The organism is Phreatobacter stygius, assembly GCF_005144885.1.
Taxonomy (GTDB): Bacteria; Pseudomonadota; Alphaproteobacteria; order Rhizobiales; family Phreatobacteraceae; genus Phreatobacter; species Phreatobacter stygius.
Genome location: NZ_CP039690.1, coordinates 4,584,232 through 4,696,982, shown reverse-complemented (window position 1 = coordinate 4,696,982; position 112,751 = coordinate 4,584,232). Strand labels below are relative to the sequence as shown.

At 67.0% G+C, this 112,751-nt stretch carries 109 protein-coding genes and 2 riboswitches (2 of these 111 only partly in view); of the genes, 66 read left to right on the top strand and 43 right to left on the bottom strand.

The window, feature by feature from the left end:
• A protein-coding gene (locus E8M01_RS22085) for a Do family serine endopeptidase (RefSeq protein ID WP_136962127.1) crosses the window boundary here: on the top strand, positions 1–81 show its 3' end. Its footprint begins 1,494 nt before the window's first position; the window shows 81 of its 1,575 coding nt (coding positions 1,495–1,575); its start codon lies beyond the left edge, outside the window; it ends in the stop codon at positions 79–81.
• A 100-nt stretch (positions 82–181) separates the two neighbouring features.
• On the opposite strand, the gene serB is transcribed toward E8M01_RS22085, so the two are convergent.
• Entirely contained in the window at positions 182–1,078 is an 897-nt protein-coding gene (serB, locus tag E8M01_RS22080; RefSeq protein ID WP_170182019.1) for a phosphoserine phosphatase SerB, read from the bottom strand.
• Between serB and miaA the strand changes: the two genes are divergently transcribed.
• Positions 1,070–2,017, top strand: coding sequence for a tRNA (adenosine(37)-N6)-dimethylallyltransferase MiaA (miaA, locus tag E8M01_RS22075; protein WP_170182018.1), 948 nt, complete (start codon positions 1,070–1,072; stop codon positions 2,015–2,017). The genes serB and miaA overlap by 9 nt on opposite strands.
• On the opposite strand, the gene E8M01_RS22070 is transcribed toward miaA, so the two are convergent.
• The 6 genes from E8M01_RS22070 to E8M01_RS22045 form a co-directional block, all read right to left on the bottom strand.
• A complete protein-coding gene (locus E8M01_RS22070) occupies positions 2,008–3,555 on the bottom strand; it encodes a sensor domain-containing diguanylate cyclase (RefSeq protein ID WP_136962124.1) in 1,548 nt (515 codons plus the stop codon). The two genes, miaA and E8M01_RS22070, sit on opposite strands and share 10 nt — an antisense overlap.
• An 81-nt stretch (positions 3,556–3,636) precedes the next feature.
• Positions 3,637–4,176, bottom strand: a complete 540-nt coding sequence (locus E8M01_RS22065; protein WP_136962123.1) for a hypothetical protein — start codon at positions 4,174–4,176, stop codon at positions 3,637–3,639.
• A 19-nt stretch (positions 4,177–4,195) separates the two neighbouring features.
• A complete protein-coding gene (locus tag E8M01_RS22060; RefSeq protein WP_136962122.1) occupies positions 4,196–4,996 on the bottom strand; it encodes an inositol monophosphatase family protein in 801 nt (266 codons plus the stop codon).
• Between the two features lie 72 nt (positions 4,997–5,068).
• Entirely contained in the window at positions 5,069–5,599 is a 531-nt protein-coding gene (locus E8M01_RS22055; protein ID WP_170182017.1) for a 2'-5' RNA ligase family protein, read from the bottom strand.
• A 35-nt stretch (positions 5,600–5,634) separates the two neighbouring features.
• Entirely contained in the window at positions 5,635–6,609 is a 975-nt protein-coding gene (locus E8M01_RS22050; protein ID WP_136962120.1) for a tetratricopeptide repeat protein, read from the bottom strand.
• Complete coding sequence (locus E8M01_RS22045; RefSeq protein WP_246088384.1) at positions 6,606–7,277, bottom strand: thiamine phosphate synthase; 672 nt, start codon at positions 7,275–7,277, stop codon at positions 6,606–6,608. The genes E8M01_RS22050 and E8M01_RS22045 overlap by 4 nt, the downstream gene beginning before the upstream one ends.
• 194 nt (positions 7,278–7,471) lie before the next feature.
• On the opposite strand from E8M01_RS22045, the gene E8M01_RS22040 reads away from it, so the two are divergent.
• Positions 7,472–9,388 carry a hypothetical protein gene (locus E8M01_RS22040; RefSeq protein ID WP_136962119.1) on the top strand — a complete coding sequence of 639 codons (1,917 nt, stop codon included), beginning with the start codon at positions 7,472–7,474 and terminating at the stop codon, positions 9,386–9,388.
• A gap of 92 nt (positions 9,389–9,480) precedes the next feature.
• On the opposite strand, the gene E8M01_RS22035 is transcribed toward E8M01_RS22040, so the two are convergent.
• The 7 genes from E8M01_RS22035 to E8M01_RS22005 all read right to left on the bottom strand — a co-directional run bounded on the left by E8M01_RS22035 (position 9,481) and on the right by E8M01_RS22005 (position 18,715).
• Positions 9,481–10,680, bottom strand: coding sequence for an IS4 family transposase (locus tag E8M01_RS22035; protein WP_136958598.1), 1,200 nt, complete (start codon positions 10,678–10,680; stop codon positions 9,481–9,483).
• A 384-nt stretch (positions 10,681–11,064) separates the two neighbouring features.
• A complete protein-coding gene (gene fba, locus E8M01_RS22030) occupies positions 11,065–12,132 on the bottom strand; it encodes a class II fructose-bisphosphate aldolase (protein ID WP_136962118.1) in 1,068 nt (355 codons plus the stop codon).
• A 57-nt stretch (positions 12,133–12,189) separates the two neighbouring features.
• Positions 12,190–13,383 carry a phosphoglycerate kinase gene (locus tag E8M01_RS22025; protein ID WP_136962117.1) on the bottom strand — a complete coding sequence of 398 codons (1,194 nt, stop codon included), beginning with the start codon at positions 13,381–13,383 and terminating at the stop codon, positions 12,190–12,192.
• Between the two features lie 52 nt (positions 13,384–13,435).
• Positions 13,436–14,446: a type I glyceraldehyde-3-phosphate dehydrogenase gene (gene gap / locus E8M01_RS22020; protein ID WP_136962116.1), complete on the bottom strand. Its 1,011-nt coding sequence runs from the start codon at positions 14,444–14,446 to the stop codon at positions 13,436–13,438.
• A gap of 134 nt (positions 14,447–14,580) precedes the next feature.
• Positions 14,581–16,578 carry a transketolase gene (gene tkt, locus E8M01_RS22015; protein WP_136962115.1) on the bottom strand — a complete coding sequence of 666 codons (1,998 nt, stop codon included), beginning with the start codon at positions 16,576–16,578 and terminating at the stop codon, positions 14,581–14,583.
• Between the two features lie 182 nt (positions 16,579–16,760).
• Positions 16,761–17,747: a Bug family tripartite tricarboxylate transporter substrate binding protein gene (locus tag E8M01_RS22010; protein WP_136962114.1), complete on the bottom strand. Its 987-nt coding sequence runs from the start codon at positions 17,745–17,747 to the stop codon at positions 16,761–16,763.
• Between the two features lie 89 nt (positions 17,748–17,836).
• Entirely contained in the window at positions 17,837–18,715 is an 879-nt protein-coding gene (locus E8M01_RS22005) for a fumarylacetoacetate hydrolase family protein (RefSeq protein ID WP_246088383.1), read from the bottom strand.
• 286 nt (positions 18,716–19,001) lie between these two features.
• Between E8M01_RS22005 and E8M01_RS22000 the strand changes: the two genes are divergently transcribed.
• From E8M01_RS22000 to E8M01_RS21980, 5 genes are all read left to right on the top strand, one after another.
• Entirely contained in the window at positions 19,002–19,292 is a 291-nt protein-coding gene (locus E8M01_RS22000) for a DUF4164 family protein (protein ID WP_136962112.1), read from the top strand.
• Positions 19,293–19,297: 5 nt separating this feature from the next.
• Positions 19,298–19,672, top strand: coding sequence for a cell division protein ZapA (locus E8M01_RS21995; protein ID WP_136962111.1), 375 nt, complete (start codon positions 19,298–19,300; stop codon positions 19,670–19,672).
• Between the two features lie 355 nt (positions 19,673–20,027).
• Positions 20,028–20,306, top strand: coding sequence for a hypothetical protein (locus E8M01_RS21990; RefSeq protein ID WP_136962110.1), 279 nt, complete (start codon positions 20,028–20,030; stop codon positions 20,304–20,306).
• 385 nt (positions 20,307–20,691) lie between these two features.
• Positions 20,692–22,398, top strand: a complete 1,707-nt coding sequence (gene rpsA, locus E8M01_RS21985; protein ID WP_136962109.1) for a 30S ribosomal protein S1 — start codon at positions 20,692–20,694, stop codon at positions 22,396–22,398.
• A gap of 177 nt (positions 22,399–22,575) precedes the next feature.
• Positions 22,576–23,379, top strand: a complete 804-nt coding sequence (locus E8M01_RS21980; protein WP_215908940.1) for a crotonase/enoyl-CoA hydratase family protein — start codon at positions 22,576–22,578, stop codon at positions 23,377–23,379.
• Positions 23,380–23,465: 86 nt separating this feature from the next.
• Here the strand turns inward: E8M01_RS21980 and E8M01_RS21975 are convergent, their stop codons facing one another.
• Positions 23,466–23,939 (bottom strand): transglycosylase SLT domain-containing protein, encoded by a 474-nt coding sequence (locus tag E8M01_RS21975; protein WP_170182016.1) that lies wholly within the window; start codon positions 23,937–23,939, stop codon positions 23,466–23,468.
• A gap of 460 nt (positions 23,940–24,399) precedes the next feature.
• Between E8M01_RS21975 and E8M01_RS21970 the strand changes: the two genes are divergently transcribed.
• The 5 genes from E8M01_RS21970 to E8M01_RS21950 all read left to right on the top strand — a co-directional run bounded on the left by E8M01_RS21970 (position 24,400) and on the right by E8M01_RS21950 (position 28,183).
• On the top strand, positions 24,400–25,038 hold the full coding sequence (locus E8M01_RS21970; protein ID WP_136962106.1) for an MBL fold metallo-hydrolase: 639 nt from the start codon (positions 24,400–24,402) through the stop codon (positions 25,036–25,038).
• Between the two features lie 312 nt (positions 25,039–25,350).
• Positions 25,351–26,424: a lysylphosphatidylglycerol synthase transmembrane domain-containing protein gene (locus tag E8M01_RS21965; RefSeq protein ID WP_136962105.1), complete on the top strand. Its 1,074-nt coding sequence runs from the start codon at positions 25,351–25,353 to the stop codon at positions 26,422–26,424.
• A 65-nt stretch (positions 26,425–26,489) separates the two neighbouring features.
• The gene (locus E8M01_RS21960) at positions 26,490–27,065 is read left to right on the top strand and encodes an NADPH-dependent FMN reductase (protein ID WP_136962104.1); all 576 of its coding nucleotides are present in this window, start codon (positions 26,490–26,492) and stop codon (positions 27,063–27,065) included.
• Entirely contained in the window at positions 27,062–27,778 is a 717-nt protein-coding gene (gene pyrF / locus E8M01_RS21955; RefSeq protein WP_136962103.1) for an orotidine-5'-phosphate decarboxylase, read from the top strand. Before E8M01_RS21960 ends, pyrF begins: the two co-directional genes overlap by 4 nt.
• A 90-nt stretch (positions 27,779–27,868) precedes the next feature.
• Positions 27,869–28,183 (top strand): DnaA/Hda family protein, encoded by a 315-nt coding sequence (locus tag E8M01_RS21950; protein WP_136962102.1) that lies wholly within the window; start codon positions 27,869–27,871, stop codon positions 28,181–28,183.
• On the opposite strand, the gene E8M01_RS21945 is transcribed toward E8M01_RS21950, so the two are convergent.
• Positions 28,180–28,695: a MarR family winged helix-turn-helix transcriptional regulator gene (locus E8M01_RS21945; protein ID WP_136962101.1), complete on the bottom strand. Its 516-nt coding sequence runs from the start codon at positions 28,693–28,695 to the stop codon at positions 28,180–28,182. The two genes, E8M01_RS21950 and E8M01_RS21945, sit on opposite strands and share 4 nt — an antisense overlap.
• Positions 28,696–28,739: 44 nt before the next feature.
• Between E8M01_RS21945 and E8M01_RS21940 the strand changes: the two genes are divergently transcribed.
• From E8M01_RS21940 to lhpI, 5 genes are all read left to right on the top strand, one after another.
• Positions 28,740–29,645 (top strand): alpha/beta hydrolase, encoded by a 906-nt coding sequence (locus E8M01_RS21940; protein ID WP_136962100.1) that lies wholly within the window; start codon positions 28,740–28,742, stop codon positions 29,643–29,645.
• A gap of 149 nt (positions 29,646–29,794) precedes the next feature.
• Entirely contained in the window at positions 29,795–30,763 is a 969-nt protein-coding gene (gene sppA / locus E8M01_RS21935) for a signal peptide peptidase SppA (RefSeq protein WP_136962099.1), read from the top strand.
• 49 nt (positions 30,764–30,812) lie between these two features.
• Positions 30,813–31,094, top strand: a complete 282-nt coding sequence (ihfB, locus tag E8M01_RS21930) for an integration host factor subunit beta (protein WP_136962098.1) — start codon at positions 30,813–30,815, stop codon at positions 31,092–31,094.
• A 25-nt stretch (positions 31,095–31,119) separates the two neighbouring features.
• Positions 31,120–31,491: a LapA family protein gene (locus E8M01_RS21925; protein WP_136962097.1), complete on the top strand. Its 372-nt coding sequence runs from the start codon at positions 31,120–31,122 to the stop codon at positions 31,489–31,491.
• Between the two features lie 6 nt (positions 31,492–31,497).
• A complete protein-coding gene (gene lhpI / locus E8M01_RS21920; RefSeq protein WP_136962096.1) occupies positions 31,498–32,457 on the top strand; it encodes a bifunctional Delta(1)-pyrroline-2-carboxylate/Delta(1)-piperideine-2-carboxylate reductase in 960 nt (319 codons plus the stop codon).
• A 16-nt stretch (positions 32,458–32,473) separates the two neighbouring features.
• Here lhpI and E8M01_RS21915 read toward each other — a convergent pair whose 3' ends face one another.
• A complete protein-coding gene (locus E8M01_RS21915; RefSeq protein WP_136962095.1) occupies positions 32,474–32,959 on the bottom strand; it encodes a phosphatase domain-containing protein in 486 nt (161 codons plus the stop codon).
• Positions 32,956–33,957 (bottom strand): aldo/keto reductase, encoded by a 1,002-nt coding sequence (locus E8M01_RS21910; protein ID WP_136962094.1) that lies wholly within the window; start codon positions 33,955–33,957, stop codon positions 32,956–32,958. The genes E8M01_RS21915 and E8M01_RS21910 overlap by 4 nt, the downstream gene beginning before the upstream one ends.
• A gap of 152 nt (positions 33,958–34,109) precedes the next feature.
• On the opposite strand from E8M01_RS21910, the gene E8M01_RS21905 reads away from it, so the two are divergent.
• The 8 genes from E8M01_RS21905 (at position 34,110) to E8M01_RS21870 (ending at position 42,232) form a co-directional block, all read left to right on the top strand.
• Positions 34,110–34,631, top strand: coding sequence for a winged helix-turn-helix transcriptional regulator (locus E8M01_RS21905; RefSeq protein WP_136964755.1), 522 nt, complete (start codon positions 34,110–34,112; stop codon positions 34,629–34,631).
• A gap of 1 nt (position 34,632) precedes the next feature.
• Positions 34,633–35,898: a beta-ketoacyl-ACP synthase II gene (fabF, locus tag E8M01_RS21900; RefSeq protein ID WP_136962093.1), complete on the top strand. Its 1,266-nt coding sequence runs from the start codon at positions 34,633–34,635 to the stop codon at positions 35,896–35,898.
• A gap of 108 nt (positions 35,899–36,006) precedes the next feature.
• Positions 36,007–36,684 carry a phosphoribosylanthranilate isomerase gene (locus E8M01_RS21895; protein WP_136962092.1) on the top strand — a complete coding sequence of 226 codons (678 nt, stop codon included), beginning with the start codon at positions 36,007–36,009 and terminating at the stop codon, positions 36,682–36,684.
• The gene (gene trpB, locus E8M01_RS21890; RefSeq protein WP_136962091.1) at positions 36,681–37,898 is read left to right on the top strand and encodes a tryptophan synthase subunit beta; all 1,218 of its coding nucleotides are present in this window, start codon (positions 36,681–36,683) and stop codon (positions 37,896–37,898) included. The genes E8M01_RS21895 and trpB overlap by 4 nt, the downstream gene beginning before the upstream one ends.
• Positions 37,895–38,731, top strand: a complete 837-nt coding sequence (trpA, locus tag E8M01_RS21885; RefSeq protein ID WP_136962090.1) for a tryptophan synthase subunit alpha — start codon at positions 37,895–37,897, stop codon at positions 38,729–38,731. Before trpB ends, trpA begins: the two co-directional genes overlap by 4 nt.
• 102 nt (positions 38,732–38,833) lie before the next feature.
• The gene (gene accD / locus E8M01_RS21880) at positions 38,834–39,712 is read left to right on the top strand and encodes an acetyl-CoA carboxylase, carboxyltransferase subunit beta (protein WP_136962089.1); all 879 of its coding nucleotides are present in this window, start codon (positions 38,834–38,836) and stop codon (positions 39,710–39,712) included.
• 97 nt (positions 39,713–39,809) lie between these two features.
• A complete protein-coding gene (locus E8M01_RS21875) occupies positions 39,810–41,126 on the top strand; it encodes a bifunctional folylpolyglutamate synthase/dihydrofolate synthase (RefSeq protein ID WP_136962088.1) in 1,317 nt (438 codons plus the stop codon).
• An 80-nt stretch (positions 41,127–41,206) separates the two neighbouring features.
• Entirely contained in the window at positions 41,207–42,232 is a 1,026-nt protein-coding gene (locus tag E8M01_RS21870) for a DUF2272 domain-containing protein (RefSeq protein ID WP_170182015.1), read from the top strand.
• A gap of 4 nt (positions 42,233–42,236) precedes the next feature.
• Here E8M01_RS21870 and E8M01_RS21865 read toward each other — a convergent pair whose 3' ends face one another.
• The 4 genes from E8M01_RS21865 to E8M01_RS21850 form a co-directional block, all read right to left on the bottom strand.
• A complete protein-coding gene (locus E8M01_RS21865) occupies positions 42,237–43,430 on the bottom strand; it encodes a multidrug effflux MFS transporter (RefSeq protein WP_136962086.1) in 1,194 nt (397 codons plus the stop codon).
• Positions 43,431–43,520: 90 nt separating this feature from the next.
• A complete protein-coding gene (locus E8M01_RS21860) occupies positions 43,521–44,498 on the bottom strand; it encodes a tripartite tricarboxylate transporter substrate-binding protein (protein WP_136962085.1) in 978 nt (325 codons plus the stop codon).
• Between the two features lie 392 nt (positions 44,499–44,890).
• The gene (locus E8M01_RS21855) at positions 44,891–45,892 is read right to left on the bottom strand and encodes a tripartite tricarboxylate transporter substrate-binding protein (protein ID WP_136962084.1); all 1,002 of its coding nucleotides are present in this window, start codon (positions 45,890–45,892) and stop codon (positions 44,891–44,893) included.
• A gap of 64 nt (positions 45,893–45,956) precedes the next feature.
• On the bottom strand, positions 45,957–46,712 hold the full coding sequence (locus E8M01_RS21850; RefSeq protein ID WP_136962083.1) for a GntR family transcriptional regulator: 756 nt from the start codon (positions 46,710–46,712) through the stop codon (positions 45,957–45,959).
• Positions 46,713–46,803: 91 nt separating this feature from the next.
• Here E8M01_RS21850 and E8M01_RS21845 point away from each other — a divergent pair, with 91 nt between their 5' ends.
• The 7 genes from E8M01_RS21845 (at position 46,804) to dps (ending at position 53,062) form a co-directional block, all read left to right on the top strand.
• A complete protein-coding gene (locus tag E8M01_RS21845; protein ID WP_136962082.1) occupies positions 46,804–47,091 on the top strand; it encodes a UxaA family hydrolase in 288 nt (95 codons plus the stop codon).
• A 143-nt stretch (positions 47,092–47,234) separates the two neighbouring features.
• Positions 47,235–48,386: a UxaA family hydrolase gene (locus tag E8M01_RS21840; protein WP_136964754.1), complete on the top strand. Its 1,152-nt coding sequence runs from the start codon at positions 47,235–47,237 to the stop codon at positions 48,384–48,386.
• A 54-nt stretch (positions 48,387–48,440) separates the two neighbouring features.
• Positions 48,441–49,496: a GNAT family N-acetyltransferase gene (locus tag E8M01_RS35880; RefSeq protein WP_136962081.1), complete on the top strand. Its 1,056-nt coding sequence runs from the start codon at positions 48,441–48,443 to the stop codon at positions 49,494–49,496.
• Positions 49,493–50,530: a YeiH family protein gene (locus E8M01_RS21830; protein ID WP_136962080.1), complete on the top strand. Its 1,038-nt coding sequence runs from the start codon at positions 49,493–49,495 to the stop codon at positions 50,528–50,530. Before E8M01_RS35880 ends, E8M01_RS21830 begins: the two co-directional genes overlap by 4 nt.
• A gap of 11 nt (positions 50,531–50,541) precedes the next feature.
• Positions 50,542–51,477 carry a hydroxyacid dehydrogenase gene (locus tag E8M01_RS21825; protein WP_136962079.1) on the top strand — a complete coding sequence of 312 codons (936 nt, stop codon included), beginning with the start codon at positions 50,542–50,544 and terminating at the stop codon, positions 51,475–51,477.
• Positions 51,474–52,469, top strand: a complete 996-nt coding sequence (locus E8M01_RS21820) for an Ldh family oxidoreductase (protein ID WP_136962078.1) — start codon at positions 51,474–51,476, stop codon at positions 52,467–52,469. Before E8M01_RS21825 ends, E8M01_RS21820 begins: the two co-directional genes overlap by 4 nt.
• 116 nt (positions 52,470–52,585) lie before the next feature.
• Positions 52,586–53,062: a DNA starvation/stationary phase protection protein Dps gene (dps, locus tag E8M01_RS21815; RefSeq protein WP_425467676.1), complete on the top strand. Its 477-nt coding sequence runs from the start codon at positions 52,586–52,588 to the stop codon at positions 53,060–53,062.
• Positions 53,063–53,116: 54 nt separating this feature from the next.
• Here dps and E8M01_RS21810 read toward each other — a convergent pair whose 3' ends face one another.
• Entirely contained in the window at positions 53,117–54,136 is a 1,020-nt protein-coding gene (locus E8M01_RS21810) for an NADP-dependent oxidoreductase (protein ID WP_136962076.1), read from the bottom strand.
• A 399-nt stretch (positions 54,137–54,535) separates the two neighbouring features.
• Between E8M01_RS21810 and E8M01_RS21805 the strand changes: the two genes are divergently transcribed.
• Entirely contained in the window at positions 54,536–55,738 is a 1,203-nt protein-coding gene (locus tag E8M01_RS21805) for a DEAD/DEAH box helicase (RefSeq protein WP_136962075.1), read from the top strand.
• Between the two features lie 37 nt (positions 55,739–55,775).
• Positions 55,776–55,985 (top strand): cold-shock protein, encoded by a 210-nt coding sequence (locus tag E8M01_RS21800; RefSeq protein WP_136962074.1) that lies wholly within the window; start codon positions 55,776–55,778, stop codon positions 55,983–55,985.
• 103 nt (positions 55,986–56,088) lie between these two features.
• Here E8M01_RS21800 and E8M01_RS21795 read toward each other — a convergent pair whose 3' ends face one another.
• The 3 genes from E8M01_RS21795 to E8M01_RS21785 form a co-directional block, all read right to left on the bottom strand.
• A complete protein-coding gene (locus E8M01_RS21795; protein WP_136962073.1) occupies positions 56,089–56,331 on the bottom strand; it encodes a hypothetical protein in 243 nt (80 codons plus the stop codon).
• Between the two features lie 189 nt (positions 56,332–56,520).
• Positions 56,521–59,430, bottom strand: coding sequence for an isoleucine--tRNA ligase (ileS, locus tag E8M01_RS21790; RefSeq protein ID WP_136962072.1), 2,910 nt, complete (start codon positions 59,428–59,430; stop codon positions 56,521–56,523).
• Positions 59,431–59,658: 228 nt separating this feature from the next.
• Complete coding sequence (locus tag E8M01_RS21785; RefSeq protein ID WP_136962071.1) at positions 59,659–60,210, bottom strand: TetR/AcrR family transcriptional regulator; 552 nt, start codon at positions 60,208–60,210, stop codon at positions 59,659–59,661.
• An 80-nt stretch (positions 60,211–60,290) separates the two neighbouring features.
• Between E8M01_RS21785 and E8M01_RS21780 the strand changes: the two genes are divergently transcribed.
• Positions 60,291–60,641 carry a hypothetical protein gene (locus tag E8M01_RS21780; protein ID WP_136962070.1) on the top strand — a complete coding sequence of 117 codons (351 nt, stop codon included), beginning with the start codon at positions 60,291–60,293 and terminating at the stop codon, positions 60,639–60,641.
• A gap of 61 nt (positions 60,642–60,702) precedes the next feature.
• On the opposite strand, the gene gcvPB is transcribed toward E8M01_RS21780, so the two are convergent.
• From gcvPB to gcvT, 5 genes are all read right to left on the bottom strand, one after another.
• Positions 60,703–62,271, bottom strand: a complete 1,569-nt coding sequence (gene gcvPB, locus E8M01_RS21775; protein ID WP_136962069.1) for an aminomethyl-transferring glycine dehydrogenase subunit GcvPB — start codon at positions 62,269–62,271, stop codon at positions 60,703–60,705.
• 10 nt (positions 62,272–62,281) lie between these two features.
• Positions 62,282–63,637: an aminomethyl-transferring glycine dehydrogenase subunit GcvPA gene (gcvPA, locus tag E8M01_RS21770; protein ID WP_136962068.1), complete on the bottom strand. Its 1,356-nt coding sequence runs from the start codon at positions 63,635–63,637 to the stop codon at positions 62,282–62,284.
• Between the two features lie 16 nt (positions 63,638–63,653).
• Positions 63,654–64,133, bottom strand: coding sequence for an OsmC family protein (locus tag E8M01_RS21765; RefSeq protein WP_136962067.1), 480 nt, complete (start codon positions 64,131–64,133; stop codon positions 63,654–63,656).
• Between the two features lie 9 nt (positions 64,134–64,142).
• Positions 64,143–64,520, bottom strand: a complete 378-nt coding sequence (gcvH, locus tag E8M01_RS21760; RefSeq protein WP_136962066.1) for a glycine cleavage system protein GcvH — start codon at positions 64,518–64,520, stop codon at positions 64,143–64,145.
• A gap of 73 nt (positions 64,521–64,593) precedes the next feature.
• The gene (gene gcvT, locus E8M01_RS21755) at positions 64,594–65,733 is read right to left on the bottom strand and encodes a glycine cleavage system aminomethyltransferase GcvT (protein ID WP_136962065.1); all 1,140 of its coding nucleotides are present in this window, start codon (positions 65,731–65,733) and stop codon (positions 64,594–64,596) included.
• 81 nt (positions 65,734–65,814) lie between these two features.
• A riboswitch (glycine riboswitch) is annotated at positions 65,815–65,933 on the bottom strand.
• A 2-nt stretch (positions 65,934–65,935) separates the two neighbouring features.
• A riboswitch (glycine riboswitch) is annotated at positions 65,936–66,041 on the bottom strand.
• A gap of 261 nt (positions 66,042–66,302) precedes the next feature.
• Here gcvT and E8M01_RS21750 point away from each other — a divergent pair.
• Positions 66,303–67,070 (top strand): outer membrane protein, encoded by a 768-nt coding sequence (locus E8M01_RS21750; RefSeq protein ID WP_136962064.1) that lies wholly within the window; start codon positions 66,303–66,305, stop codon positions 67,068–67,070.
• Positions 67,071–67,153: 83 nt separating this feature from the next.
• On the opposite strand, the gene E8M01_RS21745 is transcribed toward E8M01_RS21750, so the two are convergent.
• Positions 67,154–67,819 carry a hypothetical protein gene (locus E8M01_RS21745; RefSeq protein WP_136962063.1) on the bottom strand — a complete coding sequence of 222 codons (666 nt, stop codon included), beginning with the start codon at positions 67,817–67,819 and terminating at the stop codon, positions 67,154–67,156.
• A gap of 192 nt (positions 67,820–68,011) precedes the next feature.
• Between E8M01_RS21745 and E8M01_RS21740 the strand changes: the two genes are divergently transcribed.
• From E8M01_RS21740 to E8M01_RS21715, 6 genes are all read left to right on the top strand, one after another.
• Positions 68,012–69,190, top strand: coding sequence for a pyridoxal phosphate-dependent aminotransferase (locus E8M01_RS21740; RefSeq protein WP_136962062.1), 1,179 nt, complete (start codon positions 68,012–68,014; stop codon positions 69,188–69,190).
• A 304-nt stretch (positions 69,191–69,494) separates the two neighbouring features.
• On the top strand, positions 69,495–70,673 hold the full coding sequence (locus E8M01_RS21735; RefSeq protein ID WP_246088382.1) for a PAS domain-containing sensor histidine kinase: 1,179 nt from the start codon (positions 69,495–69,497) through the stop codon (positions 70,671–70,673).
• A gap of 16 nt (positions 70,674–70,689) precedes the next feature.
• Positions 70,690–71,334 (top strand): response regulator transcription factor, encoded by a 645-nt coding sequence (locus E8M01_RS21730; RefSeq protein WP_136962060.1) that lies wholly within the window; start codon positions 70,690–70,692, stop codon positions 71,332–71,334.
• An 83-nt stretch (positions 71,335–71,417) separates the two neighbouring features.
• Positions 71,418–71,657, top strand: coding sequence for a FitA-like ribbon-helix-helix domain-containing protein (locus tag E8M01_RS21725; RefSeq protein WP_136962059.1), 240 nt, complete (start codon positions 71,418–71,420; stop codon positions 71,655–71,657).
• 193 nt (positions 71,658–71,850) lie between these two features.
• On the top strand, positions 71,851–72,306 hold the full coding sequence (locus E8M01_RS21720) for a (2Fe-2S)-binding protein (RefSeq protein ID WP_136962058.1): 456 nt from the start codon (positions 71,851–71,853) through the stop codon (positions 72,304–72,306).
• Positions 72,307–72,322: 16 nt separating this feature from the next.
• Positions 72,323–74,557, top strand: coding sequence for a xanthine dehydrogenase family protein molybdopterin-binding subunit (locus E8M01_RS21715; protein ID WP_136962057.1), 2,235 nt, complete (start codon positions 72,323–72,325; stop codon positions 74,555–74,557).
• A gap of 144 nt (positions 74,558–74,701) precedes the next feature.
• On the opposite strand, the gene E8M01_RS21710 is transcribed toward E8M01_RS21715, so the two are convergent.
• Positions 74,702–76,087, bottom strand: coding sequence for a serine hydrolase domain-containing protein (locus E8M01_RS21710; RefSeq protein ID WP_136962056.1), 1,386 nt, complete (start codon positions 76,085–76,087; stop codon positions 74,702–74,704).
• 155 nt (positions 76,088–76,242) lie between these two features.
• A complete protein-coding gene (cobT, locus tag E8M01_RS21705; protein ID WP_136962055.1) occupies positions 76,243–77,277 on the bottom strand; it encodes a nicotinate-nucleotide--dimethylbenzimidazole phosphoribosyltransferase in 1,035 nt (344 codons plus the stop codon).
• Positions 77,278–77,386: 109 nt separating this feature from the next.
• Between cobT and cobS the strand changes: the two genes are divergently transcribed.
• The 6 genes from cobS (at position 77,387) to E8M01_RS21675 (ending at position 81,708) form a co-directional block, all read left to right on the top strand.
• Positions 77,387–78,169, top strand: coding sequence for an adenosylcobinamide-GDP ribazoletransferase (gene cobS, locus E8M01_RS21700; protein ID WP_136962054.1), 783 nt, complete (start codon positions 77,387–77,389; stop codon positions 78,167–78,169).
• 34 nt (positions 78,170–78,203) lie between these two features.
• Positions 78,204–78,392, top strand: coding sequence for a DUF1289 domain-containing protein (locus tag E8M01_RS21695; protein WP_342778621.1), 189 nt, complete (start codon positions 78,204–78,206; stop codon positions 78,390–78,392).
• Complete coding sequence (locus tag E8M01_RS21690) at positions 78,389–79,105, top strand: retropepsin-like aspartic protease family protein (RefSeq protein WP_136962053.1); 717 nt, start codon at positions 78,389–78,391, stop codon at positions 79,103–79,105. The genes E8M01_RS21695 and E8M01_RS21690 overlap by 4 nt, the downstream gene beginning before the upstream one ends.
• A gap of 98 nt (positions 79,106–79,203) precedes the next feature.
• Entirely contained in the window at positions 79,204–80,730 is a 1,527-nt protein-coding gene (locus tag E8M01_RS21685) for a bifunctional metallophosphatase/5'-nucleotidase (protein WP_136962052.1), read from the top strand.
• A 122-nt stretch (positions 80,731–80,852) separates the two neighbouring features.
• Positions 80,853–81,254 carry a DoxX family protein gene (locus E8M01_RS21680; RefSeq protein ID WP_136962051.1) on the top strand — a complete coding sequence of 134 codons (402 nt, stop codon included), beginning with the start codon at positions 80,853–80,855 and terminating at the stop codon, positions 81,252–81,254.
• A gap of 148 nt (positions 81,255–81,402) precedes the next feature.
• Positions 81,403–81,708 (top strand): Dabb family protein, encoded by a 306-nt coding sequence (locus E8M01_RS21675; RefSeq protein ID WP_136962050.1) that lies wholly within the window; start codon positions 81,403–81,405, stop codon positions 81,706–81,708.
• 21 nt (positions 81,709–81,729) lie between these two features.
• On the opposite strand, the gene panB is transcribed toward E8M01_RS21675, so the two are convergent.
• The 6 genes from panB to E8M01_RS21645 form a co-directional block, all read right to left on the bottom strand.
• The gene (gene panB, locus E8M01_RS21670) at positions 81,730–82,596 is read right to left on the bottom strand and encodes a 3-methyl-2-oxobutanoate hydroxymethyltransferase (protein ID WP_136962049.1); all 867 of its coding nucleotides are present in this window, start codon (positions 82,594–82,596) and stop codon (positions 81,730–81,732) included.
• 61 nt (positions 82,597–82,657) lie between these two features.
• Positions 82,658–83,512: a sulfite exporter TauE/SafE family protein gene (locus E8M01_RS21665; protein WP_136962048.1), complete on the bottom strand. Its 855-nt coding sequence runs from the start codon at positions 83,510–83,512 to the stop codon at positions 82,658–82,660.
• A 147-nt stretch (positions 83,513–83,659) separates the two neighbouring features.
• Positions 83,660–84,289 (bottom strand): glutathione S-transferase family protein, encoded by a 630-nt coding sequence (locus tag E8M01_RS21660; protein WP_136962047.1) that lies wholly within the window; start codon positions 84,287–84,289, stop codon positions 83,660–83,662.
• 74 nt (positions 84,290–84,363) lie between these two features.
• Positions 84,364–85,392, bottom strand: a complete 1,029-nt coding sequence (dusA, locus tag E8M01_RS21655) for a tRNA dihydrouridine(20/20a) synthase DusA (RefSeq protein ID WP_136962046.1) — start codon at positions 85,390–85,392, stop codon at positions 84,364–84,366.
• Positions 85,393–85,678: 286 nt separating this feature from the next.
• Positions 85,679–88,975, bottom strand: a complete 3,297-nt coding sequence (locus E8M01_RS21650; protein ID WP_136962045.1) for an acetyl-CoA carboxylase family protein — start codon at positions 88,973–88,975, stop codon at positions 85,679–85,681.
• 161 nt (positions 88,976–89,136) lie between these two features.
• On the bottom strand, positions 89,137–90,759 hold the full coding sequence (locus E8M01_RS21645; protein WP_136962044.1) for an AMP-binding protein: 1,623 nt from the start codon (positions 90,757–90,759) through the stop codon (positions 89,137–89,139).
• Positions 90,760–90,945: 186 nt separating this feature from the next.
• On the opposite strand from E8M01_RS21645, the gene E8M01_RS21640 reads away from it, so the two are divergent.
• The 3 genes from E8M01_RS21640 (at position 90,946) to E8M01_RS21630 (ending at position 94,947) form a co-directional block, all read left to right on the top strand.
• Positions 90,946–91,725, top strand: coding sequence for a TetR/AcrR family transcriptional regulator (locus E8M01_RS21640; RefSeq protein ID WP_136962043.1), 780 nt, complete (start codon positions 90,946–90,948; stop codon positions 91,723–91,725).
• Between the two features lie 177 nt (positions 91,726–91,902).
• The gene (locus tag E8M01_RS21635; RefSeq protein WP_136962042.1) at positions 91,903–93,603 is read left to right on the top strand and encodes an AMP-binding protein; all 1,701 of its coding nucleotides are present in this window, start codon (positions 91,903–91,905) and stop codon (positions 93,601–93,603) included.
• 114 nt (positions 93,604–93,717) lie between these two features.
• The gene (locus tag E8M01_RS21630) at positions 93,718–94,947 is read left to right on the top strand and encodes an ABC transporter substrate-binding protein (RefSeq protein WP_170182011.1); all 1,230 of its coding nucleotides are present in this window, start codon (positions 93,718–93,720) and stop codon (positions 94,945–94,947) included.
• 97 nt (positions 94,948–95,044) lie between these two features.
• On the opposite strand, the gene E8M01_RS21625 is transcribed toward E8M01_RS21630, so the two are convergent.
• On the bottom strand, positions 95,045–95,827 hold the full coding sequence (locus E8M01_RS21625; protein WP_136962040.1) for an SDR family NAD(P)-dependent oxidoreductase: 783 nt from the start codon (positions 95,825–95,827) through the stop codon (positions 95,045–95,047).
• 269 nt (positions 95,828–96,096) lie between these two features.
• Between E8M01_RS21625 and E8M01_RS21620 the strand changes: the two genes are divergently transcribed.
• From E8M01_RS21620 to E8M01_RS21595, 6 genes are all read left to right on the top strand, one after another.
• Entirely contained in the window at positions 96,097–96,873 is a 777-nt protein-coding gene (locus tag E8M01_RS21620) for an enoyl-CoA hydratase (protein WP_136962039.1), read from the top strand.
• A 47-nt stretch (positions 96,874–96,920) separates the two neighbouring features.
• Positions 96,921–97,706: an enoyl-CoA hydratase-related protein gene (locus E8M01_RS21615; RefSeq protein ID WP_136962038.1), complete on the top strand. Its 786-nt coding sequence runs from the start codon at positions 96,921–96,923 to the stop codon at positions 97,704–97,706.
• 397 nt (positions 97,707–98,103) lie between these two features.
• Positions 98,104–99,054 (top strand): LysR substrate-binding domain-containing protein, encoded by a 951-nt coding sequence (locus tag E8M01_RS21610; protein ID WP_136962037.1) that lies wholly within the window; start codon positions 98,104–98,106, stop codon positions 99,052–99,054.
• Positions 99,055–99,146: 92 nt separating this feature from the next.
• Positions 99,147–99,764, top strand: a complete 618-nt coding sequence (locus tag E8M01_RS21605) for a carboxymuconolactone decarboxylase family protein (RefSeq protein WP_170182010.1) — start codon at positions 99,147–99,149, stop codon at positions 99,762–99,764.
• Between the two features lie 21 nt (positions 99,765–99,785).
• Positions 99,786–100,400: a flavin reductase family protein gene (locus E8M01_RS21600; protein WP_136962035.1), complete on the top strand. Its 615-nt coding sequence runs from the start codon at positions 99,786–99,788 to the stop codon at positions 100,398–100,400.
• The gene (locus E8M01_RS21595) at positions 100,384–101,328 is read left to right on the top strand and encodes an NAD(P)/FAD-dependent oxidoreductase (protein ID WP_136962034.1); all 945 of its coding nucleotides are present in this window, start codon (positions 100,384–100,386) and stop codon (positions 101,326–101,328) included. The genes E8M01_RS21600 and E8M01_RS21595 overlap by 17 nt, the downstream gene beginning before the upstream one ends.
• Positions 101,329–101,376: 48 nt before the next feature.
• On the opposite strand, the gene E8M01_RS21590 is transcribed toward E8M01_RS21595, so the two are convergent.
• Positions 101,377–102,507 carry an AraC family transcriptional regulator gene (locus E8M01_RS21590; RefSeq protein WP_170182009.1) on the bottom strand — a complete coding sequence of 377 codons (1,131 nt, stop codon included), beginning with the start codon at positions 102,505–102,507 and terminating at the stop codon, positions 101,377–101,379.
• Between the two features lie 135 nt (positions 102,508–102,642).
• Between E8M01_RS21590 and E8M01_RS21585 the strand changes: the two genes are divergently transcribed.
• Positions 102,643–104,118 (top strand): 4-hydroxyphenylacetate 3-hydroxylase family protein, encoded by a 1,476-nt coding sequence (locus E8M01_RS21585; protein WP_136962032.1) that lies wholly within the window; start codon positions 102,643–102,645, stop codon positions 104,116–104,118.
• A gap of 5 nt (positions 104,119–104,123) precedes the next feature.
• On the opposite strand, the gene E8M01_RS21580 is transcribed toward E8M01_RS21585, so the two are convergent.
• Positions 104,124–105,041, bottom strand: a complete 918-nt coding sequence (locus tag E8M01_RS21580; RefSeq protein WP_136962031.1) for a LysR family transcriptional regulator — start codon at positions 105,039–105,041, stop codon at positions 104,124–104,126.
• 261 nt (positions 105,042–105,302) lie between these two features.
• Here E8M01_RS21580 and E8M01_RS21575 point away from each other — a divergent pair, with 261 nt between their 5' ends.
• The 7 genes from E8M01_RS21575 to E8M01_RS21545 all read left to right on the top strand — a co-directional run.
• Positions 105,303–105,869 carry a 3-hydroxyanthranilate 3,4-dioxygenase gene (locus E8M01_RS21575; protein ID WP_136962030.1) on the top strand — a complete coding sequence of 189 codons (567 nt, stop codon included), beginning with the start codon at positions 105,303–105,305 and terminating at the stop codon, positions 105,867–105,869.
• 298 nt (positions 105,870–106,167) lie between these two features.
• Positions 106,168–108,438: a xanthine dehydrogenase family protein molybdopterin-binding subunit gene (locus tag E8M01_RS21570; RefSeq protein ID WP_246088381.1), complete on the top strand. Its 2,271-nt coding sequence runs from the start codon at positions 106,168–106,170 to the stop codon at positions 108,436–108,438.
• On the top strand, positions 108,435–109,412 hold the full coding sequence (locus E8M01_RS21565) for a dihydrodipicolinate synthase family protein (RefSeq protein ID WP_136962029.1): 978 nt from the start codon (positions 108,435–108,437) through the stop codon (positions 109,410–109,412). The genes E8M01_RS21570 and E8M01_RS21565 overlap by 4 nt, the downstream gene beginning before the upstream one ends.
• A 61-nt stretch (positions 109,413–109,473) precedes the next feature.
• The gene (locus E8M01_RS21560) at positions 109,474–110,658 is read left to right on the top strand and encodes an ABC transporter substrate-binding protein (RefSeq protein ID WP_215908782.1); all 1,185 of its coding nucleotides are present in this window, start codon (positions 109,474–109,476) and stop codon (positions 110,656–110,658) included.
• Between the two features lie 20 nt (positions 110,659–110,678).
• Complete coding sequence (locus E8M01_RS21555) at positions 110,679–111,602, top strand: branched-chain amino acid ABC transporter permease (RefSeq protein ID WP_136962028.1); 924 nt, start codon at positions 110,679–110,681, stop codon at positions 111,600–111,602.
• Positions 111,599–112,582 carry a branched-chain amino acid ABC transporter permease gene (locus E8M01_RS21550; protein ID WP_136962027.1) on the top strand — a complete coding sequence of 328 codons (984 nt, stop codon included), beginning with the start codon at positions 111,599–111,601 and terminating at the stop codon, positions 112,580–112,582. Before E8M01_RS21555 ends, E8M01_RS21550 begins: the two co-directional genes overlap by 4 nt.
• A protein-coding gene (locus tag E8M01_RS21545) for an ABC transporter ATP-binding protein (RefSeq protein ID WP_136962026.1) crosses the window boundary here: on the top strand, positions 112,579–112,751 show its 5' end (the start). It continues 586 nt past the right edge of the window; only the first 173 of its 759 coding nucleotides appear in the window; it begins with the start codon at positions 112,579–112,581; its stop codon lies beyond the right edge, outside the window. The genes E8M01_RS21550 and E8M01_RS21545 overlap by 4 nt, the downstream gene beginning before the upstream one ends.

The window sequence follows — 112,751 nt, the reverse complement described above, 5'->3', positions numbered from 1 at the left end:
GCCGAGGGGCGCAATTCCGCGCTGTTCCTGATCGCCAATGCCGAGGGCGATCGCCGCTTCGTGGCGCTCAATCTTCGCTGACGACGGTGGGCCGGAAGGCCCGCCTTTCTCTTCAAGATGGAAGGCGGGTGACGAGCCCGCCTTCTTCTTTGGGCGCTCGGGAGGATCGACGGAGGCGCGTCTAGGCGACGAAATCGCTGCCCCGATAACCCTGCGCATAAAGCAAGGCGGTGAGATCGCCGTGGTCGATACGGGCGGCGGCGGCCTCCGCCACTTTCGGCTTCGCCCTGAAGGCAACGCCAAGCCCCGCCTCGCCGATCATGGCGAGGTCGTTGGCGCCATCGCCGACCGCCATGGTCTGGGCCTTGGCGAGGCCGAACCGGTCGCGCAGCTCCACCAGGGCCGCAAGCTTGGCCTCGCGGCCGAGGATCGGCTCTTCGACCAGGCCGGCAAACTTGCCGTCCTCGACCCTGAGCAGATTGGAGCGATGCTCGTCGAAGCCGAGCATGACGTGGACCGGACCGGTGAACAGCGTGAATCCGCCGGAGACGAGCGCCGTATAGGCGCCGTTTGCCCGCATCGTGCGGACCAGCTGGCGGCCGCCGGGCGTCAGGGTGATGCGCTTGTCTATGACGTCGCCGACGACAGCGGCCGGCAGGCCTTTCAGCAAGGCGACACGCTCGCGCAGCGCCGGCTCGAAATCGATCTCGCCGCGCATGGCGCGCTCGGTGATCTCGGCGACATGGGCCTTCATGCCGACCATGTCGGCAAGCTCATCGATGCACTCCTGGCCGATCATGGTCGAATCCATATCAGCCAGGAACAGCCGTTTCCGGCGCGTCGCGGCGTCCTGCACGAAGACATCCACCGGCGCACCGGCAAGTGTCGCGCGGACCCAGTCCGCGACAGCCCGGTTGTCGATCGCGTCGGGCGATGCGAAAGGGATGTCGACGGCGATGCCGGCATCGAGCGTCACGGCAGGCCCGGCATCGGGCAAGACGGCCGCCGCGGCCTTGACGACAGCGGATGTCACGGCCGGGCGGGCCGGATTGGAAGCAAGGGTGACGACGTGAGCCAAGCCGCAGATCCTGCGCAACGGGGTAAAGCGAAGGCCGTCCTCATCGCAGGTCCGACCGCCAGCGGCAAGTCGGCGCTGGCGCTGGCGCTGGCCGAACGCTTCGGCGGCGTGGTGATCAATGCCGATTCCATGCAGGTCTATCGCGACCTCCAGGTCATCACGGCGCGCCCCGGCCCCGGCGACATGGCGGGAGTGCCGCACCGGCTCTACGGTACGGTCGATGGCGCGGTGAATTTCTCGGTCGCGCGGTGGCTTCAAGCCGCGCTTGCCGAAATCGCCGCAGCCGAAGCTGAAGGCCTGCTGCCGATCCTGATCGGCGGCACCGGCCTCTATTTCAAAGCGCTGACCCAGGGCATCTCGGATATTCCGCCCGTGCCGGACGAGGTTCGCCAGACGCTGCGCGCCGAAGCCGAAGGCCTGGCCGCCCCGGCATTGCACGCGCGGCTGGCGGCGCTCGATCCGGTCACCGCCGCCCGGCTCAGGCCGAACGACCCGCAACGGACCTTGCGGGCGCTGGAGGTGTTCATCGCGACCGGCCGGCCGCTGGCGCATTGGCAGGAGGACGGCCGCAGCGCTCCGGCCCTGCCCGTCGGGCAGTGCGTCGCGGCCTTCCTGACCGTCGAACGCAGCGTGCTGCGCCAGCGCATCGACGACCGCTTCGTCGCCATGATGACCACCGGCGCACTCGATGAAGTGGCCGCGCTCGCGTCCCGCCGGCTCGATCCGGCCTTGCCGGTCATGCGCGCCCATGGCGTGCCCGGCCTGATCGCCCATCTCGGCGGCGAGATGTCGCTCGCCGACGCGATTGCCAGGGGGCAGAAGGATACCCGCGCCTATGCCAAGCGGCAGGAGACCTGGTTTCGCCACCAGATGGCGGGCTTCGTGGCGCTGGCGCCGGACACCGCGCTCGCCGCCCTCACGACGGCGCTTCAGGACTGATCGGTGGGAGCCTTGCGCCGGGGCCTGGTGCCACGCCGGGCGCGCGGCTGGAACGGCACGACATCGGCCCCCGGTGCCAGTGCAACGTCGAGGTCCGCGCCGGCCGCGAGCCCCGACCAGTGGCCATCGTCGACCAGCACGACATTGCGGCCGGCGGCCTTGGCCCGGTAGAGCGCATGGTCGGCGCGCGACAGGAGCCGGTCGAGCGTTTCGCGGCCGTCCCAGGCGGCAATACCGAACGAGGCGGTGCAGCGGATGGTCCGGCCTTCGTGCGGGATTTCGGAGCGGGCAACCGCCGCCCGGACCCGCTCGGCGGCGGTCGCCGCCTCGTCGGTACCGGCATAGGGCAGCACCACCACGAATTCCTCGCCGCCGAGGCGGCCGACCAGGTCGACATCCTCGCGCAGGCCGTGGGCCAGGTTGAGCGCCACCTGTCTCAGCACGGCATCGCCGCCGGCATGGCCATAGGTGTCGTTGACCGCCTTGAAGTGATCGAGATCAACCAGGAAGACCGAGACCGCATGGGCATAACGCTCGGCCAGCGACAGCGCCTTCTGCAGGCCTTCGGTCAGCGCCCGCCGGTTCAGCGTGCCGGTCAGCGGGTCGATCGCGGCGAGCCGGTTGAGTTCGGTTTCCAGCGCCTGGCGCCGGGCGATCTCGGATTTCAGAGCCTGGTTGGCCGCGGCGAATTCCAGCTGCTTCAACTCGGCAGCGTCCTCCGCCTGCTTGCGCGCGGTGATATCGGCGAAATTGATCATGAAGCCATCGCCGAGCGGGGCGACGGCAGCCTCGAACCAGCCGTCGACGCCGTCATGGCGATAGGACACGACGAATTCGGCCGAAGCGCGCGTTTCGGCAACGACCACGCAGCGATCCCAGATGCCGGTCTCGATGACACCGGGAAAAGCTTCGAGCAACCGGCAGTCGATCAGGTCTTCCACCGGCCGGCCGAGGAATTGGGCCGCCCGCCGGTTGGCCGCGATCAGATCGCCGTCGATCGGCCCTCCATCCGGCCCGCGGCGCAGCCGGACCGCCAGGATGCCATCCAGCGAAGCGTCGAGAATGGCGCTCAGAAGATCGTCGCGGAACTCGCGCGCCTTGCTGAACACCACGATGACATCGGATCCGTCGCTGTCGCGGCAAGGCAGCAGCAGGCGTTCCCAGAGATGCACTTCGGAGGCAACGGCGCCGCGATGCAGCGTGAACAGCGCCTTCTTGTCCGCCAGCACCCGGGCATAGACCTCACGGAAGAACGAACCGGTCGCGCCCGCGACATCGCTGGTGCGCCGCCCGGTCATGTCGAGCCCGACGGCCGCCCGGATGGTCGCGCCTTGATGGACATAAACGTAATCGTCGTCGCCGAGCGGCACCAGGACGATCAGATCATCGGCGTCGGAGCCAAGCCCCTGCGGATCGAAGGGATCGAAAGGCGCATAACCATAACGCTCGTGCAGCGCCGTCCAGGCCGCCAGCAAACGCGGAATGGCGGGCGCGTGCGCCCGCTCCTCGATGCCGATCTCGTGGATCTCGCGATACATGGATTGCGCTGTTCCCTAACGTCACTTTGACCTGCTCGTTTTAAGGGCAGGTAAACAGACATCACAGAAGACAATTGGCGTTCAGGCCGGGACGCCGGCTTGCCGAAAGCTCGGCACGTCGAGCGGCCGGTCCTGCGCATCGGCGATGGCGACGAAGTCGCGCGTCAGGACCTCGCCGAGGATGTAGGCATCACGCACCACCATCTGCCGGCCGCGATCGGTGATGAACAGGGTGACGCCGGCGGCGACCTCGGCTTTCAGCAGGTCGGCCACGGCGCTCGCCTTCCACAGATGCGGACGCGCCGGATCGACAAACAGGAAAATCACCTTTTCGACCGGGTCGCGGTGGAAATAGGCGCCGCAGTCGAGCGGGTGCGGGATCTTGTTGCGGTCCGGGCTGTCGGTGACGCGGGCGGTGAGATAGGCGCAGGAATATGCCAGGCAGGCTCCGGGCCGTTCCGGCTTGCCGAAAATCGAACAGCCACCATTGGCGATGTGACGGCAGGGCCGGTAGGCCGGTTTGTCGAGCGCCAGGATTTCCGGCAACGTGCAGCAATAGGTGCAGGTGCGGCAGAAGGAAACGCGCTCGCCCGCCTGCTTGCGCCGTTTGGCCTGGCCCATCCCGACAGCCCTCCCGGTCTCAGCCGCCCTTCTGGCCTTCCTTCAGCGCGCCGATCAGGGCCTTCTGGATCGGTTCGTTGCCGGCGCAGATCGTGCCGTTGATCAGCATGTTGTCGAAACCGTCGCAATCGGTGACGAAGCCGCCGGCTTCGCGCACGATCACGATGCCCGCCGCGACGTCCCAGGGCGAGATGCCCCGCTCCCAGAAACCGTCGAAACGGCCGGAGGCGACATAGGCGAGATCGAGCGAACAGGCGCCCATGCCGCGGATGCCGCCAAAGCGCGACTGAACCACCTTCATCTCGTTGCGCGACTGGACGTGATCACCGCGGCCGATATGGGGAATGCCGCAACCGACCACGCAGTCTTCCGGCTTGCGGCGCGCCGAGACGCGCAGGCGGCGGTCGTTGAGGAAGGCGCCCGAGCCGCGCTCGGCGACATAGAGCTCGTCATTGGCCGGGTTGTAGACGACGCCGGCGACCAGCACGCCATTGCGCTCAAGCCCGATCGACACGGCGAAATGCGGAATGCCGTGGAGGAAATTGGTGGTGCCATCGAGCGGATCGACGATCCAGGTATGGGTCTGGTCGGCGCCCTCGACGCGGCCGCCTTCCTCACCGATGAAACCATAGCCGGGACGGGCCTTGAGCAGTTCGGCCTTGACCACCTCTTCGGCCTTGCGGTCGGCGGCGGAGACGAAATCGCCCGGACCTTTCAGCGACACCTGAAGGTTCTCGACCTCGCCGAAGTCGCGCTTGAGGCTGCGGCCCGCCTTCAAGGCGGCGCCGACCATGACATTGAGCAGGGCAGAGCGGAGCATGGGGTTCTTTCGGGTCAGTGTCGGGCGGTCATGCCCGCCCGCCGCCGGATGGTCAAGCCGCAGGCCATCAACCTACTGCAAATGAAGGTGTTCGACCACGGTCAGCGGCGGCAGGCAAACGCGGTCGGCGACGTCGAAGACAACCTCGAAGGGGTCTGCCAGGGGGCCGGTCAAGGCCAGGGCGTCGGCCTTGCAGGCAGGGCGAATGCGTGTTGCGAGCGTGCAGTGAGGCACCCAGGCGAGCGGCCGGTAATGCCTGTGGCAGCGTGCAGGGTCGATCGTCCGATGGATCGCGGCGTGGATCTCCGCCAGCGCCGAAGCATCCCTGGGTGCTGCCCAGACGATCGGCGAGGCGGCGTCGAAGACCTCGATCCGGTCGAACATGACCCGAATGGCCGGCTTGCCGGAAAATCCCGCGGCGAAGGCCCGACTGACCTCCTCGGGCGCGACATCCTGATAGAGCGCGAAGGTGAAATGCGGCGCGTAGTCCAGGGCCTGCATCGAGGAGCTCAGCTCGAACCGCGCGAATGCCCCCCACAGGGCGCGAATCCGCAGGCTGCTGGCATTGGTCGCCTTGATCGTGATGGCGTGCACCACGGACATTGTGCCTTCGGCCTCCGGATCATGCCGATCCTGGCTCAGCGCAGCCACGTCCTGGCGCCGCGCTCCGCCGCCTCGCGCTGGACCGGGTCGAGCTTGCCGACGAAATCGGTCAACCACGTGTCTTCGGCGCCGAGCAGCCGCGCCGTCGTGTGCCATTGGGCGGCCAGCTGCGGGTCGGCGGCGACGCCGCGGCCACTGGCCAGAAGCCGGGCGAAACGGTTCATGGCAAGCGGATTGCCGCGCAACGCGGCGCGGCGAAACATCCGGGCGGCGGCCGCCTCGTCCTTGGCCACGCCCTGGCCGTTGAACAGCATGATGCCGTAGTCGATCTCGGCCTCGATCAGGTCCTGTTGCGCCGCCTTGGCCATCAGCGCCGCCGAACGCGCCGGATCGGCCGGCACGCCATTGCCATCCTTCAGCAGCACGGCCAGCGCATATTGGGCATCGGCATTGCCGAGCTCGGCGGCGGTCTGGAACCAGCGGGCCGCAAGCGTCGCGTCGGGCGTGCCGCCCTGGCCGGAAAAAGCCAGCAGCCCGAGATTATAGCTGGCGGCGGGGTGGCCAAGCGCCGCCGCGCGCTCGAACAGCGCCTTGGCCGCCACCGGGTCGCGGGCCAGCCCCGCCCTGCCCTCGACATGCATCATGGCCAGCGCGAAGATGGCGTTGCGGTCGCCGCGGTCGGCGGCGAGCCGATACCAGCCAAGCGCGCGCTGGTCGCTTTGCGGTACGCCGAGGCCGTTGGCATGCAGTTCGGCAAGCAAGGTCATCGAGACCGGGTCGGGGCCCACCTCGACCCGTTGCGTCGCTTCACGGAAGGCGGTGAGGAACTGACCGCGCTGATAGGCTCCGAAGGCGGCATCGCCAGTCGTCGCCGCGGCGGGAGCGGCGGCGGCACCCGGGATTGCCGGCCGCGGCACCGGGGTCGGCGGCACCGCACGCTGCTGGGCTTCGACCGCCAGCGGTGCGGCAAGCGTCAGGCCGAGCGCCAGGATGGTGCGCCTGAGCGTCACGTCGCCTGGCCCTGGCGAAGCGCGGCGAGTGCCGCCGCCACCGCTTTCGTGGGGCCGTCGGGATGGGCCCAGACGGCATCGCCAAGGGCGACGAAATCGGCATTGACCTGCGCAAGCGCGCCCGCGCCGGCGATATCGGGCGAAAATCCGACCACCGGGATCTGAAACACCTCGGCCCACCAGCCGACCCGCTCGACCACCGCCGCGAAGGGGGGCAGCACGCCATTCTTCTCGGCATGACGCGAGACCATGGGCTCGCCGAACATGACGTAGTCGCAGCCCTTCTCGCCGGCGCTCATCGCATCGTCGCGGGATTTCAGCCCGGCAACGCCGACCATGCGGTCCGGTGCCAGCCGCTCGATCGCTTCGGTCACCCGCGCCTCGTCGAAAATCAGGTGCAGGCCGTCGGCCCCGCCGCGGGCGACAGTGTCGATGGCGCCCTCGACCATCAAGGCGCAGCCTTTGGCCTGGACCAGCCTGGCCAGCGTCTTGACCACGTTCACGCTGGCGCGGTCGTCAGGCGTGGCCAGCCTGGCGATCACGGCGGCAACCGGACCGCCGGCAAGCGCTGCCTCGAGCGCCGGCAGGAATGCCTCGGGCGCCGCGATCGGCGGCGTGACGAGGACGAGTTGGGTTTCGACGGCGGTAATCGGCGGGGGTTTGACCATGATCTGCCACCCTATGACCGAAAGCGGCGAAAAAGGGGAGAGGAGATTGCAAAAAGTGGCGCCCCCGACATCGTTTGGAAACAAGTCCGAGCCACGGTCACCGCCCTGCGCCGGGTCGGATGAGGGGTAAACCGAAGACGATGACGGCCGAGCATCACGTTACCATTGCCCGATCCAAGGTCAGGACAACCACCATGTTTCCATCCGTTGCGACATTGCGCCTTTCGGCCGCCATGCTCCTGGTTCTCACTGCCGCGGCCGCGGCCGGCCCGGCCGACGACCTGAAGGGCGCGACGGTATCGGCTCTGTCCGGGCTGCAGATTCCCGGCGCGGCGATCGGCGAAGCCCGCGACGAGGGCTCCAACCTGGTGCTGTCGAATCTGACCTTCGCGGCTGCCGGCGAACGTCCGGTCGGCGTCAAGATCACCCGCGCCACGATTTCCGGCGGCCCGGTGAACGGCGATGCGCTGACCGGCGCGCGGGTCCAGCTGGAGGGGATCGAAGGCACCGCCGCGGATGGCCAGGCCTATCGGCTGGCGACCGCCGAGATCACCGGCGCGCAAGGTTCCTTCGCAGCCCTGCTCGCCAGTTTCGCGACCCGCGAGCCGTTTTTCTCGGGCGCCAGCGAAAATGCGCTGACCAAATTCTCCGCCGATCGCATCAGCGTGCCGTCGATGACGGTGACGCGGCGCCGGCCCGCCCGCACCGAAGAGGCGACCTACAACACCCTGGCGATCAGCCGCTATGCCCAGGGCAAGATGGCCGAGCTGACCATTGCCAGCACGGTGATCTCGCCGGCCGAGGCCGGCCGCAAGGTCGAAAGCGGTGCCATGCGGTTCGTCGGTTTCGACCTGACCGCCGGCGTCCGTACCGGCGGCGGCGCCTTCAATGCGCTCGACAGCGGCACCATCGAGCAATTGCGCGGTACCGGCGCCAATGGCGCGCCGTTCTCGATCGAACGCATTGCCATCGGCCGGGTCACCATGCGGGCAGGCGAACGCTCGCTGGTCGCGCTGAGCCAGGCCTTCACGGAGGTCGACCCGACCGGTAGCGGCGACGACGCGGCGAGCCGCCGTTCACTCGGCGCCATGGCGGAGGTTTTCGCCCGGCTGGACTTCGAGCGGATCGAGATCACCAATTTTCGCGGCCAGGGCGAAGGCCGGCAAGCCTTCGAGATGCAACGCTTCGCCATTGCCGGCGTGACCCAGGGCAAGATCGCATCGATCGAGATGGGCGGCCTCGTCGCCCACGAGCGGCGTGGCCAGATCACGCGGATCGGCCGCTTCCTGGTCGAAAACATCGATGCCTCGGGCCTGGTTGCGCTGGGCAAGGACTATGGCGAGGGCCGCTTCACCCCCGGCGCGACGCCGCCGGCGAGCGCCTATCCGGACGTGCGCCGCATTCTGACCGAGGACATCACGGTCACCCAGGCCACGGGCCAGCCGCTCGGCTCGGTGCAGCGCGCCGAGATCGAGGCCGGTCCGCGCATTGGCCTGATGCCGACCCGCATCCGCGCGCGCATCACCGGATTTGATGCCCCGATCACCGATGCGCGCCAGAAGGTCCAGCTCGCGCCGCTCGGCATCGAGGACAAGATCACCCTCGCGGCCGAACTCGAGATCGAATATGTCGAAGCCGCGCGCGAATTGCGCATGCGCACGCTGAATGTCGACGTCAACGATGTCGGCGCCTTGAATCTCGCCCTCAACATCGGCGGCATCGATCGTGCCGCTGTCGAGGCCCTGCCGGCCAGCGCCACGCTGCTCGGCCTTGCCGCCAAGGCCGGCCGGCTGGTGCTGTCCTACAAGGAGTCCGGTGGCGTCGCCTCCTTCCTGACCCACACCGCCGAACAGGCGGGCGTCGAGGAAGAGGCCTTCACCGAGCAACTGAAGATGCAGCTGACCGCCATGGTCGGCCAGTTCGTGCCCGACAAGCTGCTGGCGAGCCAGATCACCACGGCGCTCGCCACCTTCCTCGACGATCCGAACTCGCTGGTGATCACCGCGACGCCCAAGGGCGACGTGCCGCTGGCAGCCCTTGCCATGGCGGCTCAGGGCTCGCCCCTGGCGCTCCTGCCGATGTTCAATGTGACGGTCGAGGCAAACAAGTAAGAGAGCGAATAGCGAGTGGCGAGGAGCGAATTGGGTGGCGTGGCCCGGCGTATAAGGCCGCGTAAACCCTCTCCGCAAGCGGGCTACTAGATTCACACATCTTTTGCCTGGGCGAGAGCGTCCCATCCCTGCTTGGCATCGTAGAAGGATAGCCAGCCCTGTAGCATGACCATCGGGCCAGGCTTGCCGTAATATCCGGTCCAGCCACCGAGCCTTGCGCAAACCCAGGCGGCAAAGGCGAGCGAGCCCTTGGGGTGTGGATTCTTCTGCCGCTGGGTCTTGCCCTCCAGCTTGGCCGAGAGCGCCTCGAGCAAGGGCTGATCTTCCGGCTGGAAGGCATCGGTGAGCGGCCTGAGCGGGGTCTGAGGCGATGCGCCGTCACGAGCATGGACGAGTTGCTGGACGCTGACCGCGGCCACCAGCGCTGCCATGACCAGCTTGAGACGGGGCACATCCTCGGCGATGCGCAGGCCTTCGATGTCGTAGCCCTGGGTCTTCAGGGTGCGGAACAACTGCTCGATGGCCCAACGACGCCGGTAGAGCTCGGCCACCGCCAGGGCTTCGGTGATGTCGCGGACCGCGCGCGAGATCAAGAGCCGCCAGTGAACCGCCGGCTCGCCCGCCGGTGGATCGACTTCGCGGATATCGACCAGCGTCATGCCGACGCTCGCCGGCAGGGCCTCAAGTCCTGGTGTGCCGGCCTTGGGACGTGCCAATTGCGCCGCCATGAAGCGGACCGCCAGTCGCGCCTGGCGCGCCTTGCGGCCGGGCTTGGCCGGCAGGTCCAGCAGGGTCCGGCCGGCCTCAGGCAAGGCATCCACGGTGGCAAACAGCCGACCGCCATCGCCGAGGCTGCGATCTTGGGCCGCCCTGACCAGAAGCTCGATGTCCTTCGGGCGTCGTGCAAAGGCCTCGAAGATATCGCCCTCGCGATCGGCGATCACCGTCACGCTACGAGCCAGCGCCCCGATCCTGGCCGCGTCTTCGCCCCCTTCCAGCCAGCGCCGGCTCTCTTTCGCCGCCAATGGGCGGGATTTCCGCTCCCCACGCAAGCCTTTGTCGCGGCTCATGAATTGAGCATGCGCCAACCCCAGGATGGCGCCGTCCTCGGCATCCACCGCGATCATCGCATGCAACATAAGCCCACCGCCGCCGCTCGACTTGATGCTGGTGGTGTCCTGGATCGCCAGCACCGGCCGGCCGATACACCGTTCCGCCGTGCGCTCTTGCGCCGTCGCCGCCATCTCTTCGACCGTCACCGCCGGATTGCGCAGCAAACGGGTCAGGCGCATCTCGCCTCGCCGGTTGCCGCCCAGCGGCCGAATCCGAATGCCACGACCACCCCACTCGACCAGCCGGCGGTGCAAAAAGACCCCCCTTTTTCCAGCCGGCGGTCGCCAAACCGCCCCAGCCCATGCTCCTGCATCTGCTTCCTCCCGCTAGCTGCGGATCAAGGAATCAGAGCCGCATCCTCCTCGCAACCCACGATGTGTGAATGTCGTAGCCGCAAGCGGGAGAGGGTTCGCGCGCGTTGCGGGCGCGCCCTTTTCCTAAGTTCGCCACTCGCCCATAGGCGATCACATTCCCCTTGTCGCCCAGGCCCATGAAAAAGGGAGCGCCCGATCGCCCCGGGCGCCCCCTTCCCTATTCGCCATTCGCTATTTCGCCATTCGCCCTCAGGCGATCTTGGGATCCAGCTCGCCCTTGGCATAACGCTTGGCCATGTCAGCCGGCGTAATCACCTTCTTGATCTTCGAGGCCTGGCCGGCGGTGTTGAACTCTTCCAGCCGCTGGCGGCAGAGCTTGGTCATCGCTTCCATGGCGGGCTTGAGATATTTGCGCGGATCGAATTCGCTCGGGTTCTCGGCGAGAACCTTGCGGATCTGGCCGGTCATGGCCATCCGGTTGTCGGTATCGATATTGATCTTGCGCACGCCGTGGCGAATGCCGCGCTGGATCTCCTCCACCGGCACGCCCCAGGTCGGCTTCATCTGGCCGCCGAAGGTGTTGATGATGTCCTGCAGGTCCTGCGGCACCGAGGAGGAGCCGTGCATGACCAGGTGGGTGTTCGGCAGCTTGCGGTGGATCTCCTCGATCACATGCATGGCCAGAACCTTGCCGTCGGGCTTGCGCGAGAACTTGTAGGCGCCATGCGAGGTGCCCATGGCGATCGCCAGCGCGTCGACCTTGGTCTCACGCACGAACTTCACGGCCTCGTCGGGATTGGTCAGCAACTGGTCGTGGCTGAGCTTGCCCTCGGCGCCGTGGCCGTCTTCCTTCTCGCCTTCGCCGGTTTCCAGCGAACCGAGCACGCCGAGCTCACCCTCGACCGAGATGCCGCCGAGGTGGGACATGTCGGTGACCTGCTTGGTGACGCCGACATTGTAGTCCCAGTCGCCCGGAGTCTTGCCGTCGGCCTTCAGCGAGCCGTCCATCATGACCGAGGTGAAGCCGGCCTGGATCGCGGTCATGCAGGTCGCCGGCTCATTGCCGTGATCGAGATGCACGCAGACCGGAATATGCGGGTAGATCTCGGTGACCGCGTCCATCATGTGCTTCAGCATGATGTCGTTGGCATAAGAACGCGCGCCGCGCGAGGCCTGGATGATGACCGGCGCGTCGACGGCATTGGCCGCCTCCATGATCGCCAGCGCCTGCTCCATATTGTTGATGTTGAAGGCCGGCACGCCATAGTCGTGCTCGGCGGCGTGATCGAGAAGCTGGCGAAGCGTGATACGGGCCATGGTTTTCCTCCGTCAGAATGGATGACGCCCGGCCATGACCGGGCGTCGGGATATTGATCAGATCCGAAGCACCTCGACGCCCGGCAGCGGTTTGCCTTCGAGCCATTCGAGGAAGGCGCCGCCGGCGGTCGAGACATAGGTGAAGCGATCGGCGGCCCGGGCCTGGTTGAGCGCCGCCACCGTATCGCCGCCGCCGGCAACCGACAGGAGCTTGCCCTTGGCAGTGCGCTCGGCGGCATGGCGGGCGGCGGCCACCGTCCCCTTGTCGAAGGGCGGGATTTCGAAAGCGCCGAGCGGGCCGTTCCAGACCAGCGTCGCGGCGTCGTCGATGGCGCCCTGGATGCGCTCGATCGATTGCGGACCGACATCCAGGATCATCGCGTCATGCGGGATGGCGTCGAGACCATAAGCAAATGCCGGCGCATTGGCCTGGAAATGGTAAGCGATGGTGGCATCAACCGGCAGGATGATGGCGCATTTCGACTGCTCGGCCTTGGCCAGGATGCGCAGCGCGGTGGGCGCCAGATCCTTCTCCGCCAGCGACTTGCCGATCTTCACCCCCTGGGCATGCAGGAAGGTGTTGGCCATGCCGCCGCCGATGACCAGCGCATCGACCTTGGTGACCAGGTTTTCCAGGAGATCGATCTTGGAGGAGACCTTGGCGCCGCCGACCACCGCGACCAGCGGCCGCTTGGGCTTGTCGAGCGCCTTGGTCAGCGCTTCCAGCTCGGCCTGCATGGTGAGGCCGGCAAAAGCCGGCAGGACATGGCCGAGGCCCTCGGTCGAGGCATGGGCCCGGTGCGCCGCCGAAAAGGCGTCGGCCACCCAGATATCGCCGTTCTCGGCGAGAGCCCGGACGAAATCCGGATCGTTCTTTTCCTCGCCCTTGTGGAAGCGGGTGTTCTCGAGCACCAGGATATCGCCCGGCTTGATCGCCTCGACCGCACGCCTGGCGACCTCGCCGATGCAGTCCTCCGCAAAGGCCACGGGGCGCCGCAGCACATGGGCCAGCGCCGGCACGACCGGCTTCAGCGACTGGGTCGGATCGACACCCTTGGGCCGGCCGAAATGGGCAAGGATGATCACCTTGGCACCGCGGGCGGCGAGCGTGGCCAGCGTCGGCACGATACGCTCCAGCCGGGTCACGTCAGTGACCTTGCCGTTCTCCATGGGAACGTTCAGGTCGACGCGGACGAGGACGCGCTTGCCGTTGACGTCGGCGCCGTCGAGGGTGCGGAAGGAGCTCATGATACAGATCCCGGAAAGAGAGGGGCCGCCCGTGGTCCGGACGGCCCGAGCGTGATCAGATCAGCTTGGCGATGGCAACCGCCGTGTCGCTCATGCGGTTCGAGAAACCCCACTCATTGTCGTACCAGGTGAGGATACGCACGAACTTCTCGTCGAGGACCTTGGTCTGGTCGAGCGCAAAGATCGACGAATGCGGGTCGTGGTTCATGTCGATCGACACATTCGGCTGATCGGTGACGCCGAGGATGCCCTTGAGCGGGCCCCGCTTGGCGGCCTTCAGGATAGCCTCGTTGACCTTCTCGACGGTGGTCTTGCGCTTGGCCATGAACTTGAAGTCGACGACCGAGACATTGGGCGTCGGCACGCGGATCGAGGTGCCGTCGAGACGGCCCTTCAGCTCCGGAATGACCAGGCCGATGGCCTTGGCCGCGCCGGTCGAGGTCGGGATCATCGACAGGCCGGCGGCGCGGGCGCGATAGAGATCCTTATGCATGGTGTCGAGCGTCGGCTGGTCGCCGGTATAGGCATGGATCGTGGTCATGAAGCCCTTGTCGATGCCAACCGCCTTGTGCAGCACCGCAACCACCGGGGCCAGGCAGTTGGTGGTGCAGGAGGCGTTCGACACGACCAGATGATCCTTGGTCAGCTTGTCGTCATTGACGCCGAACACCACGGTCAGGTCGGCACCGTCGCAGGGCGCCGAGACCAGCACGCGCTTGGCGCCGGCTTTCAGGTGCGCGGCCGCCTTGTCGCGGGTGGTGAAGATGCCGGTGCATTCCATCGCGACATCGACGTTCAGCGCCTTGTGCGGCAGCTCGGCCGGATCCTTGATCGCCGTCACCTTGATGCGCTTGCCGGCGACGACGATGTGGTCGCCATCGACCTTCACCTCGGCCGGGAAACGGCCATGGACCGAATCGAAACGCAGCAGATGCGCATTGGTCTCCACCGGGCCGAGATCGTTGATACCGACGACCTCGATATCCCTGCGCTTACCTTCGACGATGGCGCGCAGGACGTTGCGGCCGATGCGGCCGAAGCCATTGATGAAGACGCGAACGGTCATGGGATCATTCTCCTTGGCATCTGGCAGGTCGAGCTTGGGCCCGCCTCATTTCCTCAATCCGCATCGGGAACTGGCGCCCGATTGTGACATCCCGAGGGCCTGAAGGTCCTCGGGGGTGATTTTGCCGCCGGGCGTCAGCCGACCCGTGCGAGCGCCGCCGCGGCCACGGCCTCGGCGGTAATGCCGAAATGCTTGTAGAGGTCCTTGTAGGGGGCGGAGGCGCCGAAGCCGGCCATGCCGACGAAGACGCCATCCGAACCGATCAGGGCGTCCCAGCCCCAGCGGACCGCAGCCTCGACCGCAACCTTGACCGGGGCGTCGCCGACCACTTTGGCCCTGGCATCGGCGGGCAGGCCGAGGAACAGGTCGAGCGAAGGCACCGAGACGACGCGGGCGCGCACGCCCTTGTCGGTCAGCAGCTTGCGGGCGCCGACCGCGATCTCGACCTCCGAGCCGGTCGCGAAGATCGTCACCTGGGCCTTGCCGCCTTCGGCCGCGGCCAGTTCATAAGCGCCCTCGGCGCTCCGATTGGCCTTCACCTCGGTGCGCAGCTGCGGCAGGTTCTGGCGGGTCAGCGCCAGCACGCTCGGACCATCGGCGCGGTTCAGCGCCAGCTCCCAGCATTCGGCGACTTCCACCGCATCGGCCGGCCGGAACACACGCATGTTCGGAATGGCGCGCAGCGCCGCCAGGTGTTCGACCGGCTGGTGGGTCGGGCCATCTTCGCCAAGCCCGATCGAATCATGGGTCATGACATAGACGACACTGGTGCCCATCAGGGCGGCCAGCCGCATGGCAGGCCGGGCGTAGTCGGTGAACACGAGGAAGGTCGCGCCGTTCGGGGCGAAGCCGCCATGCAGCGCGATGCCGTTCATGGCGGCGGCCATGCCGTGCTCGCGAATGCCGTAATGGATGTAGCGGCCTTTCGGGTTCTTCGCCGAAAAGGCGGCGACCGACTTGGCCTTGGTGTTGTTCGAGCCGGTGAGATCGGCGGAACCGGCGAGGAATTCCGGCATGGCCGGCGCGATCGCCTCGATGGCGAGTTCCGACGACTTGCGGGTGGCAATGTTCTGCGGCGTGGCGATCAGCGCCTTCTTATGCGCCGCAAGGGCCTTGGCGAGCTTGGCCGGACGCTCGCCCCTCAGGCGGCGCTCCAGTTCAGCCCGCTTCTTCGGCGACAGCGCGGCGATCCGGCTTTCCCATTCCTTGCGGGCGGCAACGCCGCGGCCGCCAGCCTCGCGCCAGGCCTTCAGCACCTCGGCCGGCACGCTGAACGGTTCCGGCGCAATGCCGAGCTTTTCCTTGGCGGCCTTCAGTTCCTCGGCGCCGAGCGGTTCGCCATGGGCCTTGGAGGTTCCGGCCTTTTTCGGCGCGCCGTAGCCGATGACGGTCTTGCAGGCGATCAGCGACGGCTTGCCCGACTTCTTCGCCCGCTCGATCGCCGCGGCGATCGCATCGGTGTCGTGGCCATTGATGCGCTCGGCACGCCAGCCGGCGGCCTGGAAACGCTTCACCTGGTCGACCGAGTCGGCGAGCGACAGCGGCCCGTCAATGGAAATGTCGTTGTCGTCGAACAGCACGATCAACTTGTTCAGCTTCCAGTGCCCGGCCATGGCAATGGCTTCTTGCGACACACCTTCCATCAGGTCGCCGTCGGAGGCGATGACATAGGTGTGGTGGTCGACCGCCTTTTTGCCGAACTCGGCCGCCAGCATCTTCTCGGCGAGCGCCATGCCGACGGCGGTGGCAATGCCCTGGCCGAGCGGACCGGTGGTGGTCTCGATGCCCGTGGTGATGAAGTTTTCCGGATGGCCCGGGGTCTTCGAGCCGATCTGGCGGAACCGCTTGATCTCGTCGATCGTCATGCCCGGCGCGCCGGTCAGATAGAGCAGCGCATAGATCAGCATCGATCCGTGGCCGGCGGAGAGCACGAAGCGGTCGCGATCGGGCCAGGTCGGGTTGGCTGCGTCGAATTTCAGAAACTTGGTGAACAGCACGGCCGCGATGTCGGCGGTGCCCATCGGCATGCCGGGATGGCCTGACTTGGCCTGCTCGACGGCATCCATGGCCAGCGAGCGGATCGCATTGGCCATTTGCCCGAGTTTTTCACGCGGCTGAGTGACAGACAGCATTGATCACGGCTCCCTTGCGCGCGCCAGCCGAATTTTGACCCTGATGACGCGCGACCGATTGAAAAAGCCCCGAAAGCCGGAGATTTCGGGGTCGATAGGCCGCGTGTCCTACCAGCGGTGGACTTTGAGTCAATGGCCTCGAACGGCTAACGGCCAACCGTTTTGTCGTGGCTCGCCCCCGGTCAGCCGCCTTCGACCCGGCCGATCTTCCTCACGGCGGTGATCAGGCGCGCCGAATCGGCGGCAACGAAGCGGGCGAATTCCGGCGCGTCCTGATAGGCCGGTGGACTGCCGGCATTGTCGAAGACGCGGCGGACGGCGGGGTCGGCCATGGTGGTGCGCATCGCCTCGCGCAGCCGGGTGACGATCGCGGCCGGCAGCCCGGCCGGTCCGAACAGGCCGGCCCAGATGTAGAATTCGACGTCGTTATAGCCGAGCTGCTTGAAGGTCGGCGTGTCCGGGAAGCTTGCCACCCGCTCGGCGCCAAAATTGGCGAGCACGCGGACCGTGCCGGCCTCGACCTGCGGTTTCAGCACGCCGGGCGCCGAGGCCAGCGCCATGATATTGCCGGTGATCAGGTCGGTCAGCGCCGGCCCGGCGCCGCGATAGGGAATGTGGTTCATCCGGATGCCGGCATTGGTGGCGAACATCTCCATGGAGACGTGCAGCGTGCCGTAAGGCCCGGACGACCCATAAGGGATGATGCCGGGCCGCGCCTTGGCGTCGGCGACGAGGTCGGCGACGCTCTGCCACGGCGCCTTGGCGTGAACCGCCAGAACCGTCGGATCGGCCAGGACGCGAGCGATCGGCACGAGCTGGTCGACCTCATATTGGACCGGGCGGCCCATCAGCCGGTCGGCCTCGGGCAGGACCGCGAGCGAGGACAAGGTCATCAGCAGGGTGTGGCCATCAGGCGTGGCGCGGGCCACCGCGGTATTGCCGATGCTGCCGCCGGCGCCTCCCCGGTTGTCGACGACGACAGGGCGGCCGAGAATCTTTTCCAGCGACTGCGCCACCGGCCGGGCGGCGAGATCGGCCTGCCCGCCGGGCGGAAATGGCACGACCAGCCGGATCGCCTGGGACGGCCAGGCGTCCTGGGCGCCTGCCGGCGCGACCGCACCGAGGAGCGAAATGCCGGCTGCGCCGGTGATGAAGCCGCGACGATCCATAGGTCCCCCACCCTGTTCGCTGTTGCCAATCGCTTCGGGCGAAGCCGCGATTCGCTTGGCCCGAGCCTGCCGTGCCGCCGCCGGCCGCCTCAGGCGACCGGGTTCTCGAGGCGTCCGACGCCGGAGATCTCAATGGCGACGACATCGCCCGCAGCCAGATATTTCGGCGGCGTGAAGCCGATGCCGACGCCAACCGGCGTGCCGGTCGCAATGACGTCGCCGGGCTCCAGCGCGATGACCGAAGAGATCGTCTCGATCAATGTCGGAATGTCGAAGATCAGGTCCGAGACCACGGCGTCCTGGCGCAATTCGCCATTGACCCAGGTCTTCAGCGTCAGCTTGGTCGGATCGGCAGCCTCGTCGGCGGTCAGGATCGCCGGGCCCATCGGGCAGAAGGTGTCGATGCCCTTGCCGATCAGCCACTGGCGATGCTTCTGCTGCAGCGTGCGCGCGGTGACGTCGTTGATGACGGTGTAACCGAACACATGATCGAGCGCGTCGGCCTTGGCGATGCCGCGTCCACCGGTGCCGATCACCACGCCGAGCTCGCCTTCGTAATCGACCGAATGGGTCGGATCGAGCCAGCCGAGAATCGCCTCGCCGGTGGCGATCACCGCGCTCGGCGGCTTGGAAAAGACCACCGGGGCCTCGGGCACGATCTCCGCGGCGGTCGAATCAAACCCGCTCCGGGCGAACTCCTTGGCATGCTCGTGATAGTTCTTGCCGACGCAGAAGATATTGCGCCGAGGCCTGGGGATCGGCGCCAGGAGCTTGACCGAATCGACCGGCACGGCGGCCTCGAGAAGGCTGTCGATCCGCGCCCTCAACCCGGCCCAGTCGGCGATCGCCGCCAGCATCGAAGTTGCGGCAGCGCCTGCCGATGATGTCAGCGGCCGCACCGTGCCGCCGTCCGGGCTCAGCACCGCGACCCGCTGCTCGCCTTTGATTTCGATCGTCGCAAGCCGCACCGGCACTCTCCTCAATCGTTTGCAACTGATTCCACCGGGGTTATAGCACCACGGCGCGCCGCGGCGAGCCGTTGCAGGGCTGCCATTCCTGCCGGCATGGCGTGTCCAGCCCCCGGGCCACGAAATGACAAGGCCATGAAACCGAAATGACAAAGGATGGGGCCGACTTGGAGCTGTCGGAGTCATCGGCCGTTGACGCTGTTTGACGCCCTCGCGTAGGGTCGAGCCACGTTCCCGGGGCGCCGGCACGGTCGCCCATCATGCTCAATTCACGGCAGGTTCGCGTTTGTCATCCACGGCCGACCCTTCGCGCCTCGAGACGGCGGCCTACCGCCTGAAGTCAGCGCTCGCCGCGCTGGAGACGGCGGTTGCCCGGCGAATCGAGGGCGACCTCAGCCACGGCGCGCTCAATCTGCAGCTTGACGCGGCGCAGAGCGACCGCGCCCGACTCGCCGAGGAACTCGACCATTCGGCCGAGCGGATCGCGGCGCTCGAGGCCGCCAATCGCGACGTGGCCGGCCGCCTCGACCAGACCATGGACGCGATCCGCAGCGTCCTCGCGACGCACGGGGCCTGATCGCCATGGCCCATGTCAATGTGACCATCAATGGCCGGCAGTTCCGCATGGCCTGCGACGACGGCCAGGAAGAACACCTGATGAGGCTCGCCGCCGACGTCGACGGCAAGGTCGACCAGTTGAAGGGGGCCTTCGGCGAGATCGGCGACACCCGGCTGACCGTCATGGCGGCGATCATGGTCGCCGACGAAATGGCCGACATGCGGCGCCGCCTGCGCGCGGCCGAGACCGAACTTGCCGAGCTGCGCGATGCGCGGAACTTGATGCAGGAACGCGCCGAGGCGCGCGACGCCTCGGTGGCGAACGCGCTGGACGAAGCGTCGGCGACGATCGAGCGCATCGTCGGCCAGTTGAATGCGCCGCCACGCACCCCGGGTTGAGGCATGCCTGCCGGCGCCGTAGCGGAGCTCGGGTGAGCGTCCCGGCCGTCGCCGGCCAGGCCGATTCGCGCCGCATGGCGGCCGACTTGAAACGTTTCCGCGAGACGCGCCGATGACGCTGGGCGCGCGAGGCACTCCGCCTTGGCGTCAACCAATCCTTTACCATCCGCCACCACCGGGAGCGGAGAAAATCGGCCGTCGGGCAGCGCTCGCCTTGTGTCATGTTGCCTGCAAGCGGCGGGCGTATTAGAGCCAAGCCAAGGGCAATGGCGATCGTCACTTCCACGGCTTCTGCCGGGACGTGCGGATTGGCGAGGGCCGGCCCGGTCGACCTCGCCTTGGAGACGGCAAGACCATGATGCAGAGCCACGCCGGACCCGTCGAGCTCGACCTGATGGACGCCCCGCCGGCCCAGGCGCGGCGGCCATGGGGGGTGATCCTGGCCAAACCCGATCAGGGCAGCGGCGCTGAAGCCAGGCTCGAGGCGCGCGTCACCATGTATCCCGACCGCTCGCGTTTCTTCGTCGCCTATCCGAACGGCCGGGAAGACATCCTCTCGCCGGTCCAGTTCGTCGCGCTGGTGCTCGAGCTGAAGCGCTCCGGTCGCTTCCTGTTCGACCGCAAGCAGCGGTAACAGCCTGCGGGCCGCCGCTTGCGGCCGGTTTCGCTTGTCCCCATATGCATTTTCCTGTATTGCCGCGCTCATCTGCGGGTCGACCCATGGTCGGAACCGCCGGTGCGTCGGACGGTTCGCCGTTCCGGAGCTGGGTCCACGACCCCGCTTGCTCAGCGTCCACGCCGTGGCCCCCGACGGGCCGCCGCCTTTGGACGGGGCCCGTTCCGGCGCCGGTCACGGCCCGTGAGCCACATCAGACATCACCGTCATCCGCGCGGGTTGCGCCCATTGAGCCGTTTTCGGCCAGTGTCGGACGCGATTTCAGCCCCTCGTCCGGCCCGCGTGGAACCGACGGCCTTTCAACACAACCCGGCGCAACAACGGGCTCGAGGGACAGACACGTATGGCAACCGCCAGCAGCATGAACCCTACCCGGGACGATTTCGCCGCGCTCCTCACCGAGAGCTTCGGCAAGACCGAAATGAACGAAGGTTCCGTGATCAAGGGAACCGTCGTCGGGATCGAGAAAGATCTCGCGATCATCGACGTTGGCCTGAAGACCGAAGGCCGTGTCGCACTGAAGGAATTCACCGGCCCCGGCCGTGAAGGCGAGATCAAGATCGGCGACGTCGTCGAGGTCTATCTCGAGCGCGTCGAGAATGCGCTCGGCGAGGCCGTCATCTCGCGCGACAAAGCCCGTCGCGAAGAGAGCTGGGTGAAGCTCGAGAAGGCCTTCACGGCCAACGAGAAGGTCACCGGCACCATCTTCAACACGGTCAAGGGCGGCTATACCGTCGATCTCGACGGCGCCGTGGCCTTCCTGCCGCGCAGCCAGGTCGATATTCGCCCGATCCGCGACGTCGGTCCGCTGATGAACTCGCCGCAGCCGTTCCAGATCCTCAAGATGGATCGCCGCCGCGGCAATATCGTGGTGTCGCGCCGGACGGTTCTCGAAGAGACCCGCGCCGAGCAGCGTCACGAGCTGGTGCAGAACCTCGAAGAGGGCCAGATCATCGACGGCGTGGTCAAGAACATCACCGATTACGGTGCGTTCGTCGATCTCGGCGGCATTGACGGCCTGCTGCATGTCACCGACATCGCCTGGCGTCGCGTCAACCACCCGTCCGAGGTCCTCACGATCGGCCAGACCGTCAAGGTCAAGATCGTCAAGATCAACCACGAGACGCATCGCATCTCGCTCGGCATGAAGCAGCTGCTCGACGATCCGTGGCAGGGCATCGAGGCCAAGTACCCGATCAACGCCAAGTTCAAGGGCCGGGTCACCAACATCACCGACTACGGCGCCTTCGTGGAGCTGGAGCCGGGCATCGAAGGCCTCATCCACGTTTCCGAGATGAGCTGGACCAAGAAGAACGTTCATCCGGGCAAGATCGTTTCCACCTCGCAGGAAGTGGAAGTGTCGATCCTGGAGGTCGATTCCTCCAAGCGCCGCATCTCGCTCGGCCTCAAGCAGACCCTGCAGAATCCTTGGGAGGCCTTCGTCGAGAAGTTCCCGATCGGTTCGGTGGTGGAAGGCGAGGTCAAGAACAAGACCGAGTTCGGTCTGTTCCTGGGTCTCGAGGGCGACGTGGACGGCATGGTCCACCTGTCCGATCTCGACTGGAACCGTCCGGGCGAGCAGGTCATCGAGGAGTTCAAGAAGGGCGACATCATCCGCGCCCAGGTCCTCGACGTCGACGTGGAGAAGGAGCGCATCTCGCTCGGCCTGAAGCAGGTCGGCGGCGATCCGTTCGCTGATGCCGGCGAACTGCGCAAGGGCCAGATCGTCACCTGCGAAGTGATCGACGTGAAGGAAGGCGGCATCGACGTGAAGCTGACCGGTACCGATCTCACGACCTTCGTGAAGCGGTCCGAGCTGGCCCGCGACCGTGCCGACCAGCGGCCCGAGCGTTTCGCCGCAGGCGAGAAGGTCGACGCCCGCGTCATCATGTTCGATCGCAAGGCCCGCAAGGTCCAGGTGTCGATCAAGGCGCTGGAAGTGGCCGAGGAAAAGGAAGCCATGGCCACCTACGGCTCGGCCGACTCGGGTGCTTCGCTCGGCGACATCCTGGGTGCTGCCCTCAAGGCGCGCACCGAACCCAAGAAGTAAGCCGATCGGGCCCTCCGGCCCGACCGCACTCTTCAGCCCCGCGCGGAGCGATCCGCGCGGGGTTTTCTTTAGGCCCCGGACACCGCCGATCGGCCTGCTGGCGAAGCCGCGGCAATCGATCGATGATCAGGTGATCGTCAGGGGAGAACGCCGATGGCCGAGAGCCCGAACCCAAAACTGAACGACCGCGTCAGCATCGACCTCGTCGATGGCGTCGCCGACGTGCGCCTCAATCGTCCCGACAAGATGAACGCCCTCGACCCGGCGATGTTCGATGGCCTGACCGCCGCCGGCGAGGCTCTCCGCCGACAAGCCGGCGTGCGAGCCGTCGTACTTTCGGGCGAAGGCAAGGGCTTCTGCGCCGGACTGGACATGGGTCTGTTCCAGTCCATGGTCTCCGGCGGCACCGTGCTCGGCGATCTCCGGCCGAGGACCCATGGTCCGGCCAATGCGGCGCAACAGGCGGTCATGGTCTGGCGATCCCTGCCGGTCCCGGTGATCGCCGCCATTCACGGCGTGGCGCTCGGCGGCGGCTTCCAGATCGCGCTCGGCGCCGACATCCGTTATGTCGCGCCCGAGGCAAGGCTGTCGGTGCTGGAGATCAAATGGGGGCTCGTTCCCGACATGGGCGGCGTCGCGCTGATGCGGGAACTGGCGCGCGCCGACGTGATCCGCGAGTTGACCTTCACCGGACGGATGTTTTCCGGAACAGAGGCCCTGGCCTTCGGTTTCGCAACGGCGCTCCACGCGGATCCGCGCGCGGCGGCGCTGGCAACGGCGCGTGACATCGCCGGGCGAAGCCCGGACGCGATGCGGGCCGCCAAACGCCTGCTGAATCTGGCAGGCGACGGCTCGGTCGCCGAGGTTCTGCAGGCGGAATCGGATGAGCAGGCCAAACTGATCGGCTCGCCCAACCAGATCGAGGCCGTGCTGGCCGGGGTCGAGAACCGGGCTCCGGCCTTTCGCGCGCCTCCGGCATGACGCCGAGACGTGGGGCGATGCCGGTCTTCGCACGATAGGGCGAACGCGGCGGACAGGGTCCGCCGCGTTCTGTCAGTCGGGGTGGCTCAGAGGCTCGCCATCATGCGCGCGACGTGATTGGAATAGGCGGTGCGCGTGCAGGACGAGGCCAGGCCACGATTGTGCAGGGCCGCCGCGCCGACGGTCGTGCCGCAGCGCTGGTAGGCGACCGCCAGGTGGCGCATGCCCCATTCGAGGCCGGCGCCGCAGGAATTGAGCGCCGAGGTCGGGCCGGTATAACCGAGACCGCGGGCGGTGGCCGGCTTGATCTGCAGCGGACCGAGCTCTCCGGCCCGGCCGACGGCGTGGCAGCGCAGGCGGCTCTCGACCCGGGCGACCGCCACGGCGAAGCGCGTGGGAACGCCGTGACGGGCGGCGACCTCGGCAACGCGCCGGGCGACCGACGAGGTCATTTCAAGCGTCTCGCCACCGGCCTGAGCCTGGCCCCGCTGAGCCTGGGCCCGGCGGTTTGCCGGCTGGGCGGCAGCCTGGTTCGGCGGCGTGGCATTGCGCGCAAACATGGCGGCCCAAGACATGTCCTGGCTGTAGATTTCATTCGCCTTGGCGACAGTCGTCAATGACGCGGAGGACGCAACAACAGCAAAAAAAGCCAAATGCATGGAAAAGCGGCGAATAGCCGCGTTTCGAATGATCATGATTTCTTGTTCCTAAGTATAGGCCAGCGCATCAAAGGTTGATGCTTGTAGCGGCCGCTTCCCGTCATTCACCCCTGCCGGTCACTCAATTGACGCAGGGGAACGCATTCATCTGGTGCGGGACCAATGCGGCGGCTTATATTCACAAAAAATTGGCATTGCAATAATTTTATATTTTGAGCTTGACCAGCGTCCGAATCGACACAGTCGCCCGTCTCGGGATCAAGCCGGTTTCCGCGCTGCACGGTGTCACTACTTCGGCTTGGTTGCCTGCCCGCTCCCGGGAGGTTAAGCGCTAGGGGCTTGCTGCAACAGGAGCCGCCGCATGTCCAACCTCAAGGTCGCCATCGTCCCGGTCACGCAGTTCGAGCAGAACGCCTCGATCGTCTGGGATACGGAAACGATGAAGGCCGCGATCGTCGACCCCGGCGGCGACCTGCCGCGCCTGCTGGCGGCGCTCAAGGAACTGAAGGTCACGCCGGAAAAGATCCTGATCACCCATGGCCATATCGACCATGCCGGCGGCGCTGCGGAACTGGCCGAGACCTTGAACATTCCGGTCGAGGGCCCGCATATCGCCGACGAGGTGATTCTCAAGAGCCTGCCGATCCAGGCGCAGAACTTCGGCATGGCCGACGTACGCACCGTCGTCCCCGACCGCTGGCTCGAAGAGGGCGACACGGTGACGGTCGGCAATCTCAGCTTCGACGTTCTGCACGTGCCCGGCCACGCACCCGGCCACGTCGTCTTCGTGCACCACCCTTCCGAATTCGCATTGGTCGGCGACACCGTGTTCCAGGGCTCGGTCGGCCGCACCGATCTCTACGGCGGCGACCATGACCTGCTGATCAAGGGCATCAAGGAAAAGCTCTTGCCGCTCGGCGACGATTTCGCGGTTCTGCCGGGCCATGGCCCGGCCACCACGCTCGGCCGCGAGCGGACGACCAATCCGTTTCTGGTCTGAGAGCGTATTTGAGGCGGCCGGCTTATCGAGACCGGCTGCCCGTGATCGCACGGTGATCGAGCGAAGAGGCGGACCATGCGAAACAATTCACCGGGAACAGGTCCATGGCGCGGCAAGCCCGCGCGGGTGCTCGATCATGGTGGAAATCGGCCGTCTTGCCGTCGAGATTTCGCCTTGAGCCCCTTGTAGCCCTTGCCACCATCCGCAATTCCCCTCATGTTTCGTGACATATCAGCGAAACAGTTCATCTGGTACTTGCCATGACCGGATGCGCGGGGGTCTTTCGCGCCAAACGCTTGATCGGGACGGCCCTTGTTTCAGACCCTCGTGACCTTTGTCCGTGACCGCGTCGGCTTCAAGCGGATCGTGCTCGGCGTCTCCCTGGCGATGCTCGCCATCGCGATTTACGTCCTTGTCCATAAGCTGAAGAACATCAACTGGTCGAAGGTGTTCACGGCGATCACCGAGATCGGTCCGGGCACCCTGATCATTGCCGGCCTGTTCACCGCCGCCGCCTACCTGACGCTGACCGTCTACGACTATTTCGCCACCCGCACGATCGGGCGCGAGGACATCCCTTATCCCGCCTGCGCCATCGGCTCGTTCACCAGCTATTCGATCGCGCATAATCTCGGCGCCACCGTCTTCACCGCCGCCGTGGTGCGCTATCTCGTCTATTCCCGCTACAAGATCACGGCACCCGAGGTGGTCAAGCTGTGCTTCATCGCCGGGCTCACCTTCTGGCTCGGCAATGCCACGGTGCTCGGCCTCGGTTTCGTGCTGGAGCCGGAAGTGGTCACGCCTGTGGTCGAAGCCTTCGGCATCGGCGGCAGCACGGTGCGCATGGTCGGCTTCGGCATCCTGGTGGCGCTGGTCGGCTGGCTGATCTTCGTCAGCCAGCCACGCAAGTTCGGCCGTGGCGCCTGGGTGATCAAGCTGCCCAGTGCCAAGTTGACCGCCCTGCAAATGGTCATCGGCATTGTCGACCTCGCCTGCTGCGCCGCCATCCTCTATGTCCTGCTGATGGCCATGCCGCATGCGCCTGATGCCTCGTTCCAGGCGGTTGCGGTGATCTTCTGCGCGTCCATGCTGCTCGGCTTCGCCACCCATGCGCCGGGGGCAGCGGGTGCCTTCGAGGCGACGTTGCTGATCGCCCTGCCGCCGCTCGGCTTCGCGCCGGAATCGGTGGTCGCCGCGTTCATCCTGTTCCGCCTCTATTATTTCATCGCGCCGTTCCTGCTGGCGCTGAGCCTGCTGGCGGTGCGCGAACTGACCAGCGGCAACCGCTCGCTCGACCATCTGAAGGAAAGCATGGCGGCGATCCGTGCGGCCGAGGCGAGCCATGAGGCGGCCAAGCACGCCGCCAAGCCCGGACCCGCCGAGTAAAGGTTTGCACCAGCCGGCACGACGGCTAGAAGAGAGGCGTCCCCGCCACACTCTTCGAGGCCGTCATGACCCGCATCCTGGTGTTTTCCGGCTCGATCCGGTCCGGCTCGTTCAATGGCAAGCTCGCCGCGCTGGCCGCCACCGAGCTTGCCCGGCTCGATGCCGACGTGACCCATATTTCGCTCGGCGACTATCCGTTGCCGATCTATGACGGCGATCTGGAAAGTGCCTCCGGCCCGCCCGAAAACGCCCTGAAGCTGAAGCGGCTGTTCTGCGCCCATCAGGGCATTTTCATCGCCGGCCCGGAATATAATGCCGGCATCACGCCACTCCTGAAAAACACCATCGACTGGGTCAGCCGGGTCCGCGAGACCGGCGAGCCGCCGCTGGCCGCCTATCGCAATCGCGTCTTTGCACTTGGCTCCGCCTCGCCCGGCGGCTATGGCGGCATGCGCTCGCAGATCGCCACGCGCCAGTCGCTGGAGCTTGGCTGCGGCGCCCATATGATCCCGGAAACCTGCGCGGTCTCGGCCGCGCATCAGGCCTTCGACGAAGCCGGCAACCTGAAGGACGAGCGCAGCCGCGCCCTCCTCATCGCGTCCTGCAAGTCGCTGGTCGAGAAAGCCAAGGCCTACACATGAGCCCGATCAGCAACCAGGATCCGCGCGCCAAACTGTTCGTCGCGCTTGATTTGCCGAGCCTTGCCGAAGCCGAGCGCCTGGTGGCCCGGCTCGGCGACACGGTGACGCATTACAAGATCGGCTACCGGCTTGGCTATTCCGACGGCATCGCCTTCGGCCGGGAGCTCGCCGCCTCCGGCAAAAGCATTTTCTTCGACCTGAAGCTTCACGACATCGACAACACGGTGCGCGAGGGGGTCGAATCGATCGTCAAGACCGGCGCGCACTACCTGACCGTCCACGCCTATCCGCAGACCATGAAGGCCGCCGCCGCCGGACGCGCCGGGTCGCATCTGAAGATCCTGGCGGTGACCATCCTGACCTCCTGGAACGACGTCGATTGCGCCGAGGCCGGTTATGCCGGCAGCCTCCAGTCGCTGGTTCAGAGCAAGGCGAAACAGGCGGTGGCGCTCGGCATGGACGGCATCGTCTGCTCGGCTCAGGAGACCGGCCTCCTGCGTGCGGCCGGCATTCCCGACCGGGTCGAACTTGTGACGCCCGGCATCCGGCCGGCCGGCGTGGACAGCGGCGATCAGAAGCGCATCGTGACGCCACGGGCGGCGATCGCCGGCGGCGCCGACCGGCTGGTCGTCGGCCGCCCGATCACCGCGGTCGCCGACCCGGTCGCCGCCGCGCAGGCCATCCTTGACGAGATCGTGATGGCACGCGGGTGAACACCCGTGGCAGGATGAGGCTCGCCATCATGACTTGAAACCTGAGCCGGCTGCCCCTACCTGCGGCCCGGTACAGACGCGAGGCAATGTATGAGGAACTCTGAAGACCAGCGCAAGCCCGGCCGTTTCCAGACGGCGCTGACCGGCATTATCGGCCTTGTCAGCGGGCTGTTCATCGCGATCTTCATGTTCATCCAGCTCCGCGCCGCCTGGAACAATGGCGTGGTGCTGCTCGGGCCGGCCGGCCCGAACGCCTGGGATCTCGAATATGAGGTCGAGCCGCTCAGCTATATCGTGGCGATGTCGGCGCTTTACCCCGCGGCGATCGTCTGCGGCGTCGGCCTGGCCATTGCGAGCTGGTTGCTGCTGGCCGGAAACCGCAAGGACACCGGGCGCGACGACTAACGTCCAGCCGCCGGTTTCGCCCGTGCGGCCTTGAGCGCCTGATAGATCCGGCCCATCGCAGCTTCGACCGCCGCCGTGTCGCCGGGCTCGGCCCTCGACATCATGATGTCGAGGATCGCCGTGTGAGTGGCCAGCGCACGGGTCGCCAGTTCCTGGCCTTGCGCGGTCAGATTGAGCCGGCGGATTCGACCGTCATCGGCGTCCCGTTCGCGGGTGATCAGGCCGCGCCGCTCCAGATCCGGCAGCGTCATGCTGACGGCGCTCTTGCCGACCAGCAGCCGGCCGGCCAACTCGCCCTGGGCAAGGCCCGGCTGGCGCGCCAGATTGGCCAGGATGTCATATTGCGAGAGATTGAGACCGAGCGGCTCGAGCGCCGCGGTCATCGCCGTCTCGCAGGCATGATGAACCCGCACCACGCTCAGCCAGGACGCGAAGCCGGGCACCTCCCAGGGGCGCCGCCCGGAGTTCGCCTCTTGCAATTGGTTCAGCGATGAACTATTTTGTTCAATCATGAACTAATATTATCCGATCGGGTCACACCGGGAAAGAGGCTGCCATGAAGAGCCTGGCTCTGAAGGCGATGAGAACCGGTTTTCAGTTCGGCAGCGCGGTGGCGCCGCGCGCCACCGGGCGCATCGCGCTGAGGCTGTTCCGCAGGCCGTTCGACCCGATGGGGCCGAGCGACAAGAAGCAGCAGGTGATCGAGACCGGCCGCGCGCGCTTCGCCGGCGCCGAGAGCCGCCGCATCCGCCACGCCAAGGGCCACGTCCAGGCCTATCGCTTCTTGCCGAAGCCGGAGCAGGATCGCGGCGAGACCGTCGCGGTGGTTCATGGCTGGGCCAATCAGGCCTATTTCATGAGCGCCTTCATCGAGGGACTGACGGCCGCGGGCTTCCGGGTCGTCGCCTTCGACCTGCCGGCGCACGGCGATTCGAGCGGCACCGAAACCGATCCGTTCGACGGCGCCCGCGCGTTGCAGGCGGTGGCCGCGGCATTCGGCCCGCTCCACGGCGTGGTCGCCTACTCCTTCGGCGGCGCGGTCACCGCGGTCGCCGTCGACGGCAAGCCGCCGCTGTCAGGCCCGCTGGATGCCGGCCGCATCGCCTTCATCTCGGCACCCGACGCGATCGTCGACATCACCCGGCGGTTCGGCGCGATGACCGGGCTCGGCCGGGCCGCGCAATCGGCCTTCGAAAAAGCGCTGAGCCTGCGCGGGGGCCGGGCTCTGGACGATCTCAGGACGTCGGCCATGTTCGAGAGCCGCGACATTCCGCTGCTGGTCGTGCATTCGCGCGACGATCGCGAGATCCCGTTCACCGATGCCGAGCGGCTGGCGCGTGCAGGCTCCGCCACCGCCTTCGCGCCCGTCGACCGGCTCGGCCATCGCCGCATCCTCTATGCGCCGGATGTGATCGAACGGGTCGTCGAGTTCATGCAAAGCCCGATTCCGCCTCGGCTTTGAGCCCAGATCCCGAGCCCTCGCCGGGCTTTTCGCCGCCGCGTCGAACCGACACAAGCCGGCCGCGGTGCTTGCGCCGGGCTCCAGGCGGGTCTACCTGAACGACAGCCGGGCGGCGACGCCCAAGTTTCAGTGAGACTTGCGGAGCTCTCATGCCGCTCGACACCGACGCCGTGCTCGACCGCCGTCTGTTGCGCAGAAAGCTGACCTTCTGGCGCGTCGTCGCCGGGATCGTCGCCGTTGCCGGACTGGCCACGGCGGGCTTCTACGGCGCCCGCAGCGCCGGCTATTTCGCCACCCGCCACGTCGCGCGCATCGAGGTCCGAGGCCTGATCACCCAGAATGCCGAAGTCCTGCGCATGATCGAGGCTATCGGGCGCAATGACAGCGCCCGCGCTCTGGTGGTCTCGATCGATTCGCCCGGTGGCACGGTGGCCGGCTCCGAAGCGCTCTATCTGGCGCTGCGCCAGGTCGCGGCCAAGAAGCCGACAGTCGCAGTGGTCGACGGCATGGCCGCCTCCGGTGGCTATATCGCAGCCCTCGCCGCCGATCACATCGTCACGCGCGAGACCTCGATTACGGGCTCGATCGGCGTGATCGTGCAGTTCCCCAATGTCGTGCAGCTCCTGGAGACCGTCGGCGTCAAGGTCGAGGCCGTGCGTTCCGCGCCGCTGAAGGCCACGCCGAGTGGCGTCGAGCCGACCAGCCCCGAGGCCATCGCGGCGCTGCGCGAGATCGTCACCGACAGCTATCAGTGGTTCCAGCGCCTGGTGAAGGAGCGTCGCGGCCTGAATGACGAGCAGTTGCGTGTGGCCGCCGACGGCCGGGCCTTTTCCGGCGTCAGGGCGCGCGACATGCGGCTGGTCGATACGATCGGCGGCGAGGACGAGGCACGCGGCTGGCTCGCCGGGCGCGGCGTGTCGCGCGATCTGGCCATCCGCACCTACCGGCCGTCGCGCCGCGGCACCCTGCCCTTCGTCAATGTCGCCGCGGCGGCACTGGTCGACGCGGTCGGCTTGAGCGATCTTGGCGAGCGGCTGCGCTCGTCGGGCATCATCGCGGGTATCGAGCGCTCGGCGCTTGACGGGCTCCTGGTCGTCTGGCAGCCTCCAAGCCCATGATCCATTTCATAAAATTCAACCGGGGACGTGCCGCGGGCGCGCATCGTCGATGATCAAATCCGAACTGGTCCAAAAGATCGCCGAGCAGAACCCGCAGCTCTATCAGCGCGACGTCGAGAATATCGTCAATGCGATCCTCGACGAGATCGTCTCGGCGCTGGCGCGCGGCGACCGGGTGGAGCTGCGCGGCTTCGGTGCGTTTTCTGTAAAGGCGCGCGGCGCCCGCGTCGGCCGCAACCCGCGCACCGGCGCCCATGTCGCGGTGGAGGACAAGGTTGTGCCCTTCTTCAAGACGGGCAAGGAAATGCGCGAGCGGCTGAACCGGGTCTGACGCGCCAGCCTGAAAGGCATCCGGCATGATCAAGCGTATCGTCAACTGGCTGGTGCTGGCGCCCATTGCGATCGTCGCGGTGGTGCTGGCAGTGGCCAACCGGGCGCCGGTCACCTTCTCGTTCGATCCGTTCTCGCGTGACCTGTCGGCGGCCTCCCTGACCATGCCGCTGTTCGTCCTGGTGCTGGCCTCGGTGGCGCTCGGCGTGGTGATCGGCGGCACGGTGTCGTGGTGGAAGCAAGGTGTTCACCGCCGGCACGCACGCAAGGCCGAACAAGAGCTCGACAGCGCCCGCGCCGAGATCGAGCTGCTGCGCAACGAGATCGCCAAAAACGGCGGCACCCCGCCCGCGCCGCATGGCGGTCCCCTCTCCTTCTTCGGCCGTTCGGCCGCGTGAGCTGATATGCGCATCGTTTCTGCCGCCGAAATTGCCGGCCTGCTCACCCATTCGGACCTGGTCGACGCGCTGGGCGAGGCGTTTCGCGCCGAGATCACCGTGCCGCTGCGCCACCACCACCGCATCCCGCAGGCCGACGGCTCGCCGGAGGCCATGCTGCTGCTGATGCCCGCCTGGACCGCCAGCGGCAGCCAGCAATTCGTCGGTACCAAGATCGTCTCGGTCTATCCCGGCAACGGCGCGAAGAACCTGCCGGCGATCTATGGCAGCTATATCCTGTCGAGCGGCGAGACCGGCGCGCCGCTGGCGGTCATGGATGGCACCGAGCTAACGGTCTGGCGCACCGCCTGCGCCAGCGCGCTCGCCTCGCGCTCGCTGTCGCGCAAGGACGCCACGCGCCATGTCATGGTCGGCGCCGGCGCGCTCGCCCCGCACCTGATCCGCGCCCATGCGGCGGTCCGGCCGATCCGTCACGTGACCATCTGGAACCGCTCGCGCGAGCGCGCGGCCGAGCTTGCCGAAGGGCTGCAGGGCACCCTGCCCGGCATTACCATCACGGTTGGCACCGATCTTCAGGCCGCCGTCGGCGAGGCCGATATCGTCTCCTGCGCCACCATCTCGACCAATCCGGTCGTCTCCGGCGACTGGCTGAAGCCGGGCGCTCATCTCGACCTGGTCGGCGGCTATACACCGGCCATGCGCGAGACCGACGACGCGGCGATCCGGCGCGCCAGCCTGTTCGTCGACACCCGCACCGGCGGCCTGCACGAGGCCGGCGACATCGTCGACCCGATCAGGCGCGGCCTCATCACCGAGGCCGACGTGAAGGCCGACCTGTTCGACCTCGCCCGTGGCACCCATGCCGGGCGCACATCCGACAGCGAGATCACCCTGTTCAAGTCGGTCGGCACGGCGCTGGAAGACCTTGCCGCCGCCATGCTGGTCTGGCGGTCGCTGAAGAGCTGACCGGCCGGCCACAGGCTCAGGGCTGGCCGCCAACCGCTGCGGGATCGGCGATCCAGGCTTCCTGGCCCGCCGTTTCGATGGCCCCCGGACGTGCCCCGCGCACGATCGCAATCGCCGCCGCGGCCGGCAGGCCGCGCTCGACCAGCAATCGGGCAGCGATCATGCCGGAACGGCCGAGACCGGCCCGGCAATGGATGACCAGGCGGCCGCCGAGATCCAGGGCGGCGCGAAGCTCATCAGCCATCGCTCGCCAGGCCGGCAAATCCTGGGGCGTTCCGTAGTCGGCAACAGGATATCTCAGCCAGCGGATGCCTTGCCGGGACAGACGCTCATCCAATCCCGGCGCGTCGGGAAACTCGCGGTCCTCGACGAGACTCAGCACGATGGTCGCACGCCAGGCCACGATCGCAGCGACATCACCATCGAGGTCGCCATCACGCCCCGGGCAATAAGTGAGCGCGATCGCCCATGGCGCGTCGACAGGCAGCGCGACAGGGATCAACGCTGCACCGCCGTCATGGAGGCTGCGGGATAACGCGTGCCGGCAGCCGCGCCCGCCGGGATCGCCTCGTCCAGGAGCGCCAAGTCGGCCGGTGTCAACGCCACCGCGAGAGCACCGAGATTGTCGTCGAAGCGCACCTGCGACCGCGTGCCGGGGATCGTCACCACGTCCTTGCCCTGGGCCAGCACCCAGGCCAGCGCCAGTTGCGACGGCGTGCAGCCCTTGGCCACGGCGAGCGCCTCGAAACGGCCGACCAGTTGGCGGTTGTGGGCGAAATTCTCGCCCTGGAAGCGCGGATGGGCGGTGCGACGGCCGTCGACCTGCGACAGATCCCGGATCATGCCGGTCAGGAAGCCGCGGCCGAGCGGCGAATAGGCGACGAAGCCGATGCCAAGAGCCGCCGTGGCCTTGCGGGTCGCTTCGGCTTCGGCGCGATAGAGCAACGAATATTCGGTCTGCACCGCGGCGATCGGATGCACCTTGTGCGCCCGCCTGATGGTGTCGGGACTTGCCTCGGACAAGCCGAGATGGCGCACCTTGCCTTGCTCGACCAGCCGCGCCATGGCGCCCACCGTCTCCTCGATCGGCACCGCCGGGTCGACGCGGTGCTGGTAATAGAGGTCGATCACCGTCTCGCCCAGGCGCTTGAGGCTCGCCTCGCAAGCCTGGATGACGTAGTCGGGGTGGCCATTGACGCCGTTCGGGCCGCTGGCGCTGCGCGTCTGGCCGAATTTGGTGGCGAGCACCACGCGGTCGCGCCGGCCCTTGATGGCGCGGCCGACCAACTCTTCATTGTGACCCCAGCCATACATGTCGGCGCTGTCGAGATGATCGGCGCCGGCGTCGATGGCCTGCCGGATCAGCGCCTCGGAAGCCGCGTCGTCGGCCTCGCCATAGACGCCGGAAAGCGGCATGCAGCCGAGCCCGATCGCGGCGACGACCAGGCCTCCCGAACCGAGAGGCCGAGGTTCGACTGGCCCTGATTGCGTCCTGGTCATGCCCCATTTCTCCGGCCTCGTTGCGACCGCGACAGATCTAGCCCGGCCGGCAGCCCATGGCTCTTCACTTTCCGTCGATGACCCCGCCCCGGTGGATCGGTAACCATTTGTGGCTTGCGAATGGAAAGTCAGGCCGCTATGCGTTCCGGCCGATGACGTCGACCGCGCGCCAAGCCGATGAATGCCCGATCGCCCGCACCATGCATTGCGTGGGCGAGTGGTGGAGCATCCTGATCCTGCGCGACGCCTTTCAGGGTCTCAGCCGCTTCGACGAATTTCAGCGGAGCCTCGGTGTTGCCAGCAATATCCTGGCGCGCCGGCTGAAACATCTGACCGAAATCGGCCTGTTCGAACGCCGGCTCTACAGCCAAAGGCCACCGCGCTACGACTATGTCCTCACCGCGCGGGGCCGGGACTTCTTTCCGGTGGTGAGCGCCATGCTCGCCTGGGGCAACCGGCACCTGGCGCCGGAAGGCGCATCGGTTCTGCTGGCCGAACGGGCCTCGGGCAAACCGGTCGAGCCAGTGGTTCTGGATCGTCCGAGCCTGACACCCATTACGCTCGACACCGTGGTACTGATCGCCGGGCCGCGCGCCAGTGCGGACATGCATGAACGCCTGAACTCACGCAGAGCCTTACCGCCGGCACTCATACCGACTGGATCTGGAGCCTGACATGCGCCGTATCGTCGTCACCGGACTGGGCCTCGTTTCGCCTTTGGGCTGCGGCGTCGACCTTGCCTGGTCGCGGCTGATCGCCGGCCAATCCGGGATCAGGGCGCTGCCCGAAGCGACCGCGGCCCAATTGCCGGCCAAGATCGCCGGCAATGTGCCGGACAAGCTTCTGGACCCGGAGGGCGGTTTCGATCCGGATCTCGCGGCTTCCGCGAAAGACCAGCGCAAGATGGATCGCTTCATCCTGTTCGCCTTGCTCGCCGCGGACGAAGCCATTGCCCAGGCCGGCTGGGCGCCGGCCGGCGAAAGCGACCAGGAGCGCACGGCCACCATCATCGCCTCCGGCATCGGCGGCTTTCCGGCCATGGTCGAGGCGGTCAGGACGGTCGATGCCCGCGGCGTGCGCCGGCTGTCGCCGTTCACGGTTCCCTCCTTCCTGGTCAATCTCGCCGCCGGCCAGGTGTCGATCCGCCATGGCTTCAAGGGACCGCTCGGCGCCCCGGTCACGGCCTGCGCGGCGAGCGTCCAGGCGATCGGCGACGCGGCGCGGATGATCCACGCAGGCGAGGCCGATATCGCGGTCTGCGGCGGCAGCGAGGGCTGCATCGACGTCGTCAGTCTCGGCAGCTTCGCCGCCGCGCGGGCGCTGTCGACCGATTTTAATGAAACGCCGGCGCTTGCCTCGCGGCCGTTCGACCGGGATCGCGACGGCTTCGTCATGGGCGAAGGCGCCGGCATGCTGGTGATCGAGGCGCTCGACCACGCGCTGGCGCGTGGCGCCCAGCCGATCGCCGAACTCGTCGGCTACGGCACGACGGCCGATGCCTATCACATCACCTCCGGTCCGGAGGATGGCGACGGCGCGCGCCGCTCGATGGCGGCGGCCCTGGCTCAGGCAGGCCTGAAGCCCCAGGACATCCAGCACCTGAACGCCCATGCGACGTCGACACCGGTTGGCGACCAAGGCGAACTGGAGGCGATCAAGACGCTGTTTGGCCGCGACAACCGGGTGGCCGTCACCTCGACCAAATCGGCCACCGGCCATCTCCTGGGCGCCGCCGGCGGGCTGGAAGCGATCTTCACCATCCTGGCGCTGCGCGACCAGGTGGTGCCGCCGACGCTCAATCTCGACAATCCGGATCCGGCCGCCGACGGCGTCGACCTGGTCGCCCGCACCGCGCGGCCGATGGCGCTGACCCATGCCATGTCGAACGGCTTCGGTTTCGGCGGCGTCAATGCCAGCGTCATCTTCAAGCGCTGGGGCTGAGATCCGCCGCCGGCCGCCCCATGTGCCTTCAGCGTCCCATGTACCTTCAGCGCCCAATGAGATGATGAGGGTGGTGCATCGCCCCGACAGTCTCTAAGAAGCCGCCCCATGCCTTTGCTGGTCAAGATCTGCGGGATCACTTCGATGCTCGCCATGGAAACGGCGCTCGACGCGGGCGCCGACATGGTCGGGCTGGTGTTTTTCGCCAAGAGCCCGCGCAATGTCTCGCTGGCGACCGCCTGCACCCTGTCGGGCCGCACCTGCGGCCGCGCCGCCGTTGTCGCCTTGACCGTCGACCCGAGCGACGACTTCATCACCGAGGTCATGGCGAACCTCAAACCCGACCTCATTCAATTGCACGGCCAGGAAACGCCGCAGCGCGTCGCCGACATCCGCCAGCGTTTCAAGGTGCGGGCGATGAAGGTCATCGGGGTCGCCGACAAGGCCGATCTCGACGTCGTGCCAGCCTATGCCGCGGTCTCCGATCTCCTGCTGCTCGACGCCAAACCGCCCAAAACCGCCGAGGCGCTGCCCGGCGGCAACGGCCTGCCGTTCGACTGGCGGCTGGTCGCCGGCCTTGACCCCGGCCGCCCGGTCATGCTTTCGGGAGGTCTCGATCCGGACAATGTGGCCGATGCAATCAGGTTGACGCGGCTCTCAGGCGTCGATGTGTCATCCGGGGTCGAAAGCGCGCCGGGCGTCAAGGATCCCGACAAGATCAGGGCCTTCGTGGCCGCCGCACGTCAGGCCGCCGCCGCGGCTGCGGGCGCAGGAGACAAGCGATGAACGTGCCGCCGAAACCCAATTCCTACCGCACTGGCCCTGATGATCGCGGTCGCTTCGGCATCTATGGCGGACGCTTCGTCGCGGAAACGCTGATGCCGCTGATCCTCGATCTTGAAAAGGCCTATGCCGAAGCCAGGCAGGACTCGGCTTTCGCCAAGGAGATGACCGGCTATCTCACCCACTATGTCGGCCGTCCCAGCCCGCTCTATTTCGCCGAACGCCTGACCGACCATTTCGGCGGCGCCAAGATCTACCTGAAGCGCGAAGAGCTGAACCATACCGGCTCGCACAAGGTGAACAACGTGCTGGGCCAGATCCTGCTGGCCCGCCGCATGGGCAAGAAACGGATCATCGCCGAAACCGGCGCCGGCCAGCATGGCGTCGCCACCGCCACGCTCTGCGCCCGCTTCGGCCTGGAATGTGTGGTCTATATGGGCGCGGTCGACGTCGCCCGGCAGGCGCCCAACGTGTTCCGCATGAAGATGCTGGGCGCCGAGGTGGTGCCGGTGCAATCCGGCGCGCGCACCTTGAAGGATGCGATGAACGAGGCGCTGCGCGACTGGGTGACCAATGTCGGCAACACGTTCTACTGCATCGGCACGGTGGCTGGTCCCCATCCCTATCCCGGCATGGTGCGCGACTTCCAGTCGGTCATCGGCGACGAGACGCGCAGCCAAATGCACGAGGCCGAGGGTCGCCTGCCGGACAGCCTGATCGCCTGCGTCGGCGGCGGCTCCAATGCCATCGGCCTGTTCCACCCGTTCCTGGATGACCCGACGGTTGAGATCTACGGCGTCGAAGCCGCCGGCCACGGCCTGACCAAGCTGCATGCCGCTTCCATTGCCGGCGGCCGTGCCGGCGTGCTGCACGGCAACCGCACCTATCTCCTGATGGACGATGACGGCCAGATCCAGGAGGGGCATTCGATCTCGGCCGGCCTCGACTATCCCGGCATCGGGCCGGAACATTCCTGGCTGAACGATATCGGCCGGGTGAAATATCTCTCCGCGACCGACGACGAGGCCGTGGCGGCCTTCCAGCTCCTGTCGAAGATCGAGGGTATCATCCCGGCCCTCGAAAGCGCCCATGCGCTGGCCAAGGTCGCCGACCTCGCGCCGACCAAGCCGAGGGATCACCTGATGGTCGTCAATCTTTCCGGTCGCGGCGACAAGGACGTCCCGCAGGTCGCCGAAATCCTGGGAACCAAGCTGTGAGCACCCGTCTCGACACCCGCTTCGCCGATCTCGCCCGTGAAGGCCGCGCCGGCCTCGTCACCTATGTCATGGCCGGCGATCCCGACCGCGAGACCGCCCGGGCGATCCTGAAGGCGCTGCCCGGCGCCGGCGCCGACGTGATCGAATTCGGCATGCCCTTCACCGATCCGATGGCCGATGGCCCGGCGATCCAGGCGGCCGGCCTCAGGGCGCTGTCCGGCGGCCAGACGCTGAAGAAGACGCTCGAGGACATCGCCTGGTTCCGCTCCGGCGACCAGACGACGCCGATCGTGCTGATGGGTTATTACAACCCGATCTACATCTATGGCGTCGACAGGTTTCTCGATGACGCCAAGGCCGCCGGCATTGACGGGCTGATCGTCGTCGACCTGCCGCCGGAAGAGGATGCCGAACTTTGCCTGCCGGCGCTGAAGGCGGGCCTGAACTTCATTCGGCTGGCGACGCCGACCACCGACGACAAGCGCTTGCCGACCGTGCTGACCAATACCTCGGGTTTTGTCTATTACGTCTCGATAACCGGCATTACCGGCATGGCGACGCCGAATTTCGACCGGACGGCGGAAGCGGTGGCGCGTATCAAGCGGCACACCAGCCTGCCGGTCGCCGTCGGCTTCGGCGTCAAGAATGCCGACCACGCCGCGGCCGTCGCCCGTGGCGCCGATGCCGTGGTGGTCGGCTCCGCCCTGGTCGATGCGGTGAAGGCCTCGCTCGACCAGGACGGCAAGGGCAGCGCCCGCACCGCGCAGGCGGTCGCCGATATCGTCGGTTCGCTAGCCAGCGGCGTGCGTGGCGCCCGTCGTGCGGCCGAATGAGCCTCGCCCGAGCCGGAGCCCAGGCGCCTCGCGCGCTTCGCGCCGTTAGCTTATATTGACCTCTTCGCGGCCGCTTGCGGCTGCTTGTGCCAGGACCCGCAGATGAACTGGATCACCGACGTTCTTCCTCCGAAGATCCGATCGTTCCTGAAGCGCGATACGCCGGAAAATCTCTGGGTGAAATGCCCGGAAACCGGTCAGATGGTCTTCCACAAGGACCTGGAAACCAATCTTTTCGTCATTCCCGGCTCCGGCGTGCACATGCGCATGGGCTCGACCGCCAGGCTCAAGTCGGTGTTCGACAACGGCACCTGGTTCGACGTGCAATTGCCCGACGTGCCGCCGGATCCGCTCAAGTTCCGCGACGAGAAGCGTTATGTCGACCGGGTCAAGGATGCCCGCGCCAAGACCGGCATGAATGATGCGATCAAGGTCGGCTACGGCAAGCTCGAAGGGCTCGCCGTCACGGTTGCCGTCCAGGACATGGACTTCATGGCCGGCTCGCTCGGCACCGCCGCTGGTGAAGCCATCGTCAAGGGCATGATGACCGCGGTCGAGAAAAACACGCCCTTCATCATCTTCACCGCGTCCGGCGGCGCGCGCATGCAGGAAGGCATCCTGTCGCTGATGCAGATGCCGCGCACGACGGTCGCCGTGCAGGCGCTGCGCGCCGCCAAGCTGCCCTATATCGTGGTGCTGACCAACCCGACCACCGGCGGCGTCACCGCCAGCTATGCCATGCTCGGCGACGTCCATATCGCCGAACCGGGCGCCTTGATCGGCTTTGCCGGACCGCGGGTGATCGAGCAGACCATTCGCGAGAAGCTGCCCGACGGCTTCCAGCGTGCCGAATATCTCAAGGACCACGGCATGGTCGACCTGGTGGTGCATCGCCACGACCTGCGCGAGACGTTGGGGCGGCTCTGCCGCGTGCTGACCAAGGCGCCGCCGGCCGGTCAGACGGAAGCCGAAGCCGCCTGACGCCAGGCACGGTCGCGCCGAAGCGCCTTCAGGGCGCCATCGGCGCGTTACATTATCGGTCCAGGAACGGCCGCATCCCGTCGTGAACACGCTCGCCATGACCCCTATCGACGCCATCCTGGAGCGGCTGACCAAGCTGCACCCCAAACTGATCGACATGTCGCTCGACCGCATGCACCGGGTGCTCAACGCGCTCGGCCATCCCGAGCGGCAGCTGCCGCCGGTGATCCATGTCGCCGGGACCAATGGCAAGGGCTCGACCACGGCCTTTTCCCGGGCACTGCTGGAAGCCTCCGGGCGCAGCGTGCATGTCTATACCTCGCCGCACCTGGTGCGCTTCCACGAGCGCTACCGGATCGGCCAGCCAGGCGGCGGCAAGATCGTCGGCGACGATGCGCTGGCCGATGTGCTGCTCGAGGTCGAACGGGTCAATGCCGGCGAGCCGATCACCCAGTTCGAGATCACCGCAGCGGCCGGCTTCGTGCTGTTTGCCCGCAATCCCGCCGATGCGGTGATCCTCGAAGTCGGCATGGGCGGCCGGCTCGACGCCACCAATGTCATCACCCGCCCGGCGGTGACCGTGATCACCCCGGTGTCGATGGACCATGCCGACTATCTCGGCGATACCGTCGCCAAGATCGCCGGCGAAAAAGCCGGCATCCTGAAACGCGGCCGCCCTTGCGTCGTGGCGCGCCAGACGCCCGAGGCGCTCGCCGTCATCGAGGCAATGGCGGAGCACCAGCGGGCCCGGCTGCTGGTCTCCGGCCTCGACTGGTTCGCCCGCGAGGAGAACGGCCGCTTCGTCTATCAGGACGAGGATGGGCTCGTCGACACCGCGCCGCCTCGGCTCCTCGGCGCCCATCAGTTCGAGAATGCCGGGACGGCGGTGGCAGCGGTGAAGACCGCCGGCTTCGCGCTGAGCGCCGACGAGGTCGAACGCGGCTTGCAGACGGTCGAATGGCCAGCCCGGCTGCAGAATCTGGCCAAGGGCAAGATCGCCAGGCTTCTGCCCGACGGCAGCGAGATCTGGCTCGACGGCGGCCACAATCCGGGTGGCGGCGAGGCGCTGAGCGAGGCGATCGAAAGGATGGCGGGCCGCAGCCCGCGGCCGCTGGTGATGATCCTGGGCATGATGTCGACCAAGGATCCGCGCGGCTTCCTCGACTATTTCCGCCGGCTCCAGCCGACGATCTTCACCATGCCATTCAGCCACCCCGTGGCGCTGACCGCCGAAGACCTGGCCGCGGCCGCCCGCTCGATCGGGCTCGACGCCACCGCGACCGGCAGTCTCGACGCGGCGCTGGCCGCGGTTCGGGGGCTTGCCACCGGACCGGTGCCGCCGCGCGTGCTGATCACCGGTTCGCTCTATCTCGCCGGCGACGTGCTGGCCGCCGACGGCTGGCAACCGACATAGATCGGCGGGAGCCGGGACTTGCCTCGCCGCGCGAGCCATGCGCTGATCGATCAATGATCCGCGCCCGTCCGATCGCCACGATGCTTGTGATCTCGAGCCTTACGGCCGGCGCATCGGCGCAGCCTTTCGCGCCAGCCGAAACCTTGGCGATCGACCGGCTGTGCCTGACAACCGCTGCCCACCCGCCCTCGCCGCTCGGCCTCGAGATCGCCGCCACCGCCATCCGCGAGCATCAGGCATTCGGTGGCCATGTGATCGACCGCGACGGCCGCATGCTGCGTTTCGGCGCGGTCGAGGCCGATGCCTTTCGCGACGAAGCGGCCGGGCGTGGCGTGCCGTGGCGCCAGGTGCTGCGCTATTGGGAGGCGCTCGGCCCGACCGACCAATCGGCCCTGCAGGTGCGCCGTTTTCCCGGCCTCGCCGACAATGCCGGCGCCAGTCAGCCGGGCGATCTGAAACCGCTCGGCGAACTCCTGGACGGGCTCGCCCAGTCCAGCCTGCCGACGCCCGAGCGCGAGGCACTGGTCCAGGCGGCGATCCGCTCGGGGCTTGTTGACGTTCCCTGGTCGGCCGCCTTCGTCTCGCATGTCGTGCTGACGGCCGGCGCCGCGCGCGCGCGATTTGCCGCGGCCATCGCCCATCTCGACTATGTCAGCGAGGCGGCGCGCCGATCACGCGATGAGGCGGCTGGCCAGGCCTCGGCCAGCTTCTACCGGGCCTGCGACCCGCGCCGCACGCCTATGCGGCCGGGCGATCTCCTCTGCATGCACCGCCACGCCGCCGCCGAGATCGACCTGCTCAAGCTCACCGGCCCGCTGTTCCCGGGCCTGGCGGCGGGGCTGGCGCGTGGCGAAAGGCCAGTCTGGAACCTGCATTGCGACATCGTCACCGGCTGGGACCGGCAGAGCCGCACCGCGACGATCATTGGCGGCAACGTGCTGCAATCGGTGGCCCGGCGGGAGCTGCGGACCGACCGGCGCGGTGCCTTGGCGCGCGCCCGGAGCGGGCCGGCCTGCCTCGACAATCGCGAGCCCGGGCCGCTGTGCCGTCCGGAATCGGCGCCCTGGTTCGTCCTGCTGCAGGCAACCGACGAGCCGGCGCCCTGAATTCTCAGGCGTCCTGGCGCTTCAGCAGCAGCGTGCAGGCCCAGGTGCCGACCGCGGCAATGAGCACCATCACCACCATCGGCGTGGCGCTGACATAGGCCCCGACCAGGCTGCCGGCGATCTGCGCTGCAATGGCGCCAAGGCCCATCTGGGAGAAGCCGACAATGCCCGAGGCCGAACCGACGGCATGGGGATTGACACTGACCGCGCCGGCGACCGCGGCGGGCAATTGCAGGCCATTGGCGAAGGCAATGCCGGCCTGCGGCAGGAACAGCATGGCCGGGTGGGTCATCCAACCGGAAAAGGCGATGCCCGACTGGACGAGCGCCGCGATGATCATCAAGACGCAGCCCCAGGCGATCAGCCGGTCGCCACCGACCCGCATGGAATAGCGGCCCGAAACCGCATTGCCGACCATATAGCCGCCGGCATTGGCGATGAACCAGAGGCCGTAGCTGGTCGAGCTTTCGCCCATCACCGTGACCACCACGTGCGGGGCGCCGCCGACAAAGGCGAAAAAGGTGACCGACGAGACGGCGCCGATGCCGAGATAGCCGAGGAAATTGCGATCGGTCATCAACAGCCGGGCATCCCGGAAGATCTCGGATATGGTGGGCGAAGACACGGTGGCGCGGGTTTCCGGCAGGCCGAAAAAGGCCGCGGCCAGCGCCAGCGCAGTGACACCGGCGGTCGCCACGAAGATCCAGCGCCAGCCGACGGTTTCGTTGAGCAGGCCGCCGATCGACGGCGACAGCATGGGCGCCACCACCATGGCCATGGTGACCCAGCCGATCATCGAGGCCGAGCGATCGCGGTCGAAGACATCGCGGATCACCGCGCGGCCGACGACCAGGCCGGCGGAAGCGCCGAGCGACTGCAGGACGCGGGCCACGATCAGCCAGCCGATGCTGGTGGCGGCCGCGGCGGCCAGGCTCATCGAGCCGGTGATGATCAGCGCGCAGATCATCACCGGCCGGCGGCCGTAACGGTCGGAGAGCGGCCCATGGACCAGTTGAGCGCAGGCCATGCCGGCCAGATAGAGCGTGATGGTGAGCTGAACGATGCCGGGATCGGCGTCGAAATAGCGCGCCAGCGCCGGCACGGCGGGCAAGGGAAGATTGAGCGCCATCGGACCGATGGCGGTCAGAACCACCAATAACGGCACGAGGACGCGCGGAGACAGGCGGGGATCGGACATGGACTGCTCTGTAGGAGGAAGGTCATGTCGCGCATAGGTGGCAGCAGGTCAAGGCGACGGCGCCGATTGGTTGCCATGCCCGGCAATCTCTCAGTTGGCCGCGCTGATGCCGGCTTCGCGGATCAGCCTGCCCCATTTGGCGACCTCACGCTCCAGCTGGGCGCGCGCCTCCGCCGGCCCGCGCCGGCCGGGCGGATAGGCCAGGGTGCCGAGCTCGTCGAAACGGGCCAGGATCAGCGGATCCTGCAAGGCCTTCTCGAGGGCCGCATGGAGCGTCCCGATGATCGGCCGGGGCGTCCCCTTCGGCGCATAGAGCGCATGCCAGACGGTGACGTCGAAGCCTGAGAGGCCCGCCTCCTGCAAGGTTGGCACCTCGGCGAGCTGGCTGACCCGCTCCGGCACGGTGACGGCGTGGGCGCGAATGCGGCCGCCCCTGATCTGCGGGATCGAATTGGTGGTCTGGTCGCACATCATGTCGATCTGGCCGCCGACCAGGTCATTCATGGCCGGGCCCGCGCCACGATAGGGGATTTCGTTGACCTTCACCCCGAGCATCGACTGCAGCAGCATGATGCACAGGTGCGAGCCGGCGCCGACGCCGGAGTGGCCCATGCTCACCTTGTCCTTGTTGGCCCTGATATAGGCGATCAGTTCGGCAATGTTGCGCGGCGCCAGGGCCGGCTTCGAAACCAGCACATAAGGCCCGGAATTGACCAGGCCGATCGGCTCGAAATCGGTCAGCGTGTCATAGCTCAGCCGGGGATAGAGCGTCGCGCCGGCGGCCAGCGCCAGATGGTGGATCAGCAGCGTGTAGCCGTCGGCCGACGCGCGCGCGACGCGCGCGGCGGCCACCGTGCCGCCGGCGCCGGCAGCGTTTTCGACCACGATCTGCTGGCCGAGCGTCTGCGACATGGACTGGCCGACAAGCCGGGCGAAGACATCGGTCGAGCCGCCGGCGGCGAAGGGCACGATCAGCGTGATCGGCCGGTCGGGATAGGTCTGGGCGCCGGCCGGCGCGCTGAACGACAAGACCGCAATGATCGCAGCGACAGCCGGACGAAGCATCATGACCTCCCTCATGAAACGCCAGGGCCGTTCTTCCGAAGCCCTGGCTTTAGGTCGTGTACTCATAATGGATGGCGACACGACGCGAGGATTTTTGGCCGGATGGCAGGAGGCTTGCCGACGCAAGCCTTTCGGCTTGCTCAAGGCAAACCAATTGGTTTGCCGGGGCAAGTCGACGCACCAGCCGGCCAAAAGGACCGCGCCGCTTCGCGGTGGGGCCAAAATGATCGATGGCCGCGTCGAAGCGCTTGCCCGATGGAAAACATCGGGCTGCGCACTTCTCCTTGCCCTCAATCATTTTGGCCCAATCGTGACGCCATCCATTATGAGTACACGACCTAATGCTGCGACATTGTCTCCCGCCTGTCACTTGGACCGGCGGCAATGCCCCCGGTTCAGTTCGACGCGCTGACCCCGGCCTCGCGGATAACCTGGGCCCATTTCGCCACCTCACGCTCCAACTGGGCGCGGGCCTCGGCCGGCCCGCGCCGTCCCTCGGGATAGGCCGTGGTGCCGAGATCGGCAAAGCGGGCCAGCACCTGGCGGTCCTTCAAGGCCACTTCCAGCGCGGCGTTGAGCCTGGCGAGAACCGGGGCCGGCGTGCCCCTTGGCGCATAGAGCGCATGCCAGATGGTGATCTCGAAGCCCGGCAGGCCCGCCTCCTGCAAGGTCGGCAGATTGGGCAGTTGTGTCACCCGCTCGGTCGAGGTCACCGCATAGGGCCGGATGCGATTGCCCTGGATCTGCGGCATGGAATTGGTGGTCTGGTCGCACAAGACATCGATCTGGCCGGCGATCAGGTCGTTCATCGCCGGGCCGGTGCCGCGATAGGGGATCTCGTTGACTTTGACCTTCAGGGCCGACTGCAACAGCATGTTGCAAAGATGCGCGCCCGAGCCGACCCCGGCATGGGCCAGCGAAACATTGCGGCCATTGGCCTTCAGGTGGGCCAGCAATTCGGCGATGTTGCGGGTCGGCAGTTCGAGCTTGGAGACCATGACGAAGGGCCCCTGATTGACCAGGCCGATCGGCTCGAAATCCTTCAAGGTGTCATAGGTCAGGTTCGGATAGAGCGTGGCGCCGGCGGCAAGCGCCAGGTGGTGGATCAGCAAGGTGTAACCGTCGGGCGCGGCGCGCGCCGTGCGGGCGGCCCCGGTGGTTCCGCCGGCTCCCCCGACATTCTCGATGACCACGGCCTGGCCGAGCGTCTGCGACATGGATTGGACGAGCAGCCGCCCCAGCACGTCGGACGGGCCGCCGGCGGCGAAGGGGACGATCAAGGTGATCGGCCGGTCGGGATAGCTCTGCGCCGCGGCCGGCGCGGCAAGACCGGTGAAGACGGAAAAAGCGACGAAAAAAGCGGCGGCTAAAGCGCCGGCAACCTGGCGACGAAGCATTCATTCCTCCAAGGGGCTGGGACGGTATTGTCGTTCGCGAGTGTCCAGCCCGTCGATCCGGCACTCATCGTAGGTCCGATAGATAATGGAAGCTGTCGGAGCGGCATAAGGAGACACGCCATTCTACCGGCGTGCCGTCGAGATCTGCGGCAACCCGGTCGATGATCAGCACGGGCGTGCCGACATCGAGGCCGAGAAGCCTTGCGTCATCTGGCGGACAGGCGACCGCTTTCAAGGTCTCGGTCGCCCGCGCGATGGTGACGCCATAACGCGCCGCATAGAGCCCATAGAGATTGTTGGGCATCGGCTCTTCGCGCTCCAGGCCGGCAAAACGGCTGGCCGGAACGACGATGGTCTCCGCGATCGCCCGCTCTCCGCCGAGCGAACGGATACGCCTGATGACGACGACGAAGGCGCCGGCCGGCAGCCCAAGCTTGTCCCGCACCGCCACGTCCGCCCGCACCCGCCCGACCGACTGGACCTCGCTGTCGGGAAACTCGCGTGTCGCGCCGTCACGCGACAGCTTGAAGAACTGGAACAGCACCCGGTCGTCATCATGGGAGGCGACGAAGGTGCCCCGCCCCTGGCGGCGGACCAGCAGGTTTTCGCCGGTCATCTCGTCGAGCGCCTTGCGCACCGTGCCCTGGCTGACCGCCAGCTCTTGGGCGATCTGAAATTCGCTCGGAATCAGCTGGCCGGTCTGCCAGCGGCCGTCGGCAATGCGGCGGATCAGCATGTCCTTGACCTGGCGATAGAGCGGCCGGAAGCCGACGACATCGGCATCGCCACTCCCATCCCGCCCATCCCGGTCCACGGCCATGCGCAAGCTCCATCCGCGTTGACACTCTATCCGCTCTTATGTCTTATACAAGACCTAAGCGCAAAAGGCTCAACAGCGGCGAGGAACGGTCATGGGCGCCCCCCATCTCTTGGTTCATGAAAAGAAGGACACGGTCGGCGTGGTGGTGGTCGAAGGCCTGAAGGCCGGCACCGACATGCTGGCGGTGATCACCCACGACAATTCGGATTTCCGGATCACCGCCAGGCAGGACATCCCGATCGGCCACAAGGTGGCGCTGAAGGATATCAAGAAGGGCGACACGATCTGGAAATACGGCCAGGACATCGGCAAGGCCATCGCCGACATCAAGGCCGGGCAGCACGCCCACATCCACAATATCAAGACCAAGCGCTGGTGAGGACTGAAACGATGTCGTTGATGGTCGCGAATTTCGATCTCGTCCAGCGCAAGCTGAAATCCGTCAAGGGCCGCAAGATCGAGGCGGAAGCCTTCAAGGCCCCCATCGTCAAGCGCCCGACCGGCCGCGCGCTCGACAGCGTCATGGGCTGGCGCCGCGAGAACGGCCGTGTCGGCGTGCGCAACCTGGTCCTGCTGCTGCCGCTCGACGACCTGTCGAACGCCGCCTGCGAGGCGGTCGCCAACAATATCAAGGGCACGCTCGCCATTCCGCACGCCTATGGCCGGCTGCAGTTCGGCGAGGACCTCGACGTCCATTTCCGCACGCTGATCGGCACCGGCTCCAATCCGAATGTCGCAGCCGTCGTTGTCATCGGCATCGAAGACCAGTGGACCAAGCGGGTGGTCGACGGCATCGCCAAGACCGGCAAGCCGGTGGTCGGCTTCGGCATCGAAGGCCATGGCGACATCGCCACCATTGCCAAGGCGAGCTATGTCGCCAAGGAATTCGTCCAGTGGTCGACCGAGCTTGCCCGTGAGAAATGCGGCATCGAGGAATTGTGGATCTCGACCAAATGCGGCGAGAGCGACACCACCACGGGCCTGTCATCCTGCCCCACCGTCGGCAACATGTATGACAAGCTGATCCCGCGCGGCATCTATGGCGTGTTCGGCGAAACCTCGGAGATCACCGGCGCGGAACATCTGTGCAAGGCGCGCGCGGCGAGCCTGGAAGTCGGCGAGCGCTGGTACAAGATGTGGAAGGCCTATCAGGACGACGTCATCGAGGCACACAAGACCGACGACCTCTCCGACAGCCAGCCGACCAAAGGCAATATTGCCGGCGGCCTGACCACGATCGAGGAAAAGGCGCTGGGCAATCTCGAGAAGATCGGCCGGGAATGCCGCTATATCGACATCCTCGAGCCGGCCGAGGCGCCGGCCAAGGGCGCCGGCCTCTATTACATGGACACCTCGTCGGCGGCCGCCGAATGCGTGACCCTGATGGCGGCGGGCGGCTATGTGATCCACACCTTCCCGACCGGCCAGGGCAATGTCATCGGCAACCCGATCGTGCCGGTCATCAAGATCACCGGCAATCCGAAGACCATGCGGACCATGCCCGAGCATATCGACGTCGACGTCTCGGGCGTGCTGAAGCGGACCATGACGATTCCGCAGGCCGGCGATGCATTGATCGAAAACATCGTGCGCACCGCCAATGGCCGCTTGACCTCGGCCGAGGCCCTGGGCCATCGCGAGTTCTCGATGACCAAGCTCTATCGCTCGGCCTGATCCTCACCTGTCCGGCGCGCCCAACGGGGCGCGCCGCCCGCCCGAATGGCACCCATGGCCTCCATGCCGCTCACGCTCGTCGCGCCCGGCCTCGATCAGCTCGAGAGCTATGTCGACGCCTTGCGTCGTGGCTGGTCGCCCAACAATGTCCGCGACGTCTCGGGCGAACAGCTCGCCGCCTTCGACAAGGATCCTGCGGCTTTCCTGGCAAGCCTGACCAGCCGCGAAGGCCTGATCCCGCTGCCGGACGGATCTCAGGTGCCGAAACTGCCCTTCATCCTGCGCTGGCTCTGGGACGGCGCGTTCTGCGGCAGCATTTCATTGCGCTGGCAGGAGGGCACCGATGCCCTGCCCGACCACGTCCTCGGCCATATCGGCTATGCTGTCGTGCCCTGGAAGCGGCGGCGCGGCTACGCCACCGCGGCGCTCGCCGCCATGCTGCCGGAAGCCCGCCGGATCGGCCTCGGCCGGGTCGAGATCACCTGCGACCCCGACAATGCGGTTTCGATGCGGGTGATCGAGGCCAATGGCGGTGTGCTGGCCGAACGCTTCACCGCCAGACATTACGGCGACAAGCCGGAATTGCGCTATGTCATCCCGCTCCGGCCGACCCTCACCACCGAACGCCTGATGCTCACAGCCATCGGCGCCGGGGACTTCGACACGCTTGCAACCTTGACCGGCCATCCCGAGGTCGGTGGCAAGCTGAAACATGGGGTTCTCGATGCGGCGCAGACGCGCGCCCAGCTCGACCTCTACCTGAAGACCTGGGCCGAACACGGCTTCGGCCTCTTCGTCATGCGCCGGCGCGACGACCGGGCCTTCGTCGGCATCGCCGGCCTGTGGCAACATGACGACGATCTCGGCGTGGCGCTGCGTTATGCCGTGATGCCCGACCAGCGCGGCCAGGGTTTCACCAAGGAAGCCGTCAGGGCGGTGCTAGACTTCGCCGCGACGCGCCGTCTCGGCCCGATCATCGCGGTGACCCGCGAGACCAATGCCGCGTCGCGCAAGATCCTGACCGATCTCGGCTTCGAACTGAGCGCGGTCCGCGAGCGGCCGGACCGGCGCTCGCTCATCTATTCGAAAGCTCAGCAGGACGGGTCATGACCCTGGTTTCCCCCGCAGCCGCCCGGCCGCTGCTGCCCGGCATGGCGCTCGCCTCCGCCGTGTCGATCATCGCGGTCATGGCCGAGCCGGTGGTCAGGAACGCCACGGGCGGGCGCCTCGCCCTGCCGGGCATGGTCATCGCCCTGATCATCGGCATTGCCTTGCATTCGGTCGCCGCGCGGCCAGCCTTCGAGGCGGGCCTCACCTTCGCGGTGAAGAAGCTGCTGCGCTGGGCGATCGGGCTTCTCGGCCTGCGCGTCGCGCTGGGCGACATCATTGGCCTCGGCCTCGGCACGCTCGTACTGGTCGTCGGCGCCATGGCGGCAACCATTGCCGCCGGAATCTGGCTTGCCCGCCGCTTCGGCGCGCATGACGGTTATGGTGCACTGGCCGGCGCCGCCACCGCGGTCTGCGGCGCTTCCGCCGCGCTCGCCACCACCACCGTGCTGCCGCACTACAAGGCGCGCGCCGCCGATACCGCTTTCACGGTGGTCGCGGCCAACGCGGTTTCGACCATCGTCATGCTGATCTATCCGCCGCTGGCGATCCTGCTCGGCTTCGATGCCAGCAAGACCGGCATCCTCCTCGGTGCCACCATTCACGACATGGCCCAGGTGGTCGGCGCCGGCTATGCGGTGTCCGATCCGGTCGGTAATACCGCTGTCGTGGTCAAGCTGTTCCGGGTGTTCCTGCTGCTGCCGGTGGTGCTGGCCATTGGCTGGTGGTTCATGCGCCAGGGCGAAGCGACCCATGACGCCAAAGTGCCGGTGCCGGTCTTCGCCCTGGTGTTCCTCGCCCTGGTGGTGGTCAATTCCATCGTCCCGACCATTCCGGCGCTGGTCAGCCCCTATGCCCTGGTCAAGGGCTGGCTGGTGGCCTTGTCCAATGCCGGGCTCCTGATCGCCATCGCGGCGCTTGGCTTGGGCACCTCGATCACCGCGATCCTGTCGATCGGCTGGCGCCACGTGGCGGTATTTTTCGGCACCACCCTGGTCATTCTCGGCATCGTCATCGCCGGCTTATTGGTTCTGTAGGACAGTTGGACATGACCGATATCGTCATCTGCGAGTTCATGGACGAAGCCGCGGTTGCGGATCTCCGGCGCGATTTTTCGGTCACCTACGACAAGGCGCTGGTCGACCGGCCGGCGGAACTGACGGCGCTGGTCGCCGGTGCCCGCGCGCTGGTCGTGCGCAACCGCACCCAGGTGCGCGGCGCGCTGCTGGAGGCCGGGGCCCAACTCGAAGCCATCGGCCGGCTCGGTGTCGGGCTCGACAATATCGACCTGGCCGCCTGCAAGGCCCGCGGCATCGCCGTGCTGCCGGCGACCGGGGCCAATGACATAGCGGTGGCCGAATGGGCCCTGACCACCGTGCTCGTGCTGCTGCGCGGCGCTTATGCCGCCAGCGCCGAGGTGGCCGACGGCCTCTGGCCGCGGGAAAGGCTGATGGGCCGCGAGGTCCACGGCAAGACGCTGGGCCTGATCGGCTTCGGCGCCATCGCCCGCGAGACGGCGCTGCGGGCCCGGGCCTTCGGCATGACCATCGTCGCGGCCGATCCCTTCGTCGCCGCCGATGACCCGGCCTGGGCGGCCATTGGCGCCCGCAAGGTCGATCTCGATCAGCTCATGACGTCGGCCGACGCGATCAGCCTGCATGTGCCGCTGACCGACGAGACGCGCAACCTGATCGATGCCAAGCGGCTCGCCGCGATGAAACCCGGCGCGGTCATCGTCAATGCCGCACGCGGCGGCGTCATCGACGAACCGGCGCTGGCCGCCGCGCTGAAAGCCGGCACGCTGGCGGGCGCTGCCCTCGACGTGTTCGACCAGGAGCCACTGAAGGCTGGTTCGCCCTTGAACGGCGCGCCGAACCTGATCCTCACGCCGCATATCGCCGGCGTCACAGTCGAGAGCAATGTCCGGGTCTCCTCGGTCACCGCAGCCAATATCCGCACGGTTCTCGGGGAGCGCCGCCCATGACCCTGGTCCCCCTCGATACGGCTCGCGCCTATGTCGCCCACATCTTCCGGGACCACGGCGCGAGCGAGACCGCCGCATTGTCGGTCGCGGCCGCCCTGGTCGGCGCCGAAGCCGATGGGCTCAAAGGTCACGGCCTCTCGCGCATTCCGACCTATCTCGGCATGCTTGCCTCCGGCAAGATCAGGGGCGATGCCGTCCCGACCGCGACGCGGATCAGGACCGCAACGCTGATGGTCGATGCCGCCGACGGCTTCGCCTATTCGGCGATCGATCTCGCGGTCGCGCAACTGCCTGACATCGTTCGCGAGACCGGAATCGCGGCAGCCGCCATCACCCGGTCCAACCATGCCGGCGCGCTCGGCCACCATGTCGAGCGGTTCGCCGCACAGGGGCTCGTCGCGCTGTTCTTCGCCAACACCCCGGAAGCGATCGCTCCGGCCGGCGGCACCAAGGCGGTCTATGGCACCAACCCGATCGCTTTCGCAGCCCCCCTGCCCGGCCGCCCGCCGGTTGTCGTGGATCTCGCCCTGTCGACGGTGGCGCGCGGCAATATCGTCGCGGCGAAACAGAAGGGCGAGGCGATCCCGACCGGTTGGGCGCTCGACGCGGAAGGCAAACCCACGACCGATGCCGACCAGGCCCTGAAGGGCACCATGGTGGCGCTGGGCGGGCCCAAGGGCACGGCGCTGGCGCTGATGGTCGAGGTGCTGGCGGCGGCGCTGACCGGCGCGCACCTGTCGATGGAAGCGTCGTCCTTCCTCGATGAGAAGGGCCCGCCCCCCGGCACCGGCCAGACCATCCTGGCGATCGATCCGGCCGGTTTCGGCCATGGCGCGTTCGGCGACCGCATGACCGCTCTCGCCGGTGCCATCGAAGCCCAGGCCGGCGCCCGGCTTCCCGGCCAGCGGCGGCTGGCGCTGCGCCAGGCGGCGGCAGCCCAAGGCATCGTTATTCCCACGGATCTGATTCAGAGGTTCGGCGTTATAGGGTGATGTCGCGTGGCATGACCCGCCGCGCCGACGCGCCGGGTTGTGCCCGATCGTCCGGCCCTTCACGCGGCGGGCGGCACGGCCTTTGGCGCTCCTGGTTGGACCTGGAGGATTTTGAAGTGACCAAGGCCTTTGTCAGCGACCTCAAGAGCAATACCCGCACTGCCATGATCGCGCTTCTGAACAAACGTCTGGCCGATGCCATCGACCTGAAGCTCGCCATCAAGCAAGCCCACTGGAACGTCAAAGGGCCGGGCTTCATCGCCATTCACGAATTGTTCGACCAGGTCGCGGCGCGCGTCGAAGAGCATGGCGACACGCTGGCCGAGCGGGTGGTGCAGCTCGGCGGCATCGCAGCCGGCACGACGCAGGCCACCGCCGAAGCGACCTCGCTCAGCCCCTATCCGACGGACACGACCGCCCAGAACGATCACGTCAAGGCGGTCGGCGATCGTCTCGGCGCCTTCGCCAAGGGGTGCCGCGAGGGCGTCGACGAGGCCGACACGGCCGGCGACGCCATCACCGCCGACATCTTCACCAGCATTACCCGGGCGGTCGACAAGGACCACTGGTTCGTCGGCGCCCATATGGCTTGAGATTTGCCGAAGGGCGGCCCGGGCCAGTGGTCCGGGCCGCCCTGAGCCAGATCGTCAGGCGACCTTGATCACCAGCTTGCCGAAATTCTTGCCCTTGAGCAGTCCGATAAAGGCCTCCGGCGCCTTGTCAAGGCCCTCGACCACGTCCTCGCGGTATTTCACCTTGCCGTCGCGCAGCCAGGCCGACATGTCGGTGAAGAAGTCCTTCGCCTGGTCGGCGAAGTCGCGCACGATGAAGCCGCGGAAGGTGAGCCGCTTGGTCAAGATGTCACGCAGCAGAAGCTGCGTCCGGTCCGGGCCGTCGGGAAGGCCGGTGGCATTGTATTGGGCGATCAGGCCGCAAACCGGGATGCGGGCGAAGAAGTTCAACAGCGGGAAGACTGCGTCGAACACCGCGCCGCCGACATTCTCGAAATAGACGTCGATGCCATCAGGGCAAGCCGCCTTGAGATCGGCCGCAAAGGTCGGCGACCGGTGGTCGACCGCCACATCGAAGCCGAACTCCTCGATCAGCGCCTTGCACTTGTCGGCCCCGCCGGCAATGCCGACGGCGCGTGCGCCCTTGATCCGGGCGATCTGGCCGACCGCCGAGCCGACCGGACCAGTGGCGGCGGCAACCACCACCGTTTCGCCGGCCTTGGGCTGGCCAATGGTCAGGAGGCCGGTATAGGCGGTCATGCCGGGCATGCCGAGCACGCCGACGGCGGTCGAGATCGGCGCGGCCGTCGGGTCGATCTTGCGCAGTGCCTTGGCATCGGCAACCGCATAGGACTGCCAGCCGGAATGGGACAGGACGATATCGCCCGGCTTGAAACGGTCGCTTTTGCTTGCGACCACCTCGGCGACGGTACCGCCCTCCATCACGCCGCCGACCTCAACCGGGGCGGCGTAAGATTTGGCGTCGCTCATCCGCCCGCGCATATAGGGATCGAGCGAGAGATACCTGATCTTGAGCAGAACCTCGCCCTCGCCCGGCTCGGGCGCCGGCGCTTCGTCAATCCGGAAGTCGGAGGGCTTTGGCTCGCCATGCGGACGAGCGGCCAGTAGAACGCGGCGATTGGCAAGGGTGGTCATTGGACGGCTCCCTGAGATTGACGTCACCCCAAGTGCTAGCCGGAGCCGATGCAAGCGGCAATCATGGCGCGCGCGTTCGTGCTCGCGGCTGATCCGGCCCTTCCTTCAATATACGTGAAATTTCAACTGATTGACGCAAGCATTGAGCGAGGAACATCATTCCACATCTGATTGCGACATACGGATTTTCACACGATGGGGTTGACGTGAGGGCAGAGTTACAGCATGTAAAGCAAACATCGTCGTGATTGCGCTGCGCCGCCTTCGTTAATTCCTGGGCGTCGATAACCGGAGATCCGGTGCGACAACTAGTCTGATCCGCCCCGGCGCGCGGCTCGTGACCTCGAAACTGGAGATCGCCAAGACGGCGCTTCCGGTAGACTTGAAAGAATTATCTTCTTGAATACTTTGAATTTTGCGTCGCTCGGCCTTGCCGAGCCGCTCCTGCGTTCCCTCAATGATGCAGGCTTCACCAAGCCGACGCCGATCCAGGCGAAGGCCATTCCTCACCTCCTTGAAGACCATGATCTGATCGGCATCGCTCAGACCGGCACCGGCAAGACCGCGGCTTTCGCGCTGCCGATGCTTCAGCACCTTGCCGAAGAAACCGAACGCGTGCCCTCGAAGGGCGTGCGCGCCCTGATCCTGGCACCGACCCGCGAACTGGCCCTGCAGATCGGCGAGAACATCGCCAAGCTGTCCAAGCACACCAAGCTGCGCCATGCCGTGATCTTCGGCGGCGTCGGCCAGAACCCGCAGGTCCAGGCGCTCGCCCGCGGCCTCGACCTCCTGGTTGCCACCCCCGGCCGCCTGATCGACCTGATGAACCAGGGCGCGGTGCGCCTCGATACGGTCACCCATCTGGTGCTCGACGAAGCCGACCGCATGCTCGACATGGGCTTCATCAATGACGTGATGAAGATCGTCAACAAGCTGCCGGACCAGCGCCAGTCGATGCTGTTTTCGGCCACCATGCCGAAAGAAGTGGCCAAGCTCGCCCGCACCATCCTGTGGGAGCCGGTGCGCGTCGAAGTCACCCCGGAAGTGGTCACGGTCGAGGCGATCGAACAGCACGTCTATCACGTGCCGACGCCGGACAAGCGAGCGCTCCTGGAGACGCTGCTGAAGGATCCCGACCTTGCCCGCGTCGTGGTGTTCACCCGTACCAAGCACGGCGCGAACCGGCTGGCCGGCCAGTTGGTCAAGGCCGGCGTTGCCGCCGACGCCATCCACGGCAACAAGAGCCAGGGCGCGCGCCAGCGGGCACTCGCCCAGTTCAAGGCCGGCGCCGTGCGCGTGCTGGTGGCGACCGACCTGTTCGCCCGCGGCATCGACGTCGCCGAGATCACCCATGTGGTGAATTTCGACCTGCCCAATGAACCGGAAAGCTATGTCCACCGCATCGGCCGCACCGGCCGGGCCGGCCGCACGGGCATTGCATTCGCCTTCTGTGATCCCAGCGAGCGCAGCTACCTGACGGCCATCGAACGGCTGACTCGTGTCTCGCTCACCGTTGCTTCTCACTCGTCCCAGGCTCAACGGCGCGATCCCCGCGCCGCTGCCGCCACCCCCCGTCCGCAGCCCAGACGTCGGGCTGCCTGACAACCTATCCCTCCACCGCCAAACATGAGGAGCTTCCATGGCGACCGGGACTGTGAAGTGGTTCAACCCCCAGAAAGGCTACGGCTTTATCCAACCCGCCGACGGCGGCAAGGATGTGTTCGTGCATATTTCCGCCGTGCAGCGCGCTGGTCTGAACGACCTGCGTGAAGGCGAGAAGGTGACATACGAACTGGCCACCGATCGTCGTACAGGCAAGCAGTCGGCGGACGAGCTGAAGCTCGACTGATCCCAAGCCTGAAGCGACACGCGCAAAGCAGCGTCGCTGTCCTCATGCGGTCCGGCGGGACCGTCTGCTGTGACAGCGGCCTGACAACCCGCCTCTCGTCCGATCAGTGAACCGTCGCGGTGGCGCTTGCCAGCCCCGCGCCGATCTGTTCCAGGACGACAATTTCCGGTTCCTCGTCCCAGCGTGACGCCGAGACGGACAAGATGATCACCCCCGGCCGCTTCTTCGCGACAAAATTGGCGACCACACGCGCCTGCTCGTAAGTGTCGAGATAGTGCACGTCCTCGGCGACCATACGGGAGCCACGCTGGACGAATGGCACGACGGCGAAATTGCGCTGGGGCATGGCCTGCTCCCGTGAGACATCTCCCGCCACTATAGGCACGAACCATGCCCGCTGAGATCGGGCATCTCCCCATCGTGTCATTCCCTATGCGCTGGCAGTGGACGGTTTGCGCCGCATGGCAGCGCATCGCTTTCCTTGCGCAATCGACCGCAGCCATCCGGCCTCGAAGGAGGGCTTGCGCCCTCCCCCTCACAGCACGTGACGGGCTTTCCACTCGCGCATCGCCCTGGCGTCGCGCGGAGTGATGTCCGGGAAGGCCGGATCAGCGGTCGTGGGATCGAAATATTTCCAGCTGCGCGCGCATTTGACGCCCGAAGCCTTAGCCGAGACCACAGCGACGCCCTTCACCTCGTCGAGCCGGAACGCATCGGCCGGCCCTTCACCGGCGACGACGGTCGCCCCCGAGGTGATGGCGACTTCGGCCATGTCCGTGCCGGCAACCGCTGCGGCGAGATCGGCATCGGCAATGTGGACGATCGGGGCAGCCTCGAGCGACGACCCGAGCCGCTTGGCCGCACGCTCGACCTCCAGCGCGCCGGTGACGACACGGCGGACCTTGCGGATCTTGTCCCATTTGGCGTCGAGCGCCGGATCGAGCCAGGCCGCATCGGCCGTATAGAACGGCGCGAGATGGACGCTGCCGTTGCGGCCATAACGATCCCACCAGGCCTCTTCCGCGGTAAACGAGAGCACCGGCGCAAGCCAGGTCGCAACCGCCTTGAACACCTCTTCGATCACCGCCAGCGCGGCCTTCCGGCCCTGCGACGACAGCGGATCGCAATAGAGCGTGTCCTTGCGGACATCGAAATAGAAGGCCGACAGATCGACCGTCATGAAATGGGTCAGAAGGGCGAAGACCTTCTTGTAGTCATAGGTCCGATAGGCCTCGTGGATGACAGGCGACAGCTCGGCCAGCCGATGCAGCATCAGCCGTTCGAGCTCCGGCACATCGGTCTCGGGCAGCGTCGCGCCGTCGTGATGCTTCAGCGCGCCGAGCATCCAGCGGATGGTGTTGCGCAGCTTCCGATAGGTATCGGAGGTGGTCTGCAGGATTTCCTTGCCGATGCGCAGGTCGTCGGAATAGTCGGAGGCCGCCACCCACAGCCTGAGGATGTCGGCGCCCGACTGCTTGATGACGTCCTGCGGCGCGACAGTGTTGCCGATCGACTTCGACATTTTGCGGCCGTCGCCGTCGAGCACGAAACCGTGGGTCAGCACCACGTCAAAGGGCGCCCGGCCGCGGGTGCCGCAGCTTTCCAGCAACGAGGAATGGAACCAGCCGCGATGCTGGTCCGAGCCCTCGAGGTACATCACCGTGTCGGCGCCGCCATCGACCTTGCGCTTCAGGCCGGCGAAATTTGGAAAAGCCTGCGGATCCTCCAGCGTGAAAGCATGGGTCGAGCCGGAATCGAACCAGACATCGAGCACGTCATTGACCTTGTCCCAGTCCTTCGGGTCGTATTCCGAACCGAGGAAACGCGCGCCGTCGTCGGAAGCGAACCAGGCATCGGCGCCTTCCTGCGTGAAAGCCTCGCGAATGCGGTGGTCGACCGCCTCGTCCCTCAGGATCTCGTTGGTCTCCTTGTTGACGAAGACCGCGATCGGCACGCCCCAGGCGCGCTGGCGCGACACCACCCAGTCCGGGCGGTTCTCGATCATGCCGGTGATGCGGTTCTCGCCCGAGGCCGGTACCCATTCGGTCTCGCGGATCGCCTTCAGCGCCCGCTCGCGCAGCGTCGTGCCGTCGTCATAAGGCTTGTCCATCGCAATGAACCATTGCGGCGTATTGCGGAAGATGACCGGCTTCTTGGAGCGCCAGGAATGCGGATAGGTGTGCTTCAGCCGGCCGCGCGCGACCAGCCTGCCGGCGGCCGCCAGGGCCTCGATGACCGCGCCATTGGCGTCGCCCTTGTCACCCTTGTCGGTGATCACCTGGCGGCCGGTGAAGCTCGGCGCCTCCTTGGTGAAACGGCCGTCACCATCAACCGTATAAGGGATCGCCGTGTCGATGCCGCGGGCCGCGAGCTCGCGGCCATTGGCCATCCAGATGTCAAAGTCCTCGCGGCCATGGCCGGGGGCGGTGTGGACGAAGCCGGTGCCGGCGTCGTCGGTGACATGGTCGCCCTCGAGCATCGGTACGTCGAAGTCATAACCGTTGCCGCGCAGCGGATGAGCCGTCGTATAGCCGGCCAATTCGGCCGCGCCGACATCGCGAAGCCGCTCGAAGCCTTCGACCTTGGCGGCCTTGAGCAGGTCGCCGGCGAGCTTGTCGGCAAGCACATATTGGGCGCCGACCTTGGCCCAATTGGTCTCGGCCGCGGCCGTCACGCGATAGAGCCCGTAGCTGATCCGCTTGGAATAGGAGATCGCCCGGTTGCCGGGGATGGTCCACGGCGTGGTGGTCCAGATGACGATCGAGAAATCCTGGCCCAGCACCGGGAAGGCGGCAAAGATCGTATCGCTCTGGTAGTCGTGATATTCGACCTCGGCCTCGGCCAGCGCGGTCTTCTCGACCACCGACCACATGACCGGCTTGGAGCCGCGATAAAGCTGGCCGTTGGCCGCGAACTTCATGAGCTCGGCGGCGATCTGCGCTTCCGCCGCGAAGCTCATGGTCAGATAAGGCCTGTCCCAGTCGCCGACCACGCCGAGCCGCTTGAACTCCTCGCGCTGAACGTCGAGCCAATGGCTGGCGAAAGCACGGCACTCCCTGCGGAATTCGACGATCGGCACGTCGTCCTTGTTCAGCCCCTTGGCGCGGTACTGCTCTTCGATCTTCCACTCGATCGGCAGGCCGTGGCAGTCCCAGCCCGGCACATAGTCCGAGTCGAAGCCAGCCATCTGCTGCGATTTGGTGACGATGTCTTTCAGGATCTTGTTGAGCGCGTGGCCGATGTGCAAATGGCCGTTCGCATAGGGCGGGCCGTCATGCAGCACAAATTTGGCACGGCCCCTCGCCTCGCGGCGCAACCGGTCATAAAGGCCCGTGGCCGCCCAGCTCTTGAGGATTTCCGGTTCCTTTTCCGGCAGGCCGGCGCGCATCGGAAACGCCGTTTCCGGCAGGAGCAGGGTCTTCGAATAGTCAAAAGGTTCGGACATCGGTCTCGACCGGATCAGGCGGCGATATTGGCCGCGACAGGAAGGGCGTTGTTTAAGAACCCGGACCTCCGGGCGCGCGTCACCGCGGCCTCAGGAGGCCGGGCCGGTAATTCGCGAAGCGGCGGGCACCGCAAGACGGCTGAACAAGCGCATGCGTTCTCTTAAGGGCAAGACCGGCCGATAGGCAAGGGAGAGATGGCGTTGGCTGCCGTTCTTCGCGCGCTTTGCTCAGGCCGGCACGCTCAGGATCGACAACTCCCTGACGAAACTTTCGATCTCGTCGCGGCCCAGGCGCCGGCCGGACAGCGCCAGGCCGAGATAGGTGGAATAGAAGATCAAGGCACGCCAATGCGCGATATCCGCCTTGAAACCCAGGTCGACCAGCAGCGTCTCGATATAGCCGACGCGATCCCGGTCGACCGCGTCGAGTGTCTGGCGCACGAGCGGCGTGGCCGTGCCCCAGGCCCTGACCGCCACTTCGAGCGAGGTATCGCCGGCGAAGGCCCGGCGCAGCAGCACGGCGAGCCGATCCTCGCGCGCGACCGAGCGCTCGATGTCGTCGATGATCGCCAGCGCGGCAATGTCGCGCCAGCGCGCCAGCACGGCCTGGTGGAAAGCGCCGATATCGGCGAAATGCCAATAGAAGCTGCCGCGCGAAACGCCGAGTTCGGTTGCCAGGAGATCGGCCTTCAATGCGCCGGAGCCGGCTCTTGCCAAGGCCTTCAGGCCGGCATTGATCCAGTCATCGGCCGACAGCCTTGGTGTGGGTCCGGGACGCATGGCCGCGACCATACATCACTGTATTGACAGGCGCCAGAGCGCAGGCCATGGTCACCGTACACAACTGTATGGAGAGCACCATGCGTGATGTCCTGCTGCTGCTTTCGGGATGTCTGGCGGTTGCCATAGCCATCACGCATGGCGTGCTTGGCGAAACGCGCGTCTTCGCCCGGGCCCGTATCGAGCCGCCGGCAACCAAGCTGTTGATCCACCTCGTCTGGCAAGCCGGCACGGTCGCCTGGATCGGCGGCGGCGTCCTGCTCATTTGCGCCGGCTGGTTCTTCGTCGATCCGGCGCGGCGGGCGACCATCCTGGTGCTGGCGGTGGTCTTCGCCAGCGCCGCGCTCGCCAATGCCTGGGCCACCCGCGGCCGCCACTATGGCTGGATGGGGATGGCCCTGGTGGTCGTGCTGGCCCTGGCCGGCCTCTGAGGTCAGCGGCGCCGGCCGTCTTCAACGATGCCCGGCGCGATCTCGAGCTTGTGCCTGCCGCCTATTCGGCAGCCTCGGCATAGGGTGCGGGCGGTGTCCAGCGCAGCACCGGATTGCGCGCGGCCCGGGTCTCATCCAGCCGGCGGCGCGGCGCGTGATAGGGCGCGCCCTTGAACCGGTCGACCTCGCCCTTGGTGGCGCTCATGGCGAGATCGCGCAGGGTTGCGATGAACAGATCAAGCGAGGCTTTCGATTCCGATTCAGTCGGCTCGATCAGCATGGCGCCATGGACGACCAGCGGGAAATACATGGTCATCGGGTGATAGCCCTCGTCGATCATGGCTTTCGCGAAGTCGAGCGTGGTGACGCCGGTATCCTTCAGCCAGGTGTCGTCGAACAGCGCCTCGTGCATGCAGGGCTGGTCGCCGAACGGCAGGCTCATCAGGTCGGCGAGGCTCGCCCTGATGTAATTGGCGTTGAGCACGGCATCCTCGGATGCCTGCTTCATACCGTCGGAACCGTGCGACAGCATATAGGCGAGCGCCCGGACGAACATGCCCATCTGGCCGTGGAAGGCGGTCATGCGGCCGAACGGCTTCTCACCCTTGACGATCTTGGTGGCTTCCTCGACCAGCACATAGGCCTTGTCGGCATGGACGAAGGGATAGGGCACGAAGGCCGCCAGCCGCTCCGACAGCACCACCGGACCGGCGCCCGGACCACCGCCGCCATGCGGCGTCGAGAAGGTCTTGTGCAGGTTGATATGCATGGCGTCGACACCGAGGTCGCCGGGGCGCGCCTTGCCGACGATGGCGTTGAAATTGGCCCCGTCGCAGTAGAAATAGGCGCCGGCCTTGTGGATCGCCGCGGCGATCTCGACGATCTCCTTCTCGAAGATGCCGCAGGTGTTCGGATTGGTCAGCATGATCGCGGCAACGTCAGATGTCAGCGCCGCCTTGACGTCGGCGACATGCACCGTGCCGTCGGCCTGCGCCGGCACCGGCTTGACCTCGAAGCCGATCAGGGCGGCGGTTGCCGGATTGGTGCCATGGGCCGATTCCGGCACCAGCACGATCTTGCGATGACCTTGGCCGCTCGCCTCCAGCGCCGCCTTGATCGCCATCATGCCGCAGAGCTCGCCATGGGCGCCGGCCTTGGGGCTCATGGCGACCGCGGCCATGCCGGTCAGCTCTTTCAGGTAGTGGGCGAGCGTGTCGATCAATTCGAGCGCGCCCTGCACCGTCGACTGCGGCTGCAAGGGATGGATATCGCCGAGGCCCGGCAGCCGCGCCATCTTCTCGTTCAGCCGCGGATTGTGCTTCATCGTGCAGGAGCCGAGCGAGAACAGCCCGGTATCGATGCCGAAATTCTTCTGGCTGAGACGCACATAGTGGCGCAGCGTCTCCGGCTCGGACAGGCCGACCAGGCCGATGGCGCCGTCGCGGGCAAGCTTGCCGAGGCGCGACTTGACCTTTTTTGGCGCCGGCAGATCGACGCCGGTGGTTTCGGCCCGGCCGATCTCGAACAGCAGCGGCTCCTCGATCTCCAGGCCGTAATTGCCGGTAAAGGTCGGGTGAGCCTGGGCGGAGGTGTCGCCGGCGGCGGTGGGGCGGCCCTGACGGTTCATCATGGCTATGTCCTCAGATGGAAGCTTGGAGAGCCGCGACGAAGGCCGCGCGGTCCTCGTCGGTGTTCACTTCGGTATTGGCGACGATGATCAGGTCCTTCTCGGCCTTGTCGGTCGGCCAGAGGCGGGAGGCCGGCACGCCGGCCAGCACGCCCTTCTTGGCCATTTTCTCGACGATCTTGGCCGCATCGCCGGCCACCCGGATGGTGAACTCGTTGAAGAAGCTCTTGTTGAGCACTTCGACACCCTTCACCCCATCCAGCCGATCGGCGAGATCGCAGGCATTGGCGTGGTTGACCGCCGCCAGCCGCTTCAGGCCGGCTTCGCCGAGCAGCGTCATGTGAATGGTGAAGGCCAGGCACATCAGGCCGGAATTGGTGCAGATATTGGAAGTCGCCTTCTCGCGGCGGATATGCTGCTCGCGGGTCGACAGCGTCAGTACGAAGCCACGCCGGCCCTCGGCGTCCACCGTCTCGCCGCACAGGCGGCCGGGCATCTGGCGGACATATTTGGACTTGGCGGCGAACAGCCCGACATAGGGGCCGCCGAAATTGAGGCCAACGCCGATCGACTGCCCCTCGGCCACCACGATGTCGGCGCCCATGGCGCCGGGCGAGGTCAGGCTCCCTAGCGAAACGACCTCGGTGACCACGGCGATCAGCAGCGCGCCGGCGGCCTGGGCCTTCTCGGCGATGGCCTTCAGGTCATGCAGGTTGCCGAAGACGTCGGGCGTCTGGATCACCACGCAGGACGTCTCGGCGTCGATGGCGGCGGCCACCGCCTTCAGGTCGGCGCCGGCATCGACCGCATTGGCCGGCAGCGCCACTGTCGTGTCGGAGGCCATGCGCGACAGGGTCTCGATCACGTCGCGGTAATGCGGGTGCAGGTTGCCGGCGAGGATCGCCTTGTTCCGCCGGGTGACGCGATGGGCCATGAGCACGGCCTCGGCGGCTCCGGTCGAGCCGTCATACATGGAGGCATTGGCCACTTCCATGCCGGTGAGCAGCGCCACCTGGGTCTGGAACTCGAACAGATATTGCAGCGTCCCCTGGGCGATTTCCGGCTGGTAGGGCGTGTAGCTGGTGAGAAATTCCGAGCGCTGGATCAGGTGATCGACACTCGCCGGCACATGGTGCTTGTAGGCTCCGGCGCCGACGAAGAACGGCCCGGCGGAAGCCGGCACGTTCTTGGCGGCGAGCGCCCCCATGATCCGCTCGACCTCGATCTCGCCCTTGGTGGTGGGCAGATCGGCCAAGCCCTTCATCAGCTTGCCCTTGGGCACATTGGCAAAGAGGTCATCGACCGAAGCGACGCCGATCTTGGCGAGCATGTCGGTCCGGTCGTCGGAGGTCAGCGGCAGGTAGCGCATGAGGCTCAAGTCCAGTTCAGGCGAGGATCGGGTCGGAGGCTTCGATCACGATCTCGGCAAGCACCGAGTTCGCGAGGAAACATTCCTCATGGGAGCGATGATGCAGGTGGTCGATGGCGGCGCGATCAGGCAGCTTGTCGCCGGAAAAGGTCACGGCCGGGCGCAACGTCACCGTCGAAACGAATAGCTTGCCCTTGGCGTTCTTGGTCATCACGCCTTCCGCCTTGTCGTCGTAATGGTCGACACGAAAGCCCTGGGCCGCGGCAAAGGCCAGGAAGAACAGCATGTGGCAGGAGGACAGGGCCGCGACCAGCGCTTCCTCGGGATCGACCGCATCGACCTTGGAATAAGGCGGGCGCACACTTGACGGCGCCGACGAGGCCGGCACCGTCACGCCACCGTCGAAACGCCAGACATGGCCGCGCGAATAGCGGTTGTCGGTGAAGACAGCCTCGTCGCGGGTCCATGTGACGTCGGCGGTGTAGGAATGCGCCATAACGCGCCTTCAGGAGATCGAGGCGACGAAAGCCTGGTAGGCGGCTTCGTCCATCAGGTCGTCGAGCTGCTTCGGGTCGGCGATCCGGAGCTTCAGGAACCAGCCCTTGCCGGCGGGATCCTCGTTGACCGTGCCGGGAGCGGCCTCCAGCGCGCCATTGACCGCCACCACTTCGCCGGCCACCGGCGCATAGATGTCCGAGGCCGCCTTGACGCTTTCGACCACGGCGGCACCGTCGCCCTTGGCGACCTTGCGGCCGAGTTCCGGCAATTCGACGAAAACGACGTCGCCGAGCTGCTGCTGAGCATAGTCGGAAATGCCGATGGTGCCGGTGTCGCCCTCGACGCTGATATATTCGTGGTCCTTGGTGTAACGGATATTGGCCATGGCGAGCTCCTCTGAAACCTTGTTATGAGGCATGTTCCTGATCGAAGCCGGATCCGGCCCCATCTCGAAAATGCTATCCGCGGAAGTAGCGATGCGGCGCGAAGGGCATGGTCACGACCTTGGCCGGCAGATCCTTGCCGCGCACTTCGAGCAGCACGGGCGTGCCCGGCTCGGCGAAGCGCGCATTGACATAACCCATGGCGACCGGACCGCTGACGCTGGGCCCGAAACCGCCTGAGGTCACGGTGCCGATGGCCGCCCCGTCGGCGGCCTTGATCACCGTGCCCTCGCGGGCCGGCGCCCGGCCGTCGGGCAGGATGCCGATCCGCCGGCGCGCCGGGCCGTCGGCAAGCTCTTTCTGAATGCGCGTGGCGCCGGGAAAACCGCCCTCGGTCCGGCGGCGCTTCTGGATCGACCAGGTCAGGCCAGCTTCGACCGGCGATGTCGTGGTGTCGATGTCGTGGCCGTAGAGGCAGAGACCGGCTTCCAGCCTCAGGCTGTCGCGCGCGCCGAGCCCGATCGGCTTGACCCGCTCGTCCGACAGGAGCCGCTGCCAGATCGCCGCGGCGTCCTTGGCCTCGACGCAGAGCTCGAACCCGTCCTCGCCGGTGTAACCCGAGCGCGAGGCATGGACGAACATGCCGTCCAGCTTGGTTTCGGTGAAGGTCATGAACGGCGTCGCGGCGATGCCGGGAAGCAACGCGTCGAGCACGGCGGCCGCCTTCGGGCCCTGCAGCGCGATCAATGCCAGCGTCGCGTCCGGCTTCAAGGTGACGCCATCGGGCAGGCGCGGCCCGATATGGGCGAAGTCCTGCTCCTTGCAGCCGGCATTGACCACCAGGTAGGCCCAGCCCTCGTAGCCGGCATAGGCCGAGCGCGTGATCATCAGGTCGTCGAGAATGCCGCCATCCTCGGCGGTCAGCTGGCTGTAGCGCTGCTGGCCCGGCTTCAGGTTGAGGATGTCGGCCGGCACCAGCGCCTCGAGCGCCTTGGCGGTCGCCTCCCAGGTTGGGCCGACCACGAAGGCCTGGCCCATATGGCTGACGTCGAACAGGCCGGCGTCGCTGCGCGTCCAGTTGTGCTCGGTCAGGACGCCGGTCGGATATTGCACCGGCATGTCGTAGCCGGCGAAGGGCACCATCTTGGCGCCGGCCTCGACATGCAGCTGATGAAGCGGGGTCTTGTGCAGCGGCCCGGAAAGGGGTTCGGCCATGGTCATCCTGCATCGGCGCGTGAGCAGGCCCGGGGCACGCCCCGAACACGCTCGAAACGCGGGCTTGTCGCCCGCTCGCGCCCCTCTGTCGCAGGACCTGAGAGATTCACCGGGGCCCTGGGGCCAGGGCCCTGACCGGGACCCTATCGGCTTACTCCGTCGGTGGGCCGCGCTTGGACACGCTGCCGCTTTCCAGAGTGCCAATCCCCCGGCGGTCCTTTTTGCCTGAGAGGTTCCGGGGCCGTTGCTCCTTCGGCGCCGGGAGATCTCGCATTTAAAGACCACCCGGACTCTCCCGCCGGGCTCATATGACACCCCTCCCGAATGACGGGATCGGGCGGCGGAGTCAAGGCGAGCTTGTGGGCAAGGGCGCGGCCCGAAAGGCGGCAGTGAGCGCGGCACGCGCAGAGACTGGGGCGAGCGGGGATCCGCGCTCATGTTGCGCGGCAGGCACACGGGCCTTGTAAAATAGCCACACCACCGGCGCCAGACGCAAAATTGATTGATCGAATCCGGCAGGCCGCGAATAATTTGCACGCAGACTTCTGCTGGTAACCCAGGGGGCAAGCATGCGCATGTTCAACAGATGCCTCATGGTATGTGGCCTTTTGGTCGGCATGACGCCGGCACAAGCGGCGGACGTTGGACTGCCGGCCCCCATTACGGCACCTGTCGCGGCTTTCGACTGGACCGGCTTCTATATTGGCGCCCATGCCGGGTGGCGGGCGGGCGCAACCGGTGTGTCCCCTTCGCATACCGGCCTTTTGCCCGTCACGAGAGCGGCCGGCATTTTCAACATGGCGTCGGGTTCCGCGACCGGCGGCATTCACGGCGGCTTCAACTGGCAGTCCGGGCCATCGGTCATCGGTCTCGAGGCGGACTTTTCGTTTGCCGACAAGAGCGTCTACCGCCGTTTCACCAACGGCGTCGCATTCGACGACTTCACGACGAGGACGGGTTCTTCCGGCACGCTGCGCGCACGCCTCGGCTTCGCTTCGGGCCCCTGGCTGTTCTACCTGACGGTAGGCGCGGGACTTCAGGAAACGACGGTTCGTTATACGAGCGAAGGAGGCTCGGTCTGGCGCGGCAGCGGATGGAGCCTCGGTCCGGTCGTCGGCGGCGGCATCGAATATGCGCTGACCCGCAACGTCATGGTGCGGCTCGACTACCTCGCCGGATACTATCCGGAGAAGACACTTGTCCGAAACTTCGTCGCGGGCCCCCTCATCGATCCGGCGAGCCGCATCTCCCAGTCACCGGTGACCCACACCGTGCGCATCGGCGTGTCCTATAAATTCGATTGGGCCGGCGCGCCCGTGGTCCGGGCTGCCTACTGACCAGCTGAATTTTTTCGGGCCGGCCCTGATCCGACAAGAGCCGGACACCGTCGCCATGGTGTCCGGCCTGCTCGCCCCGGGCGTCAGCGCTGGCGCGCCTGGCGCCCCCGGCCGCGCTCGCGCGGCTGGGCCATCGTGTCGAAACCGACGAAGATGACATAGGTCTGCAGCTCATCCGGCGGCGGCAGCGGGAAGCTGACCTGGTCCTCGATCTGGGTGAACGAGACGTTGGGCGAGCCGGCCGGCACGTCGATCGGCACGTTGTAAAGCCTGGTCCAGACCGATTGCGACAGGCCGCGCGTCACCGCCACGCGGATCGGCAAGGTCAGCCGGGCGCTGCCCTCGGCTTTCGGGCCGGTCAGCACGCGTCCCTCGAGGCCGACCTTGACGATCATGGTCTGGCCGTCGATGCGGCATTCGCGGGCAAGATCGGTGATGGTTGCCTGGTAGCGCAACTCGGTCGGCCCGTCGCCACCCTGGCGCCAGACGTTGGAGCCGTCGCGCACCTCGATGCGCGGGCAGAGATTTTCCTGCAGCGTCTGGGGGCCGGCCTGGACCGGCTGGCCGAACAGGGCATTGTGCACCGGCGAGCCGACGCCGGGGGCTGGTTGCGCCGCCGCCTCCTGGGTCTGGCCGCCACCGAACAAATTGCCGCCGCTGGTGCCGCAACCGGCAAGACCGGCGGAGAGGCCAGAAAGAAGCGCGACACGGGCCAGGGCCCGACCCGTCATACCGAATGTGCGCAGCACGCCATGATCCTTGAGAAGCTCTTGCGACCGGCGCTTATAGCAAAGCCAGTCGGGCGGAACCAAGGCCTGATCGCGCAGCAGGCGCCGATATGGCTCATCGCCTTTGGTTATGGACTTTTATCGCGATTTTCATGAGAAGAACGGTGCCCCAGCCGCTATGGTCCGGGTCTGTCCATCAGAGCAAGCGCCTCCATGACGTCATCCCTTCTCGCCTCGCTCCGCCCCGAAGCCACCGGGGCGCCTGCCAGCGGCATTGTCGAACTGTCGAAATATGCGCGCACGGCCGGCGACGTGATCCAGTTGTGGGTCGGCGAAGGTGATGTGCCGACCCCGGCCTTCATCTGCGAGGCGGCGACCCGCTCGCTTGCCGCCGGCGAGACCACCTATACGTGGCAGCGCGGCATCCCCGAGCTTCGCCAGGCGATCGCCACCTATGCCTCCAACCTCTATGGCCGCGCGCTGTCCTCCGAGCGCTTCTTCGTCTGCGGCTCGGGCATGCAGGCGATCCAGATCGCCATGACCCTGGCGGCAGGCCCCGGCGACGAGGTGATCATCCCCTCGCCGACCTGGCCGAACGCACCGGCGGCGGCGGGCCTGCGCGGCGCCGTCCCGGTGCTGGTCGAACTGACCCATGGCAATCGCGGCTGGCAAATGGATCTCGACCGGATCGCGGCGGCGATCACGCCGAAAACCAAGGCGCTGTTCGTCAACACCCCGTCGAACCCGACCGGCTGGACCGCGACGCGCGAAGAGCTCGCCGCGATCCTGGCGCTGGCGCGCAAACATGGCCTGTGGATCATCGCCGACGAGATCTATACGCGCTTCGTCTGGACCGGCGAGGCCAAGCGGGCGCCGTCGTTCCACGATGTGCGCGAGGACGGCGACCGGATCCTCTGGGTCAACACCTTCTCGAAGAATTGGGCGATGACCGGCTGGCGCATGGGCTGGGTGGAAGCCGATCCGGCCCTCGGCGACGTCATCGAGAACCTGATCCAATATTCCACCTCCGGCTCGCCGCCGTTCATCCAGCGTGCCGGCGTCGCGGCGCTGGAGCGCGGCGAGAGCTTCGTCGAGCACCAGATCAGCAAGGCGCGCAAGGCGCGCGACATCATCTCGACAGCGATCGAACAGACCGGCCGGTGCCATTTCTCGCGGCCCGACGGCGCCTTCTACCTGTTCTTCGGCGTCGAGGGCATGACCGACTCGATGGCCGGCGCCATCAAACTCGTCGACCTCGCCAAGGTCGGGCTGGCGCCGGGCGCGGCTTTCGGCAGCGGCGGCGAGGGGCATTTGCGGCTCTGCTACCTGCGTTCGCCGGAGCAGATCGAGATTGCCGCCGAGCGGCTCCGCCAGGCGATCAGGCAGCTCTGACCGCGAGATCCGATCCATCCATGGCGATCGCCACACTGGATCGTCTCGCCGCCAGCCGTGACGACGGGAGATCGTGACCGGCGGCCAGCGTGTCGGGCCGCCGACACCTCTGACGATCCACACGGATGGAGACAACAAGGCGGACAGATTCGGTGTTGCACTAGGGATTTGTCCGTAGCATCTTCTACGGAGGAGGCCTTCCGGCGGCCCGCTCGCCCCCCGCCTCCGGATTGCCGCCGCGCGGCAGTGGCCTGGCGACAAGGCTTGGCGCGTCGTCCTGAGGAGGATGCCCATCGAGCCGATCATGAAAGCGTCGCTGACGGTCTCGGAGGCCCGTCTGTCCAGCGTGCTCGACATTGCGGTCGACGGCATCATCGTGATCGATGAGACCGCGACGATCCTGGTCTTCAACAAGGCCTGCGAGACCCTGTTCGGCTGGACCGCGCCGGAGACGATCGGCCGCAGCATCACCATGATCATGGCCGCCGAGGAGGCCGCGCGCGGCGAGGACGCCGGGCACGGCCTGATCGAACAGTTCATCGGCGGCGGCCGCGAAGTCCAGGGCCGGCACCGCGACGGCACGATCTTTCCGGTCGAATTGTCGGTCGCCGAAGCGGGCACCCCGGACGGGCGCCAGTTCATTGGCATCCTGCGCGATCTCAGACCGCGCAAGGAAGCCGAGGAACGGCTCAACCAGCTGCAGACCGAGCTGCTGCACATGGCGCGCGTCTCGGCCATGGACGAGATGGGGGCAGCACTCGCCCACGAGCTGAACCAGCCGCTGACCGCCGTCATGCTCTACCTGCAAGCCGTCGGCCGAACCCATGCCAAGGCCGTCGATGCCCATCGCAAAGGTGAGATCGGCGCGCATTTCGACGAGACCGTGCGCTCCATCCTCGACAAGGCGCTGCGCGAGGCCGAACGCGCCGGCAACATCATCAGGCGCATGCGCGACTTCGTCGAAAAGCGCGAGCCGGAGCGGCGCCTGGTCGATCTCAACCCGCTGGTCGAGGACGCCGTAGAGCTGACGCTGCTCGGCTACCGGCCGGGCACGCGGGTGGTGCGCAACCTGCGCGAACGGCTACCGCCGGTGCTTGTCGATGCCGTGCAGATCCAGCAGATCGTGGTCAACCTGGTGCGCAATGCCCTGGAGGCGGTCCGCGGTGGCGAGCATGCGCGCATCTGGATCGAGACCCAGGCCAAGGACGGCATGATCCGATTTTCGGTGCGCGACAGTGGGGCTGGCGTGCCCATGGAGGCACTGCCCAGCTTGTTCAAGGCCTTCGCGAGTACGAAGAGAACCGGACTGGGCCTTGGTCTTGCGATTTCCCGCACGATCGCCCAGAACCATGGAGGGGATCTGACCGTCGATCCCGGAGGCAACGGGCGGGGCGCATGCTTCTCGCTGGTCCTTCCGGAACCGGCAACGGACCCGGACAGCACCGCCGTCGGGCGGACCCGCGACCCGGGACGCCCCACATGACGGGATGCGGTGAGCCATGGCAAATGCGCCCAGAGAAACCCATGCGCACAGGGATATTTTCGTGGTCGATGACGACCCGGCGGTGCGCGACGCCCTGAGCGTCGTCCTGTCGATCGAGGGCTTTACGGTTTCGGGCTTCGCCGACGGCGCCACTTTCATCGCGGCGACCCGCGGCCAGACGCCGGCCTGCGTGATCCTCGACGTGCACATGCCCGGCCGTTCCGGCCTCGATATCCTGAAGGAACTGAACGCCCACCACTATCCGGCGCCGATTTTCATCATTTCCGGCCAGGGCGACATTCCCATGGCGGTCGACGCGATCAAGCATGGTGCGCTCGATTTCATCGAGAAGCCGTTCGATGCCGACACGGTCGTTTCGCGGGTGCGCGACGCCATCCACACCACCGAGCGACGCGCCGCGGCTCCGGCGGCGACGCTGCTGCGGCCGAACTTCCCGGGCACCGATCTCCTGACGCCACGCGAACGCGAGGTGCTGGGCCAGATCGCAGCCGGCGCCTCCAACAAGGAGGCCGGCCGCCATCTCGGCATCAGCCCGCGCACCATCGAGGTGCACCGGGCCCGGATCATGGAGAAGCTCGGCGCCAAGAATGCCGCCGACCTGGTGCGCATCGTGCTGACCGAGGCCCGGGCGACGGCCTGACGAGACGTGCTGGCGGCAGCGGCCCTTGTTCGGAGGGTTGGCCATTCCGATACTTGATCTCATTGAGATCGCTGGAGGCGCCAATGGCCGGCAACCTGCATGTCCGAAATGTCGACGACGACCTGATCCTGCGTCTCAAGCGGCGTGCCGTTCGTCATGGCCGCTCGGCAGAGGCGGAACATCGTCAGATCCTGCGCCAGGTATTGTCGGCTGAGCCGGATTCCTCATTCGACGACCTTGCCGCCGAGTTGCGGGCGATGACAGCGCGACGCCGGCAGACCCCCTCGGAAATCCTTCTGCGAGAAGGACGCGAGGAGCGGTGACGCGCTTCGTCATCGACGCGAGCATCGCGCTCAAATGGGTGGTCGAAGAAGGAGGCACGACGTCCTGACGATGCGGGATATTGCATCTTAGCCTGGCGGCGGTCACGATCGCGTGTGGAATTGCCTTGAGCCTCCTGCCGGCCGTATCGTCGCGCTAGTTTGGAGTTCATCCAATCGCTCAGGCGAGGCCCCCATGCTGACCCTCGACATCAACGGCCGCTCCATTCAGATCGACGCCGATCCGGATATGCCCCTGCTCTGGGCGATCCGCGATCATGCCAACCTGACCGGCACCAAATTCGGCTGCGGCCAGGCGTTGTGCGGCGCCTGCACCGTGCATGTCGACGGCCAGGCGACCCGCTCCTGCTCGCTGGCCGTGGGCGACGCGCAAGGCCGCAAGATCACCACCATCGAAGGCGTCGAAGGCAAGGTCGCCGAGGTCGTCCAGGCGTCCTGGCGCAAGCTCGACGTGGTGCAATGCGGTTACTGCCAATCCGGCCAGATCATGAGCGCCATCGCGCTTCTGACCGAGAACAAGGCACCGAGCGAGAGCGATATCGAGCTCGCCATGGATGGCAATATCTGCCGTTGCGGCACCTATGTGCGCATCAAGGCAGCCATCCAGGATGCCGCCCAGGCGCTGGCATGACGGGGAGCCTGAGATCATGACCGCAACCAACACCAAATCGACCCCGAAAACCGACTTCGCCCTGACACCTGCCGCCGCTGGCCGCGCCTTCGCCGCCACCCGCCGGTCGTTTCTCGCGGGCGCCGCCGGTGCGCTGATCGTCGCGACCCTGGTCGGCCAGGACGAAGCGACAGCGGCCGAGGCCTGCCGGTTCAGCAATGTTCCGACCAATCCCAATGCCTTCATCAAGATCGGCGCCGACAATACCGTGACCGTGCTGGTCAAGCATCTCGACATGGGCCAGGGCTGCGCCACCGGATTGACCACCATCGTCGCCGACGAACTCGACGCCGACTGGAGCCAGATGCGGGCGGCCTTCGCGCCGGCCGATCACCGGCTCTACAACAATTTCGCCTTTGGTCCGATGCAGGGCATCGGCGGCTCGACCGCGATCGCCAATTCCTGGACGCAGTTGCGCAAGGCCGGCGCCGCCGCCCGCCAGATGCTGGTCTCGGCGGCGGCCACCGACTGGAACGTCGCGGTCAGCGAGATCAAGATCGAACGCGGCGTGGTCCGCCATGGCACACGCCAGGCGACATTCGGCGAGCTCGCGACCCGCGCCGCGACCATGGCGATACCAGCCGATCCGGTGCTGAAGCAGCCGAAGGATTGGGTGTTCATCGGCAAGGACAAATCGGTCGGCCGCATCGACACCCTGGGCAAGACCACCGGCCGTACGGTGTTTTCGCTGGACATGCGCCGCCCGGGCATGTTGACCGCCGTGGTCGCGCACGCGCCGAAATTCGGCGCCCGGATCAAGTCGTTCGACGCGACCGAGACGCGCAAGGTGAAGGGTGTCGTCGATGTCGTGGAAATCCCGACCGGCGTCGCCGTGGTGGCGCGCGACACCTGGTCGGCGATCAAGGGGCGTCAGGCCCTGAAGACCATCTGGGACTTCGCCGGTGCGGAAACCCGGTCATCCGAGACCATCATGGCCGAGTTCAAGCGCCAGGCGAGGCAGCCCGGCCTGACTGCGGGCCGGCGCGGCGACGCGGAGAGAGCGCTCAAGGGCGCGGTGAAGGTCGTCGAAGCCGAGTTCGAATTCCCCTATCTCGCCCACGCGCCGATGGAGCCGATGAACGGCACCATCGAGCGGCGCGCCGACGGCGTCATCGAGGCCTGGGCCGGGTTCCAGATGCAGACGCTGGAACAGGCGACGATTGCCGCGATCTGCGGCGTATCGTCGACGCAGGTGCATCTCAATACGCTTTATGCCGGCGGCTCGTTCGGCCGGCGCGCGACGGCTGCCTGCGACTACGTCTCGGAAATGACCCATATTCTCAAGGCCACCCAGTATCGCACGGCGATCCATCTGGTCTGGACCCGTGAGGACGACATGACCGGCGGCTATTACCGGCCCATGGTCTATCATCGCGTCCGCGCCGGGCTCGACAGCCAGGGCCGGATCGCCGGCTGGGACCACCGCATCGTCGGCAAGGCGATCATGATCGGCACGCCGATGGAATCCATGCTGGTGGTCAACGGCGTCGACAGGGCGACGGTGGAAGGCGCCAGCGACACGCGTTATTCCATCGACAGCCTGCACGTGACGGTCAGCAATGGCCGCGAGGGCGTGCCGGTGCTGTGGTGGCGCTCGGTCGGCCATACCCACACGGCCCATGCGACCGAGGTGATGATCGACGAACTGGCCAGGGCCGCCGGTCAGGACCCCCTCGCCTATCGGCTGAGCTATCTCGACAAGGCACCGCGCGATGCAGCCGTCCTGAAGCTCGTCGCCGACAAGGCCGGCTGGGGTCAGCCGCTCGCTGCCGGCAAGGGACGGGGCGTCGCCGTGCATGAGAGCTTCGGCACCCATGTCGCCATGGTCGCCGAGGTGACCGTCACGGGCACGGCGGTGAAGGTCGACCGGATCGTCGTCGCGGTCGATTGCGGCATTGCGGTCAATCCGGATGTGGTGCGCGCGCAGATCGAAGGTGCTGTCGGGTTCGCGCTCTCGTCGGTGCTGCGCAACCGCATCACGCTGCGGGATGGCGAGGTCCAGGAGAAGAATTTCGACGGCTTCGAGCCGACACGCATGTCCGAAATGCCCAAGGTCGAGGTGCATATCATGCCCTCGACCATGTGCCCGACCGGTGTCGGCGAGCCCGGCGTCCCAGTTCTGGCGCCGGCCATCGCCAATGCCGTGTCGGCGGCGACCGGCAAGCGCATGCGCTCGCTGCCGCTCGACCTGACGCAAACGGGTGGGGCCTAGTACCGCGGCGCAGTGATTATGACTGGTTGATTTCGGTGCAAACGAGCCGTCGATAGCCACGACCCGTTTGCCCCAAAGTCAGCCGACCATGATCAATCGAGGCGCGTATCGCGGCCTCGTCCATGGCGCGACCTGGGCAAGCCCTCAGGCGCGGTCCTTCGAGAAGCCCTGGTAGCGCGCGACGAGCTCGTCGGCGAAAGCGGATTGGCTGACGAGGCGCGTGCCGCCGAGCCGGATTTCCGAGACTTCCCCCCGGCCGTCGCGCAGGCGCGCCACCGCCTCGCCCGGGCTGAAGAAGCCTGATGCGCGGATCACCTTGCCGGCGTCGCGGCCGGTGACCTGGATCTCGCTCATCTCGGCCAGAGGCGGAGTGAGCGCCGTGGGCGAAGCGAAGACCTTGCCGCCGATCGGCACGAGGTCGACCGCGCCCCACAGCATCCACCAGCGTCCCACCCAATCGGCGACCTCCTCATGCGGAGCGCCGCCGGCGTGGAACGCCTTCAGGATCTGGGCAATGCCGTCGACCCAGAGCTGGGCCGGCCCGTCGATGGCGTTGGTCAATACCGATATCGCCAGGCCTTGCGCCGGGAAGACGGCCGTGCGGCTGAGCGTTCCGGGAAAGGAGCCGGAATGGCCGAACCAGTCCCAGCCCTTGAGCGTGCCGGATATGATGCCCAACCCGTAGGATCGGTCCAGCACCGATTCACTGTCCGGCCAATGGCCGCGCGTCATGTCGCGCCGGCTGAGCGGCGACAGGAGGCCGGCTTCCGACATCGGTGAGAGCTGCGAGAAAAAGCGGACGAGATCGCCGGCGGTCGAAACGAAACCGGTGGCGGAGGCGACGTCGTTGGTCAGGTTGTCGCCGGGAATGACGAGCCGGCGGCCGAGCGGCAGGCGCGTGGAATGTCCGCGGGCAAGCGTCCCGCCGGTCATCAGGCCGATATCGGCGGCCGTCTCGGTCAGACCGGCGGCCCTGACGATCTCGCGCATGATCCAGGTGGTGTAAGGCTCGCCGGTCACCGCCTCGATGATGAGACCGAGCAACCCATAGCCATGATTGGAATATTTGAAGCGTTCGGCGGCGCCGTAGGGCGGAGCGAGAACAAGATCGGCCTTGAGCTCGGCGGTCGAAAGGAAGGGCCTGTGGTTGGTGAACTGGCCGGCATCCGCACCGTCACGGACAAGTCCGCCGCTATGCGAGAGCAGCTGCTGGACTGTAACGGATGCGATATCCGGGTGCAGGCCGGGCACAAAGTTGCCGACGCCATCGTCGAGGCGCAGAAGACCACGCTCCTTCAGCTTTAGGATGCCGGCGGCGGTGAAGGTCTTTGAGTGGGACGCAACGCGGAAACGATGGCGCGGCGTCAGCGCCTCGCCGGTCGAAAGATCGGCGGTGCCGAAGGCCGCCTCCAGCACCACCTCGCCTTGGTGCGCGACCGCTATGGCACAGCCCGGCTGGGCGAAGTGCTGCACCTGATAGTCGATCCAGCGCGGGACGTAGTCGAGCCCGGCTTTGAGCCATTCGTCCATGAAACTGGCCTCTCCGATTTCGTTTCCGCACTCTCCTTAAGGCATGCTCCGGGATCGGTGCACGCTGTTTCAGGTCGTCAGGCGCAGGGCGCAGGGAAGTCCTTCGGGAGGCGCACGGCGCGCGGCTGCCTCCGCTCGCGCCTTGCGCTCGCGGCTCAACCCTTCCGGCTGACGCTCGCCTGCTCGAAGGTTGCCATGCCGCTGTGCACGGCAACGGCATTCTTGACGATGCCGCAGGCGAGCGCCGCGCCCGAGGCTTCGCCGAGCCGCATGCCGAAATCGAACAACGGCCGCTTGGCGATGCGCTCCAGCACGCGGCCGTGAGCCGGCTCGGCCGACCGGTGCGCGGCCAGGCAGTGGTCGAGGCTGGACGGCTCGAGCGCGTGCAGCACGGCCGCCGCGGCGGTCACCACATAGCCGTCGAGCAGCACCGGAATGCGCTGCAGCCGGGCCGCCAGAATGGCGCCGGCCAGCGCCGCGATCTCGCGGCCGCCAACCCGGCGCAACACTTCGAGCGGATCCGACAGGTGGTCCTTGTTGCGCTGAACGGCACGGCCGACCGCCTCCGCCTTGCGCCTCAGGCCTTCGGCATCGACGCCGGTGCCGGGGCCGATCCAATCCTCCGGCCGGCCGCCATAAAGCGCGTGATAGACGGCAGCCGCCACCGTCGTATTGCCAATGCCCATTTCGCCGAGGCACAGGAGATCGGTGCCGCCGGCGATCGCTTCCATGCCGAAGGCGATGGTGGCCGCGCAGCCCGGCTCGTCCATCGCGTCATCGACGGTGATGTCGGGTGTCGGCACGTCGATGGCGAGGTCGAACACCTTCAGGCCGATATCATTGGCGACACAGAGCTGGTTGATCGCGGCCCCGCCGGCAGCGAAATTTTCCAGCATCTGGCGATTGACGCTGTCGGGAAAGGCCGAGACGCCCTGCCTGGTCACGCCATGAGCGGTGGCGAAGATCGCCACCAGCGGCCGGTCGACCCTGGGTTTCGGATTGGCGCTCCAGGCCGCCACCCATTCGACGATTTCCTCGAGCCGGCCGAGCGAGCCGGCCGGCTTGGTCAATTCGGCGTCGCGCGCCCGGACCGCCGCGATCGCCGCGGCATCGGCTTCCGGCAAGCGGGTCAGAAGATCCCGGATGTCGTCGAAGGGAAGGCCCGACGGGCTGTGGGGCGGCAAGGCCATGGCATGGGTCCCGGATTGGCAGGCAACAGCGAACCGGCGGAGCGGTAGCAGGGTCTGCGTGTCGAAGACAAGCTGGCGAAAGCGCCCATCTTTGCCTAAAGGCTCTCGCATGACCGACCCGAAACTCTGGCGCGACACCGTCCAGGCCCTGCGCTTCTTCTCACGCCTGCCGCTGCCGGCGCTGTCAGGCGAGGCCGATCCGCACGGCCTGCCGGATTTCGCCGAACTGGCGCGCGTGGTGCCGCTGGTCGGCCTGGTGCTCGGCGGCATGACCGGACTGGTGCTGCTGCCGGCCAGCCTGGTCTGGCCGCCAATGGTCGCCGCCCTTGTCTGCGTCGGAGCGGGCGTCGTCATGACCGGCGCCTTTCACGAGGACGGGCTCGCCGATACCGCCGACAGCCTCGGCGGCGTGACGCCCGAACGCCGCCTCGAGATCATGAAGGACAGCCGCATCGGCACATTCGGCGCCGCGGCATTGATCATCGGCCTGCTGTTGAAGGTGACCGCCATCGCCAGCCTTGTCGGTGCCGCCGGCGCGGGCCGGACGGCGCTGGCGCTGGCCGCTGCCGGCGCCGTCTCCCGCATGGCTGCCATGGCGCTGTCCTATTACCTGCCCGCCGCCCGGCCCGACGGCGCGGCCTCTGCCACCGGCACGCCCTCGCCGGCCGCCTGGCAGGCCGGTTGTCTCACCGCGCTGGCGACCGGCTTGCTGGCCTGGCCTGCCGCCGGCTTTACCGGTGTCCTGCTCGGCCTCGCCGCCGCGGCCGGGCTTGCCGGGCTTGCCGTCAGGTTTGCCCGCGCCCATATCGGCGGCCATACCGGCGACGTCGCCGGCGCGACCCAGCAATGTGTCGAGATTGCCGTTCTGCTGGTATGGCTTATCTTTGCCTGACCAGCCTTGACCCAGCGTTATGCCGGAACCCGCGATGCGCGTATCCTCGATCGAGACGCCCTGTGTGAAGATCTGCGTGATCCATCCGACCGCCGGCATCTGCGAGGGCTGTGGTCGCACGCTGGCCGAAATCGGCGGCTGGCTGACACTGTCGGCCGACGACCGTCGCCGCGTGATGGCCACGCTGCCGGCAAGACTTTCCCAGCTATCGAGCCTTTCATGAACTCGCGTGCCCTGCTCTGGATCCTGCTCGGCGCGGTCTGCCTGGCGGTCGTGGTGGTCGCCATCCGTTCCAACGGTATCGAGGCCGGTACGCTGGATGCCGGCGACTATGCCTCGCTGATCGGCCTGACCATCCTGGCCACCCTGTCGGGGGCCAGTGTCATGGGCATGTTTCGCGGCCGTGGCGGCGACGCCGTGCAGGCAGCGATCGCCTGGCTCGCGATCTTCGCCTTTCTCGGGGTGATCTACACCTATCGCTTCGAGTTCGAATCGGTCGGCCGGCGGGTCATCGGCAATCTCGTGCCCGGCCTCGGTTCCGAGGGCGTCACCGGCGCGCGCGAAGTGACCGTGGCCCAAGGCCCCGGCGGCACGTTCGCCGTGCGCGTGGCGGTCAACGGCGCGCGCGCCGTGCCCATGCTGGTCGATACCGGCGCCTCCTCCCTGGTGTTGACCGATGCCGATGCGCGGCGGGCCGGCATCCAGGTCGATCGCCTATCGTTCAACATTCCGGTCTCGACCGCCAATGGCCAGGCGATGACCGCCTCGACCACGCTCGACACCGTGGCGGTCGGCCCGATTGTCGCGCGCCAGGTCCGGGCGCTGGTGGCAAGGCCCCAGGCGCTCAACTCCAGCCTGCTCGGCCACACCTTCCTCGATCGCCTCGACGGCTATGAGGTGCGCGGCGGGCGGATGATCCTGCGCGGCAAGGAATAGCAACAGAACCCCGTTACCCGTCTTGCCGGACTTGTCGGCGACAAGCGCCCGGGCGCATGGTCGCGACGCCGACCGATCCGCGATGTAAGGAGCCCGTGATGACCCTGATCTCCCGCCGCGACACGCTGACCGTCGGGCTCGGCGCCGGTGCCGCCATGACCGGGCTTGCCGGCACCGGCCCGGCGCAGGCGCAATCGCGCGCGCCTGACGTCACGCTGCTGCTGGTCAACGACATCTACAAGATGGGCGACGAGCAGGGCCGCGGCGGCTTCGCCCGCCTCAACGCCATCGTCAAGGCGGAGCGGGCCCGCGGCACGCCCATGCTCTATGTCCATGCCGGCGACATGTTCTCGCCCTCGCTGATGTCCGGCTTCGACCAGGGCGCCCATACGGTCGAGCTGGTCAATATCGCCCCGCCCGACGTGTTCGTGCCGGGCAATCACGAGTTCGATTTCGGCCCGGAAGCCTATGCCGCCCGCCGGCGCGAGGCGAAATTCGCCTATTTCGCCGCCAATATGCGGGCTGCCGACGGCTCGGTCCTGCCGGGCCACGAGGATGGCCGCATCTTCGATCTCGGCGTGGTCAAGCTCGGCGTGTTCGGGGTAGCGCTGCCCAATACGGCGGAGGTCTCGTCGTCAGGCGACATCAAGTTCAGCCCGACCATGGCGACGGTCCAGCGCGAAGCGGCACGGCTGAGGCGCGCCGGCGCCGATCTCGTCGTCTGCTGCGCCCATACCGATCGGGCCGAGGACCTGCAGATCGTCCGCTCGCGGCTGGTCGACGTGCTGCTGACCGGTCATGACCACGACCTGGCAGTGACCTATGACGGCCGCACCGTGATGGTCGAGAGTTCCGAGGAGGGCTATTACGTCACCGCCATCGACCTGACGCTCGGCACGACCGGCGACGGGCCCGAGAAGCGGGTGACCTTCACCCCGGCCTTCCGGGTCAATGACAGCCGCACCGTCACACCGGACCCGCAGACCCGGGCACGGGTGCAGGAATACGAGAAGCTGCTCGCCCAGGAGCTCGACGTGGTGATCGCCACGCTGACGGGCGAGCTCGACACCCGCACGACCACCGTTCGCTCGCAGGAAACCGCGATCGGCGACCTGATCGCCGACGCGATGCGCGAAGCCACCGGCGCCAATGCCGCGATCATCAATGGCGGCGGCATCCGCGGCAACAAGGTCTACCCGGCCGGCCACCAGTTGACCCGTCGCGACGTCTTGACCGAATTGCCCTTCGGCAATCGCACCGTGGTCGCGCCGGTTTCGGGCGCGGATCTGAAGGCGGCGATCGAAAACGGCGTCAGCCAGGTCGAGCATCGCGCCGGCCGCTTCCCGCAGGTTTCCGGCTTGACCGCGATCGTCGATCGTTCGCGGCCGGCCGGCGACCGGGTGGTCGCCATGACGGTTGGTGGCGCGCCGCTCGAGCCGGAGCGGATCTATACGGTCGCCACCAACGACTTCATGCTGAGAGGCGGCGATGGCTACGGCATGCTGGGCAGCCGCGTGCGCGACGCCGACCTGAAGGGCAAGCTGGTTGCCTCCGACGTGATGGTCCATGCGCGCAAGCTGGGCTCGATCACGCCCGCCGTCGAAGGCCGCATCCGGCTGCTCTGAGCCAGCGCACGGTAACGCGCCGATCAAAATCCCGTCAGAACGCAGACAAAGCCGTTGTGCTGCGCAATATGGCCGTGCGCGTCACGCCCTTTTGGCGGCAGTACGCATCAAAGGAGCTGACTATGGATTTGGGTTCGAGCGCCCAGCGTTATGCGCCGCATCTCTTGAGCGTGCTGAGGATCGTCGTTGCACTGATTTTCCTCGCACACGGCACGCAGAAACTCCTCGGCTTTCCGGCTGCCCCGGCCAGCGGCTATCCGGCCTTCCTGTCGCTGTTCTGGTGGCAGGGCGTGATCGAAATCGTCGGCGGCCTCTTGCTGCTGGTCGGCTTCCTGACCCGTCCGGTGGCCTTCATTCTGGCCGGCGACATGGCGGTGGCCTATTGGTGGTTCCACGCGCCGCGCAGCTTCTATCCGCTGCTGAACAACGGCGACGCCGCCGTGCTCTATTGCTTCGTGTTCCTCTATATCGCCGCCGCCGGCGCCGGCGCCTGGGCGATCGACAGGCAGACGCGGCAAGCCTAGCCGGCCAATCTCCGGCGCGCCTGTCCCAGCCCGAAAGGCCGGATCAGGCGCGCCGCTGGCCTGTTCGTTTACCGCGGCAAGATCGGCCTTGCTTCGCGGCGCGGGCGTGATAGCGAGCAGCCGGTCTCATCTCATCGAGTGGTCCACCATGATCCGCCACATCGTTCTGTTCAGCGCGAAAGACAAGGCCGACATCGACCGGATCGTCGATGGGCTGTCCTGCCTCACCAGGATTCCGCACGCACGCCGGCTGGAAGTTGCCCGCAACCAGAAGACCGACCAGCTCGGCAACGATATCGACGTCGTCGTCTATGGCGAATTCGACAACCAGGCGGAACTGGCGGCCTACAAGGCCCACGCGCTCTATGAAGAGGCGATCAGGCTGGCGCGGCCGCTGCGCGAATTGCGGTTCGCCGCCGATTTCGACGTCATGACGGCGGTGCGCCGAACCTGAACCGGGCGACGCCATGCGCGATCATGGACGGGGCGTCCAGGCCGCAACCGCCGCGCGCAGGGCTTCGGGAAGACGGTAGGACTCCTGCGCCGTTGGAAAGGCGCCGCCGCGCACGTCCTCGGCGAAGCGCGACAAGGCGTCCTGCAGGACGCCGAAGCCGTCGACATAGCTGCGCACGAACTTCGCTTTGTGGCCCTGAAGCAGCCCGAGCACGTCGTGGAACACCAAGACCTGGCCGGAACAATCCGGGCCGGCGCCGATGCCAATGGTTGGAATGCGAAGCGATTCCGTGGCGCGCGCCGCAAGTTCGGTGGGAATGCCTTCGAGCACAAGCGCGAAGCAGCCCGCCGCTTCCAGGCTATGGGCGTCGTCGAGCAGGCGAAGCGCGTCGTCGGCTGCGCGGCCCTGGACCTTGAACCCGCCCATCACGTTGACGCTCTGCGGTGTCAGGCCAAGATGGCCCATGACCGGAATCTCGCAGTCGACCAGCGCGCGGACCATGTCGAGACGCTTCGCGCCGCCCTCGAGCTTCACGGCGCTCGCGCCGCGCTGCATGAAGCCGCCGGCATTGCGCAGCGTCTCCTCGGCGCTGAGATGGAAGCTCAGATAGGGCATGTCGGCGACGATGAGTGCGCGTGGGCGGGTGCGCGTCACCGCCTCCAGATGATGGTTCATCATGGCCATGCTGACCGGCAAGGTGTTGTCGAAGCCGAGACAGACATTGCCGACACTGTCGCCGACCAGGATCAGGTCGACCACCGGGTCGGCGATCCGCGCGGTCGCCGCGTCATAGGCCGTCGTCATGACCAGGCGGCGGCCCTCGGTCTTCCATTGCTGGAGCAGCGGAACGGTGACACGGGCCTCGGTGGATTGCGGGGCGTGGCTCATCAAAGCCTCCTTGGTCGCGAAGGCGCCAACCTGCGACGCGCCGCGATCGCGTTCAATTGTCCTAACGGGCGATGAAATCCCAGAGGAAGCGCCCGCTGACGATCAGCAGGAACAGGCCGAAAGCGACCTCCAGCTGGCGTTTCGGCAGGGCATGGGCGAGCCGCGCGCCGAGCGGCGCGGTCCACATCGAGGTCGGGATGAACAGCAGGAAGCCGATCAGCGAGACATAACCGAGCGCAAAGGGAAACTGGATCGCGGCAACGGTCGGATAGGCCGCGGCCTTCGACCAGCCGGCCAGGATATAGCCGATGGCGCCCGGAATGGAGATCAGCACGCCGAGCCCGGAGGAGGTGGCGATGGCATTATGGATGGTGCGGCCATAGGCCATCATCACGAGATTGCCGAGCTGGCCGCCACCAATGCCCATCAGGCTCGACAAGATGCCGATGACCCCGCCGGAGGCCGCCATGCCGGCGGTTCCCGGCATGCCCTTGCCAAATTTCAGCTCCTTGCCGGTCAACAGCCGGAATGCCGAAAGCCCGGCGACAAAGACGAAGACCGCCTTGAACACCGCGGGCGGCGCATAACGCGCGATGAAGCTGCCGGCCACCACGCCGAGGATGACCGGAACGGCCCAGGCCTTGAGAATGTCGAGATCGACCGCGCCGCGCGCCTTGTGAGCCTGGAACGAACGGATCGAGGTCGGGATGATGATGGCAAGCGAGGTGCCGACGCAGAGCGGCATGCGCACCTCCAGCGGCACGCCGACGACGCCGAACAATTCATAGAGCACCGGCACGATGACCGCGCCGCCGCCGACGCCGAAGACGCCTGCGAGAATGCCGGTGACTGCACCGGCCGCGAGAAGGCCAACGGCCAGAATGGCCAATTGGTCGTAGGGAACGCCGAAAAACATGGGAACCTTGGAAAAAACGCGCGCGAAACGCTCGCGGCTGCGATCGCGGCGGACACTGGACTCGGCGGCCGCCGGCTTCAAGGGCCCAGCACGCATGGCGGAACTGCCCGAGAGGGCGTCCGGCGGCGGTTTACGTCGCCGATCGACCTATCGGATCAGGTCATAACGGCCGCCGCGCTCCAGCGCGCGCTGATAGCCAGGCCTGGCATGGATGCGCGCCAGGAAGGCGGTGATCTTCGGATAGGCCGCGGCCTGATCGCCGCGCAGGCGCATCGCCTCGAGCGGAAAGCTCATCTGGATGTCCGCGGCGGTCAGATGGTCACCCAGGAAAAACGGCTTGTCGCCGAGCTCGGCCTCGACGAAGTCCAGAAGCTTCCTGATTTCGGCCTCAACGCCTGCCAGCATGGGCGCCGCCGGCTCGCCGACCGGTTTCAGATAGAGCCGCAACAGGATCGGTGTCATCGCCGACCCTTCAGCGAAATGCATCCAGTAGAGATAGCGCGGATAGGTCGCGGCGTCGCGCGGCGGCGCCCAGTCGTCCTTGCCATAGCGGCCGACCAGATACTCGACGATCGCGGCCGATTCAGCGAGCACGATCTCGCCGTCGTCGATGACAGGTGATTTGCCCAGCGGATGAATGGCCTTGAGCGCGGCCGGCGCCTTGCGCGTCGCCGGATCGCGCTCGTAACGAATGACCGCGTAATCGAGGCCGAGCTCCTCCAGCAGCCAGAGAATGCGCTGCGAACGGGAATTGTTGAGGTGATGGACCTTGATCATCGCGCTCTCCGTCTCGGCAGGCTGGCAGCAGACACCATGACCCGCCGGCTGCCAACCGTCACGCGATCGGCACGTCAGGCCGCGTCGGCGACGCGCTCCTGCCCGTCCTGGCGCGCCATGGTCACCCGGGCCAGCGCGTCCCGGATCACCGCGGTCCCGGCTCCCGGTTTGACCGCCTCGATGCTGAGATGGCGGCGGAAGGCGCGCGCGCCCGGCACGCCCTGGTAGAGACCGAGAATATGGCGGGTGATCGAGGACAGCCGCACGCCGCGGCCGAGTTCCGCCTCGGCATAGGGGATCAGCTGCTCGACCGCCTCGTCGAGGCTCGCCACCGGCGCCGGCTCGCCGAAGATCTCAGGGTCGACATCGATCAGCAGATAGGGATCCTGATAAGCGGCCCGGCCAAGCATGACGCCGTCGAGCAGCACGCCGCCGCGCGGCTCGAGCAGCGCCTTGGCTGCGGCGAGCGTCGCAATGCCGCCATTGATGGCGATCGGCAAGTCCGGCAGCCGCGCTTTCAGGCGGAACACCCTGTCATAGTCGAGCGGTGGTATCTCGCGGTTCTCGCGCGGCGAAAGGCCCTTCAGCCAGGCCTTGCGGGCATGAACGGTCAACGCATCGACGCCGGCCGCCACGACCGCGTCGGCGAGCCTGTCGAGGCTCTCTTCGGGATCCTGGTCGTCAATGCCGATCCGGCATTTCACCGTCACCGGCACGCTGACGACGGCCTTCATGGCCGCCACGCAATCGGCCACAAGCGCCGGTGTCGCCATCAGGCAGGCACCGAACTGACCGCCCTGGACGCGATCGGACGGGCAGCCGACATTCAGGTTGATCTCGTCATAACCGAAGCCCTCGCCGATCCGCGCGGCTTCCGCGAGGGCCGCCGGATCGGCGCCGCCGAGCTGCAGCGCAACCGGATGTTCCTCGGCCGACCGGCCAAGCAGGCGCTGGCGGTCGCCATGGATCACCGCACCGGCGGTGACCATCTCGGTATAGAGCCTGGCACGCCGCGTCATAAGGCGATGGAAGAACCGGCAATGCCGGTCCGTCCAGTCCATCATCGGCGCAATGGCGAATTTATCTATTTGATTTTTCTTCATTTTTAGAACTTCAGGACGCTAAATCCCGGGCCAATTTGCGATCTGCAGGCGTTTCTACGACAGAATGGGCCGCTCCGCGACCCTCACCCGCATCAAGAGAGCGTGGCTCTGCCGCCGAGCGCACCCCTGGTCCCGGCGCGCTCAGGTCCGCCGCAAGGGACACGATGTGACCGGGACGGCCCTGCATCGCGACGGCACCGGCGCCGTCACGCACCGCCCGCATGAGGACGTCTGCCGACCCCATCAGCCTTTGCGCCGAAGGGCGCGATCCGGGCGGAAAGCGCATCTAGCGCGGCGCGATGAACGGCCGCCGCTTGCCCGTCTGCTCCGGAGCTCGCGGAAGCGATTTTAGCGCCCGCATGATCCAGTGGCGCGATTCCGCCGGGTCGATCACCCCGTCGATCTCGAGGAAAGAGGCCATGTTGACGGCCTTGCCGCGCTCGTAGAGTTCGGCGACGTGCCGGTCATAGACGGCCTTCTGCTCGACCGGATCGGCGATCGCCGCGAGCTCGTTGCGATAGCCGAGCTTGACCGCGCCCTCCAGCCCCATGCCGCCGAACTCGCCGGTTGGCCAGGCGACGATGAACAGCGGCGCCTGGAAACTGCCGGCGGCCATGCCCTGGGCGCCGAGCCCGTAGCCCTTGCGCAGCACGATGGTCAGCATCGGCACCGTCGCATTGGCGCCCGACAGGAACAGGCGGGCGACCCGGCGCACCAGCGCGGTGGTCTCCGCCTCCGGCCCGACCATGAAGCCGGGCGTGTCGCAGAGCGACAAGATCGGCAGCCCATAACCTTCGCAGAGCTCGATGAAACGCGCCGCCTTTTCGGCGCCCTCGGCATCGATCGCACCACCCAGATGTTTGGGGTTGTTGGCGATCAGGCCGAGCGGCCGGCCTTCGACACGGATCAGCGCGGTGATCATGCCGATGCCATGGGCAGGGCGCAGTTCCAGCACCGATCCCGTGTCGGCGAGACGATCGATGACGGCCCGGATGTCATAGGCGCGCAGCCGGTTTTCCGGGATGGCACGGCGCAGCAGGTCCTGGTCCGGACAGGTCCAGTCGGCAACCGGCCCCTGGAAATAGGACAGATATTGCCTGGCGGCGGCGACCGCCGCGGCCTCGTCCCTGACCAGGATGTCGACGACGCCGTTCGGCGCCTGGACACTCATCGGCCCAACCTCCTCGGGCTTGAAGACCCCGAGCCCGCCGCCCTCGATCATGGCCGGGCCACCCATGCCGAGATTGGCGTTTTCGGTCGCGATGATCACGTCGCAGCAACCGGCGATGGCAGCGTTGCCGGCAAAGCAGCGGCCGGAGACGATGGCCACCGTCGGGGCCTGGCCGCTCAGCCGGGCGAGCATCCGGAAGGTCGGAACGTCAAGGCCGGCGACGCCCATGTAATCGGTCTCGCCGGGACGCCCGCCGCCACCCTCGGCGAAGATCACCAGGGGCAGCCGCCATTCACCGGCGAGCCGGAACATCCGGTCCATCTTCTTGTGGTTCATGAAGCCCTGGGTGCCGGCGAACACCGTGTAGTCGTAGGACATCGCCATGCAGCGTGCGGCCTCGCCGAACAGCGCGCCGTTGACGGCGCCAATGCCGGTGACGAGCCCGTCCGCCGGGCTCATCTCCATGAGCTCGTCGAGTGGCCGGCGCCGGCGCTGCGCCGCCAGGGCCAGGCCGCCATATTCGACGAAGGACCCGGCGTCGCAGAGGTCGGCGATGTTCTCCCGCGCCGTGCGCTGGCCGGTCTTGCGGCGCCTGGCGACGGCGGCTGGCCGCATGTGGTCGAGCAGCGCCTCGTTCCGGGCCCGAACCTCGGCGAGATCGGCGCGGACATGATCGGCGCGATGCGCCTCGCTGCCGTCATCGTCGGCGAGGTCGACATCGCCCGGTTCGATGAAGATCAGCGGCTGGTCGGCGACGACATTGTCGCCGGCGGCGCCGGCGAGGAGCCGGATGAAACCGGTTTCGCTCGCGGTGACCACATGTTCCATCTTCATGGCCTCGATGATCACCACCGGCTGACCGGCCCTGACGGCATCACCTTCGGCAACCTCGAAGCTCACCACTCGACCGCCCATGGGCGACACCACCGCAACCGCGCCCGCCGGTGCGACCAGCAGCGTCTCGCTTGCCCCCGTCGCTCCGACCGTCTCGCCGGCCGGCGCATAAAGCCTGGGGTGCCGCCCCGCCGCGGAAACCAGGTCGGCCGAATGCCGCTCGACGAAGCCGGTATCGAACGCGCCGGCGATCACCTCCGGCCGCATGATCAGGCTCTGCAAGAAGCCCTGGTTGGTGCCGACACCCTCGATGCGGAATTCGCTGAGCGCCCGATAGGCGCGGCCCAGCGCATCCTCCAGCCGTCCCGATGGCGCAAAGGCGATCACCTTGGCGAGCAGCGGGTCGAAGCTGGTCGTTGTCCGGTAGCCGGCATAACCGAAGCTCTCCACCCGGATCCCGGAACCACCAGGCGGATCGAAGGCCCTGAGCGTGCCGCCGGTCGGCGCCGCCGATCCGTCCGGTCCGATCCGCTCCATATTGATCCGAAGCTCGACCGCCATGCCGCGCGGCCGGCCGACCGCGTCCTGGCTCAGCCCGAGCTCGGCGAGGGAGCGGCCGGCGGCCAGCCGCAGCTGGGTCTGCACCAGATCGATGCCCATCACCTCCTCGGTGACCGTGTGCTCGACCTGCAGCCGCGGATTGGCCTCCATGAACACGAAACGGCCCGCCTGCCCCGCCGCCGCTTCCACCAGGAATTCGAAAGTGCACAGGGTGTGGGTCCGCGCCGTCACGGCGAGCTTCACGGCGGCTGCCGCGATCGCATCGCGCAGGGCCGGATCGAGCCCCGGCGCCGGCGCGATCTCGACGAGCTTCTGGTGGCGGCGCTGCAGGCTGCATTCGCGCTCGAACAGGTGGATCGCCTGGCCGGTCACATCGCCCAGGACCTGGATCTCGACATGGCGCGCCGGCCGGATCAGTTCCTCGACATAAAGCGCGTCCGACCCAAAGGCCGCCTTGGCCTCCGAGCCGGCCCGCCGGTAGGCCTCGGCGAGATCGGCGCGCCTTTCGACCACCCGCATGCCGCGGCCGCCACCGCCGGCCACCGCCTTGACCATGATCGGCCGGCCGGCGAGCGACGCCATGAAGGCCTCGGCCTCGTCGAGGCTGGTCGCGCCCTCCGTGCCCGCCGCCAGCGGCACGCCGGCCTCGCGCGCCAGGCGCCGCGCGGCGCCCTTGTCGCCGAACAGATCCAGCGTCTCGGGGCTCGGCCCAACGAAGGTCAGGCCCGCCGCCGCGCAAGCCCTGGCAAAGCCGGCATGTTCCGCCAGGAAGCCATAGCCCGGATGCACGGCGTCACAGCCCGCCGCCACCGCCGCAGCGACCACCGCCTTGATGTCCAGATAGGCCGCGGCCCCGGCGCCCGGCAGCGCCACCGCGGCATCCGCGCGGCGCAGGTGCAGCGAAGCCGCGTCCTCGGCGGCATAGACCGCGATGCTCTCGATGCCGAGTTCGCTTGCCGCCCGGGCGATCCGAACCGCAACCTCGCCCCGGTTGGCAATCAACAACTTCCTGAACATGCGGGTGAGGCCTTGATCGAGGGGGACAATCGGACGGGCGAGAGAACCCGCCGGTGAGCGAAGATGATCTGCGCTTCCACCGGCCTGGGGGCTCGCCTTCTGGTCTTGTGGCATCGCTTGGTCGTCGTGCAAACCGGTCTTAGCTCCAGCTCGAAGGCAAGCTAGCTTGTCAGCTTCTCGCGCTTGACGACGATACCGGCCGCCTCGCGATCCCAGGTGTCTTCGGTGACGCCCTGCTGCCGGATCAGATATTTCTCGACCTTGCGGGTTGGCGTCTTCGGCAGTTCGTCGACCACCCGGATGTAGCGTGGCACCATGAAATGGGCCATGCGCGGGGTCAGAAAGGCAAGCAGCTCGGCCGGATCGAAGCTCTGCGCCTCGACCAGCGAGACAGCGACCAGGATATCGTCTTCCCCGAATTGGCTGGGGACGGCGACGGCCGCCGCCTCGCGGATCGCGGCGTGAGAGCAGACCTCCATCTCGACCTCGAAAGACGAGACGTTCTCGCCGCGCCGACGGATCGAATCCTTGAACCGGTCGACGAAGAAATAATTGCCCGCGCCGTCGATACGGAAAGCATCGCCGGTGTGGAACCAGCCGTTGCGCCAGGCCCGCGCGGTCGCCGCGGCATCGCCGTTATAGCCGTGGTTGAGCGCCCATGGGCTGTCGGTGCGGATGATCAGTTCGCCGATTTCGCCCGGCGCGACCGCACAATCATGGGCGTCGACGAGCCTGACCTCGACGCCCTTGCGCGGCCGCCCGCAGGTCGCGACGACGGCCGGGTTCAGTTCGGCGATCAACGGGCACGACACTTCGCTCATGTTGAACAGCGTGTGGGTATCGGTGCCGAAGCGCTCGCGGAAAGCCACGCCCTCGGCGGTCAGCGGAATGATGATGACGTGTTTGAGCGGCGTCTCGCGCTCGCCCGGGATCGCCGGCTGCTTGACCAGGAATGTCGCCATCACCCCGAGCAGGATGACCGAGGTCGTTCCAGTCTCTTTGACCGTCGTCCAGAACGAGGCGGTGTCGAAGGCCTCCAGGAGCGCGATCGCGCCGCCTTTCACCAGCATGGCGTAGGACGGCGCCGTGCCGCCGACGTGGAACATCGGCAGATTGACCATGAAGCAGTCGTCGCGCCCGAGAAACGGCACGCCCTCGCCGTCGGCGATCAGCGCGTTGCCCATGGCGAAAAGATGCGCATAGGACGACAGAACCCCTTTCGACGGACCGGTGGTTCCGGAGGTGTAGATGATGCTCTGGGTGTCCCAGGGTTCGATCGGCCGTTCGAGCGGCAGCACGTCGCCCGCGCCGACGAGCCGCTCGGCGGGAAGCACGGCGAGACCTCCCACCGGCGCCGGCGAACCATGCAGCACCACCAGTGTCTCGAGCGCCGCCGTGTCCGTGCCGGCGAGGCGCTCGACCAGCCCGCCATGGGCGATCATCAGTTTCGCGCCGGAATTCCTGACGACATGTTCCAGGATGCCGCCCCGATAGGCCGTGTTGATCGGCACATAGACCGCGCCGATATAGTTGATCGCGAACCAGAGCCTGAGGCCGTCGATGCCGTTCGGCAGCCAGACCAGGACGGGATCGCCCTGGCTCACGCCGAGGTCCTGCAGGCCGCGCGCGGCACTCCTGACCTCGTCGCGCAATGCGCCATAGGTCAGCCTGCCGCCGTCCTGCAGCACCACGAAGGGCTTATCCGGCATCTCGGCGGCATGGCGGTCGACGAGCGCGCGCAGCACGCAATCGGCCCGGGCGGGTACGGCACGATGATCAGGCATCGGATTCCTCCCTTGGTCCTGTTGCTCGCCGCGCCCGGTGCTGCGCCTTGGGTGCAACGGCTCTTTTGAGCATTGCTACCAGCGAGCCGAACAAAATCAATAGATCAAATAATTTCCGATCGACAGATGGCGGACGCAGGAGCAAGCTCTGTTTCATCCCGGACGTTCCCAGACTAGATTCCGTCCATGCCCAAGAAACCGAATCCGAAACCGGCCAGGCTTGCAGATCTTCCGGCCGGCAAGCGCATGCCCGGCCGGCCGCGCCGCGCAACCAATGCCTCGCCGGAAAGCACCCGCGACAGCCTGCTCGACGCCGCGATCGATCTGTTCGCCCGCTACGGCTACGATCCGGTGACCACCGGTGCGGTCGCCAAGGCGGCGGGCCTGACCCAGTCGATGGTGCATTACCATTTCGGCTCGAAGTCCAAATTGTGGGAAGCGGCGATCGACCGGCTGATGCGCCGGCGCGGCCAGATGTTCCGGGCCACCGCGCGCGACCTCATCGGCCTCGATCCGGTCGAGAAGCTGAAGCTTCTGACACGGCGCCTGATCGAGGCCAATGCATCCAATCCGGACTATGTCCGCATCGCGATCCACGAGGGGATGACCCGCAGCCCGCGCCTGAAATGGCTGGCGCGCAACTATATCACGTCCGGCTTCCAGGTCTTCGACGAGACCGTCCGGGAGGCCATCGAAGCCGGCGCGATCCGCGACATGCCGGTTCACGACGTGACCAATGCCGTCACCTCGGCCGCATCGCTGACCTTGAGCCTCGGCTCGCTGATCGAAGAGCTCTACGGCATCGACATGGCTGAACCCGATCGCGTCAGTTCGTTCAGCGACAGCGTGATCCGCATCCTGTTCGACGGACTTCTGGCAAGGCCGGAGACGCCGAAGCGCCCGCCGGAGGGGAAGCCTCGGCCGGCCGGAAGGCCGCGCGCAAGCCGGGCCGATCTCGCCGGCTGAGACGGGCTCGCGTCACCACCGATAACCTGAACCGCCGCGAACCGGCCGGAGCGGTGACCATTTGCCACCGGAGGTTGATCACCGGCCGGCGGTTCAGCGCAATTAATAAGTCTATTGATTTTTTCGTTGCCTGCCGTCAGCCTCCGAAGAGAACAAGAACACCCGAAGGGGGATCCGGTGGAGGAAACCGAATATCTGGCCCGGCTCGCCGCGCTGCGCGCGAGGCGCTGGCCGAAGGGATGGCCCGATGAGCCGCAATATCCTTTCGGCAAGGTGCTGCTGACCGACTATCTCAGGCGCTGGGCCGTGCATCAGCCGGACAAGACCGCCGTCAATTTTTATGGCGCCAGGCTCAGCTATGCCGAGCTCGATCGGCTGAGTGATCGCTTCGCGGCCTTGCTCGTGGAGAAGGGCATCGGCAAGGGCGACCGTGTCGCGGTCTATCTGCCGAACTGCCCGCAGTTCTTCATCGCCTTCTATGGGATCCTGAAGCTCGGTGCGATTCATGTCCCGGTCAATCCGATGTTCAAGGCGACCGAGCTTCGCTACGAACTGATCGATACCGGCGCGCGCCTGATCCTGGCGCTCGACCAGCTCCACGACATCGTCGAGGAGGTCCGCGCGGAGACGAGCCTCGAACATGTGATCACCACCTCGCTCGGCGAGATGGCGCCGGCCAAGCCGGAAATCCCGGCGCCGCCGGCACTGCTTCTGGCCAGGCGCGAGATCGCCGGCGCGATCGATCTTCTGCCGGCGCTTGACACGATGACGGCGGCCTTCACGGCCCCAACCGACATCAGCCTCGATGACATCGCGGCCCTCAACTATACCGGCGGCACGACCGGCATGCCCAAGGGCTGCATCCATACCCAGGGCGACATGCTCTATACGGCGGCTGCGACCGTACCCTTCTCGCTCGGCATCGAACCGCGCAGCTCCTATCTGTGCATGCTGCCGGTGTTCTGGGTCGCCGGCGAGGTCTTCGGCCTGATCTTCCCGATCTTTGCCGGCAGCACGGTCGTGCTGCTGGCGCGCTGGGACCCGGTTGCCAGCATGGCGGCGATCGACCGCTACAAGGTCACCCATGCGAGCTTCCTGGTCGACGGCGCCGTCGAGATCCTGGAGCATCCGGACCGCGGCGCCTATGATCTCAAGAGCCTCGAGCGCACCGGCGGCATTTCGTTCGTCAAGAAGCTGAACCCGGACCTGCGCCGCCGCTGGCGAGATCTGACCGGCACGACCATCCGCGAAGTCGCCTGGGGCATGACCGAGACCCATACCTGCGACACGATGAACTACGGTCTCGACGAGGATGATTTCGATCTGAAATCTCAGCCGGTCTTCGTCGGCTTCCCGGTGCCGGGTACCGACTTCAAGATCTGCGACTTCGCGACCGGTGCACTCAAAGCCCTCGGCGAGGAAGGCGAGATCTGCATCCGCACGCCCTCCATCCTCAAGGGCTACTGGAACCGCCCGGAAGAGAACGAGATGGCCTTCCGCGACGGCTGGTTCCACACCGGCGACATCGGCGTTTACGACACCGACGGCATCCTGCACTTCCTCGGCCGCCGCAAGGAGATGCTGAAGGTCAGCGGCATGAGCGTCTTCCCGGGCGAGATCGAGGCGATCCTCGGCCAGTTCCCGGGATTGCTCGGCAGCGGCGTCATCGGCCGCCCGGACGAGGCGAAGGGCGAGGTGCCGGTGGCCTTCGTCTGGCTCGCCGAACAACACCGCACCGCTGACGGCGAGGCGGCTTTCCGGGCCTGGTGCGCCAAAACGCTGTCCAGCTACAAGCTGCCGGAAATCCGGTTCGTCGCCCAATTGCCGATGACCGAAACCGGCAAGGTCAAGAAAGAACAATTGAAGGACCTTCTCTAGGTCGCCGGCTGGCGCCGGCGGCCCGATGCCCGACACTCAACAACACAACGACAGCGCAAGACCGCTGCGGAGGAAATCGACATGCCTGACGTGAAGACAATGCGGACACCAGGAATGAAAGCGTCCAGGACGCTGTGGAAGGGCGTGACGATGGCCGCGGCGGCGGTCGTCGCCCTGCTGGCCCAGACTGATATCGGTGCCGCCCAGACGGCGGCCCCCATCAAGATCGGCATCCTGAACGATCAATCGGGGGTCTATTCCAGCATCACCGGCCCGGGATCGGTCGCGGCCGCCAGGCTGGCGATCGCGGATATCGGCGGCTCCGTGCTCGGCCGTCCGGTCGAAATCGTCGTTGCCGACCATCAGCACAAGCCCGATCTCGGCTCGACCATCGCGCGTGAATGGTTCGACGTGCAGGGCGTCGACGCGATCTTCGACATCTACAGTTCGGGCGTATCGCTGGCGGTGCAGCGGATCGCCGAAGACAAGAACAAGCTGCTTGTCGTGTCGATGGCCAGCAGCGCGCTGATCGGTGGCAAGCAATGTTCCGCCAATGGCATGCAATGGGCCAATGACGGCTATGTCGTCTCCAACCTGACGGTGCGCGGCTCAGCCGGATCGGCTCCGACCTCGTGGTTCTTCATCACCGTCGACTATACCGCCGGCCACAGCATCGAGGCTGATGCCAGCCGCATGATCAAGGCAGCCGGCGGCACCGTGCTCGGCGCCGTGCGTTTCCCGATCGGCTCGCCCGACTTCTCCTCCTTCCTGCTGCGCGCGCAGAGCTCGGGCGCAAAGAATATCGGCTTCGTCGGCGGTGGCGCCGACATGATCAACGCGATGAAACAGGCCGACGAATTCGGCATCCGGGCCGCAGGCCAGCGCTTCGTGCCGTTCTCGATGACCACGGTCGACATCACGGCCGTCGGCAGCCAGGTGGCGGCCGGCATGCCGCTGGTGCTCAGCTTCTATTGGGGCGAAAACGAAGCGACCCAGCGTTGGGCCGACCGCTTCAAGCAAGCGACCGGACGCCTGCCGACCGATCCGCAGGCCAATGTCTACAGCGCGGTGCTGCACTATCTGAAATCGGTCCAGGCCGCCGGCACCCGCGACACCGCCGCCGTGCTGGCCAAAATGCGGGCGACCCCGGTGGAGGATTTCTTCACGCGCGGCGCGCGCATCCGCGCCGATGGCCGGCTGATGCGCGACGTCTTTTATGCCGAGGCCAAGGCGCCAGGCCAGATGCGCAATCCCGACGACCTCCTGACCCTGATCAGCCGCGTGCCGGGCGAGCAGGCCTTCACTCCGGAGCAGCAGAGCGAATGCCCGCTCATGCGGCGCTGAGCCGCGCGTCGGCGACAGACGAAGGGGCCGGCGCGAGAGCGTCGGCCCCGTTCCGCCACCGATCCGCCATGCGCGGCCAAGTCCCGGCATTGCGGCGTCAGTAGATGCTGTAACCGCCGTCGATCACCAGGGCCTGGCCGGTGTGATAGGCCGAGGCGGTGCTCATCAGATAGAGCGCAATGCCGCCGAAATCGGCCGGCTGACCGAACCGCCGCATCGGAATGCGCGGCGTGACATTGCTGAGGAATTTTTCGTTCTGGAGAGCACTAGCGGTCATGTCGGTTTCGATCCAGCCGGGAAGGATCGTATTGACGGTGATGCCGTGGCGCGCCAGTTCCACGGCAAGGGCGCGGACAAGCGAATTCACCGCTCCCTTGGCGGCGCCGTAATGCTCGTTATAGGCAGCGCCCTCGATCGAGGCGACGCTCGACGTCGCGATCAGGCGGCCGAACGGGTCGCCCGCCCTGGCCCGTTCGATCATGTGCCGTGCCGCGACCTGAAATGTCTTCACCACGCCGTCCAGATTGGCCGCCATCACCCCTTTCCAATCGTCCGCCTTGCGGTCGATAAACGGACCCGGGTTCGCCCCGGTCACGCCGGCATTGGCGAACAGGCCGTCGACGCGACCGAACCGGGCAAGCGTCGCGGCGAAGGCCGCTTCCACGGAATCACCGCTGGTGACGTCGCAGACCTGAGCCTCGGCCCTGGCTCCCAGCCGGGTGAGCCGGTCGACGGCGGCCGCGTTCTTCGCGGCATTCCGGCCCCAGACGGACAGGGCGCAGCCAGCACCCGCCAGGGCCTCGGCCATGCCCAGGCCGATGCCGCCGTTGCCGCCGGTGACGACAGCCACACGGTTGGACAGATCGAACAGATGGGCCATCGCAGCTCCGCAGGCTCGGTGACATCGAGGGATGGTCGGGCATTCCGGATCGTTGCGGCAGGTCGCCGGAGGTCGTGGCATGACCGCAGAACCGAAAAATTAGACCATTGCTCGAATCGCCTGTCCACCGCGCTTCGCCTCGGTCGAAGTGCGGAGATGCGTCGCCTGCAATAATCTGCGCTGATCGGATACGAGGTCGCGAAACGCGCCCATGATGGACTCCGGCCGAGCATGACCGGCCCGGACCGATCCTTTGAAGGAGGCCGCCGATGAGTGAACTCGACATCGAACGACGTGGCTCGACGGCGGTTCTCACGCTCAACCGGCCGCAGGCGATGAATGCCCTGTCGGGTAGCCTGATGCAGGCGATCGCGCGCAATGTCAGCGCGCTAGGCCGCGACGACACGGTGCGCGCGATCATTGTCACCGGTGCCGGCGAGCGCGCCTTCTCGGCCGGCCTCGACCTGAAGGAGCTCGGCACCGACGCCTCGACCCTCGGCGCGGTCGATAGCGCCTCCGTCGAGGAGAACCCGGTCAGGGCGATCGAGACCTGCCCGAAACCGGTCATTGCCGCCATCAACGGTGTCGCGATCACCGGCGGGTTCGAGCTCGCGCTCGCCTGCGACGTACTGATCGCCTCGACCAGCGCACGCTTCGCCGATACCCATGGCCGCGTCGGCGTGATCCCCGGCTGGGGCCTTTCGCAGAAACTGCCGCGCCTCGTCGGCGTCTACCGCGCCAAGGAAATCTCCTTTACCGGCAATTTCATCGATGCCCGGACGGCCTGCGACTGGGGACTGGTCAATCGCGTGGTCGAGCCCGGCGACCTCATGCCGGCGGCGCTGAAGCTTGCCGGCGAGATGGCGCAGGTGCCGGCGGCGTTCCTCAGCGACTACAAGCGATTGATCGATGACGGCTTCGCCCTGCCCTATGGCGAGGCCATGGCGCTCGAACAGGAGCGCTCGCGCCACCACAACGGCGCGGTATCGGCGAGTGAACTCGAAGCCAGGCGCGCCAATGTGCAGGCGCGCGGCCGCAGCCAGTAGACAAGCGGATCCGGGCCCTACCCGGACCGCAGGCCGGAGACCCCGACATGTCCAGCAAGATCGACGTATCACTGTCCGGTTCGGTCGCGATCCTGCGATTGAATGACCCCGCCTCGATGAACGCGCTCTCCGTCGAGATGGTCGAGGCCATGCGAGCGGCGGTCGCCGAGGCCGCAAGATCCGCCCGGGTGCTGGTCCTCGCCGGCTCGGCGCGCGCCTTCAGTTCCGGAGCCAACCTGACCGGCGGCATGGTCGGCGAGCAGGCCGGCTCCGAACGCGATGCCGGCGCCATCCTCGAGAGCCATATCAATCCGCTGATGGTCGCGCTGCGCGATCTCAACATTCCCTGGATCGCCGCTGTGCGCGGCGCCGCCGCCGGTGTCGGCTGTTCGCTGGCACTTGCCGCCGACCTGATCGTCGCCGGCGAGAGTGCTTATTTCCTGCAGGCCTTCCGGCGCATCGGCCTCGTCCCCGACGGCGGCTCGACCTATCTCCTGGTCAAGGCGGTCGGCCGGGTCCGGGCCATGGAGATGATGCTGCTCGGCGAAAAGATCCCGGCTGACAAGGCGCTCGCCTGGGGCCTGATCAACCGGGTGGTCAGGGACGACATGGTGGAGGACACGGCGCTCGCGCTCGCCCGCGACATGGCCGAGGGCCCGACGGTGGCGCTCGGGCTGATCCGGAAATCGGCCTGGCTTGCGACCAGCGCCGATTTCGAAACCTCGCTTCAGGCCGAACGCAACATGCAGGCCGAAGCCGGCCGCACCGCCGATTTCAAGGAAGGGGTCGCGGCTTTCCGCGACAAGCGCCCTGCCCGTTTCACCGGGACCTGAGCTTTCGGCCCATCATGCCCTGCGCCGGTCGACCGGTCGCAACAGTGCGATCGGAGCGGAGGCCGGCGAGTTCGCCGCCATGACGACACCGCCAGAGGCCTCACCGATCGCCGCCGCGTCCGGCGGGGCATCACAGGCTCCGCCGCGCGGCGAAGCCATCCGCCGGCACATTAGGCAGGCGGCGCGTCGTCTGTTCGCACCCCGCGACCTGCAGGGCCCTCGGGCTTGTTTCTTGCCGCCCCAGCGATCAGTGTCCTGAGGCCGAGGTGGGGCGGGCCGACACCACAGACCGCGTCGGGTTCGACGCGACGATCTGCCGGAGCTCTTTCTCCTTCGGCGCCACATAGGCGTGTTGCCAGAACAAGGTTGGCGGAACGCAGCGCGGAACTTTGCGACCATGACAAAAGAACCTGCTGTCCGCCGCCTGCGCGAGGCGCGTCTCAAACTGCACCAGCTTGAATTCGTGGTGGCCGTCGATGAACGCCGGAGCATCGCGGCCGCCGCCGAGGCGACCAACCTGAGCCAACCCGCGGCGACCCGGATGCTGAAGGAGGTCGAAGCCATTCTCGGCGTCGTGCTGTTCGACCGGACGCGCCGCGGCGTGACGCCGACGCTCTATGGCGAGGCCCTGCTGCGCCGGGCCCGGCTCATTCTCGCCGAGCTGCGCCACATGCATGAGGAACTCCTGGCGCTCGCCGGCGGCGTCGAAGGGCGGGTGGCGGTCGGCACGCTGCTGGCGGCGTCCGCGACCTTGCTGCCGCGCAGCATCAAGATCCTGCGCGAGCGGTTTCCGAAGGTCTCGGTGCAGATCATCGAGGGCACGTTCGACGTGCTGGTGCCCATGTTGCGGGCGGGCGAACTGGACATTCTGCTGGGCCGGCTGCCGCGTCTTGCCGGTGACGAGGGCGTGGCGACCGAGCTGCTCTACCACGAACCGACCTGCGTGGTGGCCCGCCCCGGCCATCCCTTGGCGCGGCGGCAACAGGTCTCGGCCGCCGAGATCAGGGCCGCCGACTGGATCCTGCCGCCACGCAGCACGCTGCTGCGCGCCGACATCGACGCGGCGTTCCGCGCATGCGGCCTGGCGCCGCCCCAGCCCATGCTGGAATCGGTGACGGTGCTGGCCAATCAGCGGCTGATCGCGGCAACCGACCTCTTGGCCTTCCTGCCGCGCGACATCGCCGAATATTACCGGGGGCATGGACTGATCGCCATCGTGCCCGCCGAGCTCGGCCTGCAGCCGGCGGAGGTCGGCCTGTCGCTGCGCGCCGGCCGCCTGCCGAGCCCGGCCACGCGGGTCTTCGCCGACATCGTCCGCGAAGTGGCCGGCGATCTCGCTCTGATATGACAATTTTGGTAAGTAAGAGGCTCGTCTTCGCATGATCCCGGCATATCGCGACAGGGCTATGGTCGTCCGGTCCGATGCAAGGAGACGACGCCATGGCACGCCTCGGTCATGCCGACCGCAACACGCTTTCAGACGAATTCCAGGAACGCTTCCAGACGATCGAACGCTCGAACGGCTATATCCCGAACAGCTATATGATCCTGGCGCACCGGCCGCCGATCCTGAAAGCCTTCATGGACCTGTCGAAGGCGGTGATCCGCGACGAGGGCACGCTGGACCGAGGCTTCCGCTTCCTGGTTGCCTATATTTCCTCGTCGACCGCCGGCTGCCAGTTCTGCCAGGCCCACAATATTCAGAGCGCGGCGCGCTGGGGCATCGGCGAAGACCGGCTCAACGCGATCTGGGACTATGAGGAGAGCGACCTCTTCGACCAGGGCGAGAAGGCGGCGTTCGATCTCGCCCGGGCCGCCTCGATCGTGCCCAACGCGGCGACCGATGAGATCTTCGGGCGCCTGAAACAGCACTACTCCACCGCGCAGATCGTCGAGATCGTCGCGGTGATCTCACTGTTCGGCTGGCTCAACCGCTTCAACGACACGCTGCACACCGAGCTCGACCAGCACACGCTCGATTGGGCGGCGACCTTTGGCCTCAGCGACAAGACGCCATGGGACCCGAGCCACCACGTCGCCGTCGAGCCCGCGGCCTGATCGACGTCAGGAGATCGTGCCGTGACCCGAACCATGGCCACGCAGGACGCCCCCGGCCGCCCGGTGGCGGACGATCCGGCCTTCAGCCACAGCCTCCATCCCGCGCGACCGGAATCCGCGGTCGGCCTGGCCGAATTCCGCGCCGGCATGCGCGCGCTGCCGGGCGCCGTGATGGTCCTCACCACCGCCGACGGCGGGCAGCGAAGCGGCCTCACCGCCACCGCGGTCTGTTCCCTGTCGGCCGAGCCGCCGCGCCTGCTTGCCTGCGTCAACAAGCGCGGCCAGACCTTCCAGATGATGCACCGGGCCCGGCGCCTGGCGGTCAACGTGCTGGCCGAGCACCATCATGCGCTGGCCGAGTGCTTCGCCGGCTTCGACCGGACTGTCGACGACCGCTTCATGCTCGGCCGCTGGCGTGAGGTCGAGCTTGGCCGCCTGCCCGTGCTCGATGACGCGGTGGTGGCCTTCGAGTGCGACATCGCCGAGATCATCTGCGCGGTGTCGCACGGCCTGGTGATTGCCGACATCACGGCGATCCACGTCGCGGCCGACGCCCGGCCGCTGCTCTATGCCGACGGGCGGTTCGCCGCTCTGGCCGACACGTTCGTGGACCCGCGCTATGGCTTCCAGTTTTGACATCGCGGTGATCGGCGCCGGACCGGCCGGATACACGGCAGCACTCTACGCCCGCCGCGCAGGCCGATCGGTGGCGCTGGTTCAGGGCGGACAGCCCGGTGGGCAATTGACCACGACATCGGATGTCGAGAACTGGCCGGGAAACCTGCTGATCGGCGGGCCGGAGCTGATGGCGCGCATGGCCGGACAGGTCGAGGCGCTCGGCGTCAACGGGATCGACGACACGGTCGTAACCTGCCGATCGAGCAAGGACGTCCATCGGCTCGACCTTGCTGGCGGCACGCCGATCGATGCCCGCGCGGTGATCATCGCGACCGGCGCGCAGGCGCGCTGGCTCGATGCGCCGGGCGAAGCGGCCTTGCGCAATCGCGGCGTCTCGGGCTGCGCGGTCTGCGACGGCTATTTCTTCAGGGGACACGATGTCGTGGTGATCGGCGGCGGCAACACGGCTGTCGAGGAGGCGCTCTATCTGTCGGCGCTCTGCACGACCGTGACCCTGGTGCATCGGCGCGACAAGTTGCGCGCGGACCGGCTGCTGCAGGACAGGCTCGCCGCCAAGCCGAATATCGCGCTGCGCTGGAACACCGTGGTCTCGGCCTTTCTCGGCGACGAGGACCTGACCGCGGTCAGACTCGCCGGGCCTGCCGGCGGTCACGAGGACCTGCCGGCGGCAGGCGCCTTCGTGGCCATCGGCCACGATCCGGCGACCGCTTTTGCGCGCGGCTGGATCGACCTCGACCGGGACGGCTATGTCCTGATCGAACCGGGCGGCACGGCAACCTCGCGGCCCGGGGTCTTCGCCGCCGGCGACGCCGCCGATCGCCGCTACCGTCAGGCCGTGACCTCGGCCGGCACCGGCTGCATGGCGGCACTCGACGCCGACCGATGGCTTGGCGAGCACGGCACCGAGCCTGTGCCAGCGGCCTGAGGACGCCTGCCCACTCCTGGATCGCTTGGACGACACACGGTCGCCAGATCAGCTCGAGCGCCCGATGGGGCAGCCCACCGCCACCGGCCCGCGCCGCAAAGTCCGCGACGGGCTCTCGCCGAACCGCGCCGCATAGGCCCGGGCGAAGCGGCTGAGATGGGAAAACCCGACCTCGAACGCCACTTCCGTCACCGATGCTGCGCCGGCTTTCAGCAGTGCCCGCGCCGCATCGAGGCGGACCTCGCGCAACAGCCCGGACGGCGTCGTGTCCCGATACTGGCGCAACCCCTCCTGCAGCGTGCGGGTGCTGACCCCACAGGCCGCGGCGACATCGTCGAGACCGATCGGCTCGGCGTAGTGGACACGGAGAAAGTCTTCGGCGCGCCGGACATATCGCGGTGCCGGAGCCTGGACCGCCCGGGACCGGTCGTCGTGACGGTCGTGGCGAAGCGTCGCCAGGATACCGGACAGGACGGTCCTTTCCATCGCCCGGGCGACCTTTTCGTCGCCGACGAGACCGCCGGGATCCGACAGGTCGGCGCAAACGGCCGCAACATAACGCAGCAGCGCGCGCGCCTCGCCGGCGGCATCCGCGATGACCGGGGCGAACGTGACCGGCCGAAGCCTGTCGTCTTCCGTATCGCGGGCAAGCTGCTCTTCGACCGAGCGGCGGGGCAGCTTCAAGATCAGCTGACGGCTGTCACGGGTCCAGGATTTGCGGAAGGGCACCCCCGGATTCATCACAAAAACCGCCCCGGGCGGCAAGCGGACGTCGAACGCGCGCGCCTGGACCCGCACGTCGCCCGCCAGGGTCGCCTGGCAGAGGTAGAAATCCGGCAGGCCGGAGGTTGCCACCTCCACGTCAGTGCCGTAGCCGACGAGGTTGAGCGAGACATCACCGAGCGCGCCGTGCCGGTGCTCGAAATGCATGTCTGCGGGTTCGGCCGCGATCAGGTCATGGCCGGTGAACAGGCCGCCGAGATAGGCGCGGGCTTGGGCAAGATCGCGCGTGCGCACAGCCGGCAGCCCGGCGCCGAGGTCAGCCAGAACTGTAGGGGCGTATTCGATGGTCCGCCCTCCGCCTCGATGGCCGGGCCTGTCTTGGGAGACGGCCGGTGGCCCCTTACCGGATATCCGCAAGCAGCCACCCAAGACCAAGCATAGGCCTTTGCCCAACACTGACAAGACTGTGCTGATAGGACTGTGCTGACAGGACTGCGCGAAATGGCCAGTCGCCGCGTCCTGAGGATAGCAGCGCCAGCCGGCCGACCTCATCCTCGCACATCAGACCATGGGACGCTTGGGAGGCCGGTCATGCTGAAGACAGGACGCGATTACCTGGAAGGCCTGCGCGACGGCCGGACCGTCTATATCGGCGGCGAACGCATCGACGATGTCACGACCCACCCCGCGTTCCGCAACGCCGCCCGGTCGATTGCCGCGTTCTATGATCTCAAGGCCGATCCGGCCCTGCGCGACGTCATGGCGTTTGAAGAGAATGGCGAGCTCAACTCGATCTATTACCTCAAGGCCCGCGACCGCGCGGACCTCGCCCGGCGCTCCGCGGCGCATCGTCGCCTGGCGGAACCGAGCTACGGCATGCTCGGACGGTCGCCGGACTATATCGCCAGCTTCGTTACCGGCATGAACCTGAGACCAGAGATTTTCGGACGTTTCAGCGGCAATGTCGCCGGCTATTACGACTTCATGCGTCGCAACGACATCTACGCGGCCCATGCGATCGTCTCGCCGCAGGCGGCGCGCGATCCGGCCTTCTACCAGAAGCACAACTTTCCCAACCCGTCGCTGCGGGTGATCAGCGAGGACGGGCATGGCGTCGTGGTCAGCGGCATGAAGATGCTGGCGACCGGCGCGATCCTTGCCGACGAGGTCTGGATCGGCAACATCCTGCCGCTCGCGCCGGAGGCGAAAGCGGAATCGATCACCTTCGCCGTGCCCTGCAACCACCCCGGCGTTTCCTTATGGTCGCGCAGATCGTTCGAGCGCGAGGCGGCGAGCGAGTTCGAGGCCCCACTGTCGCACCGGTTCGACGAAACCGACGCGATGGTCATGTTCGACGAGGTGAAGGTGCCGTGGGAGCGGGTCTTCGTCCACAACGACCCGGTTCTGTCGCGCGGCCTCTATATCGACACCGCCGCTCATGCCTATGGCAACCACCATTCCAACGTCCGCTATCTGGTGAAGCTGCAGTTGCTTATCGGGCTGGCGAGCCGGATCGCTCAGTCGACCGGTGCCGACCAGGTGCCGGCGGTGCGCGAGACGCTCGGCCGTCTTGCGTCTCTCGAGGCCTTGCTCGAAGGGCTGGTGGCCGGCCAGATCCAGGCCTGCGAGGAATGGCCGGCACCGGGTTACGTCACCTATAATCGCCGCATCATGTACGCCGCCCTCAACTGGGGCGTGGAAAACTATTCGTCGATCGTTGACTGCGTTCGCGAACTGTGCGGGGGCGGTGTCCTGCAAATGCCGGCCGACGGCTCGGTCCTCGACGACGCCTGGCTGGCCGATCGCTTCACGACGTTCTGGCGCACCCCGCAGATGGATGCCATGTCGCGGATGAAGCTCTTCAAACTCGCCTGGGATATCATCGGCTCGGAATTCGCTGGGCGCCATCTCCAGTACGAGAAGTTCTTCCCCGGCGCATCCTTCGTCGTCCGCAACCACAACTATCGCGAAGCCCCGTGGGACAAGTTTCATGGCCTGGTCGACGAGATCACCGCGCGCATGCAGGCGCAAGGCGACGTGCTGCCCGCCTGTCCCTCAGCTGCGTGACCGTCTCAGCGGCTGACCGGTGTCGACGGCATCGACGAGAGAGCCGCTTGCCTGACAAAGGGCAGGAAGGCCTCCATGGCCGGCGACGGCGCGCGCCCGTGCAAGGTGCTCGCCACGATCTCGCGGGTGATCTGCGGGGTGATGAGGTAGCGGGCGCAGACCCCGCGGCCGCGCAGGCCAGCCCAGGCATAGGCCGGCAGAACCGTCGCGCAGAGCCCGGCCTCGGTCAGGGCAAGCGCCGTCGTGACCTGCTCCACCTCGAAGGCCGGCGTGAAGGCGATGCCGGCCGAACGATGGCCGTCCTCGACCAGCGCCCGGATGCCGCTGCCCGGCTTCAGCGTCGCCAGCGGCTCCCCCGCCAGGGCGGCCCACTCGACCTCGTCCCGTGCGGCCAGCGGCGAGCCGTCGCCGCAGAACACCATGAGCTGGTCGCGCACCAGCAGCGTGCGCGAAATGTCGCTTTCGCCCGCCGCGAAAGTGCCAACCGCCATGTCGGCCTCTCCGGCGCGCAGGCGCTGGAGCATCTGGTCGGTCCTGACATCGATCAGCTCGACCGAGATGCCGGGATAATCCCGCCGAAACGCGGCGATCGCGATCGGCAGCATGACCGAGGCAAGAAGCGGCGGTGCCGCCACCGCGATCAGCCCGCTCTGGCGCGCAGCGACAGCCTGCATCGCGCGCACCGCGCTATCGAGGTCACCCAGGATGCGCACCGTGCTGTCGAAAAACTGCTCGCCGGCTTGCGTCAGCATCACGCGGCGGGTCGTCCGGTCGAACAGCCGAACCCCGAGGACGGCTTCGAGATCGCGAATCTGGTTCGACAGGATCGGTTGCGAGACGCCGACATGGGCGGCAGCGCGGGTGAAGCTGCCGAGCTTTGCCACCGCCCTGAAGGCTTCGAGTTGCCGGAGGGATGCATTCATGCCGATATCATATAAATCAATATGGAAAACTCAAGTTCCCATATATATTGATGGCTCCTACCGTGCTTGGATCCGCAGCGCCCCGCGCCGGCTCCGAGGTCCTGATGCAGCGCCCGCCCCTTGCGGCAATGCCGCATCGCCTCACGGCGACGAACGCCCCCCCACGCGGATCCGAACGACAATGAGAGTGATCTCATCGCCATCGAGCACGTGGCCTGATCGGCGCCAACGAAACCCATCTCACGCCTGGGAGAGCGGACGATGTCAAAGACCCAAGCCCTGGAACAGACCGCCACCGAAGCCGGCCAGAAGCCGGCCGCCTTCAACCTGATGAAGTGGATCGACGAGAACGCCGACCGCCTGCGCCCGCCGACCGCGGCCCATACGATCTTCAAGCTCGACGATTTCATGATCACCGTGGTGGGCGGCCCCAACCGACGCACGGATTATCACGTCAATCCGACGGAAGAATTCTTCTTCCAGCTGAAGGGCAACATGACGCTGCGCATCCAGCACGAGGGCAAGCCCCATGACGTGGTGATCGGCGAAGGCTCGATCTATACGCTGCCGGCCGACGTGCCGCATTCCCCGATGCGTTCGGAAAACACCGTCGGGCTGATCGTCGAGCGTATCCGCAAGGCCGGGCAGCTCGACACCCACCGCTGGTATTGCCAGAGCTGCAACCATGTCCTGTTCGAAAAGACCGTGCAGATCGAGGTCATCGAACGCGACATGCCGCCGGTTTTCGATGCCTATTATTCGAAGCCGGACAATCAGGTCTGCTCGAGCTGCGGCCATGTGAACCCCGGCCGCCCGCCAGCGAAATAAGCCCCGCCAGGCGGTTTGTGACGAACGAGGCGCCCGCGCGGGCGGGCGCCGTCGGCCGCTTCCCGAAACCCTCTTGATCATCAATCCGGTTCGACCGATGGCCGGCGAAGCGCCGACGCGGACCGCGCCCTGCCCGAAACGGTTGCGATCGCGGCCCTTCCGAAAGCTTGGATCTCGCGACCCGCTTAATTCATATTGATTTCATATAAATCAATACTCAGAACTCAAGTTCCCATATAAATAATCGGCTTCTACCGTTCTCGAACCGCAGCGCCACAGCGCCGCTTTCGAGATCGACATGATGTCTCCGCCCGTCCCGCTCGGCAATGCCGGATCGCCCCTTGGCGATGGGCGCCGCCGTGTCGAGGACGAGCGCCTCGTCACGGGCCGAGGGACCTTCGTCGACGATCTCTTGCCGCCTCGGTGCCTGCATCTCGAATTCGTCCGCTCGCCCTTCGCCGCCGGGCGCATCGTCACGGTCGACATCGCCGCGGCCCGGGACAATCCGGACGTCGCCTGCATCCTTGCCGGCGTCGACCTCGCCGACCTGCCCGGTCTCGATATCAATGGACTGATCACCGGGATCGACCCGCCGGCTCCAGGCTTGCTGGCGCTGGGACGGGTCGACGCGGTCGGCCAGCCGATCGCCGCCGTGATCGCCGAAACCCGGAGCGCGGCTTGCGATGCCGCTCAAGCCGTTATCATCGAGATCGAAACCGACGCGCCTGGCGAACGTCCGGAGGCGTTCACCGAGCGCTGGCGTCAAGGCGATGTCGACGCGGCTTTCGCGACGGCCCGCCATGTCGTGACGGCAACCATCGAACATGCACGCCTTGCGCCCATGGCGCTCGAGCCGCGCGTCGCGCTGGCGGAGTTCGACGCGGCTTCCGGCCTGCTGACCGTCTGGCTGTCGACCCAGACACCGCACCGCGCGCGCGCCGAGCTCGCCCGTATCCTGTCGCTCGCCGAAGACGCGATCCGGGTGGTCGCGCCGGATGTCGGCGGCGCCTTCGGCGGCAAGGCCTCACTCTATCCGGAGGACGCCGTCGTTGCATTCGCCGCGCTCCGGCTCGGTCGCCCGGTCAAATGGTGCGCAACGCGCAGCGAGGATTTCCAGGCGGCGACGCAAGGGCGCGGCGGCGTGATGCACGGCGAACTCGCCATCGCCGAAGACGGGCGATTCCTCGCCTTGCGGGCGTCGGGCCGTTTCCCACTCGGTTACTGGATGCCCTTCTCGGCCGTCGTTCCGGCACGCAATGCGGGCCGCATCCTGCCCGGTCCTTACAAGATCGCTGCGGTCGATATCCGGATGGCGGGTTTCGTCACGTCGACGGCGGCGATCAACATCTACCGGGGCGCCGGGCGGCCCGAAGCGACCATGCTGATGGAGCGGCTGGTCGAGACCGCCGCATCGACCATCGGCCGTGATCCGGCGCTGCTGCGCCGGAAGAACCTGATCGCGCGCCGCCGCCTGCCGGGGCGGACCCCGACCGGCGAGACGCTGGATACCGCCGATTTCGCCGGGCTTCTGGCCCGGGCCTGCGAGCGCGGCGACTATCCAGGGCTGAAGGCCGAGCGGGCGCGCCACCGCCGCCGCGGCGGACTGCGCGGCATCGGCCTCGCCGTCTATGTCGAACCCTGCGGAACCGGATGGGAAAGCGCCCGCGTCGGGCTCGACGACCTAGGCCGGATCATTGCCGCGACCGGCTCCACCGCCCAGGGGCAAGGCCGGGAGACCGCCGCCGCGCAGATCGTCGCCTCGGTCCTGGGCGTCGCACCGGAGACCGTTCAGATCCGGCACGGCGATACCGCAACGATTTCAACCGGCATCGGGGCGCTGGCGAGCCGCTCGACCGCCATCGGCGGCAGCGCGCTGCTTCAGGCGGCAGCCGCCTTTCAGGCCAAGGCGCAGGCCGTCGCCGCCCGGCTGCTGCAGACCGAAACGATCGTGGTGAAACCCCATGCCCGCGGGTTCGACGTCTGCGGACAGGGCCGACAGGTCGTGACCTGGCGCGACATCGCCGAAGCCACGAAGGCGGACGAAGCCGCCGGCGGGCTCCGCTGCGCGGTCGACCTGCGCTATGAGGCCCAGGAGGCTTGGGCGAGCGGCGCTGTCCTCGCCGCCGTGACCGTCGACCGCGACACCTGTGTCCTCAGTATCGACAAGCTGGTCTGGATCGATGATCCCGGCGTCGTGGTCAACCCGATGCTGGTCGAGGGCCAGCTCGTCGGCGGCCTGGCGCAGGGTCTGGGCGAGGCGCTGCTCGAGCGCATCGTCTATGACGGCCACGGCCAGCTCCTGACCGGCTCGCTCATGGATTACGGCGTGCTGCGCGCCTCCGACATGCCGGCGGTCATACTGGAATCCCGCCCCATCCCTTCGGCGATGAACAGGCTCGGCGCCAAGGGCGTCGGCGAGGCGGGCTGCATCGGCGCGCCCGCCGCGGTCGTCAATGCCACGCTCGACGCCCTCGCGCCGCTCGGCGTCCGCCATCTCGACATGCCACTTACCGCCGCGCGCCTGTGGCGTGCGATCGCGGATGCGACCGCCAATGGAGCACACGGATGAACTACGCAAAGGTCGATGCCAAGGCCTATGCCCGCGCGCATATGAAGGGAATCTGGGCGGCAGCGCTCAACCCCTTCACGCCCGATCTCGCCCTCGACGAGCCGGCGCTGAGAGCCAATATCCGCCACTGGATCGATGACCTCGGCATCGATGGCCTGTTCATCAGCGGCAAGCAGGGCGAGTTTTTCGCCATGTCGATCGCAGAGCGAAAGCTGAGCTTCGACATCGCCGTGGACGAGGCACGCGGCAAGGCCGGCACGATCATGTCCTGTTCCGACCAGAACCTCGACGTGGTGCTTGAGCTCGCCCGCCACGCCGAAGCGATCGGCGCCGGCTACATCGTCGTCCACGCCCCGGTGCTGCATTTCCTGAACGCCCAGGAGGAAACGCTCTACGCCTATTACCGGCATATCAGCGAGCAGGTGAATATCGGCATGGCGCTCTGGAGCCATCCCGATTCTGGCTATCTGATGAGCCCGGAGCTCTGCGCCCGGCTCGCCGATCTGCCCAATGTCGTCGCGATCAAATATTCGGTGCCGCGGCCGATGTACCAGCGGCTGACCGAGCTGGCGGGCGACCGGATCATCGTCTCCACGGCCTCGGAGGCCGAGTGGTTCGACAACATCGTCGAGCTCGGCTGGCAGGTCTATCTCTGTTCCAACACACCTTACCTGATCCAGACGGCCGGCGACCGCCGCATGCGCGCCTATACCGACCTGGCGCTGGCGGGCGAGGTCGAGACGGCACGCGCCATCCGCGACAGCCTCGATCCGATCCGCCGGGAATTCCGCAAGAGCCGGCCGGCGGAGAAGCCGCAGGCCCACGCGAAGTACTGGCAGGAATTGCTCGGACAGCGCGGCGGGCCGGTCCGTCCGCCGCTGTTGGCGCTGACCGAGGCCGAGAGGCAGGCGACGCGCGCGGCTTTCGAAGCCTGCGGCCTTGCCCGCGCCGCCGGCGCGCCAAGCTCTGCATGACAAGCCCGGCACCACATGGCGACGCATCGAGCTTTCGAAACACGAACCAAGGAGTGGGACAATGACTTCCCGGCGCGAATTCCTGAGTGGATCGGCAACCGCGATGGGGCTTGCCATGTGGCCCGACACCGTCGTGGCTCAGGCCACCCCGGTCAAGATCGGCTTCATCACCACGCTGTCGGGACCCGGCGGCTATATCGGCGAGGATATCCGCGATGCCTTCCGGCTGGCGGTCGAGCAAGGCCAGGGCCGGCTCGGCGGCGTGCCGGTCGAGGTGATCGTCGAGGATGACGGCCTGAAGCCGGCCCAGGCCAAGACGGTGGTCGAACGCATGCTGAAACGCAACGGCGTCAAGCTGTTTTCCGGCATCGTCTTCTCGAACATCCTGGCGGCCGTGGTGCCTGATGTGCTCGATGCCGGCGGCTTCTATGTCAGCCCGAACGCGGCGCCCTCGACCTTCGCGGGGCGAAACTGCCACAAGAATTTCTTCGCCATCGCCTGGCAGAACGACACGCTTCATGAAACGGCGGGCCTCGCCGCCAACGAGCTCGGTTACAAACGCGCCGCGATCCTCGCTCCCAACTACCAGGCGGGCAAGGATGCCCTGACCGGCTTCCGGCGCACCTTCAAAGGCGAGATCGCCGCCGAAATCTATACCCGGCTCGACCAGACCGATTTTGCCTCGGAGCTTGCCCAGATCCGCGCCGCTCGACCGGACATGGTGTTCCAGTTCCATCCCGGCGGCCTCGGCATTGCGTTCATCCGGCAATATGCCCAGGCAGGCCTCGCCCAGACGGTGCCGATGGTGGTGCCGGAATCCTCGCTCGACAGCACGATCCTGGCCGCCGTCGGCGACGCGGCACTCGGCATCACCGCGACGACGCACTGGAACGCCGACTTTCCCGGCGAAGCCAATCGTGCCTTCGTCGCGGCGTTCCAGGCGAAATACAATCGCCTGGCGACCGTCTTCGCCAGCCAGTCGTTCGAGACCGCACTGGCGATCGGCGCGGCGTTGCGGGCGGTGGATGGCGATCTTTCGCAAGCCGACGCCTTTCGGGCCGCCATGCTCAAAGCTGACTTCCCCGCCATCCGCGGCGCGTTCTCGTTCGGCCCGAACCAGCATCCGGTGCAGGACTGGTGGGTGATCAAGGTCGAGAAGGGTGCCGACGGAAAGCCGGTACTGGTCACCCGACAGAAGATCGCGACAGGCTATGGCGACAGCTACGCCGCCACCTGCCGGCTCTAGCAAGATCGCCCGGTCGCGTGATGATCCTCTTCTTTGAACAGACGTTGAATGGATTGCAGCTCGGCGTGATGCTGTTCCTGCTCGCCGCCGGGCTGACCCTGGTGTTCGGCATCATGGGGATCATCAATCTCGCGCACGGCTCGCTCTACATGATCGGGGCGATGGCGAGCGCCGTCATCGCCATGCGGACCGGTTCCTTCGGCCTCGGCCTGCTGGCCGGGCTCGGCGCGGCGGGGCTCGGCGGCATGGCGATCGAACTCGGCGTGCTGCGCCAGCTCTATGCGCGGCCGCACCTGGACCAGGTCGGGGCGACTTTCGGCCTGATCCTGCTGGTCGACGGCCTGGCGACCATGATCGTCGGACGACAGCCGCTGTTCGTCGCGGCGCCGCAGGCCTTGTCCGGCGCCGTGACGCTCTGGCCGGGGCTCGACTACCCGGTCTACCGCCTGGTGGTCATCGGGGTCGGGCTGCTGGTGGCGGTGCTGCTCTATCTGATCGTGCACCAGACGCGGCTCGGCATGCTGATCCGTGCCGGCGCGACCCATCGCGAAACGGTGCGGGCGCTCGGGGTCGACATCCGGCTGGTCTATACTCTGGTGTTCGGGCTCGGCGCCCTGCTCGCCGGACTTGCCGGCGTCATCGCCGGGCCGCTGGTCGCCGTCCAGGTCGGCATGGGCGAACAGATCCTGATCGGCACTTTTGTCGTCGTGGTCATCGGTGGCACCGGCTCGATCCGTGGCGCTTTCCTCGGCGCCATGCTCGTCGGCCTGGTCGACACGCTGACCAGGGCTTTCGCGCCGGGCCTGCTCAAACAGGTCCTGCCTGCCTCCGAAGCCGACGCGCTGGCCGGCGGGCTGTCGTCGATCGCGGTCTACCTGTTGATGGCAATGGTGCTGCTGGTCCGGCCCGAGGGCCTGCTGCCGGCACAGGGGCAGACACAATGAGCACGGGTGGGCTTGTTCGGTGGGCAGCGGTGGCGATCGCCGGCGCGATCGCGCTTGGCTTGCCATGGCTCGCGGCCGCGGTCGGCGACCCGGCCCTGGTGCCGCTCGGCGCGCGCATTCTGGTCGCAGCCATTGCCGCCGCCAGCCTCAACCTGCTGGTCGGCCAGGGCGGGCTGGTGTCGTTCGGCCACGCCGCCTTTTTCGGTGTCGGCGGTTATGTCGTCGCGATCCTCTATGAGCAGACGGCTTCGGGAGAACGCCTGTTCGGCCTCCTGCCCGGCGCCGGCGACCTCTTGCTGACGATCCCGGCCGCCATCCTGTTCGGCGGACTGACCGCGGCGGCGATCGGCGCGCTGGCGCTGCGCACTCGCGGTGTCCAGTTCATCATGATCACGCTCGCCTTCGCGCAGATGCTGTTCTTCGTGATGGTGTCGCTGAAGGCTTATGGCGGCGAGGACGGCCTGCTGGTGCGCCGACGCAATACGCTCGGCGGACACGATATGCGCGATGACGACGCGATCTATTTTCTCTGCCTTGCCTGCTTTTCCGCACATCTGTTCCTCACTGCCCGCGTCGTCGGATCGCGGTTCGGCCGCGTGCTCGAAGGCGTGCGGCAGAACGAACGGCGCCTGGCGGCGATCGGCATCGCGACCTATCGCTACAAACTCACCGCCTTCATCATCGCCGGCATGGGCGCGGGCCTCGCAGGCGCCCTGTCGGCGAACCTGACGCGGTTCGTCAGCCCCGACATGCTGCACTGGACGAAATCCGGCGAGCTCCTGATCATGGTGATCCTGGGCGGCACCGGCGCTCTCGCCGGCCCGCTGGTTGGCGCGGCGGCCTTCATCGGGCTCGAGACCCTATTCTCAGGCTGGACCGAGCATTGGCAGCCACTGCTTGGGGCGGTCATCCTCGGCATCGTGCTGGCGTCCCGGCGCGGCCTTGGCGGCTGGCTGCCGCGCGGCAAGGCGACGTCATGAAGCCGCCATCCCCGCTGCTCGTCGTCGATGGTCTGCGCAAGCGTTTCGGCGGGCTCGCCGCGACCGACGGATTGAGCTTTGAAGTGGCGCCTGGCGAGTGCCTGGCGCTGATCGGGCCGAACGGCGCCGGCAAGACGACGGCGATCAGCCAGTTGTTCGGCGAGATCCG

What these genes read in the sequence shown, in the direction of transcription:
- accD (WP_136962089.1), top strand. Translation starts at nt 38,834, where the DNA reads ATGAACTGGATCACCGACGTTCTTCCTCCGAAGATCCGATCGTTCCTG.
- E8M01_RS21740 (WP_136962062.1), top strand. Translation starts at nt 68,012, where the DNA reads ATGACGTCATCCCTTCTCGCCTCGCTCCGCCCCGAAGCCACCGGGGCG.
- E8M01_RS21765 (WP_136962067.1), bottom strand. Translation starts at nt 64,133, where the DNA reads ATGGCGCATTCCTACACCGCCGACGTCACATGGACCCGCGACGAGGCT.
- E8M01_RS21630 (WP_170182011.1), top strand. Translation starts at nt 93,718, where the DNA reads ATGAAAGCGTCCAGGACGCTGTGGAAGGGCGTGACGATGGCCGCGGCG.
- trpB (WP_136962091.1), top strand. Translation starts at nt 36,681, where the DNA reads ATGAACGTGCCGCCGAAACCCAATTCCTACCGCACTGGCCCTGATGAT.
- gcvT (WP_136962065.1), bottom strand. Translation starts at nt 65,733, where the DNA reads ATGGCCGAACCCCTTTCCGGGCCGCTGCACAAGACCCCGCTTCATCAG.
- E8M01_RS21585 (WP_136962032.1), top strand. Translation starts at nt 102,643, where the DNA reads ATGCTGAAGACAGGACGCGATTACCTGGAAGGCCTGCGCGACGGCCGG.
- E8M01_RS21735 (WP_246088382.1), top strand. Translation starts at nt 69,495, where the DNA reads ATGAAAGCGTCGCTGACGGTCTCGGAGGCCCGTCTGTCCAGCGTGCTC.
- E8M01_RS21650 (WP_136962045.1), bottom strand. Translation starts at nt 88,975, where the DNA reads ATGTTCAGGAAGTTGTTGATTGCCAACCGGGGCGAGGTTGCGGTTCGG.
- E8M01_RS21660 (WP_136962047.1), bottom strand. Translation starts at nt 84,289, where the DNA reads ATGATCAAGGTCCATCACCTCAACAATTCCCGTTCGCAGCGCATTCTC.
- E8M01_RS22035 (WP_136958598.1), bottom strand. Translation starts at nt 10,680, where the DNA reads ATGCGCCTGACCCGTTTGCTGCGCAATCCGGCGGTGACGGTCGAAGAG.
- E8M01_RS21800 (WP_136962074.1), top strand. Translation starts at nt 55,776, where the DNA reads ATGGCGACCGGGACTGTGAAGTGGTTCAACCCCCAGAAAGGCTACGGC.
- E8M01_RS21950 (WP_136962102.1), top strand. Translation starts at nt 27,869, where the DNA reads ATGAGGAACTCTGAAGACCAGCGCAAGCCCGGCCGTTTCCAGACGGCG.
- E8M01_RS21830 (WP_136962080.1), top strand. Translation starts at nt 49,493, where the DNA reads ATGACCCTGGTTTCCCCCGCAGCCGCCCGGCCGCTGCTGCCCGGCATG.
- panB (WP_136962049.1), bottom strand. Translation starts at nt 82,596, where the DNA reads ATGAGCCACGCCCCGCAATCCACCGAGGCCCGTGTCACCGTTCCGCTG.
- gcvPA (WP_136962068.1), bottom strand. Translation starts at nt 63,637, where the DNA reads ATGCGCTACCTGCCGCTGACCTCCGACGACCGGACCGACATGCTCGCC.
- E8M01_RS21720 (WP_136962058.1), top strand. Translation starts at nt 71,851, where the DNA reads ATGCTGACCCTCGACATCAACGGCCGCTCCATTCAGATCGACGCCGAT.
- E8M01_RS21605 (WP_170182010.1), top strand. Translation starts at nt 99,147, where the DNA reads ATGGCACGCCTCGGTCATGCCGACCGCAACACGCTTTCAGACGAATTC.
- E8M01_RS22065 (WP_136962123.1), bottom strand. Translation starts at nt 4,176, where the DNA reads ATGGGCCAGGCCAAACGGCGCAAGCAGGCGGGCGAGCGCGTTTCCTTC.
- E8M01_RS21945 (WP_136962101.1), bottom strand. Translation starts at nt 28,695, where the DNA reads ATGATTGAACAAAATAGTTCATCGCTGAACCAATTGCAAGAGGCGAAC.
- sppA (WP_136962099.1), top strand. Translation starts at nt 29,795, where the DNA reads ATGCCGCTCGACACCGACGCCGTGCTCGACCGCCGTCTGTTGCGCAGA.
- E8M01_RS21840 (WP_136964754.1), top strand. Translation starts at nt 47,235, where the DNA reads ATGGGCTGGCGCCGCGAGAACGGCCGTGTCGGCGTGCGCAACCTGGTC.
- E8M01_RS21580 (WP_136962031.1), bottom strand. Translation starts at nt 105,041, where the DNA reads ATGAATGCATCCCTCCGGCAACTCGAAGCCTTCAGGGCGGTGGCAAAG.
- E8M01_RS21825 (WP_136962079.1), top strand. Translation starts at nt 50,542, where the DNA reads ATGACCGATATCGTCATCTGCGAGTTCATGGACGAAGCCGCGGTTGCG.
- E8M01_RS21730 (WP_136962060.1), top strand. Translation starts at nt 70,690, where the DNA reads ATGGCAAATGCGCCCAGAGAAACCCATGCGCACAGGGATATTTTCGTG.
- fabF (WP_136962093.1), top strand. Translation starts at nt 34,633, where the DNA reads ATGCGCCGTATCGTCGTCACCGGACTGGGCCTCGTTTCGCCTTTGGGC.
- E8M01_RS21715 (WP_136962057.1), top strand. Translation starts at nt 72,323, where the DNA reads ATGACCGCAACCAACACCAAATCGACCCCGAAAACCGACTTCGCCCTG.
- cobS (WP_136962054.1), top strand. Translation starts at nt 77,387, where the DNA reads ATGACCGACCCGAAACTCTGGCGCGACACCGTCCAGGCCCTGCGCTTC.
- E8M01_RS21940 (WP_136962100.1), top strand. Translation starts at nt 28,740, where the DNA reads ATGAAGAGCCTGGCTCTGAAGGCGATGAGAACCGGTTTTCAGTTCGGC.
- E8M01_RS21750 (WP_136962064.1), top strand. Translation starts at nt 66,303, where the DNA reads ATGCGCATGTTCAACAGATGCCTCATGGTATGTGGCCTTTTGGTCGGC.
- E8M01_RS21555 (WP_136962028.1), top strand. Translation starts at nt 110,679, where the DNA reads ATGATCCTCTTCTTTGAACAGACGTTGAATGGATTGCAGCTCGGCGTG.
- E8M01_RS22055 (WP_170182017.1), bottom strand. Translation starts at nt 5,599, where the DNA reads ATGTCCGTGGTGCACGCCATCACGATCAAGGCGACCAATGCCAGCAGC.
- gcvH (WP_136962066.1), bottom strand. Translation starts at nt 64,520, where the DNA reads ATGGCCAATATCCGTTACACCAAGGACCACGAATATATCAGCGTCGAG.
- E8M01_RS22070 (WP_136962124.1), bottom strand. Translation starts at nt 3,555, where the DNA reads ATGTATCGCGAGATCCACGAGATCGGCATCGAGGAGCGGGCGCACGCG.
- E8M01_RS21570 (WP_246088381.1), top strand. Translation starts at nt 106,168, where the DNA reads ATGATGTCTCCGCCCGTCCCGCTCGGCAATGCCGGATCGCCCCTTGGC.
- E8M01_RS21785 (WP_136962071.1), bottom strand. Translation starts at nt 60,210, where the DNA reads ATGCGTCCCGGACCCACACCAAGGCTGTCGGCCGATGACTGGATCAAT.
- E8M01_RS21810 (WP_136962076.1), bottom strand. Translation starts at nt 54,136, where the DNA reads ATGACCACCCTTGCCAATCGCCGCGTTCTACTGGCCGCTCGTCCGCAT.
- E8M01_RS21640 (WP_136962043.1), top strand. Translation starts at nt 90,946, where the DNA reads ATGCCCAAGAAACCGAATCCGAAACCGGCCAGGCTTGCAGATCTTCCG.
- E8M01_RS21910 (WP_136962094.1), bottom strand. Translation starts at nt 33,957, where the DNA reads ATGACCAGGACGCAATCAGGGCCAGTCGAACCTCGGCCTCTCGGTTCG.
- E8M01_RS21595 (WP_136962034.1), top strand. Translation starts at nt 100,384, where the DNA reads ATGGCTTCCAGTTTTGACATCGCGGTGATCGGCGCCGGACCGGCCGGA.
- E8M01_RS21960 (WP_136962104.1), top strand. Translation starts at nt 26,490, where the DNA reads ATGACCCGCATCCTGGTGTTTTCCGGCTCGATCCGGTCCGGCTCGTTC.
- lhpI (WP_136962096.1), top strand. Translation starts at nt 31,498, where the DNA reads ATGCGCATCGTTTCTGCCGCCGAAATTGCCGGCCTGCTCACCCATTCG.
- E8M01_RS22010 (WP_136962114.1), bottom strand. Translation starts at nt 17,747, where the DNA reads ATGGATCGTCGCGGCTTCATCACCGGCGCAGCCGGCATTTCGCTCCTC.
- E8M01_RS21615 (WP_136962038.1), top strand. Translation starts at nt 96,921, where the DNA reads ATGTCCAGCAAGATCGACGTATCACTGTCCGGTTCGGTCGCGATCCTG.
- E8M01_RS21795 (WP_136962073.1), bottom strand. Translation starts at nt 56,331, where the DNA reads ATGCCCCAGCGCAATTTCGCCGTCGTGCCATTCGTCCAGCGTGGCTCC.
- pyrF (WP_136962103.1), top strand. Translation starts at nt 27,062, where the DNA reads ATGAGCCCGATCAGCAACCAGGATCCGCGCGCCAAACTGTTCGTCGCG.
- E8M01_RS21820 (WP_136962078.1), top strand. Translation starts at nt 51,474, where the DNA reads ATGACCCTGGTCCCCCTCGATACGGCTCGCGCCTATGTCGCCCACATC.
- E8M01_RS21575 (WP_136962030.1), top strand. Translation starts at nt 105,303, where the DNA reads ATGTCAAAGACCCAAGCCCTGGAACAGACCGCCACCGAAGCCGGCCAG.
- E8M01_RS21780 (WP_136962070.1), top strand. Translation starts at nt 60,291, where the DNA reads ATGCGTGATGTCCTGCTGCTGCTTTCGGGATGTCTGGCGGTTGCCATA.
- E8M01_RS22045 (WP_246088384.1), bottom strand. Translation starts at nt 7,277, where the DNA reads ATGGTCAAACCCCCGCCGATTACCGCCGTCGAAACCCAACTCGTCCTC.
- E8M01_RS21990 (WP_136962110.1), top strand. Translation starts at nt 20,028, where the DNA reads ATGATGCAGAGCCACGCCGGACCCGTCGAGCTCGACCTGATGGACGCC.
- E8M01_RS21845 (WP_136962082.1), top strand. Translation starts at nt 46,804, where the DNA reads ATGGGCGCCCCCCATCTCTTGGTTCATGAAAAGAAGGACACGGTCGGC.
- E8M01_RS21970 (WP_136962106.1), top strand. Translation starts at nt 24,400, where the DNA reads ATGTCCAACCTCAAGGTCGCCATCGTCCCGGTCACGCAGTTCGAGCAG.
- E8M01_RS21625 (WP_136962040.1), bottom strand. Translation starts at nt 95,827, where the DNA reads ATGGCCCATCTGTTCGATCTGTCCAACCGTGTGGCTGTCGTCACCGGC.
- E8M01_RS21850 (WP_136962083.1), bottom strand. Translation starts at nt 46,712, where the DNA reads ATGGCCGTGGACCGGGATGGGCGGGATGGGAGTGGCGATGCCGATGTC.
- ileS (WP_136962072.1), bottom strand. Translation starts at nt 59,430, where the DNA reads ATGTCCGAACCTTTTGACTATTCGAAGACCCTGCTCCTGCCGGAAACG.
- E8M01_RS21565 (WP_136962029.1), top strand. Translation starts at nt 108,435, where the DNA reads ATGAACTACGCAAAGGTCGATGCCAAGGCCTATGCCCGCGCGCATATG.
- E8M01_RS21895 (WP_136962092.1), top strand. Translation starts at nt 36,007, where the DNA reads ATGCCTTTGCTGGTCAAGATCTGCGGGATCACTTCGATGCTCGCCATG.
- E8M01_RS21685 (WP_136962052.1), top strand. Translation starts at nt 79,204, where the DNA reads ATGACCCTGATCTCCCGCCGCGACACGCTGACCGTCGGGCTCGGCGCC.
- cobT (WP_136962055.1), bottom strand. Translation starts at nt 77,277, where the DNA reads ATGGCCTTGCCGCCCCACAGCCCGTCGGGCCTTCCCTTCGACGACATC.
- E8M01_RS22060 (WP_136962122.1), bottom strand. Translation starts at nt 4,996, where the DNA reads ATGCTCCGCTCTGCCCTGCTCAATGTCATGGTCGGCGCCGCCTTGAAG.
- tkt (WP_136962115.1), bottom strand. Translation starts at nt 16,578, where the DNA reads ATGCTGTCTGTCACTCAGCCGCGTGAAAAACTCGGGCAAATGGCCAAT.
- E8M01_RS21860 (WP_136962085.1), bottom strand. Translation starts at nt 44,498, where the DNA reads ATGATGCTTCGTCCGGCTGTCGCTGCGATCATTGCGGTCTTGTCGTTC.
- E8M01_RS35880 (WP_136962081.1), top strand. Translation starts at nt 48,441, where the DNA reads ATGGCCTCCATGCCGCTCACGCTCGTCGCGCCCGGCCTCGATCAGCTC.
- E8M01_RS21905 (WP_136964755.1), top strand. Translation starts at nt 34,110, where the DNA reads ATGACGTCGACCGCGCGCCAAGCCGATGAATGCCCGATCGCCCGCACC.
- E8M01_RS21925 (WP_136962097.1), top strand. Translation starts at nt 31,120, where the DNA reads ATGATCAAGCGTATCGTCAACTGGCTGGTGCTGGCGCCCATTGCGATC.
- E8M01_RS21675 (WP_136962050.1), top strand. Translation starts at nt 81,403, where the DNA reads ATGATCCGCCACATCGTTCTGTTCAGCGCGAAAGACAAGGCCGACATC.
- E8M01_RS21680 (WP_136962051.1), top strand. Translation starts at nt 80,853, where the DNA reads ATGGATTTGGGTTCGAGCGCCCAGCGTTATGCGCCGCATCTCTTGAGC.
- E8M01_RS22040 (WP_136962119.1), top strand. Translation starts at nt 7,472, where the DNA reads ATGTTTCCATCCGTTGCGACATTGCGCCTTTCGGCCGCCATGCTCCTG.
- rpsA (WP_136962109.1), top strand. Translation starts at nt 20,692, where the DNA reads ATGGCAACCGCCAGCAGCATGAACCCTACCCGGGACGATTTCGCCGCG.
- E8M01_RS21865 (WP_136962086.1), bottom strand. Translation starts at nt 43,430, where the DNA reads ATGTCCGATCCCCGCCTGTCTCCGCGCGTCCTCGTGCCGTTATTGGTG.
- E8M01_RS21610 (WP_136962037.1), top strand. Translation starts at nt 98,104, where the DNA reads ATGACAAAAGAACCTGCTGTCCGCCGCCTGCGCGAGGCGCGTCTCAAA.
- E8M01_RS21995 (WP_136962111.1), top strand. Translation starts at nt 19,298, where the DNA reads ATGGCCCATGTCAATGTGACCATCAATGGCCGGCAGTTCCGCATGGCC.
- E8M01_RS21560 (WP_215908782.1), top strand. Translation starts at nt 109,474, where the DNA reads ATGACTTCCCGGCGCGAATTCCTGAGTGGATCGGCAACCGCGATGGGG.
- E8M01_RS21870 (WP_170182015.1), top strand. Translation starts at nt 41,207, where the DNA reads ATGCTTGTGATCTCGAGCCTTACGGCCGGCGCATCGGCGCAGCCTTTC.
- E8M01_RS21550 (WP_136962027.1), top strand. Translation starts at nt 111,599, where the DNA reads ATGAGCACGGGTGGGCTTGTTCGGTGGGCAGCGGTGGCGATCGCCGGC.
- fba (WP_136962118.1), bottom strand. Translation starts at nt 12,132, where the DNA reads ATGGCCCGTATCACGCTTCGCCAGCTTCTCGATCACGCCGCCGAGCAC.
- E8M01_RS21725 (WP_136962059.1), top strand. Translation starts at nt 71,418, where the DNA reads ATGGCCGGCAACCTGCATGTCCGAAATGTCGACGACGACCTGATCCTG.
- E8M01_RS21875 (WP_136962088.1), top strand. Translation starts at nt 39,810, where the DNA reads ATGACCCCTATCGACGCCATCCTGGAGCGGCTGACCAAGCTGCACCCC.
- ihfB (WP_136962098.1), top strand. Translation starts at nt 30,813, where the DNA reads ATGATCAAATCCGAACTGGTCCAAAAGATCGCCGAGCAGAACCCGCAG.
- dusA (WP_136962046.1), bottom strand. Translation starts at nt 85,392, where the DNA reads ATGAAGAAAAATCAAATAGATAAATTCGCCATTGCGCCGATGATGGAC.
- E8M01_RS21665 (WP_136962048.1), bottom strand. Translation starts at nt 83,512, where the DNA reads ATGTTTTTCGGCGTTCCCTACGACCAATTGGCCATTCTGGCCGTTGGC.
- E8M01_RS21975 (WP_170182016.1), bottom strand. Translation starts at nt 23,939, where the DNA reads ATGTTTGCGCGCAATGCCACGCCGCCGAACCAGGCTGCCGCCCAGCCG.
- E8M01_RS21710 (WP_136962056.1), bottom strand. Translation starts at nt 76,087, where the DNA reads ATGGACGAATGGCTCAAAGCCGGGCTCGACTACGTCCCGCGCTGGATC.
- gcvPB (WP_136962069.1), bottom strand. Translation starts at nt 62,271, where the DNA reads ATGATGAACCGTCAGGGCCGCCCCACCGCCGCCGGCGACACCTCCGCC.
- E8M01_RS21855 (WP_136962084.1), bottom strand. Translation starts at nt 45,892, where the DNA reads ATGCTTCGTCGCCAGGTTGCCGGCGCTTTAGCCGCCGCTTTTTTCGTC.
- E8M01_RS21690 (WP_136962053.1), top strand. Translation starts at nt 78,389, where the DNA reads ATGAACTCGCGTGCCCTGCTCTGGATCCTGCTCGGCGCGGTCTGCCTG.
- E8M01_RS21695 (WP_342778621.1), top strand. Translation starts at nt 78,204, where the DNA reads ATGCGCGTATCCTCGATCGAGACGCCCTGTGTGAAGATCTGCGTGATC.
- gap (WP_136962116.1), bottom strand. Translation starts at nt 14,446, where the DNA reads ATGACCGTTCGCGTCTTCATCAATGGCTTCGGCCGCATCGGCCGCAAC.
- E8M01_RS21645 (WP_136962044.1), bottom strand. Translation starts at nt 90,759, where the DNA reads ATGCCTGATCATCGTGCCGTACCCGCCCGGGCCGATTGCGTGCTGCGC.
- E8M01_RS21620 (WP_136962039.1), top strand. Translation starts at nt 96,097, where the DNA reads ATGAGTGAACTCGACATCGAACGACGTGGCTCGACGGCGGTTCTCACG.